112 protein-coding genes, 5 pseudogenes and 1 riboswitch (1 of these 118 cut by a window edge) are annotated in these 115343 nt (G+C 36.2%); of the genes and pseudogenes, 32 read left to right on the forward strand and 85 right to left on the reverse strand.

The annotated features are described in order from the left end of the window. A pseudogene (locus AKG34_RS28975) lies at nt 1–295 on the reverse strand (nitric oxide synthase oxygenase); the annotation flags it as partial. Here AKG34_RS28975 and AKG34_RS28980 point away from each other — a divergent pair. Further along, nucleotides 291–428: pseudogene (locus AKG34_RS28980) on the forward strand (transposase); the annotation flags it as partial. The pseudogenes AKG34_RS28975 and AKG34_RS28980 overlap by 5 nt on opposite strands. Before the next feature lie 148 nt (nt 429–576). On the opposite strand, the gene AKG34_RS13085 reads toward AKG34_RS28980, so the two are convergent. Further along, the gene (locus AKG34_RS13085) at nt 577–828 is read right to left on the reverse strand and encodes a YkuS family protein (RefSeq protein WP_053346467.1); all 252 of its coding nucleotides are present in this window, start codon (nt 826–828) and stop codon (nt 577–579) included. A 98-nt stretch (nt 829–926) separates the two neighbouring features. On the opposite strand from AKG34_RS13085, the gene AKG34_RS27600 reads away from it, so the two are divergent. Beyond that, on the forward strand, nt 927–1061 hold the full coding sequence (locus AKG34_RS27600) for a YuzL family protein (protein ID WP_098176396.1): 135 nt from the start codon (nt 927–929) through the stop codon (nt 1059–1061). A gap of 36 nt (nt 1062–1097) precedes the next feature. On the opposite strand, the gene AKG34_RS27990 is transcribed toward AKG34_RS27600, so the two are convergent. Further along, nucleotides 1098–1259 carry a hypothetical protein gene (locus tag AKG34_RS27990; RefSeq protein ID WP_161804934.1) on the reverse strand — a complete coding sequence of 54 codons (162 nt, stop codon included), beginning with the start codon at nt 1257–1259 and terminating at the stop codon, nt 1098–1100. 100 nt (nt 1260–1359) lie between these two features. Between AKG34_RS27990 and AKG34_RS13090 the strand changes: the two genes are divergently transcribed. Then, the gene (locus AKG34_RS13090; protein ID WP_053346468.1) at nt 1360–1554 is read left to right on the forward strand and encodes a hypothetical protein; all 195 of its coding nucleotides are present in this window, start codon (nt 1360–1362) and stop codon (nt 1552–1554) included. A 31-nt stretch (nt 1555–1585) separates the two neighbouring features. Here AKG34_RS13090 and AKG34_RS13095 read toward each other — a convergent pair whose 3' ends face one another. From AKG34_RS13095 to AKG34_RS13105, 3 genes are all read right to left on the reverse strand, one after another. Then, nucleotides 1586–2524, reverse strand: coding sequence for a magnesium transporter CorA family protein (locus AKG34_RS13095; protein WP_053346469.1), 939 nt, complete (start codon nt 2522–2524; stop codon nt 1586–1588). 346 nt (nt 2525–2870) lie between these two features. After that, entirely contained in the window at nt 2871–3140 is a 270-nt protein-coding gene (locus AKG34_RS13100; protein WP_236694945.1) for a YbyB family protein, read from the reverse strand. Between the two features lie 62 nt (nt 3141–3202). Then, nucleotides 3203–4282, reverse strand: coding sequence for a nitric oxide synthase oxygenase (locus tag AKG34_RS13105; RefSeq protein WP_053346471.1), 1080 nt, complete (start codon nt 4280–4282; stop codon nt 3203–3205). 274 nt (nt 4283–4556) lie between these two features. Between AKG34_RS13105 and AKG34_RS13110 the strand changes: the two genes are divergently transcribed. Together AKG34_RS13110 and AKG34_RS13115 are read left to right on the forward strand one after the other, a co-directional pair. Then, nucleotides 4557–4880: a winged helix-turn-helix transcriptional regulator gene (locus tag AKG34_RS13110; RefSeq protein ID WP_053346472.1), complete on the forward strand. Its 324-nt coding sequence runs from the start codon at nt 4557–4559 to the stop codon at nt 4878–4880. 145 nt (nt 4881–5025) lie between these two features. Continuing rightward, nucleotides 5026–5946, forward strand: coding sequence for an NAD(P)/FAD-dependent oxidoreductase (locus AKG34_RS13115; protein WP_053348104.1), 921 nt, complete (start codon nt 5026–5028; stop codon nt 5944–5946). A gap of 110 nt (nt 5947–6056) precedes the next feature. Here AKG34_RS13115 and AKG34_RS27605 read toward each other — a convergent pair whose 3' ends face one another. Further along, nucleotides 6057–6203: a lmo0937 family membrane protein gene (locus AKG34_RS27605; protein WP_116820598.1), complete on the reverse strand. Its 147-nt coding sequence runs from the start codon at nt 6201–6203 to the stop codon at nt 6057–6059. A 287-nt stretch (nt 6204–6490) separates the two neighbouring features. On the opposite strand from AKG34_RS27605, the gene AKG34_RS13120 reads away from it, so the two are divergent. Together AKG34_RS13120 and AKG34_RS13125 are read left to right on the forward strand one after the other, a co-directional pair. After that, nucleotides 6491–6820 (forward strand): YckD family protein, encoded by a 330-nt coding sequence (locus AKG34_RS13120; RefSeq protein ID WP_053346473.1) that lies wholly within the window; start codon nt 6491–6493, stop codon nt 6818–6820. A 192-nt stretch (nt 6821–7012) separates the two neighbouring features. Next, nucleotides 7013–8989, forward strand: coding sequence for a S9 family peptidase (locus AKG34_RS13125; protein ID WP_053346474.1), 1977 nt, complete (start codon nt 7013–7015; stop codon nt 8987–8989). A gap of 40 nt (nt 8990–9029) precedes the next feature. On the opposite strand, the gene AKG34_RS13130 is transcribed toward AKG34_RS13125, so the two are convergent. The 6 genes from AKG34_RS13130 to AKG34_RS13155 all read right to left on the reverse strand — a co-directional run bounded on the left by AKG34_RS13130 (nt 9030) and on the right by AKG34_RS13155 (nt 16678). Beyond that, a complete protein-coding gene (locus AKG34_RS13130; protein WP_053346475.1) occupies nt 9030–9461 on the reverse strand; it encodes a CBS domain-containing protein in 432 nt (143 codons plus the stop codon). Nucleotides 9462–9788: 327 nt separating this feature from the next. Continuing rightward, on the reverse strand, nt 9789–10769 hold the full coding sequence (locus AKG34_RS13135) for an ABC transporter permease (protein ID WP_053346476.1): 981 nt from the start codon (nt 10767–10769) through the stop codon (nt 9789–9791). Next, entirely contained in the window at nt 10762–11676 is a 915-nt protein-coding gene (locus AKG34_RS13140; protein WP_053346477.1) for an ABC transporter ATP-binding protein, read from the reverse strand. Before AKG34_RS13140 ends, AKG34_RS13135 begins: the two co-directional genes overlap by 8 nt. Then, nucleotides 11676–12464 (reverse strand): GDSL-type esterase/lipase family protein, encoded by a 789-nt coding sequence (locus AKG34_RS13145; RefSeq protein ID WP_053346478.1) that lies wholly within the window; start codon nt 12462–12464, stop codon nt 11676–11678. The genes AKG34_RS13140 and AKG34_RS13145 overlap by 1 nt, the downstream gene beginning before the upstream one ends. Nucleotides 12465–13259: 795 nt before the next feature. Then, entirely contained in the window at nt 13260–14429 is a 1170-nt protein-coding gene (locus AKG34_RS13150; RefSeq protein ID WP_236694946.1) for an MFS transporter, read from the reverse strand. Nucleotides 14430–14491: 62 nt separating this feature from the next. Next, nucleotides 14492–16678: a PAS domain S-box protein gene (locus AKG34_RS13155; RefSeq protein ID WP_053346479.1), complete on the reverse strand. Its 2187-nt coding sequence runs from the start codon at nt 16676–16678 to the stop codon at nt 14492–14494. Between the two features lie 390 nt (nt 16679–17068). Between AKG34_RS13155 and AKG34_RS13160 the strand changes: the two genes are divergently transcribed. Continuing rightward, entirely contained in the window at nt 17069–17977 is a 909-nt protein-coding gene (locus tag AKG34_RS13160; RefSeq protein ID WP_053346480.1) for a YitT family protein, read from the forward strand. A gap of 105 nt (nt 17978–18082) precedes the next feature. Here AKG34_RS13160 and AKG34_RS13165 read toward each other — a convergent pair whose 3' ends face one another. The 4 genes from AKG34_RS13165 to AKG34_RS13180 all read right to left on the reverse strand — a co-directional run bounded on the left by AKG34_RS13165 (nt 18083) and on the right by AKG34_RS13180 (nt 22639). Then, nucleotides 18083–18277, reverse strand: coding sequence for a cold-shock protein (locus AKG34_RS13165; protein ID WP_053346481.1), 195 nt, complete (start codon nt 18275–18277; stop codon nt 18083–18085). Between the two features lie 888 nt (nt 18278–19165). Continuing rightward, a complete protein-coding gene (locus AKG34_RS13170) occupies nt 19166–19372 on the reverse strand; it encodes a cold-inducible protein YdjO-related protein (RefSeq protein ID WP_053346482.1) in 207 nt (68 codons plus the stop codon). Between the two features lie 134 nt (nt 19373–19506). Then, nucleotides 19507–21627 (reverse strand): DNA helicase RecQ, encoded by a 2121-nt coding sequence (recQ, locus tag AKG34_RS13175; protein WP_152952286.1) that lies wholly within the window; start codon nt 21625–21627, stop codon nt 19507–19509. Between the two features lie 145 nt (nt 21628–21772). Further along, entirely contained in the window at nt 21773–22639 is an 867-nt protein-coding gene (locus tag AKG34_RS13180) for a 3D domain-containing protein (RefSeq protein WP_053346483.1), read from the reverse strand. 255 nt (nt 22640–22894) lie between these two features. On the opposite strand from AKG34_RS13180, the gene AKG34_RS13185 reads away from it, so the two are divergent. Genes AKG34_RS13185 through AKG34_RS13195 form a run of 3 tightly spaced genes read left to right on the forward strand, consistent with a single transcriptional unit; the run spans nt 22895 to nt 23977 of the window. Beyond that, nucleotides 22895–23128, forward strand: a complete 234-nt coding sequence (locus tag AKG34_RS13185) for a spore coat associated protein CotJA (protein WP_053346484.1) — start codon at nt 22895–22897, stop codon at nt 23126–23128. Continuing rightward, nucleotides 23129–23395, forward strand: coding sequence for a spore coat protein CotJB (locus tag AKG34_RS13190; protein WP_053346485.1), 267 nt, complete (start codon nt 23129–23131; stop codon nt 23393–23395). Between the two features lie 12 nt (nt 23396–23407). Beyond that, entirely contained in the window at nt 23408–23977 is a 570-nt protein-coding gene (locus AKG34_RS13195) for a manganese catalase family protein (protein WP_053346486.1), read from the forward strand. A gap of 47 nt (nt 23978–24024) precedes the next feature. Here the strand turns inward: AKG34_RS13195 and AKG34_RS13200 are convergent, their stop codons facing one another. Beyond that, a complete protein-coding gene (locus AKG34_RS13200) occupies nt 24025–24897 on the reverse strand; it encodes a CvfB family protein (RefSeq protein ID WP_053346487.1) in 873 nt (290 codons plus the stop codon). 402 nt (nt 24898–25299) lie between these two features. Between AKG34_RS13200 and AKG34_RS13205 the strand changes: the two genes are divergently transcribed. Then, nucleotides 25300–26493, forward strand: a complete 1194-nt coding sequence (locus AKG34_RS13205; RefSeq protein ID WP_053346488.1) for an alanyl-tRNA editing protein — start codon at nt 25300–25302, stop codon at nt 26491–26493. 119 nt (nt 26494–26612) lie between these two features. Here the strand turns inward: AKG34_RS13205 and AKG34_RS13210 are convergent, their stop codons facing one another. Together AKG34_RS13210 and AKG34_RS13215 are read right to left on the reverse strand one after the other, a co-directional pair. Next, a complete protein-coding gene (locus AKG34_RS13210) occupies nt 26613–27026 on the reverse strand; it encodes a hypothetical protein (protein WP_053346489.1) in 414 nt (137 codons plus the stop codon). A 77-nt stretch (nt 27027–27103) separates the two neighbouring features. Then, on the reverse strand, nt 27104–27295 hold the full coding sequence (locus AKG34_RS13215; protein WP_053346490.1) for a hypothetical protein: 192 nt from the start codon (nt 27293–27295) through the stop codon (nt 27104–27106). Between the two features lie 141 nt (nt 27296–27436). On the opposite strand from AKG34_RS13215, the gene AKG34_RS13220 reads away from it, so the two are divergent. Beyond that, entirely contained in the window at nt 27437–27958 is a 522-nt protein-coding gene (locus tag AKG34_RS13220) for a GNAT family N-acetyltransferase (RefSeq protein WP_053346491.1), read from the forward strand. A 48-nt stretch (nt 27959–28006) separates the two neighbouring features. On the opposite strand, the gene AKG34_RS13225 is transcribed toward AKG34_RS13220, so the two are convergent. Further along, on the reverse strand, nt 28007–30265 hold the full coding sequence (locus AKG34_RS13225) for a HelD family protein (protein ID WP_053346492.1): 2259 nt from the start codon (nt 30263–30265) through the stop codon (nt 28007–28009). Between the two features lie 1521 nt (nt 30266–31786). Between AKG34_RS13225 and AKG34_RS13230 the strand changes: the two genes are divergently transcribed. Beyond that, a complete protein-coding gene (locus AKG34_RS13230; RefSeq protein WP_053346493.1) occupies nt 31787–32764 on the forward strand; it encodes a tyrosine-type recombinase/integrase in 978 nt (325 codons plus the stop codon). 293 nt (nt 32765–33057) lie between these two features. Here the strand turns inward: AKG34_RS13230 and AKG34_RS13235 are convergent, their stop codons facing one another. Further along, nucleotides 33058–33372 (reverse strand): hypothetical protein, encoded by a 315-nt coding sequence (locus AKG34_RS13235; RefSeq protein WP_053346494.1) that lies wholly within the window; start codon nt 33370–33372, stop codon nt 33058–33060. 163 nt (nt 33373–33535) lie between these two features. On the opposite strand from AKG34_RS13235, the gene AKG34_RS13240 reads away from it, so the two are divergent. Then, nucleotides 33536–33772: a helix-turn-helix domain-containing protein gene (locus AKG34_RS13240; protein WP_053346495.1), complete on the forward strand. Its 237-nt coding sequence runs from the start codon at nt 33536–33538 to the stop codon at nt 33770–33772. Between the two features lie 117 nt (nt 33773–33889). On the opposite strand, the gene AKG34_RS13245 is transcribed toward AKG34_RS13240, so the two are convergent. Then, on the reverse strand, nt 33890–34093 hold the full coding sequence (locus AKG34_RS13245; protein WP_053346496.1) for a hypothetical protein: 204 nt from the start codon (nt 34091–34093) through the stop codon (nt 33890–33892). Between the two features lie 307 nt (nt 34094–34400). Then, nucleotides 34401–35249 carry a pyridoxamine kinase gene (locus AKG34_RS13250; protein ID WP_053346497.1) on the reverse strand — a complete coding sequence of 283 codons (849 nt, stop codon included), beginning with the start codon at nt 35247–35249 and terminating at the stop codon, nt 34401–34403. Between the two features lie 209 nt (nt 35250–35458). Here AKG34_RS13250 and AKG34_RS13255 point away from each other — a divergent pair, with 209 nt between their 5' ends. Further along, entirely contained in the window at nt 35459–35998 is a 540-nt protein-coding gene (locus tag AKG34_RS13255) for an ECF transporter S component (RefSeq protein WP_053346498.1), read from the forward strand. Nucleotides 35999–36418: 420 nt separating this feature from the next. On the opposite strand, the gene AKG34_RS27995 is transcribed toward AKG34_RS13255, so the two are convergent. The 4 genes from AKG34_RS27995 to AKG34_RS13275 form a co-directional block, all read right to left on the reverse strand. Then, nucleotides 36419–36586 (reverse strand): hypothetical protein, encoded by a 168-nt coding sequence (locus AKG34_RS27995; RefSeq protein WP_153246107.1) that lies wholly within the window; start codon nt 36584–36586, stop codon nt 36419–36421. A 270-nt stretch (nt 36587–36856) separates the two neighbouring features. Then, nucleotides 36857–37201, reverse strand: coding sequence for a YolD-like family protein (locus tag AKG34_RS13265; protein WP_053346500.1), 345 nt, complete (start codon nt 37199–37201; stop codon nt 36857–36859). 87 nt (nt 37202–37288) lie between these two features. Next, the gene (locus tag AKG34_RS13270; RefSeq protein ID WP_053346501.1) at nt 37289–37546 is read right to left on the reverse strand and encodes a hypothetical protein; all 258 of its coding nucleotides are present in this window, start codon (nt 37544–37546) and stop codon (nt 37289–37291) included. Between the two features lies 1 nt (nt 37547). Further along, nucleotides 37548–38003, reverse strand: a complete 456-nt coding sequence (locus AKG34_RS13275) for an endonuclease domain-containing protein (RefSeq protein WP_053346502.1) — start codon at nt 38001–38003, stop codon at nt 37548–37550. Nucleotides 38004–38315: 312 nt separating this feature from the next. On the opposite strand from AKG34_RS13275, the gene AKG34_RS13280 reads away from it, so the two are divergent. From AKG34_RS13280 to AKG34_RS28470, 6 genes are all read left to right on the forward strand, one after another. Then, nucleotides 38316–38627: a hypothetical protein gene (locus AKG34_RS13280; RefSeq protein WP_053346503.1), complete on the forward strand. Its 312-nt coding sequence runs from the start codon at nt 38316–38318 to the stop codon at nt 38625–38627. A 20-nt stretch (nt 38628–38647) separates the two neighbouring features. Then, nucleotides 38648–39784, forward strand: coding sequence for an FtsK/SpoIIIE domain-containing protein (locus AKG34_RS13285; RefSeq protein WP_161804935.1), 1137 nt, complete (start codon nt 38648–38650; stop codon nt 39782–39784). Next, nucleotides 39768–40448, forward strand: coding sequence for a replication-relaxation family protein (locus tag AKG34_RS13290; RefSeq protein WP_053346505.1), 681 nt, complete (start codon nt 39768–39770; stop codon nt 40446–40448). The genes AKG34_RS13285 and AKG34_RS13290 overlap by 17 nt, the downstream gene beginning before the upstream one ends. 177 nt (nt 40449–40625) lie before the next feature. Then, nucleotides 40626–41117 (forward strand): hypothetical protein, encoded by a 492-nt coding sequence (locus AKG34_RS13295; RefSeq protein ID WP_053346506.1) that lies wholly within the window; start codon nt 40626–40628, stop codon nt 41115–41117. A 25-nt stretch (nt 41118–41142) separates the two neighbouring features. Next, entirely contained in the window at nt 41143–41865 is a 723-nt protein-coding gene (locus AKG34_RS13300; RefSeq protein WP_053346507.1) for a GIY-YIG nuclease family protein, read from the forward strand. 107 nt (nt 41866–41972) lie between these two features. After that, nucleotides 41973–42620, forward strand: a complete 648-nt coding sequence (locus AKG34_RS28470) for a hypothetical protein (protein WP_053346508.1) — start codon at nt 41973–41975, stop codon at nt 42618–42620. Between the two features lie 210 nt (nt 42621–42830). On the opposite strand, the gene AKG34_RS13310 is transcribed toward AKG34_RS28470, so the two are convergent. From AKG34_RS13310 to AKG34_RS13420, 23 genes are all read right to left on the reverse strand, one after another. Continuing rightward, nucleotides 42831–43493: an N-acetylmuramoyl-L-alanine amidase gene (locus AKG34_RS13310; protein WP_053346509.1), complete on the reverse strand. Its 663-nt coding sequence runs from the start codon at nt 43491–43493 to the stop codon at nt 42831–42833. Nucleotides 43494–43517: 24 nt separating this feature from the next. Further along, nucleotides 43518–43763, reverse strand: coding sequence for a BhlA/UviB family holin-like peptide (locus tag AKG34_RS13315; protein WP_152952362.1), 246 nt, complete (start codon nt 43761–43763; stop codon nt 43518–43520). A 158-nt stretch (nt 43764–43921) separates the two neighbouring features. Further along, nucleotides 43922–44758 carry an LPO_1073/Vpar_1526 family protein gene (locus AKG34_RS13320; RefSeq protein ID WP_053346511.1) on the reverse strand — a complete coding sequence of 279 codons (837 nt, stop codon included), beginning with the start codon at nt 44756–44758 and terminating at the stop codon, nt 43922–43924. Continuing rightward, on the reverse strand, nt 44748–44948 hold the full coding sequence (locus AKG34_RS13325) for a hypothetical protein (protein ID WP_053346512.1): 201 nt from the start codon (nt 44946–44948) through the stop codon (nt 44748–44750). Before AKG34_RS13325 ends, AKG34_RS13320 begins: the two co-directional genes overlap by 11 nt. 354 nt (nt 44949–45302) lie before the next feature. Then, nucleotides 45303–47699: a BppU family phage baseplate upper protein gene (locus AKG34_RS13330; protein ID WP_053346513.1), complete on the reverse strand. Its 2397-nt coding sequence runs from the start codon at nt 47697–47699 to the stop codon at nt 45303–45305. Between the two features lie 54 nt (nt 47700–47753). Continuing rightward, nucleotides 47754–48743: a hypothetical protein gene (locus tag AKG34_RS13335; protein ID WP_053346514.1), complete on the reverse strand. Its 990-nt coding sequence runs from the start codon at nt 48741–48743 to the stop codon at nt 47754–47756. A 3-nt stretch (nt 48744–48746) separates the two neighbouring features. Next, a complete protein-coding gene (locus tag AKG34_RS13340) occupies nt 48747–50204 on the reverse strand; it encodes a phage tail protein (RefSeq protein WP_053346515.1) in 1458 nt (485 codons plus the stop codon). A gap of 15 nt (nt 50205–50219) precedes the next feature. Then, entirely contained in the window at nt 50220–51029 is an 810-nt protein-coding gene (locus tag AKG34_RS13345; RefSeq protein ID WP_053346516.1) for a phage tail family protein, read from the reverse strand. Nucleotides 51030–51033: 4 nt separating this feature from the next. Beyond that, nucleotides 51034–55266: a phage tail tape measure protein gene (locus tag AKG34_RS13350; protein WP_053346517.1), complete on the reverse strand. Its 4233-nt coding sequence runs from the start codon at nt 55264–55266 to the stop codon at nt 51034–51036. A 9-nt stretch (nt 55267–55275) separates the two neighbouring features. Beyond that, nucleotides 55276–55473 (reverse strand): hypothetical protein, encoded by a 198-nt coding sequence (locus AKG34_RS13355; protein ID WP_053346518.1) that lies wholly within the window; start codon nt 55471–55473, stop codon nt 55276–55278. A gap of 59 nt (nt 55474–55532) precedes the next feature. After that, nucleotides 55533–55916, reverse strand: coding sequence for a phage tail assembly chaperone G (gene gpG, locus AKG34_RS13360; protein WP_053346519.1), 384 nt, complete (start codon nt 55914–55916; stop codon nt 55533–55535). 95 nt (nt 55917–56011) lie between these two features. Next, complete coding sequence (locus AKG34_RS13365; RefSeq protein ID WP_053346520.1) at nt 56012–56578, reverse strand: major tail protein; 567 nt, start codon at nt 56576–56578, stop codon at nt 56012–56014. Between the two features lie 39 nt (nt 56579–56617). Then, a complete protein-coding gene (locus tag AKG34_RS13370; RefSeq protein ID WP_053346521.1) occupies nt 56618–56989 on the reverse strand; it encodes a DUF3168 domain-containing protein in 372 nt (123 codons plus the stop codon). Continuing rightward, nucleotides 56986–57387 (reverse strand): HK97-gp10 family putative phage morphogenesis protein, encoded by a 402-nt coding sequence (locus AKG34_RS13375; protein WP_053346522.1) that lies wholly within the window; start codon nt 57385–57387, stop codon nt 56986–56988. Before AKG34_RS13375 ends, AKG34_RS13370 begins: the two co-directional genes overlap by 4 nt. Next, on the reverse strand, nt 57387–57707 hold the full coding sequence (locus AKG34_RS13380; protein WP_053346523.1) for a phage head closure protein: 321 nt from the start codon (nt 57705–57707) through the stop codon (nt 57387–57389). The genes AKG34_RS13375 and AKG34_RS13380 overlap by 1 nt, the downstream gene beginning before the upstream one ends. Continuing rightward, a complete protein-coding gene (locus AKG34_RS13385; RefSeq protein ID WP_053346524.1) occupies nt 57704–58024 on the reverse strand; it encodes a head-tail connector protein in 321 nt (106 codons plus the stop codon). Before AKG34_RS13385 ends, AKG34_RS13380 begins: the two co-directional genes overlap by 4 nt. 19 nt (nt 58025–58043) lie before the next feature. Continuing rightward, nucleotides 58044–59237, reverse strand: a complete 1194-nt coding sequence (locus AKG34_RS13390) for a phage major capsid protein (protein ID WP_053346525.1) — start codon at nt 59235–59237, stop codon at nt 58044–58046. A gap of 51 nt (nt 59238–59288) precedes the next feature. Continuing rightward, the gene (locus AKG34_RS13395) at nt 59289–60008 is read right to left on the reverse strand and encodes a head maturation protease, ClpP-related (RefSeq protein ID WP_053348107.1); all 720 of its coding nucleotides are present in this window, start codon (nt 60006–60008) and stop codon (nt 59289–59291) included. A gap of 11 nt (nt 60009–60019) precedes the next feature. Continuing rightward, the gene (locus AKG34_RS13400; RefSeq protein WP_053346526.1) at nt 60020–61306 is read right to left on the reverse strand and encodes a phage portal protein; all 1287 of its coding nucleotides are present in this window, start codon (nt 61304–61306) and stop codon (nt 60020–60022) included. 27 nt (nt 61307–61333) lie between these two features. After that, a complete protein-coding gene (locus AKG34_RS13405) occupies nt 61334–62968 on the reverse strand; it encodes a terminase large subunit (protein ID WP_083450918.1) in 1635 nt (544 codons plus the stop codon). 86 nt (nt 62969–63054) lie between these two features. Further along, nucleotides 63055–63546, reverse strand: a complete 492-nt coding sequence (locus AKG34_RS13410) for a phage terminase small subunit P27 family (protein WP_053346528.1) — start codon at nt 63544–63546, stop codon at nt 63055–63057. Nucleotides 63547–63661: 115 nt separating this feature from the next. Then, a complete protein-coding gene (locus AKG34_RS29695; protein WP_053346529.1) occupies nt 63662–64099 on the reverse strand; it encodes an HNH endonuclease in 438 nt (145 codons plus the stop codon). A 95-nt stretch (nt 64100–64194) separates the two neighbouring features. After that, nucleotides 64195–64446: a hypothetical protein gene (locus tag AKG34_RS13420; protein WP_053346530.1), complete on the reverse strand. Its 252-nt coding sequence runs from the start codon at nt 64444–64446 to the stop codon at nt 64195–64197. A gap of 436 nt (nt 64447–64882) precedes the next feature. Between AKG34_RS13420 and AKG34_RS13425 the strand changes: the two genes are divergently transcribed. Next, nucleotides 64883–66139: a hypothetical protein gene (locus AKG34_RS13425; protein WP_053346531.1), complete on the forward strand. Its 1257-nt coding sequence runs from the start codon at nt 64883–64885 to the stop codon at nt 66137–66139. Between the two features lie 77 nt (nt 66140–66216). Here the strand turns inward: AKG34_RS13425 and AKG34_RS13430 are convergent, their stop codons facing one another. The 8 genes from AKG34_RS13430 to AKG34_RS13470 form a co-directional block, all read right to left on the reverse strand. Further along, nucleotides 66217–66549 (reverse strand): YkvA family protein, encoded by a 333-nt coding sequence (locus AKG34_RS13430; protein WP_330219150.1) that lies wholly within the window; start codon nt 66547–66549, stop codon nt 66217–66219. 204 nt (nt 66550–66753) lie between these two features. Continuing rightward, nucleotides 66754–67110 carry a DUF6173 family protein gene (locus AKG34_RS13435; protein WP_053346533.1) on the reverse strand — a complete coding sequence of 119 codons (357 nt, stop codon included), beginning with the start codon at nt 67108–67110 and terminating at the stop codon, nt 66754–66756. A gap of 258 nt (nt 67111–67368) precedes the next feature. Continuing rightward, nucleotides 67369–67569, reverse strand: a complete 201-nt coding sequence (locus AKG34_RS13440) for a hypothetical protein (protein WP_053346534.1) — start codon at nt 67567–67569, stop codon at nt 67369–67371. 138 nt (nt 67570–67707) lie between these two features. Then, on the reverse strand, nt 67708–68331 hold the full coding sequence (locus AKG34_RS13445) for a hypothetical protein (RefSeq protein WP_053346535.1): 624 nt from the start codon (nt 68329–68331) through the stop codon (nt 67708–67710). Nucleotides 68332–68502: 171 nt separating this feature from the next. Then, complete coding sequence (locus AKG34_RS13450) at nt 68503–69060, reverse strand: HNH endonuclease (RefSeq protein ID WP_053346536.1); 558 nt, start codon at nt 69058–69060, stop codon at nt 68503–68505. Nucleotides 69061–69468: 408 nt separating this feature from the next. Next, nucleotides 69469–72369 carry a hypothetical protein gene (locus AKG34_RS13455; RefSeq protein ID WP_053346537.1) on the reverse strand — a complete coding sequence of 967 codons (2901 nt, stop codon included), beginning with the start codon at nt 72367–72369 and terminating at the stop codon, nt 69469–69471. Nucleotides 72370–72721: 352 nt separating this feature from the next. Beyond that, nucleotides 72722–73381: a hypothetical protein gene (locus AKG34_RS13460; protein WP_083450785.1), complete on the reverse strand. Its 660-nt coding sequence runs from the start codon at nt 73379–73381 to the stop codon at nt 72722–72724. Between the two features lie 326 nt (nt 73382–73707). Continuing rightward, nucleotides 73708–74325, reverse strand: coding sequence for a helix-turn-helix domain-containing protein (locus AKG34_RS13470; RefSeq protein ID WP_053346539.1), 618 nt, complete (start codon nt 74323–74325; stop codon nt 73708–73710). Between the two features lie 301 nt (nt 74326–74626). Between AKG34_RS13470 and AKG34_RS13475 the strand changes: the two are divergent. Further along, nucleotides 74627–76226: pseudogene (locus AKG34_RS13475) on the forward strand (ABC-F family ATP-binding cassette domain-containing protein); the annotation flags it as partial. Between the two features lie 206 nt (nt 76227–76432). After that, on the forward strand, nt 76433–76705 hold the full coding sequence (locus AKG34_RS13480; protein WP_053346541.1) for a hypothetical protein: 273 nt from the start codon (nt 76433–76435) through the stop codon (nt 76703–76705). A gap of 247 nt (nt 76706–76952) precedes the next feature. Here the strand turns inward: AKG34_RS13480 and AKG34_RS13485 are convergent, their stop codons facing one another. Together AKG34_RS13485 and AKG34_RS13490 are read right to left on the reverse strand one after the other, a co-directional pair. Then, nucleotides 76953–78260 (reverse strand): MFS transporter, encoded by a 1308-nt coding sequence (locus AKG34_RS13485; protein WP_053346542.1) that lies wholly within the window; start codon nt 78258–78260, stop codon nt 76953–76955. A gap of 109 nt (nt 78261–78369) precedes the next feature. Then, complete coding sequence (locus AKG34_RS13490) at nt 78370–79944, reverse strand: AMP-binding protein (RefSeq protein WP_053346543.1); 1575 nt, start codon at nt 79942–79944, stop codon at nt 78370–78372. Between the two features lie 446 nt (nt 79945–80390). On the opposite strand from AKG34_RS13490, the gene AKG34_RS13495 reads away from it, so the two are divergent. Next, the gene (locus AKG34_RS13495; RefSeq protein WP_053346544.1) at nt 80391–80996 is read left to right on the forward strand and encodes a TetR/AcrR family transcriptional regulator; all 606 of its coding nucleotides are present in this window, start codon (nt 80391–80393) and stop codon (nt 80994–80996) included. 174 nt (nt 80997–81170) lie between these two features. Here AKG34_RS13495 and AKG34_RS13500 read toward each other — a convergent pair whose 3' ends face one another. Together AKG34_RS13500 and AKG34_RS13505 are read right to left on the reverse strand one after the other, a co-directional pair. Continuing rightward, nucleotides 81171–82712, reverse strand: coding sequence for a flotillin lipid rafts scaffold protein FloT (locus tag AKG34_RS13500; RefSeq protein ID WP_053346545.1), 1542 nt, complete (start codon nt 82710–82712; stop codon nt 81171–81173). Nucleotides 82713–82733: 21 nt separating this feature from the next. Next, complete coding sequence (locus AKG34_RS13505) at nt 82734–83252, reverse strand: NfeD family membrane protein (RefSeq protein WP_053346546.1); 519 nt, start codon at nt 83250–83252, stop codon at nt 82734–82736. A gap of 360 nt (nt 83253–83612) precedes the next feature. Here AKG34_RS13505 and AKG34_RS13510 point away from each other — a divergent pair, with 360 nt between their 5' ends. After that, nucleotides 83613–84182, forward strand: coding sequence for a biotin transporter BioY (locus AKG34_RS13510; RefSeq protein WP_053346547.1), 570 nt, complete (start codon nt 83613–83615; stop codon nt 84180–84182). A 425-nt stretch (nt 84183–84607) separates the two neighbouring features. On the opposite strand, the gene AKG34_RS13515 is transcribed toward AKG34_RS13510, so the two are convergent. Both AKG34_RS13515 and trhA read right to left on the reverse strand, forming a co-directional pair. After that, a complete protein-coding gene (locus tag AKG34_RS13515) occupies nt 84608–85093 on the reverse strand; it encodes a YusW family protein (RefSeq protein WP_053346548.1) in 486 nt (161 codons plus the stop codon). Nucleotides 85094–85207: 114 nt separating this feature from the next. Beyond that, a complete protein-coding gene (gene trhA, locus AKG34_RS13520) occupies nt 85208–85852 on the reverse strand; it encodes a PAQR family membrane homeostasis protein TrhA (protein ID WP_053346549.1) in 645 nt (214 codons plus the stop codon). A gap of 161 nt (nt 85853–86013) precedes the next feature. On the opposite strand from trhA, the gene AKG34_RS13525 reads away from it, so the two are divergent. Then, the gene (locus AKG34_RS13525; protein WP_053346550.1) at nt 86014–86601 is read left to right on the forward strand and encodes a DUF2087 domain-containing protein; all 588 of its coding nucleotides are present in this window, start codon (nt 86014–86016) and stop codon (nt 86599–86601) included. A gap of 60 nt (nt 86602–86661) precedes the next feature. Here the strand turns inward: AKG34_RS13525 and AKG34_RS13530 are convergent, their stop codons facing one another. From AKG34_RS13530 to AKG34_RS13540, 3 genes are all read right to left on the reverse strand, one after another. Beyond that, nucleotides 86662–87261, reverse strand: coding sequence for a cell wall hydrolase (locus AKG34_RS13530; protein ID WP_053346551.1), 600 nt, complete (start codon nt 87259–87261; stop codon nt 86662–86664). A 133-nt stretch (nt 87262–87394) separates the two neighbouring features. Further along, the gene (locus tag AKG34_RS13535) at nt 87395–87970 is read right to left on the reverse strand and encodes a GNAT family N-acetyltransferase (protein ID WP_053346552.1); all 576 of its coding nucleotides are present in this window, start codon (nt 87968–87970) and stop codon (nt 87395–87397) included. A 42-nt stretch (nt 87971–88012) separates the two neighbouring features. Further along, nucleotides 88013–88411 carry a secondary thiamine-phosphate synthase enzyme YjbQ gene (locus AKG34_RS13540; protein WP_053346553.1) on the reverse strand — a complete coding sequence of 133 codons (399 nt, stop codon included), beginning with the start codon at nt 88409–88411 and terminating at the stop codon, nt 88013–88015. Nucleotides 88412–88606: 195 nt separating this feature from the next. On the opposite strand from AKG34_RS13540, the gene AKG34_RS13545 reads away from it, so the two are divergent. Then, entirely contained in the window at nt 88607–88975 is a 369-nt protein-coding gene (locus AKG34_RS13545; protein WP_053346554.1) for a VOC family protein, read from the forward strand. Nucleotides 88976–89019: 44 nt separating this feature from the next. Here AKG34_RS13545 and AKG34_RS13550 read toward each other — a convergent pair whose 3' ends face one another. The 12 genes and pseudogenes from AKG34_RS13550 to ku all read right to left on the reverse strand — a co-directional run bounded on the left by AKG34_RS13550 (nt 89020) and on the right by ku (nt 106910). After that, nucleotides 89020–90936, reverse strand: coding sequence for a PTS fructose transporter subunit IIABC (locus tag AKG34_RS13550; RefSeq protein ID WP_053346555.1), 1917 nt, complete (start codon nt 90934–90936; stop codon nt 89020–89022). A 4-nt stretch (nt 90937–90940) separates the two neighbouring features. After that, the gene (gene pfkB / locus AKG34_RS13555; RefSeq protein WP_053346556.1) at nt 90941–91861 is read right to left on the reverse strand and encodes a 1-phosphofructokinase; all 921 of its coding nucleotides are present in this window, start codon (nt 91859–91861) and stop codon (nt 90941–90943) included. After that, nucleotides 91861–92187 (reverse strand): annotated as a pseudogene (locus AKG34_RS28985) (DeoR family transcriptional regulator); the annotation flags it as partial. The gene pfkB and the pseudogene AKG34_RS28985, both read right to left, overlap by 1 nt. 1 nt (nt 92188) lies before the next feature. After that, nucleotides 92189–92557 (reverse strand): annotated as a pseudogene (locus AKG34_RS28990) (DeoR/GlpR family DNA-binding transcription regulator); the annotation flags it as partial. A 309-nt stretch (nt 92558–92866) separates the two neighbouring features. Next, complete coding sequence (gene odhB, locus AKG34_RS13565; protein WP_053346557.1) at nt 92867–94135, reverse strand: 2-oxoglutarate dehydrogenase complex dihydrolipoyllysine-residue succinyltransferase; 1269 nt, start codon at nt 94133–94135, stop codon at nt 92867–92869. 1 nt (nt 94136) lies between these two features. Then, entirely contained in the window at nt 94137–96989 is a 2853-nt protein-coding gene (gene sucA, locus AKG34_RS13570) for a 2-oxoglutarate dehydrogenase E1 component (protein WP_053346558.1), read from the reverse strand. Nucleotides 96990–97351: 362 nt separating this feature from the next. After that, a complete protein-coding gene (locus AKG34_RS13575) occupies nt 97352–98122 on the reverse strand; it encodes a dioxygenase family protein (RefSeq protein WP_053346559.1) in 771 nt (256 codons plus the stop codon). A gap of 74 nt (nt 98123–98196) precedes the next feature. Further along, the gene (locus AKG34_RS13580; RefSeq protein ID WP_083450786.1) at nt 98197–98961 is read right to left on the reverse strand and encodes a polysaccharide deacetylase family protein; all 765 of its coding nucleotides are present in this window, start codon (nt 98959–98961) and stop codon (nt 98197–98199) included. Between the two features lie 99 nt (nt 98962–99060). Next, nucleotides 99061–102510 (reverse strand): methionine synthase, encoded by a 3450-nt coding sequence (metH, locus tag AKG34_RS13585; RefSeq protein WP_053346561.1) that lies wholly within the window; start codon nt 102508–102510, stop codon nt 99061–99063. Continuing rightward, entirely contained in the window at nt 102503–104350 is a 1848-nt protein-coding gene (locus AKG34_RS13590; RefSeq protein ID WP_053346562.1) for a bifunctional homocysteine S-methyltransferase/methylenetetrahydrofolate reductase, read from the reverse strand. Before AKG34_RS13590 ends, metH begins: the two co-directional genes overlap by 8 nt. A 103-nt stretch (nt 104351–104453) precedes the next feature. Beyond that, nucleotides 104454–104552: riboswitch (SAM riboswitch) on the reverse strand. Between the two features lie 126 nt (nt 104553–104678). Then, nucleotides 104679–105314, reverse strand: coding sequence for an MOSC domain-containing protein (locus AKG34_RS13595; protein WP_082527396.1), 636 nt, complete (start codon nt 105312–105314; stop codon nt 104679–104681). Between the two features lie 750 nt (nt 105315–106064). Next, nucleotides 106065–106910 (reverse strand): non-homologous end joining protein Ku, encoded by an 846-nt coding sequence (gene ku, locus AKG34_RS13600; RefSeq protein ID WP_053346563.1) that lies wholly within the window; start codon nt 106908–106910, stop codon nt 106065–106067. A 149-nt stretch (nt 106911–107059) separates the two neighbouring features. Here ku and AKG34_RS13605 point away from each other — a divergent pair, with 149 nt between their 5' ends. Beyond that, entirely contained in the window at nt 107060–108907 is a 1848-nt protein-coding gene (locus tag AKG34_RS13605) for a DNA ligase D (protein ID WP_053346564.1), read from the forward strand. A 13-nt stretch (nt 108908–108920) separates the two neighbouring features. Here AKG34_RS13605 and dapF read toward each other — a convergent pair whose 3' ends face one another. The 5 genes from dapF to AKG34_RS13630 form a co-directional block, all read right to left on the reverse strand. Then, on the reverse strand, nt 108921–109907 hold the full coding sequence (gene dapF, locus AKG34_RS13610; RefSeq protein ID WP_053346565.1) for a diaminopimelate epimerase: 987 nt from the start codon (nt 109905–109907) through the stop codon (nt 108921–108923). Between the two features lie 249 nt (nt 109908–110156). Continuing rightward, nucleotides 110157–111458 carry an NCS2 family permease gene (locus tag AKG34_RS13615; RefSeq protein ID WP_053346566.1) on the reverse strand — a complete coding sequence of 434 codons (1302 nt, stop codon included), beginning with the start codon at nt 111456–111458 and terminating at the stop codon, nt 110157–110159. A gap of 163 nt (nt 111459–111621) precedes the next feature. Then, the gene (locus AKG34_RS13620) at nt 111622–112197 is read right to left on the reverse strand and encodes a beta-class carbonic anhydrase (RefSeq protein ID WP_053346567.1); all 576 of its coding nucleotides are present in this window, start codon (nt 112195–112197) and stop codon (nt 111622–111624) included. Nucleotides 112198–112274: 77 nt separating this feature from the next. Beyond that, nucleotides 112275–113069, reverse strand: coding sequence for a hypothetical protein (locus tag AKG34_RS13625; RefSeq protein ID WP_053346568.1), 795 nt, complete (start codon nt 113067–113069; stop codon nt 112275–112277). Nucleotides 113070–113332: 263 nt separating this feature from the next. Continuing rightward, nucleotides 113333–113653 (reverse strand): DUF4870 domain-containing protein, encoded by a 321-nt coding sequence (locus AKG34_RS13630; RefSeq protein WP_053346569.1) that lies wholly within the window; start codon nt 113651–113653, stop codon nt 113333–113335. A gap of 221 nt (nt 113654–113874) precedes the next feature. Between AKG34_RS13630 and AKG34_RS13635 the strand changes: the two genes are divergently transcribed. Together AKG34_RS13635 and AKG34_RS13640 are read left to right on the forward strand one after the other, a co-directional pair. Further along, entirely contained in the window at nt 113875–114657 is a 783-nt protein-coding gene (locus tag AKG34_RS13635; RefSeq protein ID WP_053346570.1) for an undecaprenyl-diphosphate phosphatase, read from the forward strand. Between the two features lie 352 nt (nt 114658–115009). Beyond that, nucleotides 115010–115343: the 5' portion of a GNAT family N-acetyltransferase gene (locus AKG34_RS13640; protein WP_053346571.1), read on the forward strand. It continues 221 nt past the right edge of the window; 334 of the gene's 555 nt are visible here — the first part of the coding sequence; it begins with the start codon at nt 115010–115012; the stop codon falls past the right edge of the window.

Genomic DNA, 115343 nt, shown 5'->3' on the forward strand with positions numbered 1-115343 from the left:
GCTTCATTATTTCATTGTTATACGGTTTATGAAAAACGTGTGTCGTAGCTGGTGAGACTGGGGGAATTAACCATGTCCAATCCCCCGTTACTTTTCGGTTACAAGAGGATTCTCTTTCCTCAAATTTCTTGAACTGTTTAGCGGCTGTATGGTGATCCACAATGCTAACGCCATATTTTTTAAAGGAATAAAGGACCGCTTCATTTAATTCAATCAAGGCTCGATCTTTCCATAGATTAGATTCCCGTTTAATATTCAAACCCATCTTCTCGCCTATTTTGGGAAGCATAGCAAAAGAAAAGCATGGTATGCGTTGGACTACTTTAAGGGGACTTAAAAAATTGTCGATGCAAGCGATGCTTACTTTCGCTGCCATTAATTTAAAGAAGATGGCCAATTGGACATGGCAAGGTCCAAAAATGGCCTAACAGAGTGGGCTCGTAGAGCCCCAATATCTTAACCTTGGACCAAAATTCAAAGGGAATTTCAAAAGGGGTTCGGAATTTTATAATTTCGAACCCCTTTTGTCTACAAACTGAAGTGCCTAACCCTATAGAGGGTTAGGCACTTTTTGTACTATTGAATAGAGTTAATTTTATTTTCAACCTCGCGGCACACTTCATCAGCCGATAAACCATTTGCCTCTATGATAGAAGCTTTAGATGAAGTATCGATTATTCCCATCACATTAGTTTCCAAACCTGTTACCACAAAACAGTCCAAGTTTTTTGCGTCAGCTTCTTGTTTAATCTCTACAACATCAAAACCTTTTTCACGAAGTGCTTCCTGAATATTCGTTAATGATTCTTCAACACCGATTTTTGACATCAACACACACCTCCTCTACTTGCTAAGCTGTCCTTTTTACCTTTAATATATGTATAGGATGCAAAGGAAATAGGAAAAGTAATGTCGAGGTGATAAATATGAATGGAAAAAATAAAAAAGACGCATCGCAAACTCGTTTAGGTTCTTCACAAATAGAGGGACAAGGTACAACAACGAAAGAAACTGGTTCCTTTACCCAATCCTCATCACAAAAAAAGCAGAAACGTTCATAAAAACAAAATGGGCCTAAAACTAGGCCCCTTTTGTTTTTATATATTCTGTTTCATGATTTCCTGTTGAATTTTCACATCATTCAATTGATCTTCATCAATGGTGACTGTTTTCGATTTTGCTTTTACAGCCCTTTCTGGTTTTAAATCAGTTGCCTTTAAATTATTATCAGGAGCTGCCTGCTTATTCCATGTTGTCATCATAATCTCCTCCTCTTGTTCTTTTATGATTTCCACCAACGAGCATATTCATGAATACATTGCATCATTTTTTGCAAAGATACAAATGGAGGTGATTTTTTTGGAACCAAACAATCCCGGCAATAAGGAGTTACCAGATTTTAAGGATTTAAATGACCGTATCATTGCGCAGCCATCACAAAGCCCCAGACTAGTCATTAAAACAAATTTAGATACAAAGAATGTAACGGATAAGAACCCCTATACCGATAGAATAAGCAGTGAAGGCTTTAATGAGTATTTTGAGGAATCATAACAAAACCGGCTTACTTGTAAGCCGGTTAATCTTAAAAATATTTCTTTTTCCAAAAAATAAATGCTGTTGTACCCGCTAAAGTAATAGCAATTAATAAAGTAAAGATAAATGCAAACGAACTATGTTCAAACGGGAGTTCTACATTCATTCCGTAAAAACTTGCCACCATGGTTGGAAGCGTTAATATAATTGTAACTGATGTTAGAAACTTCATAGCATTATTAACATTATTGGATATAATTGAAGCAAATGCATCCATCATCCCGCTAAGAATCGATAAATACACTTCAGCCATTTCAATAGCTTGTGCATTTTCGATAATTACGTCCTCTAGTAATTCTTTATCTTCCTCATACATTTTCAAATAATTAAATCGGAGAATTTTATCAAGAACAACCCTATTGGATTTCAATGATGTCGTGAAATAAACCAGGCTTTTTTCTAATGCTAAGAATGTATATAGTTCTTTGTTTTTCATTGACTGGTGCAATTCACGTTCCGCTTCATTAGTCATCTTGTTAATTTGTTTTAGATAACGTAAATAATAAGATGAAATTTCAAATAATAATTGCAAGGCAAACCTTGTCTTCTTATTTGTAAAAAACCCTTTGATTTTATTGTTTTTAAAGTTTGTTAATATAGGAGTCTCTTTTAAAGATATCGTAATAAAACAGTCTTTGGTAAAGATCATTCCAATGGGAATCGTTTCAAAAATGGGCAGGTTCGCTTCGTCCTGTGTCAAATAAGGAAAATCGACGATAATTAACACATTATCATCTTCTTTTTCTATTCGTGGCCGTTCCTCATCATCTAGCGGATCTTTCATGAAATTAATCGGTAATTGCAAAGTCGTACATATATATTCAATTTCGGCTTCTGTCGGTGCAACAATGTTCACCCAAGAACCTTTTGTCATTTCCCCGGTTTTATTCAGAATACGGTTTTCATTCGTCTTGTAGATTTCAATCATTTAGTTGACCTCCTCTTCTATAGAGAAAGCACTATTTACCTTCTTCGAGCAGATACTCAGGAAGAATAACAGTCTCGACGTCTAGCATCATATTGGCTTCCTCTTGCTTTCTGGGTTCAGGATCATAAGAACTGCTGCTCACTTGTATCCACTTCCTTTCGATTCTTTTATCTTAATCCTTATTCTAATAAAGCACAATAACGAATTTCCCACCTTGAAATTACCTAATATAAATTCAGAATTTTCTGATTATTTATATTAAGAAGCAAGAAATTTTATAAATATGCCAAAGAATAATATCATAAAAAAATCGCTTGGGGACATCCCCAAGCGATTCTTCACTTAATTATCCATGCTTCGCATTATTATAGTAGTTCACACTGTACATAGCGCCTTCGTCAACCATTTTATTATCTTCATGATCATACGGATCCGGGTGACCTGCCTTTTCAATTAAAGGATCCAAATCTGAATGCTTTTTTTGCCATAAGCTCATAGTCTTATCTTTTGCATTGGTCCATATATCCTTCACTTTTCCTCTGTTCGTTTTTGTTGATAAAAACGAGACTCCGGCAACTCCGACTCCTAGCAATACTACGTTTCTTCCTAATGCCATCATTACCTTCCTCCTTACGTTGGATTAATATAAATATACCCAATGTAAGTTAACGTAAACCTCTAATTATATGGAGGCTTTTGATAAAAGAAATTCGGCTTCATTATTTCATTGTTATACGGTTTATGAAAAACGTGTGTCGTAGCTGGTGAGACTGGGGGAATTAACCATGTCCAATCCCCCGTTACTTTTCGGTTACAAGAGGATTCTCTTTCCTCAAATTTCTTGAACTGTTTAGCGGCTGTATGGTGATCCACAATGCTAACGCCATATTTTTTAAAGGAATAAAGGACCGCTTCATTTAATTCAATCAAGGCTCGATCTTTCCATAGATTAGATTCCCGTTTAATATTCAAACCCATCTTCTCGCCTATTTTGGGAAGCATATTGTAGCGATCCTCATCTGCAAGGTTTCTCGCACCAATCTCCGTCCCCATATACCAGCCATTAAATGGTGCAGCAGAATATGTAATACCGCCGATTTCAAGTCTCATGCCTGAAATGATTGGAACTGCATACCATTTAATCTCAAGATCTGTGAACCAGGAAAATTCAGGATGGCTGATTGGAACTTCTTTAACTAGCTCTTTAGGAATTTCATAAAGTTTCGGTTCTTTTCCGTCCAACTGGACTACAAGTGGTAAAACATCGAAAGATCCAAATTTCCCTTCCCACCCTAACGCTTGGCATTGCTTCGTAAATTCTACTGAACTTGGATCTCCAATAACACCATGTTCTGTTTCATACCCTGCGTAGCGGATAAGCTGGTGATTCCAAATATCCACCTTTTTTTCATCATCTTTTTGTTTGAAAATCGTAATCACAGGTCTGATGTTTCCATTATTCGTAGCGTAACCAATATGTTCAAAAAGAGCGGAAAAAATATCTTCTTCGCTTTGAAGCATCCTTTTATCAATCACTCTCAACGACTCCCAAAAAAAGCGACCAATGCAGCGATTGCTATTACGCCATGCTAATTTAGCACCATGTTCTAATTCTTCTAATGTATGTTCATATCTACCTGTATCTATAATTTCCTTTTTAATATGTTCAATTCTACTATTCGTTTCTTCTTCTGTTTTTACTAATTCTGAATAGCATTTCCTGATAAAGGATACGGCCTCTTGCAGTAAATCACTCATCTATCCCACGAATCCTTCCATTTACACAAACTTTTAGTTCACTAATAAAGTACCATATTTCTCATTTTATCTCTAAAGGAACTTCTTTTTGAATGACCATTTCTTTTAAAATGTGGCATTTTCGAGGCGGAAATATTTTCTAACACCTTATATTATACCTTAAGTAAGCTAATATATTTTTTATACTAAAACGGCTCTAGTAACTAAATAATATTCGGTAAAGTTGTTACAGAAGAGGTAAATGCATTATAATATATAATAATGGGGTGATATGATGAATAATACGACACTTTGTCCGCGATTTGAAAAAGGCATGCAAATCTTGAGTAAACGTTGGACTGGATTGATTGTCAATCAATTGCTTACTGGCCCTCAACGGTTTTGTAATATTGAATCTGCCTTCCCAATCAGTGGCAGGATTCTTTCTGAACGTTTAAAGGACTTGGAATTTGAAGGTATTGTAAAAAGAGACGTTTATCCAGAGACACCTGTCAGGATTGAATATTCTTTAACAGAAAAAGGCAAAGCTCTTGCGCCCGTAATGACTGAAATTCAACACTGGGCACAAGAATGGCTCGAACCAATACAGAATCAATAGCATATGCAAGAAAAAGAGGAAGGTCGCAATTGGCGATCATCCTCTTTTTATGTCTTCCAATAGTTTACCGATCTATGTCTGGTGGTATATTTTTTACAGAAAGAATAAAACTAGGTTTATTCCTAAAATTATGGGCGGTGAATTTATGAAGCAAGCAGACTGTATTATTATTGGCGGGGGAATCGCCGGTATCCAGGCAGCCATTCAGCTCGGTAGATATAAACATGATATTATCGTAATTGATTCTGCACACGGCCGATCTACAATAGCTAAGGCTTACCATAATATACTTGGATGGCCAGACGGAGTGAGCGGCAGCCAATTAAGAAGTCTTGGCAGACAGCACGCAGAAAAATTCGGTGTCGAATTCTTTAATGATTCTGTGACATTGCTGGAAAAAAGACAGGACAAGTTTTTTATTCGTACGGCGAATAGCCTGGAATACCAAGCAAAAACAATATTTCTCGGAACAGGCATTACCGATAACATCCCTCCGATTAAAAACCTCTATCCCACTCTTGGAACATCCACCTATATTTGCCCCGACTGTGATGGTTATGAAATTATGAATAAGCAAACGGTGGTTCTCGGCGGGGGAAATGCGGGTGCAAGTATGGCCCTTACTCTATTATATTGGTCAAAAGATATCGTTTACGTAAATCACTTAAAATCAAAAATTGATGATAAGTATAGAAAAAAGCTGGAGGAAAATAAGATTCCTGTATACGAAGAAGAAGTACAAGAAGTAATTATTGATGCTAAACAACAGTTGACAGCGATTCAATTAGTAAATGGGAAAATAATTGAAGCTGAAAAGGCATTCACCGCTTTTAAAGGTAACAAACTGAATAATAATCTTGCCTTGCAATTAGGTGTGAAGGTAAATGATAGTAATCACGTCGTTATCCATCCACGTACAAAAGAAACTAATATTAACGGAGTCTGGGCTGGTGGCGACCTTGTTGCCCATTCCGAACAAGTCACCATTTCCATGGGAGACGGGACTCAGGCAGCAATATGGATACACAAAAGACTGATGGGTGAGCCACCTCCTTACATGGATTAAAGCAAGTTAACTTATAGAAAACTCAAAAATGCGCCCTATATGCGAGGGCGCTCTTTGTATTTGAACACTCATAAATGCTATTGCGTATGACCATCGAATCGCAAGTAAATCTACACTCGTCTTCTCCCTTGAAAAACTTTCACAAGTATAAGAATGACCGCTATGATAAGCAATATATGAATAAAGCCCGCGGCCACTTTAAACACTAAACCAAGTACCCATATTAATATTAATGCCCCAATTATCGTCCAAAACATTATAATCTTCCTTTCTTTTCAGTCATACTAATCATCTAACTCCATAAATTTCACTTCCGTGATGAAAAAGTTTCAACCTTAAATTTACATTACCCATTTCTGCCTCTTACAAACCATCTAGCGAATGAACAGAAAAATATTACATATATCTGTTAATGCTGTAAAAGATAAAAAGGTATAAAGTAATTCTTCCTGCAGCTGAGAAACCTATTAGAAGGCACAATAGCAAGTTTTTTAAATAGGTTCCACAGCTTTAATAAGACAGATAACAAAGGAGACGTTTATTCATGAAAAAGTTTTTAGTCATTTGTTTTGCCGTTTGTTCCCTATTCTTGTTAAGTTTGAATCACCCGGCTTCAGCAATGGATACTCAAAAATCTGATAAACCAGAAAGCGTACAATTCACCGATGCCCAAAAGGCAGAACTCGCAAAAATCCAACAACAGATTCTAGCGGACAAAAAGAAATTAATTGAAAAATACGTAGAGTACGGGGCACTTTCTAAGGAAGAAGCCGATAAAATGTTTTCACACTTTGAAAAGCATTATAAAATGATGGAAGAACACAATTTCCAAATTCCGCCGCACCGTCCACATACACAACACAAGTCTAATTAATCAAGGAAACACCCTATTAACAATTTATTTATCCATATATCTTGATCAATCCGTCCTTTTTAAAAAGGTCGGATTTTTTTCAAATCCTTCGTTTCTCAATAAATAATACTTAAGAGTAAAATATTTACTAAAGGGTTTATATTTCTCTTTAGCGAAATACATAACTATGAGAAACATGAAAGGGTGAAAAGCATGAACAAAATAGGAATAGCAGCAAAAGACTTATTCCACTTGAAATCAGTGACCGATCCAAAGTTATCACCTGATGGTAGCATGGCGGTTTATGTTCAAACAAGAATTGATGAAAAAACAGAAAAATACGTTTCCAACTTGTATATGTTCAGCTTGATTACGAATGAAACACAGCAATGGACATTTGGAGAAAACCGAGATACATCTCCATGCTGGTCCCCAGACGGAAAGAATATAGCCTTTATATCAGACCGGTCAGGAAAAAAACAAGTCCATTTAATCTCTACCGTTGGCGGGGAATCTCAACAAATAACCCATTTTATCAACGGAGCAACAAATCCGATTTGGTCCCCGTGCTCTACAAAGCTGTTACTTTCAACCGGGTTAAAGGAGGGTGAAGCCCTTTTTACTGTGGAAGAAGAAAAGGACCTGTCCAAAGAAGTTCAGCGCTATGACCAACTTAAGTATAAATGGGATGGCAGAGGCTATTTTGATCAGCTATATCAACAGCTTGTTATAGTAGATATAGAAAAAGACGAAAACATCTTGCTAACAGAAAATAACATCGATTATCGCCCAAATGCCTGGTCTCCTGACGGGAAGCAGATTGCTTACATATGCGGAGAAGCTGAAAAAAGTGATGACGATCTTTTCAGCGATATTTTTATCATGGATCTTGAAACAAAATCTTCAAAGAAAATAACGGGCAGTTCTGGTTTTTTTAAAGACCCGAAGTGGTCTCCAAATGGTCAGTATCTATCCTTCATTGGTCATAACAAAGAGTTTGCCGGGGCTACCTTTTCAAAAATTTGGCTATACTCAATGTTTGATCAAACCATACAGTGCCTGACGGAAGGATGGGACGTTCAAATAGGAGATTCTGCAATCGGCGATTTCCAAATCGGAGCAGTAGACCCAGGAATCTTATGGACAAACGATAGCCAAGGCTTTTATTTTTTAATAAGCGATTACGGAAATACCGGAGTTTATTATGGATCTATTGAAGGAGCCATGTATCCATCAATCCTTGACCCACAGCATATATACGGTCTAACCATAGATCCTGAAAGTCACCGTGCCATTGTCGCCATCAGTACACCTGTTCATCCCGGTGACCTTTTTGTTTATAACCTTACGAATGGAGAAAAAGCACAAATCAGTTTTGTGAATGATGAATTTTTACAGCATAAATATTTATCACAACCTGAACCTATTTCTTTTCCATCTGTTGATGGGCTTACAATCCACGGCTGGATTATGAGACCGACCGAATTTAAAGACAACCAAAAATATCCACTCATTTTAGAAATCCATGGCGGACCACATATGATGTATGCTAATAGTTACGTTCACGAATTCCAGACCTTGGCTAATGAAGGTTATACTGTCTTATTCACCAACCCACGTGGGAGTGTGGGATACGGTCAGGACTTTGTTAATGCATGTCGAGGAGATTATGGAGGAATGGATTATAAGGACTTAATGGCCGCTGTAGACTATACTCTAGCGACCTATGATTTTATAGACCATGAAAAATTAGGAGTATCCGGCGGCAGTTACGGAGGGTTCATGACAAACTGGATTGTTGGTCATACGAACCGTTTCAAGGCAGCTGTGACTCAGCGCTGCATCAGTAATTGGCTAAGCTTTTATGGCGTAAGCGACATTGGCTATTATTTTACGGAGTGGGAAATTGAGGGTGATATTTTTGACTCGGCGGATAAATTGTGGCAGCACTCACCCTTAAAGTATGTCTCTAATGTGAATACCCCTTTACTTTTACTTCATGGCGAAAAGGATTATCGATGCCCAATTGAACAGAGCGAACAATTTTTTGTTGCTTTAAAACGACAAAAGAAAGAAGCTCAACTCGTTTCCTTTCCAGGAGAAACCCATGAAGTATCGCGAAGCGGTTCTCCAAAGATGCGTCTTCAGCATGTTGAAGAAATCAAAGGATGGTTCAATAAATATTTTTAAAAACAAAACTCTGTTAGCAAAAGCTAACAGAGTTTTGTTTTTAGTGTTGAATTTGATCTCTGTCCTCGGAAATTGAACTTAAAGCATTTCCCGCAATTGAATTTGTCTGATGGTGTACAGCAAGATCACCTAATGCCACAACTCCGACCAGCTTGTCATTTTCAATTATAGGGAGCCTTCTGATTTGTTCATTCCCCATTAAATCCTCTGCTTCTTCTACGGACATATCAGGGGTGCCAGTTACAAGATCCGTGGAAATAACATCGGTTATTCTCGTTGAATTCGGCTTTTTCTCGGCAACACAGCGGATAACGATATCCCTGTCTGTAATGACACCCATTAAATGGTTATTCTCCAATACAGGAATGACTCCAACATCATCATCCCTCATTTTGACTGCTGCTTCATATATATTATCTTCCACAGTGCAACAGTCCACGTCTGTTGTCATAATTTCTCTTAGTGTAGTCATAGAAACCCCTCCATTTAGCAATAGTTGCTTGATTATTGTTGACTATTTAAAAGATATTATTCAAAAACCCAATAGCATTCAATTCACATACTTCCCATAATCCGGTCTAGCCATTTTCATCTTTGGGGGAGCCTACAAAAATAATATTAACAATTTGTATCGGGAGACAATAAATATCATCTTTAACAAGTTTAACTTCTCACTAGAAACTGAAGTCATTGGAAGGAATTTTTCATTCAAATGAAAATCATCCATTTTATAAACTTAAAAGGATACGCTGTAAAAAAAAGTAAAAGACAGCCTTGATTTTTACAAAGCTGTCCTTCCTTAATAAACATCCCTTCGAGTAAATACTGTAAAAGAAACAATCAAAGCAAGCGCCCACCAGACTAAAAGAGTAATGACGGAGGATAATAAGGTCATTCCCTCAATAGGTGGTGCTGTTCCGCTAACATAAGTAGTTAATTTTAAATTTACCATAAAGAAGTACTTCGCCGATTCCCATGACGACACCATATTGTTCAAAATAGCTCCTGATATGAGTGCCGCAAGCATTATGCCCATACCCGCAGGTGTACTTCGAACTAAAACCGATAACATGAAAGAGAGAGTCCCTACAACTACTGCTACCAGCCAGACAAGCCCCATATCCATTAATAGAAATCTCCATTGCTCAACTATTCTAACCTGACTGACATCTACATCGCTGCCATTCAATCCAAAACCGGTTATTACAGGGGCTTCCCATCCATGATACCCAAAAACAAGTCCCGATAAAAAATATGACAATAACGCTGTCATAGCCACGATAATAGAAACGGACAATAATAATGTCACATATTTGCTCATTAGTATTTTCCAGCGATTCACTGGTCTTGTAAGCAGAAGTTTAATCGTGCCCTGACTGTTTTCGAAAGAAACCATATCGCTTGCTACAATCATGACCAGCAGTGGGATGAACAAATCAATAGCATTTTCTAAAAACATACGCGTAAATGTCGTGGCCCCTGGTTCTGAAGGGTTAATGTCATGATCTAGGTAATATTGCTGCTGTTTTAAACTTACCTGGAGCTGTTCACGCCACTCATCTAGCATCCTGTTTGATCCTAACCGATTTTGGGTATCAATGATTTGCTGCTGAAGAGCTGCACGCCAATCATCAGTACCTAACTTCTCCTGTTGCTCTTTCACTTGTTTGTATTGCGCATATGTAAACATCAGCACTAAAACACCCACAATGATACCAATGATGACTAACCGTTTCTTTGCCAGAAGCTTCATCATTTCATTTTGGATCAGGTTATTCAATACCAGCACCTCCGCCACCGGTTATTTGTAAAAATAACTCTTCCAATCCCGGAAGCTTACGATTCATTTCATACACCTTTACACCAGCTTCGTTAAGTGCAGCATTCCACTTAGGCGTTTCATGTTCATTAAAAGCTGTAATGATATTGTCCTGATCTACGGTAATTTCCGTAAAACTGCTAAGAATTTCTTTTCCCTTTTCTAAAGGCCACACCCGCCAAATTAACCGCTCTTGAGTGGTTAATAAACTTTCCACCGTATCGGTTTGAATAATCTCTCCACTTTTAATGATGGCCACCCGGTCACATAGGAGCTGGATTTCACTTAATAAGTGGGAAGAAACCAGAACACTCATCCCTTCTTCATCCGCAAGCTTTCTAATGAATTCGCGCATTTCGCGAATTCCAGCAGGATCTAGGCCGTTAGTTGGTTCATCCAATACCAATACCTTTGGACGGTTCAGCATTGCCTGAGCTATCCCTAGACGCTGCCTCATACCTAAGGAATAGGTTTTCACTTTATCGTAAATTCTCGATTGTAGACCTACGAGTTCCACCACCTCATTGATCCTTGACTCATCAACATCAGGTAGCATTCGTGCAAAATGAAGCAAGTTATCCCATCCGTTCAAAAAAGGATATAGCTCTGGATTTTCAACTATACAGCCCAGATGTTGCATCGCTTTCGTGAAGTCCTGGCGCACATCATACCCACATATTTGAATGGATCCTGAAGTTGGCTTTATCAAACCGACCAACATGCGAATCGTCGTCGTTTTTCCAGCTCCATTCGGTCCAAGAAAACCAAAAACCTCTCCTTCATTTAACTCAAAATCTATTCCCTTAATAATTTCCCGTTTACCAATCCTTTTTTTCAGGCCCTTAACAGACAATGTCACATTACGCATTATTTCTCATCCTCCCATTGTATTAAAGGAGCAACCCTATCAGCAATTAAACGATATCCTGCCTTATTTGGATGAAATTTGTCCGAATACAAATAGTCATTGACCGACAATTGAAACAAATCAAATGTAGGAACAAAAATAGCATTTTTATAAAGAGCCACTACTTCAGCGGTTTCATTATTCCAGTCCCGGACAATTCGGTTTGTATCAAAGTCTTCATCCAACTCTATGAATGGATTATATAAGCCAATCAATAAAATGGCTGCCTTATCATTGACATTATTGATTTCTTTAAAAATGGTATTCAAGTTTTCCAGATAATTCTCTTGTAACTCAGAAGTCGCAGTAAGGTCATAATCAAACAGGGTTTGGCCTTGTTGAAATAAATCGTTCCCGCCAATAGTAATTAAAATAACATCAGCTGTATGCAATTGGCGTTTCACTTCCGTTTGTTTCACCTGCTGCACCAATTCTTGAGACACTTGTCCATTAATCCCAAGATTATGAATAAGCGGTTTGCTATTATATTTACTTTCCAAATCTTCCACGACAAGGCCGACATAGCCCTTCCCTGTTTCATCACCAGTTCCGCGCGTCAACGAATCCCCTAATGCAACTACTGTAAAGTCTTCCGGGAGGTTTTTTTCAATGGGGTTTGTTTCATTTAAACCTATATCAGAAGCCTTTTTTCCATAATAATCAATTATCGCCCATCCAAGACAAAATAAAAAAAACAGTCCGATAACTACTGATACAACAGTAACAGCGAGCACTTTGGTTTTGCTCAATAACACTCATCCTTCCATACATTCTCTTCCTTCCATTAAAACACATTATTTCCAAAAATAAAAAAACTGAATAGGTCTCATTACAAAATCAGAGGAAATCACCACACCGTAATTCTGCTCTTTTTGACAAATACATTGTAAGCAAGTGTCCCAAAATATTGTGCCAGGCAATGAAGTTAGCACTATAGGAACTGCAGCAAGGGGTGGAAAATGAGCAGTGGCCAACTCAGCACCTAACTACTTTTGTCCCCAGATTTACTTTTTCTTTAAAAATAAATTTAACAATAAGAACTAATTTCTTTATCAGACTGTAGACAAACTCGACTCCAGGCACTCGCTTTCCGCGGGCGGTCAGGAAGCCTCCTCGGCGCCGCCTGTGGGGNTCTATTCAGCGAGATCAACTTGAAATGATTACTTTGGATCAACTGGTGCCAGCGAACCATTTGGTTCGTAAAATTGAGGGGGCCACAATCTCTTAATCTTGAGCAAAATTCAAAGGGAATTTCAAAAGGGGTCCGGAATTAAAACATTCCGAACCCCTTTTGTCTACAAACTGATTTCTTTATCTTTTTAATACTTTTTTTATTTTTCTTAGCTACAGCAGACGCTGAATCAAATACACAATTATACATTAATAATCTCTATGGGATTTTCAGTAAAATACTAAACTTTTTTGCAATAAAATATTTCCACTGAAAATAGACCTATTCGCTATAACGAATAGGTCTATTTAATAAACAAAACATAATATAAAATACACCTTCATGATGAACAAAATTATTTCCAAAAACTAGTTTACATTCTTCCAGGTACTTTCTCAAGCCTCATGAGCCACACTGTTAGAAGCATCCCCATAAGTGTGAGCAAACTGTAAAATAAGTACACCATATAAATCCCTGATTTATCCAAGATTATTCCGCCGCTAAAGGTACTGAACCAGTTACCTAACCCATTACCTATTGCAGAATAAAGCGTTACTGCAGTAACTGTTATATGAGGTGGGACGACTTCTCTAATATATTGTAAAGCTGCAGGAATGAATAAGCCCAGTGAAAAACCTTGGATCATGGAAGTCACATATACTATTGCCAAACTTGGTTCCGTAAAATAAAACAACCAACGAACCAACGAAGCAATTCCAGCCAATAAGGTGATTGGAAGCAGGCCTAATTTATTTATCCAGCTGCCGGCCATCCTCATAAATGGTATTTCCGACAATACAGCTAGCAAGAACGCAATACCAATTCCTGTATATGTCCCGCCCCTTGCCTCAACAAATAGGCCATAATAGACATTATTGGCAAGGTTAGGGCCGAAGATTAGAAATGTTACAGCAAGAAAGATTAGGAAACGTTTCATTGTTACCAGTTCTTTCATCCCACTGAAAAGTTTTGCCTTTACTTGAGGAGGCTCTTCAGGCAAGCGTAAAGCTAGAAGAGCCGCGATTAATAGACCGATAAAAAAGGCGTAAAATATAACAGAAGGACCAATAAATGATTCCGATAACTTTCCCATTACAAAAACAGCCACACCAAAACCAAGCGAACCGAATAAACGTATTTTTCCATAATTCGATTTGATTCTTGTTGTATATTGAAGGGTAATACTATCTGAAACCGGTATAATGGCACTTTGAAAGATTGCCAATACAACTGCGACAGATACTAAAAGTAAATAGGGTTCGAAGAGCAAGTATCCTAAGCCAAATAAACCAGCGAGCAACGATGTCATTGCAAGAATTTTAGCAGGTTTTCCGCTCCAATCACAGACAATACCCCAAATTGGCTGAAAAACGATCATTACTATCGGCCCGACAGACATAATAGTTCCTATTTCAATTCCATTTAACCCCGCCTCATTGGCTAAATAAACACTTAAGAGCGGTGTTAAACTTCCCACAGCAAAAAACGAAAAAAGATAAAAAATCTTCAAACTTAAAATATTAGCCTGCTTTTGTTTTTCCAAATCCAGTATCCCCCATGCGGTCATCTTCTTCAAAAATATCATATACATGCATTAAATACATATTATACAAGCCCCGCTTTTTCTTCAATTCCATCATTGGAAAAATCCTTTACCATTTCCATAGGAAGCACAATATTAAAAACAGTACCTTTGTTAACTTCGCTTTCTACAAATACTCGCCCTAGGTGGCTTTCAATGATTTTAAAGCTAATCATAAGTCCTAACCCATTACCGGATTTTTTCGTCGTGAAAAATGGTTCTCCAATCCTCCTGAGCTGATCGGGAGGCATACCAACTCCCGTGTCGATTATGGAGATATGTACTTTCTCTTCTTTAATTTCTGTAACGACTTTTATTTCTCCCCCGTCAGGCATTGCTTCTATCCCATTTATAACAAAGTTCAATATGACTTGTTTTAAACGATTCTCATCACATCTAATTAGAATTTCCTCGTGATAACAATCAAAGGAAAGAATAACATTCTTCTTCCATGCATTAAACTCTGTTAGTGATAAAACATTTTGAATAATCGGTACTATATTCTTCGTTTCCAAAATCAGGGACTGTGGTTTGGCCAGTTCTAAGAATTCTTCAACTATCTCATTTACACGGTTGATCTCATCCATAATAATTCCTAAGTACCCAAGTCTATCTTCATCTTTTTCATCTAATTGTAAGTATTCAGTAAACCCTTTCATCGAGGTAAGTGGATTCCGAATTTCATGTGCAACACCAGCAGCAAGCTGGCCGACTGCAGCCAGTTTATCCTGTCGATGAAGCATCTCTTCAGTTCGTTTACGCTCCGTTATATCATACCGAAGAGCCAAAAACTGAAATGGTTTTCCTTCCACAGTATAAAATGGAACGATTGTTGTATCGACCCAATAATAACTGCCATCTTTCGCTCTATTTCTAATTTCGCCATTCCATACTTTCCGATTATAGATGGTCTTCCACATATCATCGAAGAATTCCTTTGAGTGATATCCAGAATTAACCAATTGGTGAGTGTGACCAATTAACTCACTTCTCTTGTATCCGGAAACCTCTGAGAATTTATCGTTTACATCGACAATGACCCCTTTATCATCGGTAATCGCTACTATGGATGATTGGTTAATAGCATAATACATATCCTCTAATTCCTTAATTGAGACCCTTAGGTCGCTTTCCGCTCTTTTTCGACGGGAAATATCCGAACGAATAGAAATATATTGATATGGTTTTCCCTTTTTCATAAATGGTACGATTGTAGTATCCACCCAATAAATCTCGCCATCTTTTGCCCGATTACAAATTTCCCCATTCCACGTTTTTCCTTTTTTGATTGTGCACCAAAGGTCAGCGAAAAACTCTTGAGGATGATAACCAGAATTAATGATAGAATGACTTTTTCCAATCAGTTCATGTTCTTCATATTGTGAGATTTCTATAAATTTTTCGTTAACATATGTAATGATTCCTTCTGCATCAGTTATAGCTACAATAGAAGATTGATCCAAAGCATAACGGATATCACTCACTGTGCTATCACTCTTTGCCAAACGCCTTCCAACAATCGTGCTAGAAGCAATTAAACTGGCAAGGATAAATAATGAAACAAAACAGACTAAATATAAAATAAACGGGCTAAGTTGAACAAATTCATTTTTCTCCTTTTCTCCAGTAACCGGAAACACTCTCAAAAAAAGAAAATACCCTTCGATGATTGCCACACTCATAATTAGAGTACTGACTGGCTTAAGGGAAGATTGACTTACTTTATTTATATAAAATAAGACTAGCAGCGAGATTAAAAATAAGCTAAAAATAATGAGTAGCGTAATAACAAGTAACAAAGGGTTAAATTGCACAGCGTTGTTTAAAGCAAACATGCCCATTATATAATTCGACAAAATCGCCATCGTAAACATAAAACTGCAAAAAATCATTTGTAGTAACTGTTGTTTATAAGAAATAGCTAATAATCCTACCCCTGCGAGAACTACGCCTATTGCTAATGAAAGCATTATCGAAGCAAAATTGTACGCTGCCTTTCCCGTATGCTCAAAAGTAAATATGACCACAAAATTTAACGTCCAGATAGCTACTCCCATAGAGCAAATGCTACCTATATACAAAAGACGTTTGTATTTTACTATTGTAATTAATGTTGTCAGTAAATCTAACGCCGTATAACACGCCATAAATATCAAAAGTACGGCAATCATAAAAAGGATAGGATTAGATGATACAATTGATTGTTCCATGGTTTACATTTTCACCTCTGTCATTCTATTCTCCTATATTGTAATGGAAGTTTGTTGTACCTTAAAGGCTTTTATTTCTTAATACCTATCTATTTACACATATTATCTTCCTCGCTCTTCATTTTTCTAAAGAAAACAAGAAGTTTTTTTAATAAATGCAGTAAAATGAGAAATACTATTCTTCTGTATAGAGTAAAATAAAAAGTGATTGTGAAGTGACAAGCATTCATAAAGGGCTTTTTCATTGCATGAAACAATTAACTACATATTTACACTGGTTATTATTTAAAAAGTATATTAATTAAGAATGTTAATTTCTTTATTTAATTATACCTATAGGTTTATAATTAAATAGTACATATATATATAGAAGGAGTGGGGGGCATGATTATGTCAGACTTGGCAAACACAAATACAACAGAAATTATGCAAAAGAAGACCCAGCATAAAAAATTAACACTAAGGCAAATATTACAAAGAGGTCTTTTAATTACAATCGGTGCTGTTTTAATGGCTGTAGGCCTCGAGATTTTTTTAGTACCAAATAATGTAATAGACGGTGGTATAACAGGTATATCTATTATGCTATCTTATATCACGGGCTGGAAGCTCGGTATCTTTCTTTTTGTTTTGAATCTCCCTTTCTTTTTTATCGGTTATAAACAAATTGGAAAAACCTTCGCATTATCTACTCTATATGGGATTTTAGTCCTTTCCATAACCACTACATTGCTTCACCACGTACCAGCTTTCACTCAAGATATCCTCCTTGCGTCCGCTTTTGGCGGAATGATTCTTGGAATTGGTGTTGGAATGGTTATTCGATATGGCGGTTCTCTAGATGGAACAGAAATTCTAGCTATTCTAGCTAGCAAGAAGCTTCCTTTTTCTGTTGGAGAGATTGTCATGTTCTTTAATTTATTCATCCTTGGCAGTGCTGGCTTTGTTTTTTCATGGGACCGAGCCATGTATTCGATTATAGCGTATTTCGTAGCTTATAAAACGATGGATATTGTTATCGCTGGTTTGGATGAATCTAAATTTGTTTGGATTATCAGCGATGAGTTTGGAGATATCGGTGATGCAATTATGAGTCGGCTTGGTCGAGGTGTGACCTTTTTAGCTGGCGAAGGTGCTTATTCAGGAGACGATAAAAAGGTTATCTTTTGTGTAATAAATCGCCTTGAGGAAGCAAAACTTAAAGATATAGTCAAAAGCTTTGATCCATCTGCCTTCCTTGCAGTCGGAGATATTGCTGAAGTTCGTGGGGGCCGGTTCAAGAAAAAGGATATACACTAATCTTCCTTATCTTTAATTTTTCTGGCTTTTTGCTACATCTACTTAAATAAGCAAAAAGATAAAAAAAGCTGAAGGGGAATCCCCTTCAGCTTTTTTTATAAAGACTTAATAGTTTCTTGGATTGTTGATTGCTTGAAGCATTCTAGTGCCGGGTTTCATTTCGCTGCCACATAGTGGACAAACGTGCTCATCATTACTTGTAAAGTTATCGCGGATCCAGCCTTTACAATCTTCTGATGTACATTCCCACACCTTTGTTTCTTCAGGAATGATTTCTTCCGTATTATTTCTTCTATACATGTATCTCACTCCTTAGAATTGAATTGACTCCGTCCTGCATAACAGATCCCAAGCCATAAAGATAAAAGAAGAATAGATGGCGATTAATCTAAATAATTGTGAGTAAACACTCATTCGCTTATCTAAGATTTGTTGTTATTCTATACACTCAAACTCATTGAGTGGAAAGAACTTGAGATCACAACCATGAATTTTTAGTATCCCAGAAACCATTATATCATATATATGCATATTATAATTGAGTAAAGCTTCTTATGAAGAAATGAAAGCCATTATTCTTTATATCCTCGTATCCATAGACCAGATAATCATGAAACACAGTCTCTGATTTCCCTAAGGCAATCAAGACTGCGTTATTGAAGAATCAATTTCACATGATTCTTCCTGCTCATTCGAATGAATTGAATGCGAATTAAGCATGAGAGTAATTTTAGTGCCAAAACCTAAAACAATGAAAGCCCTGCCTCTCTCCCATCCATACGGTTCCTAGACCGTGCCTGATAGAATCAGATAAAAGCTTGTAAGTACATGTTTATTAATTAAAACCGTCCGTAATTCCAATTGGGAAACTTAAATTCCAAAAGATAAATGGTACATAGAAGTAAGTTAATGAAGAACAAAAATGGATCGAGGAAAATACTTGGTGATTAGACGTATTTCTTTTTCTAGATGTGTTTAACTTGATTCTACTCCATCATAAAGATGATGAAAAATATTTTATTAATAAAAATGTTACTTTAAATTACCCTCCAGTGTTTACTCTTAACAACACTGAATCTTTATCATACCACATATGATTTTATATGTAAAGGATGCGACTAAAACAGAACATCGGGGTGATACTCATTCTATTTAATAAAAAATAAAAGAGGCAATAATTCACCTCTTTTATTTAAACGCATTATATTCATTTTCTATTTTTGGCAGTTCCCTTACTTCTTCAACTAATTGACTGCCGCACATTGGACAATCATAGTTTTCAGAGGCAAAATCTTTCCTCATCCACCCATTACAATCTGCTGACCCGCATGCATATACAATTGTATCTTCCATAATGATTTCTGGTTCCTCTGAATTCTTTTTACCAAAATACATGAGCAACCTCCTCTTTTTTATATAAAGATTCTGATTAAAGGCACTGAGTTTTTCACCTTTTTTCATTCCTAGTATACGCATCAAATCAAATTCTTATTTATCCAATGAAAAAATTATCCAAAAACCTTATTCTATTAGTTTTCTAATCCTGCTTTTACCATGATTGCTTTTATCATAAAGTATGAAAAATGGTCAGGGAGGGCTTCTTTCAATGGTTTTAGTTTCTCAGAATCCAATTGTTTGGCTGTTTCCAGTACAAGGTCATACTCCTCATCTAAGAAAAACTCTTCCCACTTGATCTCCAAACGTTCTTCTGCACACTTTAATAGATGATTTTCAATGGAGATCGAAGACAGTCCTCTTAATGTCGCAATTTCTTTGAGGGATTTGCCTTCCTGATAGAAACGGTAGCTTTCTAGATGAGATGGTACCGTGGTTCGCTTTGTTGTTTCTTTTTTAATCATTGTATTCACTTCTATTTCAGGATGTGCTTGTAAATAATGAGAAATCACTTCTAAGAACACTGCTCCAAAGCGGTCGAATTTCTGAGTGCCTACACCCTTAACATCAAGGAATTCCTGTTCTGTTCTCGTCAGTTTTGCTGCCATATCTTTCAAGGATGCATCGGAAAAAATAATGAAAGGCGGTACATTTTCCTTGCTTGCGATTTCTTTTCTTAAATGTCTCAATTCTTCGAACAATCCATGATCGATACTAATGCTGCTTACTTGTTTTATTTCTTTTCGTAGAACTTTTTTCTGTCCTAAAAGCACTTCTCGTCCAGCATTGGTTACTTTAAGAACTGGATATTGCCCGCCTGTCATTTCGATATACTGTTTAGCAGTCAGGAAATCAATGAAGTCTGCAACATCCTTTGCCGATTGATTTTTGATAATTCCATAAGTTGAAATCTTTTGAAAGCCAAACTCTTCAATTTTCTTATTCCGTGAACCGGTGAGTACCTGACTAATCATCGTTTTGCCAAATCTTTCACCCATTCGTAACATACACGAAAGAACCATCTGTGCCTGAGTTGTTACTTCAACTGAGTCACGTTTATCTGTACAGTTTTCACAGTGGCCGCAATCTTCAGGATTCTCTTCTCCAAAGTATTGAAGAATATAGGCTTGTAAACAGCCTTCAGTAAAGCAATAATCCTTCATTCTATTCAATTTCTTCAGTTCTTGTGCCTGCCACTCTTGCGAAGGGTTCGATTGATCGATTAGGAAGCGTTGTATCTGTATATCTTGAGGGGAGTATAAAAGAATACATTCGCTATCCAAACCATCTCGACCTGCACGACCTGCTTCTTGATAATAGCTCTCCATATTCTTTGGGGTTTGATAATGAATGACGTAACGAACATTCGACTTATCGATACCCATTCCAAAAGCTGATGTCGCTACTATCAAAGGAACATCATCACGAATAAATTGCTCCTGCTGTTCCGAACGGTCTTGTTCATTCATACCAGCGTGATATCTGCCTGTTTTGAAGCCAGCTTTATTAAGCTTGGCGTACAATGAATCGACTTCTTTCCTTGTTGCTGCATATATGATACCCGACTCATTTTTGTTTTTTTCAATATAGCGCATTAAAAACCGTCCGCGGTTCTCTTCCTTGACGACGGAAAAAGACAAATTATCTCTTGCAAATCCTGTTGATATTGTATGTTGTTCAGATATTCCAAGTGACTGACAAATGTCCTTCGTCACATGTGGTGTGGCTGTCGCCGTTAATGCTAGAACGGTCGGAGCTGAGGGCATTTCTTTCAACAAGTTTTTGATTTTTAAATAGCTTGGTCTGAAATCATGACCCCATTGCGAGATACAGTGAGCTTCATCAATGGCCACCAATGCAATATCAACATTAGCCAGTTCCCTTTGAAAAGCAGTGTTTTCCAATCGTTCAGGTGCCACATAAACAAGCTTGTACCTTCCCTGCTTAATATCGTTCATTCTATTGGAAGCTTCTATCCCTGAAATAGAGCTGTTAAGTAATGTGGCATCTATACCATTTTGTTCGAGGGCATCTACTTGGTCCTTCATCAAGGAAATAAGTGGGGATATGACGAGGGTTACACCAGGCAATAGAAGAGCTGGAATCTGATAGCATATTGATTTGCCTCCGCCAGTCGGCATGATTCCTGCTGTATTTATTCCTCCTAAAACTTGTTCAATTATCTGTTCCTGACCGGTTCGGAATGACTCATATCCAAAATACTTTTGTAAATAATCACGTGCTTTTTCTATCAATGTACTACTCCTCCTATTTAACTTGTAAGGATTTATTACTTTCATTGTACCTGCTTTTTCCGTGAACCAAAAGGACAAAAAAAGTAGACACATGAAAACCCTGTGCCTACTTTTTCTATATATAAACATGTTTTACATGACTAAATTAGTTTAAGATTTGTAATTTAACGTTTTTAACGCCCCAATTAATAGCATCCTGCTCATTTGGAATAAAGATGTCTACTTTATTTCCCTTTATGGCACTGCCTGTATCAGCCGCTGTTGCGTAGCCATAACCCTCCACATAAACTTTTGAACCAAGTGGGATAACTGATGGGTCTACTGATATAACTTTTGCATTCGGATTTGCTTTTAAGTCGATTCCAGTAGCTGTAGTACCGCTACAACCTTGACAATCAGCAGTATATGCAGTTGCTCTTACAGTAATCTCTTTTTCTATGCCTGATTGATTCGTAGATTCACTGTTAGATACTGTTTTTTCCTTTTCTGCTTTTTCAGCTGGTGCTGCTGGCTTTGCTTGCTCAGCTGGTGCTGCTGGCTTTGCTTGCTCAGCTGGTGCTGCTGGTTTCGCTTGCTCAGCTGATACTGCTGGTTTCGCTTGCTCAGTTGGCGCTGCTGGCTGTTCAGGCTTAACGCTCGCTGCCTCATCTTTGTACGTCGCAGGTTTAATAACTAGTTCCTGCTTTGGATGGATTGTATCTGAATTTAAACCGTTCCAAGATTTAAGGTCATTTACTGATACATGATATTTGCCTGCAATTTCCCATAACGTGTCCCCGGACTTGACCTTATAATGCTTTTCTTGAGAAATATGTAATGTTTCTCCTGAATAAATCGTATCTGAAGACAAATGGTTCCAATCCTTAATATCTTCTATTGATACTTTATATGTTTGAGATATCCCCCATAATGTGTCTCCATCTTTCACATTGACATCTTCTGCTTGTACCGGAATAGTGAATGCACCGGATATTGCAGCCGCTGCCGCTAACGATAAGATTGATTTTTTCATATGTTGTTACCTCCTTGTGAGCTTTTTCATAAGCTAACGTTTTCAATATTACCATAGTTATTTTCTATACAAAGAACAAACAGATAAAGAATAGATGACAAACATCACAGTAAGATAACGAGCCGATAACAAATAGTCTGAATATTACAATGAATAAAGGCTTGTATTTAACTGATCCCCCCCTTTTTTGGGTCATATTTTTTTTATCCAAGCATAATTATTTAAGGATGTACCTTTGAAAAAGGAGGTTTCAACTTGACACGAGCAAAGACTTTCACCCTAATCAAGTCTTATAAACCGTTCCATAGCAAATTCGATCCCTGCCCACCGATTGGAAGAAAGTATTTCAGTACACCTCCCCAATTGTATATAAATTTCCAGCCACCAAATCTAGAACAGTTCACACCAGAAGAGGCACTCAAATACGGTACCCTTTGGAAATTCTTTTACGATTTTTATGATAATCCTTATCGCGAAAGGGAGACGTAAATGAATAAGAAACTGGATGATGAATATTATCAGTTGCTTGAGCAAATACAGGCTGCAGATTTCGTACTTGTCGAACTAACCCATTATTTAGATACACATCCCACTGACCAGCAGGCACTGCAGCAATTCAATCAATTCCAACTGTACTCCAAACAATTGAAAGCAGTATTCGAACCTAAATATGGGCCATTACTTGGATTCGGAAATAGTCCTGGAGGGGAAAATAAATGGGAATGGGGCCAAGGCCCTTGGCCATGGCAAGTATAAGGAGAGATATCTATGTGGGTTTATGAAAAAAAGCTACAATACCCAGTAAGGGTTAGCAACTGTAACCCCAGACTGGCAAAATATTTAATAGAACAATATGGGGGTGCTGATGGTGAGTTGGCTGCCGCACTCCGATACTTAAATCAACGCTATACAATACCTGATAAAGTCATCGGATTACTTACGGATATTGGAACAGAAGAATTCGCTCACTTAGAAATGATTGCCACAATGGTTTATAAGCTTACAAAGGACGCCACACCACAGCAGATGGTTGCAGCTGGTCTTGGCGAACATTATGCGAATCATGATGGTGCCCTTTTCTATCAAAATGCAGCAGGTGATCCATGGACAGCCACATACATCCAAGCTAAAGGCGATCCTATTGCTGATTTATATGAAGATATTGCCGCTGAAGAGAAAGCCCGTGCAACCTATCAATGGTTGATTGACATCTCAGATGACCCGGATATTAATGATTCACTTAGATTTTTAAGGGAAAGAGAGATTGTACATTCCATGAGGTTCAGAGAAGCTGTAGAAATTCTAAAAGAAGACAAAGGGAAAAAAAAGTTTTTTTAATAAAATCCATATAAAAAAGGCAACGGAAATTTCCCGCTGCCTTTTTGTCATTTACGGTCTGAAGAATAGGTCCATCCATCTTCCTGATAAATCTTTTCTTCTTTCATCAGTTTGCCCAGAGCACGTTTGAATGCTCCCTTACTTAATCCGAAGTGGAACTGGATATCATCAGGTGGAGTCTTATCGCCATAAGGCATCGCACCACCACGGTTCATTAAATAAGTGAAGATGACATCAGCATCTTCTTCCATTAAATCTTGCTTAAACGGAATTAAAGAAACATTGAGGGTACCATCTTCTTTACTATCAATGACACGTCCTTCAACTAATTCTCCTAGGCGGGGCTCCTGTTTGCGTTCACTTTCGTGAATAAAGCAGCGATACCCTTCTTGTGAAACAAAGAAAGAACCAACCATTAGCAAACGATAGACATTCCCTTTCACGGTCGTGTTACGGACTCCTTTTAAAGGAGCTTTAACAGCAATCTCTTGAATTACATCTTCTGTTGCAAGTTTACCGAACAACCGTTCATTACGATCGGTTTTCAAGGAAACATATAGACGATCACCAACTTCAGGCCATAAATGGTCAATGTTTGGCAGATCATCCAGTGATACCAGAATATCTTTGGAAAGGCCGATGTTGACAAAGACCCCTAGTTTCTTTTTCACATTGACTACTTCTGCCCAGCCATACTGATCGATCTGAATTTCAGGAATTTTCATTGTTGCTGTCAACCTGGCTTGTTTATCATGATAGATAAATACCGTTACTTCATCACCAATTTCAAGCTCAGTTTCTTCATTCATTTCATTATGATGAAGTAAGACATCTTCCGAACCATCAGTCAAGAACCAACCGAAATCTGCCTTACGTTCTACTTCTAACTCTACAGCCAAACCGGCCTGAATTTTTTGCATGTATAAAAATCCTCCTGTAACTTACCTTTACCTACAATTGTACCCAATTATTTATTTTTCCAACATATTTGAATTTATCATTTTTTTGTTGTTCTGTATACCTATTACGTTTTTTTATTTTTTTGCTCCTTGTCAACTTCCATGGATGTTTGAGGAACTAAAATTTGAACTCGTTTTCCATTACTACAAAGTTTGCATAATGAATTTTGAAAATTGACTGGGTTTGTATGGTTTAATTAGTATTCCGATATACCTTTTACGTCGTAATAGTCTTGGATTCGTCCAACTCTAACACACCTACTAACCTTAAAAACCTTTGCCAATTTACCAACCTTGCTTTTTCATAAAACTGACTTGCGATGTTATAATTTAATGACCAACTGAAAGGGAAAGGAATTATTCATGACTAGAAAATTGTATTACACGTCATCAAAGGCATCTCAATGGGATACAAAAATCCAGCAGATTTTCGAAGATAATGGCTTTTATTACATCATTCTTGAAGAAACTGCTTTTTATCCAGAAGGAGGTGGTCAACCTTCCGATACAGGCAGTATAGATGGAATCACTGTCCTTGACGTTACAAAAAGCGAGGATGGAAATATCCTTCACAAGCTTGAATGTAGGCCAGGTTCTGAATTTGTTCATTGTGAACTCAATTGGGAACGCCGCTTCGATCATATGCAACAGCATAGCGGTCAGCATCTACTCTCGGCTGTCTGCCGGGAACTGTTTGATGCGAATACTGTCAGTTTTCATCTCGGAACGGAAAATATAACTATTGATATAATCGCGCCCCAATGGACCGAGGAACATACGATAGCTACTGAAAAGCAGGTTAATCAATATATCTACGAGAATCGCAAGCTTCTCACATATTTTGTGACAAAAGAGCAAATACAGGCACTTCCTGTCGTCAAAATGCCAAAAGTGTCAGAGAATATCCGTATTGTTGAAATTAAAGGGATTGAGTATAATCCTTGTGGCGGAACGCATGTAGAACAAACCGGGGAGATTGGCCTAATTAAAATCCTCAAAACGGAGAAACAAAAAGAACATACACGTCTATATTTCAAATGCGGTTTGAGGGCATTGAACGATTTTTCTGATAGTCTTAATGTTCTTTCAGCGTTATCGACTAAATTTAATACCGGACGAAAAGAAATAATCAACAGGGTGGAAAAATTAGAAGATGACTACAAACAACTAGCATCGACACATGAAAAACTCAAACTTGAAAATGCAAAGTTTCTTGCTGATTCCCTGCTTGAAAATAATGGGGATGGGTTCATATCTCATATTTTCGAAGACAGCTCATTGAAAGAACTCCAATTTCTTTCAGCTACAATGGTTCAAAAAGAAAAAGTGCTCGTGTTATTTGCATCATATAAGGAACAAAAGATCCTGCTCGCGCACAGTGGGTCCTCCTCCATTCATTGCGGACAATATTTTAAAGAAACACTCAGCTCGTATAATGGTAAAGGCGGGGGTAATGAAAAGTCTGCGCAAGCGGGGTTTGCTTCACAAAATGATTTAATGGCTTTTTACGAATTCACAGCTGAACAAATTCGCTCAAAATTTGGTCATGATGAATAAAAAGCATATGTGGTAAAAAAATCATTATAGTGGTGGAATTCATATTATTTTCACTTCGAAGTTATAGAACAGAAAATAAAGGAGAGAGGACAAATAATGCCCTCTCTCCCTTTTACCCCTTATTCTTCTATCTTTAGATGCTCTAACCCACGTTCTTCAATATGAAGGTGATATTTTTCTTCGAGTTCCATAATTCGTTTAAATGCTTCCTCTTGAGTATACTCTTGAAGGTTCGATTCCTTTGCAAACTCTTTTCTTGCCATGTGATAGGCAAGCTTATCCTTGAACACCCCTTCTTCATATTCATCTATAACTTCATGAAGTTTATTTTCCAATTCATGACTCAAATCATATATTTCATATTCCTTCACAAAGTGGATTCCTTCCATGCCAAAATCCTTTGCATAGGAATTCAGGTATTGTTCTAAGTCACTAAACTCATTATTATTTTCAATATCGGAAGCAACCCAATATCCATACTGAACCATTTTGAACAATGTTTCATATTGTTTTTTCGTAAAATTAATTTTCATTGTTTACTCCTTTTCAGGTCATCTCTACAACAAAAAGAATAAACCGTATTGGAACAAAAGTCCAATACGGTTTATAATCAATCCAATATTTCAGTTACAGAAAAATAAGCTGCTTTTTCAGTATCTACGACATAATAGCAATCGCCTTTAACTAAATTATAATAGCGGTGTTTTTGAATATTTGAAATCATTTGAGTTGAGTCATCGCCGTCTACCTCATGCTCTATTTCTTTGCCGCCCGGAAAATAAAAACCAACTTTCAATTTCATCTTTCTCATCCTTCCCTTCATCTGGTTGAATCACTCTCTTATTTCTTATCCTTTTTAGCGTAGTAATAAACATAAATTAAATGCGAATTCACTTTTTACATGATATTCTAGAAAAAATAACGAAATCAGAAGGTGATTTTAATGAAAATAAGGAAGGCTACAGAAAAAGATGTAACCGGAATAGCCTATGTACATATAAACAGTTGGCAATCGACGTATAAAGGAATCCTGCCGAATCAATATCTGGCTTCTTTGAATCTAGAAACCAGAAAAAAAAATTGGCTAAGAAATTTAAAGATGCTGCATAATGCCACTTATATAGCTGAAAATGGTGAAGGACAAATTATTGGTTTTGTAGCTGGTGGACCCGAACAAACTAATGATCCCCATATTCAAGGAGAAGTATATGCCATCTATCTATTAAAAGAGTATCAAAGACAAGGAATTGGTCGAAAAATGATTAAAACGGTTGTTGATGAACTCATAGATAACGAACATAAAAATTTAATTATCTGGGCTTTAAAAGATAATCCTTCATGCGGTTTTTACAAAGCTCTCGGTGGTCATGTAATCGCTGAAAAAACTGTTAAAATGGCCGGAATTGAGTTAATCGAAGTCGGTTATGGATGGGATGACATTCACGAAATTCTTTTGTATTTGTAAGAAAATCATGGCAATAGGAGGTAGATTAAATTTAAAATCCCCCTCCTATCATTTCATCAGAAGGAAATCCTCTTTTTCACTTCCCAAAAAATAAAGCCGGTGTAATGGTCTTGTCATTGTGACGTAAAGTAGTTTAATATCGAGTTCATTCTTCCGACTATAAATTTCCTCCAGAGATATCGCAAAGACTACATCGAATTCTAGACCTTTTGCTTGATATGAGGGTACAATTAACGTTTTATCTTTCGGAATAATTCCTGTTTCATCTACTAAATGGAAGCCATTATGACATCTACTCAATTTCTTGTTTGCTAGCTTACAATCTTTCATCGTTTTGGCAATAACGGCAAACGTTTTGAAACCTTCTCCTTTTAATTCTTCGATATGTTTAATCAACTCTTCTCCCCAATCATCCTTATCGATGGAAATGAATTCTGGTTCTGTCCCATGGCGGACGACAGGCTCAACTTCTGGGAAATCATATGGTAACAATTGAAGAATTTGATTAGCCTGATTCATTATTTCAACAGTCGTTCTGTAGCTTTTTTGTAGTTCTGTGTATGTCGCTCTCGGAAAAATACGACGATGGACCTCTTCCCATGTTTGAAGGCCTCGATATGAGTGGATACCTTGAGCAAGATCACCTACAAGAGTGAACATATCAGTATCTACTGCCGTTTTTAGCGCCTGCAATTGCATGAAGCTATAATCCTGCGCTTCATCTATGACGACATTTTTTGCTTTGTTATCTTTATCCACACCAAAAAGTAGCTCCTGTAAATATAATAATGCACCCAAGTCCTCCAATTCATAACTTTTTTCATGAATTAACCTTTGATTATAATTACATAAAGCACATGCATCTTCACGACTAAGTTTACCGCTACTGTACGAGGCCAGTTGCTCGGGATCTTGGTACAATTCCTGATAGTATTGAAGAAGGTTTTTATTTTTGAAATGCTTAAAATAGCCTTTTACAGCGGAACGGATTGCTTTTTTAATCTGTCCGATCCGTTCCTCCTTTTTATCGAGACATTTTGTTACAAATTCCTTGCGTATTACTGGATCAATATTCTTATAGAGGGCCTTTTCTATTTTGACGTCATAAAAATCCGTTACTCGTTCAAGCATTTTTTTCTTTTTCAGCTTCACTTCATTTTGTAAAATGGCCTTTAGCTTATCGAGTCTGCTGTATAATGGTAAATACCAATAATCCTCTTCCAGTAGCCTAATGAACTTTTTTGCAGAATAGAGGCGATATTTGTCACAATAAAAATCTTCTTCCGGATGAAAACTCCTGAAAATATCCTTCACATATTCGTCCAAAATTAATTTAAATAATGGAGAACCCTTAAATCCAGATATCCAGATCGCTGCTTTTGTTTCTTCATCATCCCTTTCCAACAATCGTGTCAATTTATTATCAGCTACTAGCTTCAGTTGCTTTCCGATTGCAACCTGAACATACTCGGCGAATGTGAATTGTTTTACTTTTTCAACACCTAATTCCGGCAATGCTTCAGAAATGTAATCAATGAATACCCGGCTCGGGGCAAGAATCATCAACTGGCGTGGGTCAAACAAGTCTTTATAATGGTATATAAAATAAGAAATCCTATGTAAGGCTATTGTTGTTTTACCACTGCCCGCAGCCCCCTGAACAATGATTGGTTTATTTAAATCAGCACGAATAATTTTATTTTGTTCTTCCTGTATCGTGGTAATGATATCGGTCAAACGATTGCTCGAACTTTTGGAAAGGGATTCCTGTAATAATTCATCCGTTGTTGTTAAATCAATGTCCCTGACCTCTTCTAGCTCACCATCTTCTATCATTAACTGCCTCTTTAAAGTGATGTTCCCGCTAAATGTTTCCCCTTCTGCTTCATATTCAATTTCACCAATCCGACCCTCGTAATAAAGATTAGCTATTGGAGATCTCCAATCGACGATAATCTGTTCCTGGCTTTCCCTCTGATAAAGGGAAGTTTTCCCGAAATAAAGTACTTCGCCTAGATCACCATCATTTCGTTCAAAATCAACTCTTGCAAAATAAGGCTTTTTGCTTGCCTTGCGTAAGCTTTCCAGTTCAGATCTAGACATTTCAAAAAAGTTGGCAGTTGTCAACAACTGAGAATATAAGCCCGACTCAGACCAATCCGCATCACCAAAAGCCTCTTGCATATTCCGTTGAAATTGATCTTTGCTGGTTTCTGATGTTTTGATGACTACATCTATATAGCGCTTAGTGAAATCCAACCTCTGACGTTCTTGTTCAAAATCAGGATGTCTTACCAAAAGAACCATTCTCCTTCCTACTTTTGATTGATTAAACGGGAGAAAAAATACCGATACAACGATGAAATGGACATTTATACTATCAGAAAACCAATGGGTTGACAAATCCCTTATCATAGATTTATTTTACAAAACAAAAATTCCAGAATATTACCCAATATTTGAAGGATAAATGATATATTCCTGATTGAATTTTGTTTTTATATGTTGCCTTATGAAAGAGCATCTAAATGCTCTCAGTAGGCAATTAATTGAATACCTTTCAGAAATTCAAGAGATAAATATATAGAAACTACATCCTAGGAAATTCATTACCATTTTGGGGGTCGGAAGTTTATTGTTGTTTCCGTCCATTGTATATCTCTTTATCAGAAATTAGTGAACATCTTGCTTATCAAAAGATGTTAAGCCAATCAAACTTGCATTGTAACAGATAAACCCTTCCTTTCTTGCTTCCCTTCAAACTGCCTATACGACTGCACAAAATTCCTTATTATTAGCAAGAAGACGAACTTACATTGTATACTATTTAGAAGCAACCATACCTACTGTATTACTTGCAGGAGATGTAGAAACGACAAAATTTCGTCGTCCAGATATAAAGAAATTTTCCGATGCACAGTTAAGTCGTTCTTTAACAAGATTGAAAAGAATATCTGGATTGACAAGTGCTTTTTTTCTCAAAGAATCGATTATGATTTAATCTATTAAAAAAGCACCCGTTTATTCGGATGCCTACATACTAAATTCTCATCTGCAAACTCACCCATACTAGGTAAATAGCTTTTTTGTACATTATAAGATAAGTAGTAACGATTTTTTTACATTTGTGCTAGAATTTCCATTCCCATTTCCACTTCTCATTTTGCAAAATATTATCTTCATATTTCCTTGCATTAATTTGTGTAGCTTAACGTCTAATTGCTCAGCAATTTCTTTATTTGCAGATTAGTTAACGCGCTAAAGTTGCGTGAAAGGAATAAACATATTAGAAATGATTAATTATTAACCTTATTTTATTTAACTTATTGTGCATAATTCGGACAGTATCCAACCTCATACCTAATCAAATATCTCTCCCACTACTACATAACAATATAAAAATGTGGCTACGAATTTCTCATGTCGATTGAATTTTGTGTGAATGACGAAAAATCTACATGTATGTCAAAAATAGTTGATGAAATTTATCAAATTATATCTTAAAACAAAAATGCTCGTTAAATTTTTACCCTTAAGCGTTTGTTTTTACTAATCTAACTTTAATTTTCCTCTGAAATAAGATACAATCTAACGGACGGCAAAGTTTTAAAAATATACAAGTGTAAACTTCTGCTCATGTTATTCAGTGTCTTAAAAAAATAAAAAGTTGCTAAAAACGTTGATGCAAACATAGTTTTGNTGGTTTACGCTATGGCGATCGTAAACTGTTTGAAGATGTTAATATTGGAGTAAAACGCTGATTCTACACTGTGCAGTTTACGCTCTTGTTTACGGTGTGTCGTAAACTATATAGGGAGCGTAAATATTATGAAAAGGACTCGTTTTTTAACTAAGGATGAACAACAAAAGCTTAATACAGTTGATAAAAAGGTAAATTACGTTACTGATTGGACAAGTGCTATGGAAATGTTCTTAAAGGATTGCGAGATAAGAGGTTTACGTGAAGCAACTTCTTTCTATTACGTTAAAGAAACTCGCATGATATTTCGTTACTGGGAAGAACAAGAACTAGATATCTCACCAGATCAATTAACTAGTGAACACATCACCGATTTAATACTCTACATGAAAAACAAAAAAGAGTTGTCTCCTTCTAGTATTAACATTCGTTTAAGAGCATTCAAAACAGTACTCAAATGGCTTTATGACAATAAAAAAGTACCAATCAATGCTGGTGATGGCGTAAAGCGTCTGAAATTCCGACGTGCCGCTATAGAAGCATTTTCAGTTGAACAATTACGGCGCTTTTTTAATGAAATAGAAAATAATACTTGGATAGGCGTTCGAGATACGGCTATTTGCCTTGTGTTACTTGAATGTGGTCTGCGTCAAAATGAAATATTAAATTTAAACGTCTTTGATGTGGTGTTTGAACAAAATTATATTATGGTACGCCATACAAAAACTTATCATATGAGAAAAGTACCAATTACTGATAGGACTAAAAATGCTATCCGAAGATGGCTTACTGTCCGTGGTGAAAGTAAATATTCACAACTGTTTATTAATATCTCTGGTAATCAACTCACAAACCGTGGTTTATATCAATTAATTGAAAAGTATGGGAAGCGAGCTAAGATTGAAGGAATTCGTTGTAGCCCCCATACTTTTAGACATACATGTGCAAAACTCTATTTAAAAAATGGCGGCGATTTATTCAGTTTACAGGCGATTTTAGGTCACATGAACATCGAACAAACAAAACGCTATGTGACCCTCAATCACGATGACGTTGCAGATTTACATGCTGAACATAGTCCATTGAATGCAGTATGGAAAAAATAGAATTACTTATTTAGGTGGTCAAAGTGACTGCCTTTTTTACTTTTCCTCAGAACTGATTAAATCCTACTCAGCCAAGCTAAACCCCAAATCAGTTATCTCTCAAAATAATTCACTTCGAATTTCTTCACAAGAACTCCATAGAAGTATACGAATTTATCCCTTACCTTCTTCTTCCAGCCTCCAAGGTGTAATTAGATGTATATGTGGAAGAATACTGTTCTTTTTTCTCTGTAAATTATAAAAACCCCACTCATTTAGAATGGAGTCATAACTTTTCATCTTTTCTCCTACTTTTAAATGTTACGAGATCGCAAGTTTTTATTAAAAATTGAACTGTAATCCATGTAGTCATCTGCTTCATCGAAAACTGAGATATCTTCGCATTTGTGATTCCAATTGTTTATGTTAGGCTCAATGACTGTTCCATCGTTTAATGTAAGTTTCATTTCAATAGTAGAGATTCCTTCAAGTTTATATAATGCTTCAATCAGTGCTTGTTTTTGGTTGTCCGAATTTTGGTTAAAGTTAAGTTCAATGCCCAAGTTTGTGAATACTCCGAAAGTTTCTCTTACCATTTCTTTACCAACTACTGTTTGAATGTTTGTCATAATAATCTCTCCCTGTTTTTGGTTTATTTGGTTTGTTCTTCTTGTTTAATATACTATATAGTATATATTATAATCAATAGTTATTTCCGATTTTTCAAAATTTTTTTTATAGTATGGACGATATAGTATATAGTATAATTAGAAGCAAGGAGAGTGATTTAAAATGGAAGGTACATTGAAGGTGACTCCAAGACTAGGCAAAATATTAAAGGAAAGAAACATGACACAGGTGAAACTGAGTGAAATGACTGGAATCCCACAAGGAAATCTTTCAAGGTTTGATCAATTAGTTAGTCACAAGGATACTCATACGGTTTTAATATCTAGAGCATTAGGTATTTCCATAGAAGACTTATTTGAAGTTGAATTAGGTCAAACAGAAGAAAACCACCAATCTTAAATGACTGGTGGTTTTTGTATAAATAGGTATTTCATTGTAAATGATAATTATTAACACTAGCTTTTCTTTCTTTATTAATTCCCCTTAACTGAGCTGAGGTATATTCCTTAGCTTTTTTCATTCCTCTTCAAGCCAAGGTTTATCGTTAAGTTTACCCTTTTTTAATAGTTCATAATATAGGTGAGTGAATGCTTTAGCCATTAATTCCATATTAGGCTCATTAGCATAAGTAATTTTACAAGGCGGTCTATCTTCTTTATTTGTTTTTGCACTCCATGGAATTTTTGCGTTTTTTAATTCTAAGCAACCTAATTGACGCATTTTCTTTATAATTTCTGATCTATCCTTATCAGGAAATAGAGCTTCTAATTTCTCGATTGTAGATAATATTGTTTTTTCTTCAAGTAATTTTTCTTAATCTTTGTAAAGATCTATGGAAGTTAAATATTTTCAAACTTTAACGAACATAAATACTGGCTGTTGTGAGGTAAATAGAAAGTTTCCTTATTATTTAAGTGATTTTTTACAATATTCGGCAAAATATAAGTACTATTTGATTTATACAAAAAGCTCGGTTAGTCAAAAAGCCGAGCTTTTGTTACTCTATTTTTTCCATTTTTTAAAGCATTCATAATAACATTCGTAAATATTTTTCGAAGTTAACTCCTTCTACTTTAGGAATTTGCTCCAAGGAGGAATCATTGATAGCTTCTGTCAGGAATGCCACTGCGAGCTGTACGGATTTTTCTAGGTTCTCTCCACGCATCATGCTTCCCATAATCACAGATGCAAATAAATCACCAGTACCTGAATAGCTTTCACCGTTATACTGCGTCGCACTATAAAAGGTTCTACTTCCGTCCAAATACATATTTCCGATAAACTGCTTCTCTGAATCTGCTGACGGTGGATTCATTCCAGTGATGATAACCTGAGCTCCCGTTTCTTGCTGCAACATATTCCCTGCTTCTTCTATCGCTTTAATATAGTCCTCTTCGTTTGAATAGCTATGCAGCTTTTCATAAGACAATCCGGTTAATAAACAGCACTCTGTAACATTTGGTGTAATGACATCTGCACGCTTCACCAGTTCTCTCATAAGTACCAGTAATTCATCGGTAAAAAGTTTATAGACTTCTCCTATATCCCCCATTACTGGATCAACAAGTAAAATGGTTTCTTTTGTATAAAATTTATCTAAAAAATGGAAAATATTATTAATTTGCTCTTCACCAGTAACGAAGCCGGTATAGATTCCATCAAAGGTTACATTAAGCTTGCTCCATTCTTCTATGAAGTATTTCATTTTGGATGTAAAATCTTCACAAAAAAAACTTGGATATCCGGTTTGCGCAGTCAATATGGCCGTTGGTAAAGGGCATGCCTGCACGCCCATGACCGAAAGAACCGGAATTGCAGCTGTTAATGAACATTTTCCAAAAGATGATAAATCCTGTAGTACAGCAACTTTTTTCATAATAACCTCCATATGGCCTATCCACTTTAAACTTTATTTATCTTATCATAAATCAGCTAAAAACAGTCATCTCCTCTCTCATTTCAATACGTATAATATCTGTATTTTTTATCAACTGACCTCATAGTTTTTTAATAAATTGACACTTTTATAGACACCAGTCTTTTGCTAAAATCATAGGAAAATTCTAGTTAGGAAGGTTTACAGATATGCAAAATACACAAAGTTATTCAAGGTCAAGTCAAAAAACTATGGATTTAATTATTACCGCAATGTTGATTGCACTTGTGTTCCTATCTACTTTCTTTTTGAATATTAAACTGCCAATTGCCGCAAATGGAGGGTTAGTTCATCTAGGAACAGCTATGCTTTTTATTGCATCTATTTTATTTGGTCCTAAAAAAGCAGCTCTTGCTGGTGCGATAGGAATGGGGTTATTTGATATAGTTGGAGGGTGGACATTGTGGGCACCTATCACCATTGTGGCGCGTGGTTTGCAAGGATATATAGTTGGTAAAATCGCTTGGTCAAAGGGTCGCAACGGTGCTAGCATCGCTTTCAATGTAATAGCAACAATCGTTTCCATTCCATTTATGATAGCTGTTTATTATATTGGTGAAGGGATTCTATACGGTAATTGGATTGCACCTTTAGCTTCGATACCTGGAGATCTCGTTCAAAATATATTAGGAATTATCGTTGCCGTTCCAGTTTGTGTGGCTTTGAAAAAGGTTCCTTATTTTAAGTAAATTCGCTATAAAGGTAAACGTCAAGTAGCCCCCAAATACTACATGGATGGTGTATTTGGGGGCTATGTTTTGTTTGCTTCCCTTTTTATCGGTACTCTGCATGCAGAGGGTAAACTAGATGACCACGACAAGACTTTATCTATTTCTTTTTTTCATTCTTAAGTCTTTTAACGTGAGCTCTCATTTTATCTAATTCCTTTTGTTTCCCTTCTTCATCATTTGCCAATGCAGAAAATAAAGCTATCGTGCCTAATTTGTAGAATTCTACATCTCCAGATCCACCTTTAGTAAAACTAAAGTATAGTTCCGTAAACGCCTTAGCCATTAATTCGTAGTTAGGTTCATTTACAAAATAGCCATTTCCTCGCAGTTCTTTTCTTGGTTACTCTTTTTCACATTAGAATAGTCCTTTCAATTAAACTATTTATTCTTTTCCTTATACAAAAACAGCCTACTTTCTTCTTTGGCTATACACTCGAAAAGCTTCCTTCTAAAATATTCATTAATATCGATATTATCCGCTGAAATAACTTCTACATCGGTCATATCGACATCATTAAGATTAATTTTCTTTGACTTTTTATCCAATCAATATCACTCTCCTGTCCTACATAATAATCTCCAAACAAAATATCTTATATTCACATTTCACTAAATTATCTATGAAAATAGTAACGAGTAAAATTATAGAAAATAAAAAATCACCAATCGTATAGACTGGTGATTTCTATTCATTTTGTATATTTAGCTAAGATTAACTTCACTTCTTTTTTCAAGTATTCATCTACTGTAAATTCATTTAGGTATGTTCTACTCTTAATCCACAGTTTTCTTTTTGGTTTTGCTTTAGTCATTTTTTCACTCCATTACTTCTACCGCTACAAGATCTTCAAACTTCACCTTAATAATATGTCCCTTCTCATTTTCCAGCTCCAAATATATCGCCTTGGTGAATGGATCTAGCCTGTGTATCATCCCTGTATACTCCCAATCAAATCCATCTTCCCAAACTGTAAACTTTACAAGTGAAGCAAACTCCATTGCGGTATGTATCTTGTTTTCAAACTCCTCTAACTGGTACTCATCTAATATTGGCTTTACTTGACGGTAATAATCCTTATTTGCTTCATTAAGTAATTTAACATGCTCTGGCAGCATCAAAGCTGGTTGCCATTTAAGCTTTCCACGATCTTTTATTGACATAAGAACATCTCCATTTCATTCTATAAATACATTATAGAACATTTGTTCTTAATTTAATCAAAAAAAATGAAGGGGAAAATTTTCCTTCTAAAGATAACGTAGGTATTTTTCCTGTAACAGTGTTTTAATTAACTTCTCCATATCCAAGCTATCTTCTTCCGTTGCTATTCCAATTCCTTCGATATATGTGAATTCTTCAGTATCAATAATCTTTCGAGTAACTATTTTACCCTTTTCATTAAAGTCTTTATAATATGCAATTTCATCATAATCACTTATCTTTGCTTTAACTAACTCACCGTTTTTGTTGACGTATTCAATTGTTTCTACTTTACTTTTTGTCATATTAATCCTCCGAAGGGCATCCACTTGAGCATTTCTTTTTTATTTCAGATTCAATTCGAGTAATCACCCTGCTCATATCTCTATTGATTGTACTTCCGCTGAACCGCAGCGTTTTCCATCCAATTGATCTTAAGTATGCATCTCGCTTCCTGTCGTGTGCTTTAGCTTTCTTACTTGAATGAAAAGCTTTACCATCACATTCAATGGCTAGACGATACTCTGGAAGTGCTACATCAATTCTATATCTTCTTATTGGATACTGTGTTGTTGGTTTATAATCCCTCATCCATAATGCTTTCAATACCCTCTTCTCAATAGGACTTTGACATTTGTCCAATTCCACAAAGTATGGGGGAATGTACTGATCTACCGTCAATCCTTTGCTTCTTCTTATGTCCAAGCCTAGAAAGACAAACCCTGATATGACAAGTCCAAAAAACACGACATATTCTACCATTGTAAATAAATTTCCCCTTTCTCGTAGGTACAAGCACTAGATACGAACTTTCTACATATCATTTACCAAGTAGATAATTTTCCTTTGTTGAAACACCTACTGATTATCTGAAAGAAAACAACTAATCATCAACTGATTAATTACTTAATTTTTTACTTATTATCATTACCAATGTAATACAAGTTTAATCCATTGGTATGACTGAGACGCCGAGATTTGTTAGGAGGGAACAAAGTGAGTGAGAAGGGGGAGCGCGAGGGGGATTTATTTTATTCCGAATTGTCCGAATACTAAAAAGGGGGAATAAATCGTATGAGAAGAAAGCATACTATTGAGTTACATTCATTTATGGACGGAAGTTTTATGGATAAAAAGAAGGTAAAAAGGAAAGCCAGTCCGAATATTAACCTATATTCAGTCAGTCCATTTGTTTTATTAGATCCTACAATTTGCCTTATGGGTATTGGACTCGTATCTGTTGCCCTCTTGGAAAAGTTTTTTGAACAACAGGGAAATTATGATGTAGCTGAAGCTCTTCACACAGGATTTAATATTGCTATACCTTGTGTTGCATTCGGATTTATATGGAAATTAATGATTGCGGTTAGTGGTGCGTTCCTATGATGAAAATGTGGAGAGCAAAAATGAAGCTGCGTGGTTCTTTAATGAGAGCTTTTAAGCTTGGTGGAATCCATAAGCAAACTACAACGCAATCAAAAACGTATACACGCTATCCCAAGATTCATGATGTCCATATTGATGAAGAAAATGAAGCTGTCCGATTTACATTCACTTTACCTGATGGTGCTAATCCTGATTTAGTTTTGAAACAAGAATGGGTATTCAAACAGTGCTTTGGAAATAACATTGAGATAGATGGTAAGGTGAAGAAGTTTATCTTGTGGTGCTATTCGAAGGATATGGAAACTCATATTGATTTTGATTTTAAAAAGATTCAGCCTCATTGTAAGGGTAAAATAATCCCTATTATGTGCGGTGTAGATAGGTCAGGTAAGATGAATGTAAAGGATATGGCAGAAGAACATCATATGTTGCTCACAGGAACTACTGGAAGTGGTAAGAGCTCATTAATTAGGGGAATATTGACCTCATTGATTCTGCATAAGTCACCAGATGAAATACAGTTCTTACTTGGTGATTTAAAGTTTTCAGAATTCGGCATATACAAACGACTTCCTCATGTAATGGGTGTTTATATGGATGCTAAGTCACTCCTCCCTCCTCTTCAAATAATTGAAAAAGAAATGGTTCGAAGAGGTAAATTACTTGATGCGATGGACGTTGAAAGTATTTATGAATTAGAAGTGAAGCTACCTACAATTGTGGTTTGTATTGATGAAGTTATATTACTTAAAGATAAACCAAAAATAATGAAGATAATTGAAAGTATATCCTGTATAGGTCGTTCTAATGGTGTTTATCTGATGTTGTCAATGCAACGTGGTGATGCGAAATCATTAGGTGGACAATTAAAGAATAACCTCACCTTTAGAATATCAGGTAAACAGTCAGATGAAACAAATGCAAAAATAAGTGGATTGAAGCAATCAGTTGACTTAGATACTGCGGGTAGGATGATACTTTCAACTCAAGGTAAAGAAAGAGTAATTCAAGTACCTTATATGGATAAGAAAAAAGCTAAAGGGTTACTTGATCCATTAAAAGTGACACAAGAAAAACCAGAGCTTGAAGATGTCGCAGATCGAAAGGTAAATGAATTTTCATTAGATGAGGTGTTCGATAGTGAACCAAAGGGATAAAGCCATTATTAATGACTTGAGACAATTTAGAATGATGTCAAGAAACCAGATAGTTGAATTACACTTTAAGCATCTTAAGAATCCTATAAACTCTTGTAATAGCGTTTTAAAGCGTTTAACAAGGGATAACTTTATCAAATGCAGCACGCTTCACTCTCCATACGTTTATTTCAACTCTGACTGCAACATTAAACCAGACTCAACTAAAATCCCCCACTTCCTTGAACTTGTAGATACTGTTATTGAAATGAAAGCGCATAGGGAAACCAAAAACCTTATGATTGAGCCTAAATATGGAGACAAAGGAACAATAGAACCGGACATCTTTGCTATTTGGTTTAACCCTATTTTTATCGAGGTTCAACGCAATGTTTATACAAAAGAAGTCATGCAAAAGAAAATTGACCTTTATGAAGCTTATTATGATACAGGTGATTGGAACGATGAACCTTGGCAAAAACCAGATAAAAAGGTATTCCCATCTATCCTAATTATTACTCCTACTCGATATGCAGTTAAAAGTACTAAGCTTGAGATATATCAATCCCCTTCCATTTCTGACTTCATTGAAAGTAGGTCTGGTCAATCAACGCTACAAATCAAACCTAAACCTGTTAAAAATGTAATTCAAACTAATGGTGGATCGTTGAAGCTGAAAAAATAAAATTTTTACACAAAACAATCCGTAACTGTTAAACTTTTTAAAGATAGTAGGTTATTATACCTACACCATGAGGAGGAAATTAGTTTAAATGAAAAGTTAAGGAGTATGTTGGCAATAGCTTTAGGAAAAGTTGCAAGCGAATTTGTACAAATATAATTTTATAAAGGGGAGATTTAATTGATAGAATTAGCAGCTATAACAGGTACACTAAAAACATTGGTAAACGCCAACACGGCAAGTGTTGTCTTTCAGAAAGTTGGAGCAGCAAAAGCAAATAGAGATAAAGATAAAACCATTCAAGAATTAGAACAAATTATCAATGAATTGATTAATGAAAAAAGTGAATTGATTAGAATTTCGAATGCTTTAGAAGATGAATTGATAACAAAGAAAATTTCAAGTGAAGATATTGATTATATTTCTAAAGAATTACTACCTATCTTAGAAACTTTTTTAAATAGTGCCAATACAGACTCTACTCCAAATGAAGGTCAGATGAGTACAATGGAACTTATAAATTTACTGCAACCTTTATTGTCTAAAGAAACATTTAACATACTGCAAGCGTTAGGATTTAATTTTAAGGAAGCGATAGGAGAGCCTTTGACCATATTAGTTAAAGATTTGATTAGTGGTAATTCAGGGAAAAAGAAAAACAATAGAAAGTGATTAATAAATCTCGAAGGGTGATTATGTGTTTACAGAAGATGAACTGAAATGGATAGGGGAAGTGTTAAATGAGGATGACCGAGATCCCCTAGAAATATCGAAAAGATATTATTATAAAAAGAAAGCTGAAGCTGAACGAGAGGCAAATAAAGAAACTGTTAGAAAAGAATTGGATGCATTTAGAATTAAAACAATAGAATTTTCTCCACATGAGCTGCTATTACTGAAAAATAAACGGGAAAAACTCAATGTTGATAACTTTAAAGGTATTTATATAATATTTAATCGTGATAATGGTCTACACTATGTTGGGCAAGCAGAGAACGTATTTGACAGAGCTTATGCGCACTTTGTTAAGAATAAGGGGAATCCTGAAATTTATACGGATTATGATTGTGGTGATGAGTTTAATATTCATTTAATTCCTTTAAGCGACACTTCTTTTTCAGATCTAAACGAGTTAGAGGATAATGCGATAAGAGCTTACGACTCATTCCAAAATGGATACAATAGAATGCCGGGCAATGTAATGGATAAACCTATTTTTGAAAAAGAAGAATATCAAGAGGTTGCGGATTTAATGCTGGATAGGATAAAAGAAACTGAATCGTTTATGAGTCTAAAAAGGACTAAAGATAGAAAATGGTACGTTATAAATTTGTTATCGGAATATGGATTACCAGATAATTGGGGTTTTGCTAATAGCTTTGGTACGATGATTCAAAAGTATCAAAAGGCAAATAAATAACCTTATAGAGAAGGATACTTTTTTAACAATTGATTTTAGTAATATGACAACTTCAGGTTCACTAGTTGCAAAAAATATATAGAATTAGATTACAAGGAGAGTGAGGTATGCAAAAGTTTTATCTTTTCACTTTTGCAATCATATTAATTATTGTTTCTTTTGCTAATGTAAAATCTGCAAGTGCTGATGTATTTGTAAAGGGGTATTTTAGAAATGGAACGTTTGTAGCACCCCATTTCAGAAGTAATCCTGACAGTTCATTCTCCAATAACTTCTCTACTTACGGGAATATTAATCCTTACACTGGTGAAGTCGGCACAAAAATGACTCCTAGCTATAATTATTCATACGATAAGGCAGCTTTAGATAGATATGAATATGATCTTAAAGAAATTTTTGAAGATGAAAAAGCAGTAAGTAGCCCTCAAGAAGAACAAGATGAGAAAGAGGCAACAGAAATGTTTAATGCTTACATCGAGAATATAAACTATGGCCTTCCTGAAATTTCTTATACTATTCTAGAACAAGCGATGAAGGATAAATACACTGTTGAACAGTTTTCTGAACCAAGAATGTTATCAATGTACGAGATACATGATATTTCTTCGCATTCTACTGACACTGGAGTTACAGTTGAGGGTAATTGGACACGGACTGATACGTCTACTGGGACTACGGAAGATCGTAAATTTAGATATGAGATGATAAAAGAGGATGAAGAATGGAAATTAAGCAGCAGATATACAAATGAATAGAACCTTTCCAGATGGTGAAGTAAGGTAATATTGAATATATTCTATAACGTTATTTGAAGTATATATAGCTATGAAATTACAAACTCCATTGCTATAAAGAAACTTGATGGTAGATGGTAGGAGAGTATTGAAGGATGAGTAACGTAATTTTCAATTCTCTCTTTAAGTCTGAATAAAAAGCCCTCCCCAATTATAAGAAGGGCTATAATTCTATCCTTTTACAATATTCACTGAATATCCTTTTTTCTTTAACTCTGCAGCTAAATTAGCAGCATTTTTCTCATCGGAGAAAGCACCTACTTGGACCTTATGTATAACACTTTTCTTTTCAACTGGTTTAACAGCTTCCTTCAACTTTTCACCTGATAACGTTTCAGCTATTGCCTTACAACAATTATTAAAGTTCTTTTTGTATGCATCAGCATTAGTTTTAGTATCGACAAAGCACACCTCTATAAGAATAGCTGGTTTAGCTGTCCCTTTTAGAAATCCTAGATCTGTTCTCTTCTTAGCACCACGATCCTTAATTCCAAGTGCTTCTGAAATAGCCTTCGAAACTTTTTCAGCCAATACTTTATTACCGTCACTATAATAAAGAACCTCAGTACCACCAATTTCCTTTGTACCAGCATTAAAATGTACAGATACATCTAAATCCCGACTTTTACTGTTGTGATATTTTACAATTTTATTGATATTATCCCGTTGAGTTTTTGAAGTATTATCATGAAATGTATCTACTGTACAATCAAGTTCTTTTAGATAATCAGCAACCTTACTTACTACTTTCCTTGCTTCATCAACTTCATCTATGTATCCACTTGCTCCCCGAACAATTTTAGCGTGACCTGACGAAATAACAAATTTATCCATTTTGAATCCCTCCTCGATTTCGTTTTAATTCTTGCTATCTTGTACAATAATTTGCTTAATTTCATTTACATCTTGAGACAATGTAGAGAACGCTTGAGCTTGTGTTTCAATTACGTCTTGGTTCTTTTCGATTACTGCTTGATAATTCGCTTCGCGCTCTTTGTTTGTTTTCATAGTTGAGTACAGCATCCATACAAATAAAGCTGCGAATCCACTTTCTTTTAAAAACATACCTACTATTTCTGTTTCCAACCTAATCACCCCCTTCATTGCATAATAAAAAGCCGCCCTTTTGAGACGACTTGAAGTTGTTGCTCTTATTTTTTTAGCGATAATTAGTTGCATTTACTAAGTTATCACTCCATCTACACCGTAAGTAATCACATCTTTAATAATCCTTTTCTAATTTTCGTTTCTCTTTAAATTGGTTACTCATTAATCCATGTACTTAATTCGCATATATAACCTATCTTTCTCTTTATATTACTAATAGCAATAGCAATTCCAACGCTTGTCAAATTAGAATTACTTAATTTTGTGCTATCCCATATACTCATGAAAGTAGCTAGTTCAGGATTAGTGAGAATGATTTTATTCACTTCGTTCTCGCTTAAATTAGGTAAAAATTTATGAATCATAATATCATCAAAGGTTGCTACACCGCTACTGATGGATAGGCAACCACTATATTGTAGGTGTTGATAAAACATTTCATTATGTGGTATATCTACATTATCAATTAAGGGTTTGAGTATAGAATAATAATCTTTAAAAGGCATTTGGATATTAAAATTCAAATAACGAAACATATAAACTAAAGATAATATATCTATTTGTCTAGTTGTTAATTTAGGAATGATGGTTAATGCTTCATTTAGCACTAATTTTTCAAAGGATTCATCTTGTTTCATTGTCCTTTGAATTAATACATCCACTAACAAATCTGCTATATCTTTTTCTCCCCGCCTAGCATGACTCTTTTGGGTTTCGTAAATAGCAAAACGCAAGTCAGGATCTTCAGTATTAATTAACGTTTTAGGGGCTATTGATTGTAATTCATCCAAATATTTATTAATTATTTCCTCGGCCCGTTCATTAACTAAGCTTTCAACTTTTTCTCCCAAATTATAAAAATTACACTTAAATACATCCATGGCTACTTCCTTAACACCTGAATATGTTAAACCATACTGATTTACAGTTACCTCAGAACCCTGAATGTTGTTAGAATGATCACCAGCTGTTATTTCTTGTTTATTTTTCATCTTTTTTCTCACCATTCGATACACTAACATTATTTACACCTTGAATGTTAGTGGAACCATCGCCTGATTGGATAGTTTGACTTATTTTTTCACTACTTTTGTTCTTGAAAAATAGTCTTGCTACTGCGGAAATAACAACTATCCCTATCCCACTAAACACCCATTCTCTATTCTGAATAAGCCATTCCACCGAAAGTCCCCCTATTAAACAATATTTGTATTCTTATACATAATAAGGGGGGGTGTACTTTTTGTCCATTTATGATATCTAATCAGTTATTATTATATATCTAACTAATGGATATTTTTCTGGAAACATGTTTTTTTCTCCACAATTTCTGCATTTATGTTCAAAAGAATCACTACTTGCAGACCAATCGTTTTTTCCTGTACAAGTCATTAGTATTCACTATGAACACTGGATTTCTTGGGATGTCCTGCATATTAACTGTAATTTCAAATTCTTTAAACATATACTTTACCTACTTCTCAAAATAAAAAAAGCCTTCCTAATTGGATGACTTGGATTTCATGCTTATTTTATTTATCCTACTGTATAAGTCGGTACACCTGCATTGGAAACAGTAACTTTATATCTTTTCCCATCAGGTGAGAATGTGTAATGCCCCATCCAGTTTGTTGTCCCTGCTGGGATATAAGCAGGAATCGTTTTTCCTTCAAAATCATTTGAACCTACTCTTACATTTTCAGCTTGTGCATGAAGTGCTGCACCGTATTTAACTTGATTTCCCACTCCCATTTTTACGACATTTCTATCTAGCTCCCCATTCTTAGCACCAGTCCCAATATAGAATCCTTGACGCATATTATCTTCCAATGTACCTACGTTTTCCAATCTGTTATTTGTGAAGGAAAATACATCCGTATTAGTTATTGATATACCATTGTAAGGTGAATTCTTTATAAATGAGTTTCTAATATTAATTTTAGTACTATGTCCCTGACCCTTGAACGTATCTTCCGAATCTATGATATAGATTCCTTCTAACTGTGCGTTTTCTGCTCTTAATCCATCAATCTCTAAATTGGCTATACGCTCCGCATAGACAGCTCTGCGAACATTATTACAACTATATCCACGTATAGTTACACCATCACACAAGTACAAGTCAATATTGCCATTAGTAGTGTATCCTGCAATTGTTCGTTTTGATATATTGCCTTCAATGAGGATTCCTTCTACTTTAGCTAATGTACTCTCCTTTACCCAACCTTTTATGTAGATATCACTTATCTTCGAATCTTCAAAAATATTCCCTCTGATGATGATATTCTTAGAGCTTTGAGGAAGTCCTGTTTGAATGAACGTATTAGTTGCAACATCATATCTTTCTGAACTAGAGCCTTTTCCATCTGGATTAGAACATGAGATTGAACGAGAGCAAGCCTTGAAAATATTATCTAGTACATACAAGTCCTTAAACTTGAAGCTTCTGACACCTGCATTAGTCATACCGTCAAATGTACATCCAACAACTCTTATATTATTTACATACTGATCATGAACAGCTCCATGATTCCCTACACCTACACACCATGCCTGTGTTCCCGGTGTTCCACTTGCACCAAAATAGCAATTCCTTACCGTAACATTCTTACAAGGCGAACCATCAAATTTCCCTATGCCTGACCATCCTGCTGATGTAATGTTAGAGATTTGAATTGCCTCTGCGTAATCTCGTGGATACCAAGAATCTCCAACAACTGTTCCGTCTTTGTAACCTAAGAATCGGCAATTATCAATCAACACATTTTCCAAAGCGTTCAAGTCCATAGCGTGACAACTTACAACGTCCCTAAACTCTGCATCACGTATAACAATGTTGCGCCCTCTAGCAAATCCGAATAGGTTATAACCTGTATTAGCATAAGGTTGATTTGCTATGTTTCCATCCCAAATTCCACCTTCAATTGTGATATTCCCATGTCCAGAATGAATATCATTTTGGTCAAGTAAATGGTCAACCGATTCTTCACCATTTACTAATAGAGATACATACCCACCACGTATCATACGTGCCTTTTGGTGCAACTTTAGTTTTGTATTTCTGTAGATGTATAGTTTTGAAGTTATTCGATAATTACCTGCTGGAATTTCAATCTCTATTGCATTATAAAGATTAGAAAACTTCGCCAAATTCAAAGCTCCTTGGATGGCAAGTGTGTCATCAACTATACCGTTTCCAACTGCTCCAAACTCTTTGACGTTTACTTTACCCTGTGTTTTTTGATCTAAAAATGCTTGACTAGCTTTGCCGTCTAATTGTGCAGTAACCGTATTGTAATCATTGTCTACCCTAGCTTTTGCTGTGACATGAGTATTACCTAAAGCATCCACCCTCATTTGAGCTGCCTCAACGGACGAATCACCCTCGATAACTAGTTGGTCTATTTGTGCTTGAACCGAATCAATTTTAGTGTCGGCATTTTGTAATGCAACAAAATCAATTAACTCTGCTTGGTCAACAAAAGATTGAGCTTTATCAACGTTCGTAGAAGCTTGGTGAACTAATGCATTAATTGATTGGAATTCATTTGTACTTTCAACTGCAACGTTATCAAGTAATCCTTTGGTTGATGAGTATGTAAATAATCCTGTAACTGATACTACATCAGAAGCAAAATACACCATCAATTCTGCTGTATGATTACCAACAACCGTATAAGCTTGTGTAGTTAAAACAACTTCACATTGTCCTGCTAATGCATCAGTGATTACACAATCTAGAAATAGCAATCCTCCATCTGGTTTCTTTATAGTCAGTCGTGGAATTACACCCTCGGCTAAAGTAACTGGTTCTTTATCTTGTAAAACTGTTATGATTATTTTTGGTGTGTTTAAGTCGTTCGTATTTATAGTGAACAGGTCGTTTTCTACTTTTTTAACCGTATCCACTGTTATTGGAAATAATTTATACATTTCTTCTCTCCTTTCAAAAACATAAAAAATAAGCACCCTATGAAGGAGTGCCTATCAAATAATTCCTCCGTTTGTAATTAAACCGCCAGCATAGGTGTATTCGTTTTTTGTGTCCCCTGTAATGGTGTTATTGTTGTATTTATGGATAATCGAACGTGCAGACGTAATACCGTAAGTATTCCCTCCGCCTGTATTGTTAGCTTCAACGGTTATTTGTGAATTGAAATTAGCAATAATTCCATTTTCACAAAGTTGCACCTTACAACCTGCTACAACGCCTTTACTTGCTGAATAATAAATTCCAGACATTCCACTTATTTTGTTGGCTAGTAATGACTCACAATTAGTAGTATTTGCATAATCACAACGGTCATAATGGAATCCATGTTTTGAACCTGATGTAGCTTCTATCCCACTAATATTAAGATATGCTCCTGTGATATTTACCGCATAGATTGATTTAACCCTTACATTAGTTGGAGAATCTGTATTGCCTACAAGAAAAATGTGTGTACCCCTCTTGTTTCTTAAAACTAAATCTTCTGAATATGTGCCATCGATTATCTTTATTGTAATTGTTCCACTTTCAGCGTCTCTCGGTATCAAGTCTAATGCTTTTTGAATCGTCTTAAATGGCGCTGATGATATTGTTCCTGAATTACTATCACTGCCTGTTAGAACACTCACCCAATAATTCACATCTACTGCTCCATCAACATTAATGACTTTCTTTATTTTAGCTTGATAGGCTAATAGGTCGCTTACGTTATTTGTATTGTTATCAAGGTTTAACTCCATTGCGTCCATATGTTCATGCAAGGTATCATACTCTGTTCCATTTCTTGAGGTTCTAGCCGCAACTACTTCTGGATTTCCACCGCCCGTTGGTTTTAATAACGTAGAAGATAAACGTTTATGCATTACTTCACGTTCCCTCTGTATATCTACAAATTCAGTAGCAATGCCTTTTAAATTTTCATTTTGTGTATCTCTGTATTCTCTGTTGAAATGTAATTGATCCAATTCTTTAGGATTAAATGTCATAGCCTACTTACTTCCTTTCTTAATTTTACTTCTAAATACTAGTTCTTCTGTGCCTTTTCGAAGCACATTTCCAATCGTAATGACTGGAGTTTTCTTACTTGTTGGATAATCAGTTATTTCTACAACCCTTGTGTAGATATCAATTCCTAATTCCTCATGAATAAGCCAACCAGCATCCCCTCGTCCGATATCTTGACCAAGCTCTTTTACCGCAGTGTGATAATCGAATTGTGTGGAAATTGTAGGGGTATCTTGTAATTGGGATTTAATGTGATTCAGTAGAGCTGTCTCACTTGTGAATTGGTCATCGTATATTGGGTCAGCATGTCTAATTCCGTATTGAGGTATAGAACTATTAGGACTTAAATAATCAACACTTACCACATACTTTTCAGCGCCTACCCTGCTACGATAAAGTCCCATAACTTTCCCAATAGGTTGTGCGAAGACAGGTAATGTACTTCCTGTTGTGTTTGGATTCTTTCCATCTCTACTCGCAAGTCTAACGTCTACATTATGGGTTTTATCTTCCAGACCCCTAATGATTTCAAAGTTTTTTACCTTATCTGTTGTTCCCTCATATAAAGAAACCGTTTTAGTGTGGTCATTATCAATTGTGAATACAACTTTTCCACCCTTGGAAGTGCATATCATATCCATGCTTAAACCTGTGCCTGTAAACTTGAATTGAAAACTATCCCCTAATGAAGTCGTTTCCTTTCCATATCCAACCGAATATCCTAATGAGTTCCAATCGCTTCTAGTTGATCCAGTAGGTTCTTCCCATTTCCCATCAAAGTCATCAACGACAAGAGTAGCTTTAACACCTGTTGCAATATCTTTCTCTTCTCTTTCTTTACCAAAACCTTTAACATAAGTCCTCAAAGCATTGGTATCATAGTCTTGATTTGTTCCTGTAATGTTGTGTTTGTACCTAAATTGAAAATCATTGTCTCGTCCAATTCTGTTTTTAATCGTTATGTGATAACCTGAAATCTCAAATTCTACTTTGTATTTTTCTAGAATGATTTTGAATAAGTCATATGAATTACCATCGCCAAATTTTTCAAAAGTTACATTATTAAAATTTCCGTCTAAAGTATAAGTGAATTTTGTTCCACTGGTTATTAGATTCATCGCTTGAGTGATACTAATAGAACCAGTTAATTCGCTATAGACATAATTTGTTTCCAAATCAACTATTAACACACCTACACAGGTTACCTTTTTATATGGAGTATTAGATTCTAATTCTTTATCCAATTGTGTTACACGAAAATAATCATCTTCACACTCAATTAGACAATGACCTTCTATTAAATCAAAAGCAACGCCATTAATTGCTGAACGGTAAATATCAAATTCAAGTGAGTAATCATTATTCAATACCCATCTTCTTGTAGGTAACGCATAATCAACAAGTGGTTCTACCATTCCATATAATGAGTGAACTAATAACACATCTTCACCCCTTTCTTATAAATAATAAAACCGAAAATCGAAAGCTATTTCAAAACTAGAAGAATTACCACTTATGACAAATTCATTCCATCCTTTTTTGAGCTTTATCGAAACTCGGTTTGTGTTCTTATAGACGCTCATAGTATTTCTCTTTACGTATACACGATCTAATATAATTTTGTCATGTGAATTTGTATTTCCTGTATATCGGAACTCTTCCCCTGTTGTAATATTGTGAATCCGTAAGTTTTCAGAAGCACCTGAATAAGTAATAGTCATAGGCTTTTCTCTAGGGTCAACTTCAATATCACCAGCGTTGTAAACTTTAAACTTAGTAGTATTAAACGTATACAGTAAATCATCTGCAATTAAATTTTGACCCATTCCCCATGCTCCAGAAGCAAAGCTAAATGGTACTTGTGTACTTCCTGTGGACTCACTCATCCCATCAATAGCAGTAAATGTTAAATTTAATTTTCCAACTCTGTTTCTTTGATACTCTGGATCATTACTTTCAAGAACAACCTTCCAACGTTTGAAAGGCTGTCTTGAATCAATTATGTAATAAGGTTCTTCACTATCGAACAATGCGTTTGCTTCATCTCTTTTCAATATGAAATCAGAAACATCACGAGCTATGAAGAGGCATTCAACTGAAACAGTACGATTGGTTAAACTGTTTGAAAATAATAAAGAACCCCTCCTACCCTCGATATCTTGGTAGTTAGGATTCCTTTTTGGTGGAGAAGGTTCAAATAGTGATAACTTTAGAAAATCACTTGTATCAATCATTTCACCTTCCTCTTTTTGAATAAAAAGCTCCATCTAATCACATCCTCGTATTTCTTATTGTCTTACCTATTTGTTTTTCAATTGTTGGGTAAATAGCTTCACCAACAATTCTTTCATTCATTATTAGATTAACTACGTTTTCACTTGATGCAATAGCTTCGGCAAATTGTTGAAGACTATTATCTATTTTTCTTAGCAATCCTTCTGTTAGCCCTTCACCTTTTCCTGATGCAGCTGAAACTGCTGCTGATGTTTTAGATGTAGGAACACCCATAGAATTACCAGCGTCTGCCCACATACTAAGATTGTTTTCTTTGTACTTAGGTTCAGAAGTTAGTACCCATTCTTTCCATCCATTTTCACCTAACTCTGCTAGTTGGCGGTTATTGATTTCCCCACCTGTTGCATAACCAGCAGGATTAATGTTTCGTCCATCTTTGTATACTTCATAATGTAAATGGGGGCCTGTGGAAGCACCAGTTGAACCAACTAGACCAAGAGTTTGTCCGGCTCTAACCGTTTGTCCAACGTTAACTGACCTTCTACTCATATGAGCATAGAGTCTATCTATGTTTCCAGAATTAACTTTCACATAATTTCCCCAACCGCCAGCATTGAAACCTGATACAGTTACTATACCGCCTGCTTTTGATGGAATTGGAGTTCCCATAGGAGCACCATAGTCGTCACCTTTATGTAACTTTCTTCTTCCAGTAATAGGGTGAATACGATAACCATAGTTTGAAGTTTTTCTGAATCTGCCACCAAGGTTTGCACTTCCACCAACTACAGGACTATTACTAGATCCACTCTGCAACTGTGCACCAAACGAATCAATTAAGCCCTTAGCCCATTCAGCACCAGTTTTCAAGAAATCACCCACTGGATTACCAAATAATGATTTACTGCTAATTTTAGGTAGTTCAGGGAGGATAGAGTTATTCACACCGAACTTATCAAATGCTTTACCCATTATGAATTTTCCGCCTTTAAGAAGACCTTCTGTAATCCAATCAAAATGATTATCATCAGTTCCTTTTGCATATGCAGGGAATCCATATTTCAATAACTTTTCAGTATGATGGTTAGGTAGAACACTAGTCCCTTTTCTAAGGTTCACAAGTTCTGCACCTTTATTACCAGATAGATAAGTACCTACTCCGGGTTCATGGATTAGTTCTCGACCTTCCTCTGATATAATTGCCGCTCCACCACCATGAGTACCATCTGGAGTACCAGTAGCCATCATAGGTATTGGTTTCTTAGCAACGCTCTTATTAGGTGCTGAAGGTTTTAAGTTAGGAACATCTTTTGTTTTACCTTTACCAAATAAATCTCTAACATAGTCAACTGCCGATTTGATACCTCTCTGCATCTTGTCCCAACCAGAAAGAACCTTACCTGTTTCCCAATTGACTTCATCCTTATGTGCTCCAGCTTGTTCTTTAGCTTCCTTAACAACGCCCTTGTGCATTTCCTTAGCTTTCTTAACTGATCCATCTCTTTGACGTTTAGCTTCAGCAATTAACATGTCTGCTTCTTCTTTACTAATACTTCCTGTCTCATCACGTTCACGAATAATAGCCGCTATTGCTCCGTCATACTTTTTATTCGCTTCTTTAATAGACCCATCTTTTGCCTTCTTACTATCGGCTACAGTTTTTGCCGCTGTTCTTGCTGTGATTTGACTTGAATTAGTTCTTAGTTTTTCCATGATTGCTTGCTGTTCAACTTGACCTTCTGATAAAGTTTTAACTGCCATATCTCTCATTTGAGTATTAATAGCATTAATTTCAGCCTTTTCAACTTGGGAAGTTTCACGTTTTTCTTTTACTGCCTTATCTGTAATTTCTTTAACTCGTGCTTCAAACTTTTCAATTTTAGCTACTTTTTCCGCATTGGCTTTATCAATTTTCCCAAGCAATTCAGCTTGATATCCGTCTGTAAGAACACTTCCGTTAAATAGACTTTCCATGTTTTTCTTGCTGTCGTCAAAATCCTTTTTCAAACTATTTTTAATTGTCTCGCCCATTTTACTGAACGTACCAACTAATCCATCAGCCATTTTTTGAGTAACAACTTGACCGTCAGCCGCCATTAGGTTTAATTCAGATGTTGCTTTTTCGTTTAGATCCTTGTAACCTAATACTGCTTTCGTAGTTGAATCAGAAACCTTATCGCCAAAATCAGTTATTGCAGGAATACTTTCTTCCTTTAGATGCTTATAAAGCTTATAACCGCCTTGTGCAAGTAGCATAACTCCTGTAACTGCTAGTCCAACTGGGCCTCCAAATGCCGCTAAACCGCCTCTAGCAACAGCTAAAACAGTACCTAAGTTCTTAACAGATTTAACTACTGTGAATACTTTGCTACCCATGTTAGCTAAACCGCCACCAGTTTTAATAGCGTTCGCACCAAACTTGATCATCTTTCCACCGATATTAATTAGTTCAGGTAGGAACATTGTAGCTATTCCAGCGAGCGTTCCCCATTTACCGCCCATCATAGATAGACCAGTTCCTGCAGCCATTGCTCCGCCTTTAACAGCACCCATACCTTTTCCAGCTCTACCAACTGCAACGCCAGCTCTGTCAACCTTTGCACCTGCAATTGCCGCTTGTGTTCCCAAAGTTGTAATTGAAGCAGTTGTAAGTTTAGCAGATGTACGATATTTACCGAACCATTGAATCCCTGCTCCAATACCTCCTGCTACAGTTCCAAATGCTTTAAATAGTATCGCTAATCCAACTGTTACTGGTGCTATTCCTGCGGCAACTAAACCTAGAATAACAATTGTCTTTTTAGCATCGTCATCTAAACCAGAAAACTTATCGCCCATCTTACCTAACCATTCAGCTAACTTCCGAATACTAGGAGTCATTACATCAGAAATTTGGATACCAATGGATTCCATTGTTCCCATTAAAGCTTCCATTGCTCCACCGAAATTGTCATTCATGATTTTTGCAGCTTTTGCAGATTCGCCAGCACTATTTTCAAGTGAGTCAGTCATCTTATCAATTTCATCGCCACCTTCAGCCATTAGTGAAAGCATACCTGATACTGCTTCTTTACCAACTAAGCTTGCAAGATTTGCGGCTTTTTGAGTTTCAGTTTGTCCTTCCATTGATTCAGAAAGGTTGTCAACGAGATTTGCAAGTCCTACAAAGTTACCTTCGTTATCTGTTATGGCAATCCCCATTGTATCCATCATTTTGCTATTTTCTTCTGATGGACTTAAAAGGGAAAGTAACGCTGAACGTAAAGTTGTCCCTGCTTGTTCACCTTTCATACCTGCATTAGTCATGAGACCAATTGATCCAGATAATTCTTCGAAACTAATACCTAATGAAGCCGCAGGTGAACCAGCGTATTTCAATGCATATTGCATATCTGTTAAATCAGCCGCAGTTACGTTAGCTACCTTGGCTAAAACATCAGCTACTTTTCCTGCTTCGCTTGCCTCTTTACCGAAGATGTTGAGTGAGGCCGACATTACCTCTGCTGTTTGTGCCATATCTGAACCAGATGCTTCACTTGCAGAGATAACTCCGGGCATTGCTTTTAAAATTTCCTGTGTCGTATAACCTGCTTTAGCCATTTCAAGTTGACCAGTCGCTACCTCACTTGCTGATTTGGTAGTAGATGCTCCTAAAGCAATTGCTTGTTTCCGTAGCTCTTTAAACTCTTCTGCTGTTGCTCCTGATACGGCTTGAATCTTACTCATTTCTTTATCAAACTTCATTCCAGTTTTAACAGCCATAACGCCAATTCCAGCAATAGGGGCTGATACACCAATAGCTAGACTGTTACCGAATCCACGCATCTTATCTCCGGCATTGCTTACTTTATTACCAAATGTAGTTATGCCTCTTCCGGCAACTTTCCATTTATTTTCTAAGTCATCAATCTTTTCAGCAGTAGCTTTTACCTTTTTGCCTAATTCATTATAATAAGTCCCTGCTTTATTAAGCTTTTTACCTGCTTCAATTGCTTGTTTACTTTCTTTTCCATGCGCTTCAACTAATTCTTCGTACCTTTTCTTTAAATCGTTAACATACTTACCTTGAATCTGATATTGTTTTCCTAAAATATCATGTTTGGATTTCAATTTATCTATTCCAGTACCAACTTTTCCAAATTGAGATTCTTGGTATTTTAATTGGGAATTCAATAACTTCATCTTGTCCATGACATTTGCTTGACCTTTTACAAACTTGGTATCATCTAAACCTATACCAACAAATAAACCATTACCGATTTCTTCCATCTAATTCACCTACCTTCCTAAAGAAAGATGTTCATTACTTAATCTTTGTCCTGCAAATCTGCCCTCTGTAATCAGTTTGCCTTTCACCTTTTCTTCAACTTTTTGCTCTTCTTTTATCTTGTTGGCTCTAAAATTAATCAACTCTAAGTAATACTTAACTTCCATATTATCAACGTCATTTAGAGACATACCTTGATCAAATACCAAGTAGTTGTAATTCTCCATGACCTCATCGTACTTTCTTTCAATTAGAGGTTTATATGGGGTTACTCCACTGTCTGTGGAGCTTCCGCTAAAAAATCATTTACTTCCTCATCAATTTCTTTCATAGCATGTTCGGCTATTTTAAGTTGTTCCTCGTATTCAGGGTATTCTAAAATTTCATGATAGAAAATATTGTAAATCTGTTTAGTAGATGTTTTAACATCCAATCCATGTTCAATATCCGTAAGTGTAAATTGCTTTTGAAACATATCAACAATCAATTCAAGTTGCATGTCTAAGGATTTTTCTTCTGTAATTTTCCCTTTAGAAACCTTGTTAAATAGATCAGCTACTTTTCTTTTGTAGATAAATGGTACAAATGTTTGTGTAAATGTTTTTTCCTCTAATTGTCCTGCTTCATTTTTTAACATTAATGTAAATTTCATTTTAATTTTCTCCTCTTTTTTGGGTTTAGTTTTAATCAAAAAAAGACACTGCGTTAACAGTGCCCCAATGTTTTTTATATAATTTTACTCGTTAATTAAGGTGCTACTACTGTAGTTGGTACTGCATCAAAGAAAGTATCTGCGTCAATATAAGTTTCTTCCATTGTGTCTGCTTCTCTCATGAAAGAACCATCACTTTCACGAGTAATAAATGTTGCATCAAGTGAAGTTGTTTTGAATTCTACTCCTTCTGCTTTAGTAGTTCCTTCTGAGTTCGGTATTCTAAATTTACCTTTAAGCAACCAAGTATGAATCTCAGTACCATCTCCTCTTGTAAACTTGTATCCAACTGCCACGTATGGTGCTTTCGCAGTTGTTTTGTAATCTGTAACACCTTTGTCTACTGATAATCCTAAAAGTTCTCTCTTTACTGCTGGATCAAGACCCGGAACTTCTAAGTTAAGAGTAGTTTCACCAGTTGCAGTATCTGTATCATACGGCATGTTGTTTGCATACTGTGTTGCTGAATCTGATGCTGTTTCTACTGCTACTTGAATTGCTGGTGCTAATTCTTTTACTGTTCCATAAGTTGTTCCTGTTTTTGAATCCTCAATTATTAATGCGTATACGATATCTTGTACTCCATTTACTGATTTTGCCATTATTGTTTTCCTCCTGTACCCGTTTTGGGTGTTTTAGTTTTATAGTTTTACTTGCCCTTTGTACCTAAATATTTTTCTAATTGAATCTGTATCAGACTCATAATCAGAAGTTACACTCATTCTAATTAATTGGAGTGCCTTCATTTTTTGATCAATTAAATTTTGTAATTCTGTTGGGTCTCCTTTTACCCATAGGTCAATTTGAATTGGTATTTCTGAAATAGTTGGTTTATTATCTGCATAATTTCTATCATAGTTATCAATCTCAATAACTCGAATAATCGGATACTCTAATTCTTGACCGTCATCTGGCATTGGCACAACCCATCTGTGGATATTTCCTTTAGTCAATGTAGCGATTTGTTCATCATTCAACAATGCTCTCATGACAGGGACTTCTAAATCTTTCATAGTCCTAACCCCTTTTGCATTACTTCCTTCATTCTCTGTTTTACCTTAGTCTTAGATGCTTGAAGTGTCTTCTGTACTGGTGCTCGTGGAGACATAAACATTGTTCCATTCTCAATGATGTGTAATTTCCAACCTACAGTCCCTTCCCCTTTATTTGAGCCTACTTGAACGTGTGGAATACCGCCTGTGCGTTTGATATCAGTTACAATAATTGCATCCTGTAAATGCTCATGGTTAATGTCTGTTCTCGGTATCGCCTGTTCTAATTCCTCTTTAAATACTTCGCCACCAGCCCTAATTGCTTCATTTCTAACCCTTGCACCCTTACGACCAAGTTCTTCTATCTTTTTAATTATTTGTTCATAACCTTTTACATCAAAACTCACTGTATTACTCATTACTTAACATCCTTGCAACGTAATATCATTTCATTTTTCAACCTAGTGCTATCCTCAGTGAAAAGAATCTGATACTCAGCACCCTTGTACTTCACAATCATTCCAGATTTAATGCCTTTTTTAGAACGAATCCTAAAGCTAATTGTGTATTCCGTTTGTGGGACTGGTTGATTACTTATAGTCCTTGTAATTGGATTAAGCTTTTCTGACATTGTGGAATACTTTTTAACCCATGTTTTCTTAGGAAGAAACGTTATTGGGTCTTTAATATTCTCGTATCCACCTATCTCAATTCGTGTATCCATTCTTCCAGCATTCATAGCGGTCCATCCGAGTCAGAACGATAACAATTTCTAAGTTGATTTAATACAGATTGAAGTGAATGAGGTAGTTGATTCACGTTTTGATAGGTTACAGGATTTCTATTTTCATAAAAATGAGTGGTAAATAACATTACTGCTAAAAATTCAATCTTCCTGTCTTCTCGATATGTAATCTTGTATCTTGATGCATTATAAATGTATTCCTCTGATTGAAGAATCAAGAGGGACAACTGTAAGTCGTCCTCTGTATCCTCTTCATCTAGTCTTAAATAACCTTTAACATACTTGAGTGCATCTTCATTTACTTCTAACAAGGTTGCTCACCTTTCTTTCTTAGCTAAGTTTAGCCATAGCGATTGTAACCGCATCTTCTTTAACGATACGACCATCAAAACGGAATACGCCTTTAGCTTCAGTTGTATCTGATCTCCATGTTCCGCCACCAATTTGTGTAGACTCTACGCTCATTTGTTTACGGTCAAACATTGTGTAAAGTGCTTCCAAGTCACCAATGATGAATGGAGTCTTTTGGTCAACGCCTGCTCCTACGTTTGGTAAGAAGTCTTTAGGTACTTTAACAATCTCTCTACCTAGGAAAACATGACCTGAACGTTTAGTTGCATCTGGTTGTAGTAAAGCTTTACCAGTATTATCAGTCAAACCATCAAGGTGATTGTATCCATCAGCATTAGTCATGATTACAACCGCTTCATCAGATAGTTGCTCTAATTCAACATTAAGGATTGTTTTGAATTTCTTAACTACACTTGCATCAGTACCAGAAAAGTCAAAATCATTTTTAACTAGGTCTTCAGAAGTCATGATACCTTGTGCAGCTTTCGTGCCTGAACCATTGAATACTTGGTAGTTGTAAGTGTTAAGCTCATTGTCAGCCATCCAACGAATGATGAAAGCCAAGATTGCTTCATCAGAATCTTCAAGCAATTCATTAGTCAATGGAATAAATCCAGCGTATTTACGTACTTGATATTCGAATGTACCGAATTCTGGTTCATGTAGTGCTTGGATTTGTGCACCTTCATCTAGAGAAGCGAAACCTACTGCTTGTGGTTTGTTTGCTTGGATTGCACGAGAACCTTTAAGTGTAGTTACAGGCTCAACATTGATGTATTTACGAATATCAAAAGTATTACGTTGAAGCTCAATGATTTTTGTAGAAACATCATCAGGTACAGTAACTCCACCTTTTTCTTTCAAGCCTTCTTGCATTTGGTTCTTCATTTCAGTCATTTCATTTGCTGTAAGTTCTTTACCGACAATTGCTTTTGCGAAAATAGTTGAAAGGCTTAATTTTTCCTCGTTGTTAGCATTTGCTTTAATTTCATTTGTCATTTCCATCTTAGTCTCCTCGAATAGTGATTTTGCGATTTCAAAGTCTTCTTCCATATTTTTAACTTCTACTGTAACTGCTTTTGCTTCTACTTTCTTACCGTCTTTCAGTAATGCACGACCTTCTTCTTTTTTAACTTTAATTGCGTCCATCATTTCTAATAATTCTTTATTCATTTTTATTTCCTCCAGTTTTTTGTTTGTTTGATTTTTTACATAAAAAAAGACCTATAATAAGTCTAGTTCCAAGGCTAATAGTTCTAATTCTTCATCAATACTGTTTTCTACATTGTCAATTACAGGTATAGTTTCAACCTTTTGTTCTTCAACTTTCTTTTCCATTAAATTCTTCGGTGTATTTTTATATCCGTCTAAATACTTAGAAGCACTTGCAGCCATTTTATTTTCTTCTGCTACTTCAACATTGAAATACTCTGAAGCTACACTACCATTCATCCAAGTTTCAGCGTGAACCATTTCCTTAATTGTTTCAATATCTACGCCTTCCTTAAGATTATCTTGATAAATTTTCAAAATACCTTCTTCCATTACATCTAAATCGTCAGCCATTTTTCTCAAATCTTTAGCATTTCCTTGTGCTCCAACCCAAGGGGAATGAATCATTAGGAAAGCATTACTTGGGATAATTAACTTATCTGCCGCCATTGCGATAACACTTGCAATAGAAGCCGCTAATCCATCTACATGAACAGTCTTATATGCCTTGTGTCGTTTTAACATGTTGTAAATTGCTATACCTGCAAAAACGCTACCTCCACCAGAATTTATGTAAATGTTTAAATTAGGTTTGTCTTTAACTTCATCTAAGAAGTTCTTAATATTGTCTGGATACTGGTCAGTTTGTTCCCATGCACCCCATTCAGAAGATACAATATCCCCATAAAAATACAGGTCTGCTGATTCCTCTGTTTTATTCTTGATCTCCATCCAACTCTTCGTCAATCTTGCCACCCCCCCTTCGAAGTTTGTGTAGTCACGCTAGGTTTCTCAATATCATTAACCCTTACATTTGCAGAGTTAGTAAGTAATTCATCTGCATTTCCGCCTCTTGAAGCATATCCAAGTGCGTCTCTAGATTCATCAGGTGCTAAAATACCTGAACCTGTAAGTTTAACTAATCCATTCACCTGTTTCTCATAATCAGCTCTTAGAATGACATTAGGGTTAAATTCAAACTTATAACCTGCATCAACCTCTCTTTCCAACAAAAGTTTGTAAGAAATCTCTTCCTCATATGCTTTTAAGATAGGAAGTAGTGTGTTTACATAGAAATCAAGTTGCTGTGTTTCCACATTTGCGTAATTTCCCTTATCGTAATCGTTTATGAAACTAGGCTTAATACCAAAAGCTGATGCAATTTGTAAGGCTGTATACTTTGAAATCTGTAAAAATTGAGCATCTACCATTGTCATGTTCATTGTTTTTAAATCAAACCCCGGTGGAACAACTGGTATTTTCCCTGCGTTGCTTACTCCTCCTGCATATTTTTCCATATCTTGTGCAAAACCTTGTGCATCTTCTTCACTGATTTGCATACTATCGCTATAAGCCAAATACGCTTTGCCTAACAATCCTGTTTTGTAATAGTTGTTTAAATAGTCAATACTCCTATTGCCATTGTCAACGTAGGTACTAAGAATTTGTTGCATAGATAATCCAGAAAAGCCATCAAATGAAACCGATGTTTTGAAATGTAGAACTTCATCACTGTGGAATTTATATAGGTTTCCAGTCTGTTTATCTTGATAGTGATACCAAATAGCATTCGATTGCTCAAATATTCCACTTTGATTAATCTTCATTTCTACATCACTACTAGGCAACACCCATAAATGTTTCAAGCTTCCATTTGGATTACGTTGAATACGTGCATATGCATTTCCATAATGATTCCTATTCATCTCTATTGCTGCCCAAAATGTTGAAGATGAGGTATAAGGATTAGGCTTACGTAAAACTTTAATTGCTGCATGTTCAGTTACTTTCATTAATCCACTATCTGTATTTTGATACATCTTTAGTGGAAGCTTGGCTAAAGTCTCTGATAAAATCCTAAGACAGTTATAATAAGTAATTTCACTCATACTATCTCCAGAAGCACTTCTTCCTTCAAGTAAGAAATTTATAAAATCTGGACTATCTAGTGACAAGTTTGTTTGTGATTTTACGTCACCCACTTTCGTTATGGATTTTACCTTATGCATTAATAAATCTTTAAATTTCACTCTCAATTCACCCCCCTTCGTCACCTTTTATCCCCAACCTAAATTCTTTCTTGCCTCTTTACCTGTGATTCTTGAAAAATCAAATTTAACTTTCATACTCTGTGTCCATGCATCAATGATTGCATCCACTGGATCTATTCGTTTCCGCATTAGGTTTTTATCAATTTTGATTTCACCATATGAATTAGAAACTGTTTCAGCATTTGCAACTGACCAAGAAAGTAAAGCACTCTTCTTGTTATACAGTACATTTCCTGCTTCAACTTCTAATTTAAAGTCACAAGTTGCATCATTTAATTCCTTATGAGACTGTGCAATTTGCATTACAGGTACACTTAACTCTTGTAAATCATGTAAAAACGCTGATGCATTATGAGGGTCATAACAAATCATTCTAACTTTCAAGTTGTATTCCTTAATTGTCTTCTTTAAATATTGAAGAATGTACTTATAATCCGTTTTAATCCCACCTAGAGTAGGTGTGGTAGTCATTAATCCATCCCTTACCCACATATCATAAGGTGCATTATCAGTCTTAATATGTTCTGCTACACGTTTTTCAGGTATAAAAGAATGTGAATGTACAAAATATTTCTTAACACCATCAGCCTTGTGCGGTATAACGTAACTCAAACTTGTTAAATCCCCACCAGAACTTAAATCCATCCCCACGAACGCCTCATATCCTTTAAAATCAGCAAGCGTTTTATCTGATTCACAATCTTTCCAATGTTGAAGATTCATATATTGATTGTCTGTAAATTGCATCCATTCATTTAACCTTTTAGTTACAAAATCCCTGTAATTCTCTCCACCTGTTCTTTTTGCTTCATCTGCTGTATCTTCCATGAGTTTAATTCCTTCTGGAGTTTGACAAGTCAAAGGATTTGCCTTAACCCAATTGGAACTATCCCACTTATCATCATCTTCATCTAATTGAGCTATGTAAACAAACCTTGTTTCATTGGTTGCAACACCCTCAATAATGCTGATACAGTATTTATACATTTCATAACAAGGTGAATTTAAATCAAATCCTGCAGTTGTAATGATACTAATTAGAGTTTCCTTCATGTTACCTGTTCCACCCTCTAAAATCTTGTACATTTCATTCGTTTTATGAAGGTGATATTCATCGACTATTCCTAAAAATGGTCTAAATCCATCTATTTTTGTATCACGACTTAATGCAATAATCTTGGAATCAGTATTTAAACATTCAATTGTTCCAATGTATTCTTTGATTTTAAACAGTTCTTCTAGTTCAGGGTCTGCCTTAATGAATTTAATCATCTCATCTACAACAATCATGGCCTGTTTCTTTTTTGTAGCAGAGCAATAAATTTGCGCATGTTGATAATCAGTAAAGTTTCCAAAGTATGTTCCAAGTACACCATTCATTAAACTTTTTCCATTTTGTCTTCCAACCTGAACATAACTTGATCTGAACCTTCTGAATCCTGTATCCCTATGTTCCCATCCATTCAAATTTGAGAAGATAAAAGCTTGATAGGGTGCTAATTCTAATTGAAATTTATCTGTTCCTTCAGCAATTAATAAGGTTTCAGCATAATCCAGTAATTCATTTGCCCTTTCTTCATTGAAAACATATGGGAAATCCTCACTTAATACTTTTAACTTTGACCTTTCTAAGTCATCCATGAACCTTTGACATGATAATTTTACGAGTCTTCCAGTTACCTCTCGACCTTCTAATACGTCTTGAGCATACTGTATTGCTCTTTGTGTCACTTCTTACCACCGCCAAACTTGCTAAACTTATTTTCCTTTTTAGCTTCTGGAGCTTTAGGAAGAATAATTTTACATCGTGAGGAGATAGTCATTCCTAAATCTTGTGCTGCTGAACGTGCTTGTTTGTACCAACGTTCTATACTTTTAGATAGCCTATCGTAATGTTCATTAGTGACATACTGACCATCTTCAAGTATTATAGGTTTCATTTTCTTTAGTAATTTGTAACATTTTAACCATTCATCTTGTGCAATTAAGTATCTTGCTACTGCATCCACATCTAAATTTGACATGATTTCTACACGTAATAGTTCACCAGTTAACTCAATGAATTCCTTTTTTAACTTAGCGGATAGATGAGTAGGCGGTATAATCTTGTCAGTATTATTCTTGATTTCCTGCTCTAATCTGCGTTCTTGTTCTTCTTTTGACATGTGAGAATTCCCGTTATGGACAATTAATTTAGTCGGTTGTCTTTGACCAGCCATTATCTACTCACCTACCTTTCTGTTAAATTTGGATCAAGTCAAAAATATATGTCGTGAGGGGATTTTGCTACGAATGGGGGATGCGGGGGTGTTTTTCCTTTTTCTAAATAGTTTTTTACCCCCTCCCTACCCCTTTGACAATCATTTCCCTCAACTCTTTTTGTAATTTTACTTTTTCCACATAGTTTCTATCATAGGTTGCATGAATTTGTTGGTGACATGAACGACACACGCTTATCAAATTATCAGGACTGTAAACAAATTCCATATTCGTATCTTCATCAACAGGAATAATATGATGAACAGTATGCATTGACTTAACCTTTGGCATATTGAAACACACTAAGCACATGTACATGTCTCTTGCCTTAACCTTATGTCTCACATCACGCCATCTCATACTCTGATACACATTAGCTGACTCCTTGTTCCTTCTTATCTTGTCATAGATCGTATGCCTTGCCTTACTCCTGTCACTACATCCCTCACACATTGCCCCATTACCCTGCTCTATTACTTCACCACACTTACTACATTGCTTAAGTAGTTGCATACCTTATCATCATCCCTATCATAACTACATAATTATATGCTTATATAAAGAATAGGACACACTGTACTTACCAATGCATCCTCATATAATGTTACTCATCTATTATAGATAGCCTTATCCTTTAGCTCATCAACACTGTGACTGTCTATATACTCCCGGCTATAGTAGTACCAATCCCCCTGCTTCTTAACAGCATAGTCCAGCTTACTAATCATAGCACTGTGTTTCTTAACTCCCTCTTCATCTTCATCCTTAATGAATGGGTCATCATGCATATGGTTAGCCTTATACTCCTCAATACCTATGTATCCCTCATCGATCATGTCCAGCTGTTTATCTGTAATCATTACTTATTATTCTCCCTTTTATAAATACAAACAAACGCACCAACCACTGAATACTTTCTCAATGATTAGTACGTTATGGCTACTGGTTTCTTTCCTGCTACCTATTATTCATTAAGTATTTACTTTAAATACATAAATCCTATTTTATAGAAAAAGAAGGAAGTTGTTAAATAATGTCGAACTAATGTATATAACAGTATATATTACCCAGGCAAGAAGGCTGCCTTTAGTTAACTTCCAAGACAATCTCACCATTCCTTCTAACCATCATATTGTTTACACTGTATTTTTTTTCATTTATTGCTATAACACTCCCCATTGAGATTACTTCATTTTCATTGTAAAAATTGAGAAATGGATATTCGCCCAAATAATTAGCCCTGCAAAAAATTTTAAAAGTCATGTCTTCAATCCCTTCAGAATGGAGTTAGTGTAGATGAATAATTCAAGCCAAGAAATGGTAAAGAAAATTTTGCTCTTCCATCCCTATTTAAAAAAGTTCTCTGTCCAAGGTAAACTTAATGATTATATTAAAAAGTTTCCAAACTTCAATGAAGTATATGCATCTATTCGTAAAGAAAATGAAAAAGATGACACCTCAGAAGTTATTGCTAAAACTCTCCTTTTTGGTATTGAAAATGATTTATTAGATGAATATGATTTAGATGAATTACTTTTTTTAATATTGGAGGATTCTTTATTTAACTCTTATTTATTTAATTTAAATTTCAATACAACAAATTTAATTGACAAGAAATCAATAGAAGAATTACTTAGTTCTTGGAATATTCCAACACAACATAAAATTCTTAATAATATTAACTCTGAAACGACTAAAGATTTTGTCATTTGTGGTTATCGTATTGCAGAAGACGCTAAAGGTTTGGATTCATTAAGGATTTTATTATTAGACAGCGAAACGAGAAATACCTACTTTAAAAACGAAGATTCAAAAGAAATAGCATTTCCAACCATTTTAGAAATAGATTTCAGAAGAAAATTATTACACATTAGGTTAAAAGATGTTGATAATCTTGTTGGAGAATCAGAAAAAGTCAGTACTATGTCAGGAAGAATTGAGAGCACCTTAAACTTTTTGAGCTCCTTTAAACCTGCAGTCCAATATACAGAAATCACTAATTTTAAATCTTCTCTATATTTATTAGAGGAACATCTGCTAAGCGAAAAGAGAAATGTAGCATATAAGAAGTTAGAAGAATTTGATAATGAAATTGAAGATTTTACTGCAAAAGTTTGTAATAAATTTAACCCTCCTACCGATCACGAGATACCCCCAAGAGAATATATTAATACAGGTGTACTCTCTGTTATCGCTACAACCCTGGAGAAGAATGTACTTGGCGATGTAGTTGGCATAAGGTTCAGGAACTCTCAAAGTGAAGAAAGAAAGTATGCCGAAATAACAATCAAAGATACAGGAAATAAATGTATTTCTACTAGTAATCTCTACTGGTTAAACCTTTCAGTGCTTCAAAGTACTAAGTCAGTAGAATTCTTGAAAATAGTTCCTCAATTAGAAAGTGGTGCGGCTATTGTAAACCTAGAGTTCTCTTATGAAACGGCAAATATACGCCTTTTACAAAGAACTACCTACGATGGATCTGAAGGAATTAGACCTACACAAGAAAAATATGATGAGGTCATTGATTTCATAAAACCCTTTTTTAATTAATATACCAACAAAGCGTTTGTATTTTCCTCAACACAAAGTAAAAGCACCTGACCATTTAGGTTAAGTGCTTCTTTGTTTTATTTATCTTCATCTTTACCTTTATTTTCATCTTTATCTTGTTCATCCTGATCAGTTTTCTTATTTAATTTATCATCTACTAAATCTGTATCAGAAATTGCACTTTCCCCAAACCAAATCCTAATTCGTTCTTTTGCATTTAACTTAACTTCCTCATCAATAAACATTGAGACAGTGACCAATGCTCCAAATAACCCTGAGAAATCGTCTGTATATCCGCCAGGGATTAAGTCAGGAATTAAATCAATTGGAAGTATGAAATACCCCAACGCTCCAATAATTACTGTCTTTGCCCAAACAGGAGTGGTTGGCTTTTGAAGTGTGTAAAACAATAGTAAAGCTACATAAACAACTGAAACCCCTGCTTTTTTGCCGAATTTTTTAATCTTCTTCCAAAAAGAATCCTCCGAAAAGTTCTCTGAGTATTTAGTTGTGTCTATTATAATCTCCTCCTATTCATCATCAATATTTTACCATATCAATAGAAAGATTTCCTGCAAATAAAAAGCACCCAAAATAATGGATGCCTGATTGATTTATTCTTCACTAAATCCTATTTTTCTTTTGGGTTCATCTGGGTTCAATCTTTTTACAGCCATTAATAAAAAACTAATTTGAGAAACATGCTGAATTAATTCTATTGCTGAACCATCATCTGTTTTACCGTAGAATCTAATTAAACTAGGATTATAATATCCCAAATCCTCTACATGAAATTGAATAGTTTGACCAAACGAAACTAATCTCATACCAACTTCATGAGCGTTGTCTAGGTCATCATCAAAATTATTAATCATCTCCACTAACCTTTCATAAAACTCACTGGCATGGTTAGGGTTTGTTGGAATAGTTGGCATATTCATGTTTGGAACTGCTATTTTCGGAAAGTCCATAAATTAATTACACATCCTTTTCTACCTACTTAATTTCTATATAAAGGCGGAAATGTCCTGCATAATATTTCCTATATATACTTTTATATTAGAGAAATCGCAACTTACTTTTTACAAAATAATAAGCATCCCCACAGGATGCTCTCTGTTTATTTTGAATTGCGCAGGCAAAAGGATTCCATCTCTTCTAATGCTGAAGCCTCATCTTTCACATTAAGGTTAGTCCATTTCAAAGATTTAGAACTATAGTTATTTAAGTTAGAACAATTCTGCTCTATTACCATGAAACTTTACTTCACCAATCTCATTAACTTCTTTTTCCTTAACTCTTACAGATGTACCTCGGATTGTAACAATATCAGCTTTCATCATTAAATTTACAACATCTTCTCTAACTTCATCTTGATAGCTACCATTATCAATTATCGCAGATACTTTATAAGTACGTTCTTCAGCCATACAAACCACTCCCTATCCAAATAATTCCTCACCTCAACAATATTCGATAGGGAGTGAAAAAAGTCCTGCATGAAGAATAGTAAATTTTGATTAAAGAATGCTCTTCAATGATTGTTTACCAAATATAACTCCTCTAATTTAAAATGCTTTCAATAACTTCTCTACTTTATCTATTGTATGGTTACCTCTATAAAATACATTCCTTGATTCTAATGCAAGAAATTCGATAACCGAAACAACTTCTTCGATAATCCATTCTTCACTTTGAGTAATAACAGAAATATCTTTTGGCTTAAAGTGGATAAAATCATTCCTATATAGGATTAATTTATTTATTGCTCTCCTTTGTTTTTCTGTTAATTTAAGTAATTTACTAAATGTGAATTGCATCATATAATCCTCATTTTCACAGCAATCTAAGACTTCCCAAATACCCATTAGCTGCCCAACTTGATATTTAGTAATACTCTCCATTAGTAGATCATCTTCTAAATCAATTCCGTATTCATCCTTATAAAGCTCAACAACCTCTTGTTTTCTTTTTTCAAACTTAGAGGGTTTAAGCTTTATTTCTATTACCCTATCTGAGTTCGTCCCTTTTATGGCACAAATACCAAAGCCATATAATGCACCATGTAATGATATCATCAACCATTTAAACCAATGAGAATCTCCTTTAGAATTGTAATAGTAACCAGATTTCTTTAAATAATCTATAGCATTATCTAGCTCATTCGTCCTTAAAATTACATCATTATCCAAATAAGTCACCTCGTAAGTAGTTTAAAGCTTACGAGGGATTATGTAAATATTATCTAGTCTAAAACACCTTAACTAATATTATTGTTATGTATTACTTATGTATTCTATCGTGGTTTTCTATGTAATATTTAATCTACTAATTGGATTAAGGTAAGTATGTAGTATCCTTCATTAAATTTTCTCTTTATAAGTTCGATTCAAGCAAATATTCTGAATAGATCTTGCTGTAACACCTAATTCCTTGCCTTTTTGTTTATACCACTCAATTTTATTCAAAGTCATTTGTTTAAAATCATTTCTAATTTTATTTGCGGTATCCATTGAAAGCCTTGTCTTATTCCAACACCTATCTCTAGAGTTCTTTTTATTCCCAACATCAGTAATCAATCGTAAATTTTCAATTTTATTGTTTCGTGGATTTTTATCGATATGATCAATCTGCAAGCCTTGTGATAACCAAAAATCTTTAGTAGTTCCATATGCTGAACTAAGCACAATTTCATGTTTATACATAGGAATAGAATCTCCTGTTAAATCACATTTAAGCTTGGTCATCAAATATTGGCCGTTATCACCTGTTCCTTTGCAAAATTCATCCTCAATTAACCATCTGTTGCTAACTTTACTCCATACTCTGCCCGTTGGTGTGTGACATAGGTATCTGGAAAATCCGGGTACAGGGGTCATTTCAAATTTCAAGGTTTCAAATTCTTTTACTGCTTCTTTCATTTTACATTCCTCCACATATTTTTTTAGCGTATAAACGTTTGTCTATACACTTATTGCAGCACCACATAATTTAACGCATAATAAAACCCACCTAATTAATAGATGGATTCTATATACGCTAAGGGATGTGGAGTCCCAATAAATGTTCAGTTCACTTTTATCCTGTTCATCAATAATAATCTAAATAAAAACTTGCAATAGGTGACACCTTGATGTATTATGAAAATAAGATTTGATAATTACGGAATCGTATGACGTTTTTTATTTTAAAAAAATAATAAAGAGAGAGAGAAATCATTGACTATCTACTTCGACTTTAAGTTACTTTGTCGTTCGACCACATAATGAGTACTCTTGTGTTTCGCCATCCTCTCCCATTAGGGAATCAAATTAAAAAAAGAAAAAGCCTTACCCAGCAAGGGTTCGAAGGCCTTTCAATGTGTTATTTTTGGGATAATCATCACTTTTTAATAGATTAAGAAGCGTCGTTCTGTGATTGCGATATAAGGTATTCAATAAGTGGACGATAATACCTGACAAGTCATTTGTTTTCTTTAATTTTGTACCATCGTACTGATCAGCAACCATCTTTAAAATTTTATACATAGTTGCTTTCCTGATTGATTTTTTAGCTATCTTGGCATCAAGTTCATTATAAGAATCTTCCATCAACGTCTGTCTTTCCCTACATTTCTTCCCTTCCTTGTCATCGCCCGATGATTTTATTTTGTTAATACCCTTGCTGAACTCCTTTAATAATTCAATAATATCTCCTATTTGCTTATCATCAGCCTTCCCTCCTAACTCCTCGCTACTTAGATCGAGTATTAAATCATTAAAAGGTAAATTCCTACGATAGCCACCTTTTTCAATGTCATTATTAATATGGTTAATAAGTAAATCCATTGGACAATTAAATTCAGTCATTTCCACGTCCGCAGTAGAAACATACTTCCAAAACATCGGCTTATTACGTGTAACTAATTTGCGCTTACCTTTTTTATTCACTCCTTTCACCTTAACCTCTTTACAAGACCTAATATTTCGTAAAGCTTTATCCACATCAACCTCTACAATCTTTTTACTGTAATCGATCGCCACATTGGACAATACTACGCAGATGGCTATATTTTTCAATATCTTTTCAATCTTCTTCTGTCTCTCCGGTGTATCTGGTTCAGTGTTTTGTATGTCCCACAGTACACTAACTTGAAATTGTGCAGCATTAGTCACCTCACCTATCCACCCCTGGCTTTTACTAGTTCTCCGGTCGATTTCTGCTACATTTGCATTGGTCAGCTCAACAGGATTAGGATCCGATACAATGGTATTAAGGATAATGGGATAACTTCTATTGGCCAAAGTTCGGTCTACCAATCTATTGAAAACATCTGATTTAAATATCAACACCGTATCACTATCCATATCCATTCCGTTCAGTTGTTCTAAAATAGGACTCTTTATGCTGTTAATCACCACGATATTTTTTGTTAAGTTTAGATATGTATTATAAAACTCATTATCTACGTTAATTGACTTAAAGAAGTTGTTTTGACTGTTATGCGGGTTGCGGACGAGAGCGTATTTTTTCTCATAATCATAAAGCTTAGTATGTATTTGATTGTCTTTTAACTCACTTTTTAGCGTATCCCCATTACCCTTTATCATAGAGTGTAGCATTAATTCAGGGCAAGATAAGACGGTGCAATAATCTGCCTCTAAGCGCAATTTACCACCTTTTATCTTTGTACGATAGTTACTGATCTGTTTGGCCCGATAATCCCTAAACATTCGTGTACGGACAACTTCAGGATTAATATTGTAGATATCAGAAAACATTTGATAAGCATTTGTTATTTCTTTATTTTTGATCAGGTACTTGATAAATGGACTCTCATCAAAATTGCCATTAGCATCTTTTTCACCTTGTAACTCTTTAATAAAGTCAACCTCAAACGCTGCTAAGTCCTCGATTTCTTGTTTTTTAACGTCCAGTGTATTAATCATTTGATATGAGGTAAATGACCTGTCACCATATTTACTTGCCTTCTCCGATTTACAAATACCCATAATATTTCTATCTGCACGAACACGATTACACCAATTTGCATATGCTTCCTTTTCATTCCCTTTACATGCAAACTTAAGAAATTTTAATGAGCTAGGTGTCGTCAAAAGTAATATATCCTTGGCGAATACCACATTACCGAATGAGTCCGTTAGTTTCCATTTGATATAATCAGGGGTGACCGTAGAATCATAGCTCGATTTTTCAGGGGTGGTCATCTCTTTATGTATATCCTCTAAATACTTTTGAAGATTACAATTAAATGCACATGACTTAAAAAAGTGTGATCGAAGTAAAGCCATTCCCTTATTACCACGCTTAACCTTTTGCATCAGAGAAATATCAATGAGAGCTTGACCGTCCCAAATATTATTTTTAATTTTAGCTTTCTTATTAAATTTAGCTTCTAAATCATTGCCTACTTCAATAGCTGGATATTCAAATTCACTAAACTTATCATCTATAACAAATATATTTTTAGGGTTAATCTCTAAGGTAGATTCTAGGCTAGATGAGACTAGACTCTCATAGGCACAAAGGGACGCTACATCGATTTTACCTTCCAAACTCAGTCCCATATGTGACCATTCTTTCATTGGCTCATACAATTCATCCAAAATCCAAAGACCTTGCGACTGTCTAGATTTTGATGCTGTGCGTTTATAGAACTTATAATGTTTACCTTTAAAGTTGATTCCGTTTATGTATAAGTGATTTCGCAAATCATCTGCTTTTATTTCATGATAAATTACATTATCCCTATCCGCTTTGATACGTTTATAATGTCCCTTGACTAGATCAGATTTATTTTCCAAATAACTAATCGACTTTTCCAATTTATCAATTATCCGTTTGTTATTAGATAATTTTATTTCCCTTTCGTTATCCCTTATAGCCTTCATCAGATGTTTAATCTGATACAGTAGGCGAGACATTAGGTTTTCATAGCCTCTTACAGATGATGTGAATTGTTTACCGTTTTTCATTTTATTTTTAAATTTGATATTGATTACCGCATCAGTTTGATATTTAACTTTTCCATTCTTCGCTATTTCATTTTCAGTAAACCATTTTTTATGTGACCGTAACTTGAGTAACTCAAGTGACCAAGGAATCATGCCGACATATTCATACTTAGTGATATTTTCCAATCCACGTTCACTCATATCGAAGATTGATTCTGCTTCAATACTCGGAATGTACACAGACTTGTTTACCTTAACATTTTTATTGTTTACCATTAGACCATTCTCTCCTTTTGAGTAACTGTTTAATTTGACCTTATTTGACCAATAGATATTATTTAACGAACCTCTTCCCAACTTGACCGAGAAAAGTTTACCGATTATGTAAAACTGACAATCAAAACTTATGATATGTAAAATTTAATCCCACATTTCGAATCGCACTTTTTTCGAAATTGAAATACTGTATATTGTTTTATCTTGTATGTATATTAATATTAAATTGTATACTACTTACAGTACCGCCAATGCTGCACTAGGAGTACCACACCTCTGCATTTTAAATTTCTACTTCTGCATTCTAAATCGCTACCTCTGCATGTAGAGTACTTAGAGAAAACAGTTGTTATTAGTGGAGAATATCAGCCACAAAATAATGATTATTATAGCGGTCATATTGTAGCTCATCGACTACGTATTCATGAGTTGGTTCCAATTTATGTTTGACTATTTTAAGCAACTTCGCTTTCTTTAATTGCTTATTCGCCTCTTCCACTTTTGATCTCGATATACGAAACCTCTTAGTCATTGACTCAAAACCTGAAAAACAATAATCATGTCCGTTTCCGTCTAAGTTTTTATTGATACGACTCTTATAGTAGAAAATTTGTCTAAAGGCATAGGCATCGATCTGATCGTTATTAAAGTATGTAAAAATTGAAGCTGATAATTTTGTAAATGTTTTACTTTCGGCGATTGACTCATTAAATACGATATTTATTTTCCCTTTAGTGGGGACTTTTTCGACTTTGTTTTTAATTAAATCCAAACTATGTAAGTGATTAATCCTCTTCTTAAAAGTTCTAGTGTCAGTTATCTTCAGAAAGTTCATTAAAGTACGATGATCTAATTTCAGGATATTTCCCTTATCCTCTGGGTTTCTAAAGTGTAAAAAACACAACCTCGTATACATTGCGAACTCTTCATTGTTCAAAAAGATTTCCTCATTCCTCACAATGTTAGTAGGCACATGCACATATAACTTTTTCCTTTGGGTAGTTTCTTCCATATGCATCCTCCTGTTTAATTGGATAACTGAATAATTAGTTAATTTGACGTCTGGGTGTGTTCTTTCATAATATTTTCAATTTCGATACACCTTGGATAAAGCCAAAACTTTCTATCGGATAAGCTAATTGCAGATGTAAGGTACGAATAACCTTCCCGTTTAATCTTCCGATGTAGCACCAGATCATAACAAAATATTAGATCTTCTTTTTTTACCACGTTCACACCTCCTTCAACTTCAAATAAAACAGTTCTTTTATTCTGAGAACCACCTCCTTTCGGTATTTACGATTTCCCTAATTACATCGAAAAAATAATATATCCAATTTATTTTTTCTGATAATACTCATAAATTTCATCAAATTTTCCCTCAACGTTTTTATCTTTAATATCAAAACCTCCAAAGCCATGATCCCGATACAAAAGAAAATCGATTACATCAGATAACATTCTTACTTTCCCTCTTTCTTCAGAATCCACTATAGATAGTACCCCTCTCATGATATCTTGATAATAATTATTGTAGTCACCCAATTCACGCTCTAATAACTGCTGGACATCTTCTATTACAGATTTTACTTTTTCTTCTTCATGAAGCTGTCTCGAAACATCTTGTTCAGGACTATAGTACTTTGTAATGACCTGTTCTACTCCATCATCATCTACAAAAAAATCCTCATACTCTTCAAAGGTAGCATTTCTGTCTATGTATATCCTTTGAAGTTCCAACACTTCCGAACCTTTTAATAAAGATTTTTCAAACCATCTTTCATCTAGGTTAAAAATTGCTGCGATTTTAGGGATATGCTTCTTTGGAATAGGTCTTCTTCTTTTGCCAACCCATTCATTTACCGTTTGTCTTTTGACATCCAATTCATTTGCAATATCAGCCAATGAAATTTGAAATATCTGAGAAATTTGCTTTAAAGGATGAATAGTTTCCATTTAATCAACTCCATAAACTTACTTGTACGTCTTTCTATATTCAATATACTATTTACGTACATGTACGTCAAGAGCATTTGGAAATTTTTATTAAAAAACTTAAAGCATCTTAGGTATTAATCTTATAAGTGATTTAAATGTTGGTTTTTGTTAATGAACCTTTAACTTTTTGCAAAAATAAGATACAATTTAAATGATGCACAGTTTAAAACATACAAGGTCGTAAACTGCTGCTTGTGGAATCAGCTTAAGAATAAAAAATAAAAAGTTGCTAAAAACGTTGATGCAAACATAGTTTTGNTGGTTTACGCTATGGCGATCGTAAACTGTTTGAAGATGTTAATATAAAATTCACGCCTGGTAACTGCTACGGACTAATTGGGGCAAATGGGGCCGGTAAATCCACGTTCTTAAAAATTCTTTCCGGTGAAATTGAAGCACAATCCGGTGATGTTCATATGGGGCCTGGCGAGCGCCTAGCCGTTTTAAAACAAGATCACTTCGCTTTTGAAGAAGAGGAAGTTCTTAAAGTAGTTATAATGGGGCATGAAAGATTATATGAAGTCATGCAAGAAAAAGATGCAATCTATATGAAAGAAAACTTCACTGATGAAGACGGAATGAAAGCAGCCGAACTTGAAGGTGAATTTGCAGAGTTAAACGGTTGGGAAGCTGAACCTGAAGCTTCGATCCTTTTGAAAGGCCTTGGTATTACTGAGGACCTTCACACAAAGAAAATGGCTGAATTAAACGGTGGCGACAAAGTTAAAGTATTACTTGCTCAAGCACTATTCGGAAAACCAGACGTTCTTTTACTAGATGAGCCTACCAACCATTTGGATTTAAAAGCGATTAAATGGTTGGAAGAGTTCTTAATCAACTTTGAAAACACAGTTATCGTAGTTTCCCATGATCGTTACTTCCTTAACAAAGTTTGTACGCATATCGCGGATCTTGATTTCGGTAAAATCAAAGTTTATATTGGTAACTATGACTTCTGGTATGAATCAAGCCAGCTTGCTCTTAAATTAACACAAGATGCCAATAAGAAAAAAGAAGAAAAAATCAAAGAACTACAAAATTTCATCGCTCGATTCAGTGCCAATGCATCTAAATCGAGTCAGGCAACTTCCCGTAAGAAATTATTGGATAAAATCAGCTTAGATGATATTCAACCTTCTTCCCGCCGCTATCCATATGTTGGCTTTACACCGGAGCGTGAAATCGGAAACGACTTGCTTCGTGTAGATGGAATTACAAAAACAATTGATGGTATAAAAATATTGGAAAACGTCAGCTTCACGATGAATAAAGGTGACAAGATTGCTTTTGTCGGTAAAGATGAAATTGCAAAAACCACCATGTTCAAGATCTTAGCAGGTGAAATAGAGCCGGATAGCGGATCTTTCAAATGGGGTGTTACGACTTCTCAGGCATACTTCCCTAAAGATAACGCTGAATTCTTCGATGGTGTTGATTTAACTCTTGTCGATTGGCTGCGTCAATATTCTCCTAATGATCAGAGCGAAAGCTTCCTTCGCGGCTTCCTAGGCAGAATGTTATTCTCTGGTGATGAAGTTACGAAAAAGGCTAGTGTTCTTTCAGGTGGCGAAAAAGTCCGCTGCATGCTTTCTAAAATGATGCTAAGCGGTTCAAACGTTCTAATGCTTGACGAACCGACTAACCATCTTGACTTAGAGTCAATTACGGCATTGAATAATGGATTAATCAGCTTTAAAGGGTCTATGATTTTCTCTTCTCATGATCATCAATTTATTCAAACGGTAGCAAACCGAATTATTGAACTTACACCAAAAGGTACTATCGATAAGCAAATTAGTTACGATGAGTACCTTGAAGATACTCAATTGCAAAAACAAGTTGCTGAAATGTACAAATAATAGATTAATGAAAGCAGCACATCCTTTTATAATGGATGTGCTGTTTTCATTTCCTCAGTTCCCCAACCATACAGTTCTTTTTTATCCTCCGTATAGAAGATAAAAAACAATCTTCGATAATTATCTATAAATAGTAATCTTTTCCTTTTAGCACTGAATAATATTGAGAAGTAAAAGGTATATTGTTAAGAAAGGAGTGAGTTAAATTGGATGAGATTTCAGTAAAAAATGCTTTTGAGGAGACAGGCTATCTTTTTTTATATGATAAATTCAGTTATCAATTTTATGTAACCGGAATATTTGACCTAGTGGATCAACAAGCTATTATTGTTGATTTTTTAAATTCCTATAGCTTTGATGATAAATGTTCACTCTTTTTTGACGATTTTTCGTTTTTCTTTAATTGTTTTCATTATTCCTATCAAAAACAGAAGTGGTCAACTTTCCTAAAACCCGAATATGATGAACATATTTGCTGAAATCAAAAAACCGGGTTATAGACCCGGCCATATAATTAACATTTTAAAAAAAGATAGGAGATGGGGGAGTAATGATAGGCTTATCCGTAGCCGCCAAAAGCAGGACCAATTAATAGGCCCGCAGGCAAACCTCCTAACAGTCCGCAAACATAAAGTCGCCCAAAACCAATGCTGAAGCCCCCTGGTTCGAAAATAGTGATTGTTAAAGAAATTGACACTATAGCTCTTACCAGTATTCAGCTAATAATTAAATTTGAAGTGAATTATCTTTTTTAAACTTTTCTTTACTTTCTTCATATTGTGATACATTTTTAGTGTTGGGAACAAACAGACTTAATACCAAAGAAAGTGTAAGCCCTCCCATCATGAATCCTCCAAATACCCAATGCGATGGGCCAAATGAATCTACCATTGTTGTCCATAACATAGGACCAAAACCTACTATAGCTGCGGCCATTTGATAGCCGAAAGATAGCCCAGTATAACGAACTTTAGCTGGAAAGAGTTCAGAGAACAATGTTCCTTGTGTAGCGAAAATTGCCGCCCAAATTATACCGAGCATGGCAGCTTGCATATAGTACAACCAAGTCGCTCCTTGTTCAATCATGAAAAAGTAAGGAATTGCAAGAAGAAACATAAGTACCAATCCACTAATATAGATAACTTTCCTACCGATAAAGTCAGAAATATATCCAACCACTGGAATCGTAATAATCATCGTAGCACAGCCAATTGTTAGAGCCGTTAAGGCTATTTCGTTTGAATAACCTAAATAGGTAGTAGTATAGACAAGTACAAAAGACATAAGAAATACATTGAAGAACCCATCTCCAATTTTGAGTCCAATCACATGAAAGAGGCTTTTACGATGATTGCGGAATGTTTCTACAATAGGAACTTTCGCAATTTCTCCGCTTTCCTTCTGTTGTTGGAAAGCCGAAGTTTCCTCTATCCCCCCTCTGATCCAAAGAGCCAAAACGATTAGAACAGCACTAAATAGGAAAGGAATCCGCCAACCCCAGGCTAAAAACTGGGCATCGGTAGTCAAGTAGGCTATAAGCGTAAGACTGAAAGAACCCGCTACCAAACCTAATGGAACCCCTAATTGTGGCACAGAACCGTAAAGTCCGCGACGACCCTTCGGTGCGGATTCGGTCGCCAGGAGGACTGCTCCTCCCCATTCTCCTCCTAAGGAGATTCCCTGAATAAGCCTTAGGACAACCAATAATATAGGCGCTAGCAGACCAACTTGATTATACGTAGGGAGTAAACCAATAAGAAATGAACTACCTCCCATACCGATAAGAGTCCACATTAGTGTTGCTTTTCGTCCTATTCTATCTCCAAAGTGTCCAAAAATAATACTTCCTATTGGTCTCGCAGCATAACCTATCCCAAAGGTGGCGAATGCAAGAAGAAGGGCAATTGATGGATCTTGACCTGAAAAAAAGAGAGTTGAAAATACTAAGCCCGTAGCGGTACCGTACAAGTAAAAGTCATACCATTCAATAACTGAACCGGAAAGACTTGCCAATAGAACTCGATTCTTTTTCATATAGAACATCCCCTTTTGACGACCTCTGTCTTTTTCAAATAACATTGACCCAATTCTATTAATTTATAAAAACTGTTGGTATTTAAGTTTCGTTATCATTAACAAATCTTTAGGAATGAGTTTTGAATCTTTTATTATGCATTTGTCTTAAGATGTGTTTCTGCACTTTTCCCACTGCAGTTCTAGGAAATTCATCAACAAATTCGATTGTATCAGGGACTTTAAATTTGGCTAAGCGTTTACGACAGTAAAGTATAAGTTCATCTTCTGTGATATTGGAATTTTTATGTAAAATAACATATGCCTTAATAGCTTCGTCGCGCATCTCATCAGGAATGCTGATTACAGCAGCCTCATAAACCCCTTCATAATCTGCCAGGGCACTTTCAACCTCGTTTGCCGCAACATTTTCGCCTGCCCGTTTAATCATATCTTTAATTCGATCAACAAAATAAAAGTAACCATCATCCCCGATTCTGCCATTATCACCTGTGTACAACCAACCATCTCTTAATGTTTCTTTTGTTGCCTCTAAATTTTTATAATACCCCTTCATTAATGAACGACCCGGAATCCCTTTAACTACGATTTGACCTGATTGTCCATTTTGTACTTCATTTCCTATTTCATCGACTATTTTTACTTCATAACCAATGGTAGGCTTTCCAATACTTTTATTATTGCGAATCCCATCTAATGGATTCATTAATGGTACTCCCACAGTTTCAGTCATCCCATACATCTGTAGTAAAGAGACATTATACTTCCCTTCAAAATCCTTTAATTGTTCTTCCGCAACCGACTGAGCAAACCAGATAACTCTTAAAGAATGATTAATATCAGTTTGGTCGAATTTCTGTGCAAGAATCATTCTTATTGGTGCAGCGAATAAGGAACCTACCGTTGCACCTAAACTTTTGGCTTGTTTGAAATAACGCGAAGCACTAAATCGTTCGGTTATTGCAATACTGCCCCCTACTACTAGAGCAGACATTGTAGAATAATACTGTGCATTTCCATGAAACAATGGAAGAACGATTAATTGCCTATCATTCGGAGCTAGGCGAATTGATTTTGACATAACTTCCCCTGTGAATAGATAGTTCGCGTGTGTAATCTGAACCCCCTTTGGTTTTGATGTCGTACCTGATGTATAAAGTAATGAAGCCACATCCTCGGAATCTACATAAATATCCGGTAAGTCAGATTTAGCTTTTGCTATTAAGTGCTTTAAGTCTTTATCCACATATTTCTCACTTTCACATCGAACTAGCAATATTTCCTGTAAATACGGTAGACTTTCACGTGTGTTTGTAAATTTGTCTAAATATTTCTCTTCCGTAATGAGAAGTATTGACTCCGAATGATTCAGTAGATATTCCATTTCATCTTTAGTAGATAAAATGTTGGTTGGGACCATAATAGCCCCGATATTAGCCAATGCAAACCACGAAGTCATAAACTCTAGACAATTTGGGAGATGCAATGTTACATGTTTACCTTTCGTTACACCTAAATCAATAAATACGTTACTTAAACGATTTACTGTATCAGCAAATTCACCATAAGTTAATTCAAATCTCTGCTGTTCTATATCTTCAAAAAGTAGAAACGTTTTATCTTTGTGCCTAGCTGCTTGCTCGTTTAATAACTCTTTCAATGTTCTATTTCCGACAATATCCATACCATTTTCCCCCTTTAAATCCCAGCATGTTTGACATACCTAAATAAAACGCTTACATTTCTTACCGAAGAATACAAAATAGAGACTATATTCACAAACTACAGTCTTCGATTTCATTATAATTATACATCGCATCACAGTCAATTAATTTTCAGAATATTTACATTTCTATTATAATTATGGTAATTCGGTATTCCCAAGCTCTATTGTATCAAGGTATTTAAGAAATAAATAAAGAACATCTCCTCAAATCCTGTATAATTAACTTTATTAAAAAACTACCAACTGACTCGAGTGAGGCCCTATTCCTAATGAATAGCGGCTGATGGATATAAATTAACAAAGTTGTTATTCATTATAATCGCCAAAATAAAATGAGGTTTATAGTTATGAGAAGTTCTTCGAATGGCAATTTTTAAACCACCTTTTAAAAAGGAGAGATATAAATGGCACGTTCTACTCCAAGACAAATTAAATCCCAGCAAACTAAAAAGAAAATTTTAGAAGTTGCTCTGGATCTTTTTAGCAAAAAAGGATTCAATCAGGTTTCAGTTGATGAAATTGTAAGTGTTAGCAATACATCAAAAGGTGCGTTCTACGTGCATTTTAAATCTAAGTATGAAATCTTCATTGAAAAGTTTAAAGAGATTGATGATTTTTATGCCTCTTTCACTAAATCAATACCTAAAGACCTTAGCTGTAGTGAGAAAATTCTTCTCTTAACCAAATCTCAAATGGTTTTTTTGAGAGATGACTTAGGAAAGGATTTGATGAGAACAGTTTACGTTAGTGCATTGATTCCAAATCAACCTAAATCTCTTTCAGACACAGATAGAACCCTATACAGAATCGTTCATTCATTTGTTCAAGAAGGACAAGATGCAGGAGAATTTAGAAAAGAGATTCCATCTGAAGAAATTACTATGCTGATCACACGTTGCATGCGCGGAACACTTTATGATTGGCTTATATTTGGAGGGGATTTTGATCTTGTAGAGGAAATTCAAAAATTTATTCGTACCATTTTAGTTGAAAACATATCGACAAAGTAATAGAAATTTCACGCTTATTGTTAACATGTCATATTTTTACTAGCCTATTAAAAGCTAAATAAAACCACAGAAACCTATAAAACCTTTTAGAAATATAGAAAGTGCGCTTAGACATCCTAACACCACTCCACAAAAAAAGGTAAGAGCATAATTATGCTCTTACCTTTTTCAACTTCACTTTGCTACTTCTTCTTTCGCTGCCGCCATATTCATATTAGTTTCAGCATGCTCTTGATTAATTGTAGTCGGGAACAAATTACGCTTACCTGAGAAATTCTCAAGTAAGTCTTTGACATCAATGCCTGAAGAAGCCTTTAATGACTCCTGCAATGTTGCCATTAAATTTGTTGCATACCCAGTCACTTTATTCGCACCGCCATTCGCACCACTTCCACCCGTATCCACTACGGTAATTTTGTCGATATTACTAAGTGGACCTGCTACTTGTTTAGCATATTCCGGTAGCATTTTCAAAATCATATCCATCACTGCCGCTTGCCCAAACTGTTCAAAGGCTTCAGCTATCTTCTGCTTAGCTTCCGCTTCTGCCACCCCTTTTAACCGGATAATTTCTGCTTCCGACGTACCTTGGGCCCTTTGTGCATCCGCTTTTGCAAGTCCATCCATTCTGACACGTTCTGCTTCTGCTTTCGCCATAGCTTCAATTTTATATTTATCGGCATCCGCTTCTGTAATCTGTTTCATCTTATTAGCAGAGGCTGCCTGCTCTACCGCATAGCGGTCAGCATCCGCCTTTTTCTTCACCTCAGAATCATATTGCTTTTCACGGCGGAGAATTTCTTTTTCTTCAAGCTCGATTTGCTTTTGCCGCTCGATGATTCTGATTTGCATTTCCTGTTCCGTAACTTCCTGTTTTGACCTTGCTGTTTCTAGGTCATAAGCTTGGTCAGCTCGGGCTTTGGCAATATCTTGCTCGCGTCGGAACTCGGCGACCTTTAGCTTGTTGATTTTTTCGGCTTCCGCTATTTCTGTAGCACGTTCGACTTCAGCACGCTGGGCTTCCTTTGAAGCTTCTGCACGCTTGATTCGCGTTTCTTTCTCTGCCTCCGCTGTTGCAATATCTGCATCTCTCTTTACTTGTGCAATTCTTGGTTTACCAAGGGATTCAAGATATCCATTTTTATCTCGGACATCTTTAATTGTGAACGATACGATGATGAGTCCCATTTTTGCCAAATCTTGTGAAGCCACCCTCTGTACTTCCTGGGAAAACTTTTCGCGATTTTTATAAATCTCCTCAACTGTCATCGAGCCAAGAATGGAACGAAGATGTCCCTCAAGTACCTCACGTGCTTCCTGTTCACGATCATCCTTGGATTTTCCAAGAAATTGCTCTGCCGCAGTGGCAATATCAGTGATTGAACCACCAATTTTTATAATTGATACACCATCAGCCATGACCGGAACACCCTGCTCTGTGTACACTTCGGGAGTAGAGACTTCAAGTTTACTTGACAGCAAGCTCAATGGCTCTGCTTGCTGGAACACTGGTAAAACGAATGCCCCTCCACCACGGACAATCTTAATTTTATTCCCTGATTCATCGATATGAACATTTTTGCTACCTAAGTAGCTTCCAGTTACGATCAATGCTTCATCAGGACCAGCCGTACGGTATTTCGTAACAAAGACAGCAATAAGTGCAATAAGTAAAAAAGCAACAATAGCAACAACAACCCAAATTAAACTAAACATAAACTACCTCCGAACCTTTTATTAATTTTGATGAGGCATCACATAGACAACCCCATTTTTGACTTCAATGATTAAAACTTTAGTATCTGATGCAATTCCTTCATTTTTAAAACTGGCAGCGGTCTTCGCAATGCTGCCACTAATACTCTCAATTAAGACTTCGCCAAACCCGTCAACTGGGATGGATGTCAGCACCCTTCCAACCCTTCCTCTCAGGTCATTATCATGAAATGCTAAACTTTCCTCTGCTGATGAGATGGGAATCAAAACAAATACATTCAATAAGGTGACAGTGGACAATGATATAAGCAAGGAAATCGCCGCAATCACTCCACTATTAAGACCTGTAACCGATTCAAACAAAAAACCACTTGCAAAAAATACAGTTAAAAAACTAAAAATGAGAGTAGGATTAAATTGGTCCGGTAATTCTAATCCGGAAAATATATCATTAAACAAAATAAATAAAAAAGTTAGTACACCGGAAATAATTAATCCATATAAATAAATTGTTTCTAATGGAACCCCAAATAACTCCATCTCTTTCATCCTTTAAATTGGATTTTTTATGCTCCAATACCTAAACAGCTTGAAGTAAACTTCTAACTTATTAGTTTATGTATTGTTCTAAACTATATATGCAAAAAAAGTATTGTTATATTCCCCCTTTAAATACTTTCCCTACCAAATTATACGAATTAAAGCTTTAAAGGTTTCATTTTTTTATCGTTCTCTTTTAAATCCGGACACACCTACTCCGTACATTTTAATACTTGATCTTTTAAAAACAGCTTTATAAAAAGAAAAATTCAAAATATTATTGACAGCGTTTACTTATCATATTAAAATTCTTATATGTTAACTTAACTAACAGATGGGTTTACAATAGGAGGCAACATTATGAAGGAAAGTCATGAAAAATTAAGAATGATGATGGTTACAGCCTTATTTGCAGCACTAATAGGAATATTCGCCCAAATTACTATCCCACTGCCTTTGGTTCCGATTACAGGTCAGACTCTGGCCATTGGACTGGCGGCTACTATACTTGGTTCACGTTATGGAACCTCTTCAGTTTTATTGTACTTGTTTATTGGGGCTGCAGGTGTACCGGTATTTGCTGAAATGTCTGGAGGACTTGCAAAAATATTCGGTCCGACTGGCGGTTATTTATTATCCTATATACCAACAGTCTATATTACCGGTCTGATTTTAGAAAAGACCCGCTTTACAATTGCAATAGCTTTCCTTGCAAATATCATCGGGATGATTATTACCTTAATCATAGGGACGGTATGGCTAAAATATATGGCTTCCTTAACATGGACAGCAGCCATAGCTAGTGGATTTGCTCCATTTGTAATTGTCGGTACCCTAAAAGCCTTCCTTGCCTCATGGCTTGGCATTACGATTCGTTCAAGGTTAGCATCTGCTAAACTGCTACCTAAAAAAAATGCAACAATCTCATAATATTTCTATCCAGGTAATCATAAGAGAGGATACCACAATTGTGGTATCCTCTCTTATATTTTATAAAAAGAATAATATCATTTCCACAATCTTTTAAACTCCTGAATTCTTGAAGTTCCTGTTATATCTCTATAAATACTATTTCAAGTAAGTCGCAAATAATCCATCTTGGTCAAGTTTTTTTGAAGTTAACGGAAGAAAAAAAAAGACTCTTTCTGAAAAAGAATCTTTTTTTACAAGTAATTATTGCGGTCCTATCCCCATAAGTCCGAATATGAATAGCAAATGTATGTTAACCCCTTTGCTAACCGTAATCATTTTACTATAGTAATAGCGTTTTGACAACTATTGAAGAAACATGAATTCGCTACGATATTGGGCAAAAAAATTACTATTTCATATAGGATTATGTAGCTGATATTGAGTTATTTATTATACACTTTATATTCTTTTTTCGTACCATCATCGTAAGTCACTTCTAAGTCGAATTCTTCAAAATCATCTTTCAAATTAAAAGCCTTTGTTACATCTTGAATGACCTCATCATCAGAAGAATCTTTGGTGAAAGTCAACTTTTCTAATATCGGCGTTAACTCTTCCATCGCTTCATCACTGTGGACTTCGTGTTTATTTAGTTGGTCATCAATAGAGGCTTCTGTTTGGGCTCCCATCGCATCGTATTCTGCTTCATATTCGTTGTCATTACCTGCATAGTCAACTTCTAATTGAAAATCATTAAAAGTAAAAGGCAGCTTTTTATTATTATCCGTTCCTGTTTCAGAATTGGTTTCTGCTTGGTTTTCATTTTCCTCAACCGGTGGATTCTTAACTTCATCGTTATCTTCCCCGCACCCAGCCATAACAAGCATGGCTGCAAATGGGAGTGATAGTACTTTTATTGTTTTTCTCATAAGTCATTTCCTTCCTTAGTCTGTATAGCTTATTTTTCCCCTAAAAGAATGCAATTAAAACCTCTTCCAAGTGTCATAAGGTAGAGCAGATTAAAGAATAAAGTCCTTCTAGGATTAAAGGGGAATGATATAAAACAAGACAGCAAAGAAGTGCGCGACAGAGCCTGCAAGCACAAATAGATGCCAAACAGCATGATGATAAGGGAAACCGCGCCAAACATAAAAGACAGCCCCAAACGTATAAAGCAATCCCCCTGCAACCAGTAGCTGGATACCTGCTGAAGGCATTGCTGCTGAAAGTGGCCCCCATGCAATAACAATCAACCACCCCATCGCTATATAAAGAATAGTAGAAAGGAAAAGAAACTTCTTCACAAAGAAAGCTTTGAATACAACGCCTATAACTGCCACTCCCCATACAATTCCAAGCAGTGTCCATCCTAGTGTCCCTTGGATTACAAGCAGCATGATAGGCGTGTACGTTCCTGCAATGAAGAGATAAATTGCTGAATGATCAAAGATTTCAAATAGGTCCTTCGTTTTCCCTTCTGGAAAGCTATGAACTAAAGTTGAAGAAACATATAAGAGTAGCATGGAAACTCCATAAATGACTGAAATCACTACATGCCAGGCCGACCCTTTCTGAACTGAGAAAATTATTAAAAACACAAGAGCGGCAATACTTAACAAGACACCTACTCCATGAGTAATTGCATTTACCACTTCTTCTTTTTTTGTATAAACATGTGTATTAGCCATGTTACAGCTCCTTAATCTTAGAAAAAATTATTGTTTTGAAATTCTTCTCAATTATACATCAGTTCTTCAAAGCAATATAGAAAACTAAATATTAACTTGAATATCACTGCCTAGTTAGATTATTATCTAATTAGATGATAATCTAACTAGGAGGAAAAAAAGTGCAATTAGAAAAATTAGTCGCTTTCCATAAAACGTTAGGTGATGTGACTAGGATTAGGATTATTTCCATTCTTGCAAACGGTCCAAAAAACGGCCAAGCACTTGCAGGAATATTAAAATTGACAGCCCCAACCATTTCTCACCATTTAACGAAATTGAAGGACGTTAATTTAGTGACAGATCGGAGGGAAAAAAATACGGTATATTATTTTTTGAATGAAGATGTCTTAGAGCATTATTCTTCAGGATTACCTAAAATGGTGTCAAAAAAAGGGGACTCCAATAAAATGGATAATCAAAAGCTGATTTTAGAGCATAAAAAGATCCTTGATAATTTCTTTACTGCAGATGGTCGATTAAAAACCATCCCAGCACAGAGAAAAAAGAAAATGATCGTTCTATATCATATAGCCAGCCTTTTGGAAAAGGGGCGTAAATATCCAGAAAAAGAACTGAATGAATTCATTCAGTCATTCCATGATGATTTTGCAACGCTAAGACGTGAACTCATTATCGGTAGCATCATGTACAGAGAAAACAGTATTTATGAACTGAATCCCCGCGAGATGTGGGCTGATATCGTTTAATGGACAGTATTTTAAATAAAAAACCGGCCCTCCCATAAATGGTGAGCCGGTTCTTAAAGATCATATGGCAAAATGGTGGCCGCCAATAATTTTGATTACCTCCAATTGTTTCATCCATTCGCTGTCCGATATACTTGGGTTCCAGAAATACAATGCATCATTTGTGTAGCCATGGATCGCTATAGCTTCATTTACAGCTCTCTTAGCATCAGCTCCTGCTGCTTTATTAATACTACCATCACCAACAGGGGAGAATTGATTTTTTTGATAAATCACTTCACGGATCGTATCGGGAAATTCATTGCTATCTAGGCGATTCAAAACAACTCCCGCAACCTCGACCTTTCCTCGGTATGGCTCTCCTTTTGCTTCAGCATGCACCAGCCTAGCTAATAGATCTTTATCATTTTCACTCATTACATGAGGAATAATCAATGTTTTACCTGGATCGGCAACATTATTTTCATTATGATTGACTTCTTTTAACGTACCAATTGGCACTCCGTATTGCTTCGCAATATCCCATATCGATTCACCTTGCTTAATGACATGTTTTTTTGCGCCATTAGAAGCTTTACTTATGGTTCCAAAAGGGAATGCTATTCCAAGTACGATGACGCTTAGAGTTATTATCACTGTTAATAATGATGATAATTTCATCCTGTAACCTCCTTGTTAAGCATCTACCTAGGATAACAGACCCAATTGGAGAAAACAGTGCTAAATTATTTCCAAGGGAATCCAGGTAAAATATTACACACTTTGAATTTTTATTTAACTCTTTCAAATCCGCTTAATTATTTATTTGAAGGGATTCCCATTCTTCACGTAAAATTCCCATCCTTATGGAGTCGTAATAATAACCATCAAAATAACGGCATTTCCTCATTCTTCCTTCAAGCTGCATACCTACTTTTAATGCAACAGCCATCATCCGCTCATTTCCTGACCAGGTCGTCAGTCCAACCCGTTCGATTTCAATGTTTTCAAATAAATAGGTGATAAACAACTTTATGGCTTCCGTTCCATATCCGCCATTCCAATAATTGGCCTCAAAAATAGTAATACCGATTTCAAGCCATCGCGATGGTTCGTGTTCCCAATAATATACAATTGATCCGATTATTTGATGATCCTTTTCCATTATTAACTCGGAGTATACTCCTATTTTCTCATCATAGTTCCGATGTTTCTCTTCTTTATCAATATACGTATTAAAATCAATGAGTTCGTGAGGATAATATGGTGCATCCCATTTTTTCCACTCTGGATTCTCTTCCCCATACTTTAAGCTCCACAAAAGTTTTAAATCATCTTTTTTTACGTTTCTCAATACTACATTTCTTCCTTTAATCCAAACATCATCCAATCTGATTCCTCCTATTTTACCCTTACCTGACTATTCCTAGCCTTAACTAGTCAATTTGATAAAGTACTGCCTCTCTCTAGGACCATCGAATTCACAAAAATAAAGACCCTGCCATGTACCCAGAATCAAACTTCCTTTATGAATAATCACTTGTTGTGACGAACCGACCGTACTTGATTTCAAATGGGCTGCAGTATTCCCTTCCATATGTAGATCTAGAGTATGATTCCATGGATATTGCTCGTCCAGCCTCCTTAGCATATCCTTTTTGACGTCTGGATCCGCATTTTCATTAATCGTGATTCCAGCAGTAGTATGTGAACAATATACAAGAGCTATGCCCTCTTGAATACCAGTTTCCGTGATAAATGCCTGCACTTCTGTTGTAACATCAATCATATCATCCCTTTTAGTAGTTTTTAATGAATTTTTCTTCAGCATACACGTTCCACTCCTTTAATAACTTTTTATACACATACCCAAAAACATTTGAAATCATACCTTATTCGTTTAATTATGCAGAATTAAATAGTAAAAATAAGAATAACTTATCAACATTAATAAATAGATTAATCTGTTCTTATTAGCAGTATTGCATTAAAATTGGATATATAAGGAATGAGGAGGCGTATTAAGATGAGCTTTAATTTTAAATCCATCGATCATTTCCAATTAGCATCTCCTAAAAATACAGAAGAGATAGCAAGGAAGTTTTTCACTAATGTTTTAAAGTTTCAGGAAATTGATAAACCTGATACATTAAAGTCCAATGGAGGAGTATGGTTTAAATCTGGATCGATCCAAATACATATTGGAACCGAAGATCATTTTATTCCAGCAAGGAAAGCCCATCCAGCTCTAGAAGTTGAAAATCTAGTAGACCTTAAACAACATCTAATAAGTAATGATATACCTTTTATTGAAGATAAAAAGCTACCAGGAGCAAATCGAATTTATGTATTCGACCCCTTTGGTAATCGAATTGAAATTTTAGAGTGGATATGAAAAAAGCGGGTTCAATGATTATTGAACCCGCCTTTTTTCGTGATTTATTTCTGTTTCTTTTTCCAGATTCCCAATATAAACGCAGTAATAAGAGAACCTATTAATATTGCCAGCATATAGCGAAATGGATGATTGACTAGCGGGATAACAAATATACCGCCATGTGGTGCCGGAAGAGTGACGTTAAAAGCCATCGACAGTGCACCAGCTGTTGCAGCCCCGATTACACTGCTTACGATAACTCGAAAAGGGTCAGCTGCCGCAAAAGGAATAGCTCCTTCTGTAATGAATGATGCACCCATAAAGTAATTAGTGAATCCAGATTTTCTTTCCATTTCACTGAATTTACTTTTAAAGAATGTAGTCGCAAAGGCAATTCCGAGAGGAGGTACCATTCCACCTGCCATTACGGCAGCATGAGGCCCGAAACTTTGTGCTTCAATAGCTGCAAGTCCGAAAGTGAAAGCGGCTTTATTCAGGGGTCCACCCATATCTACAGCCATCATACCTCCTAGAATCAATCCAAGCAAAATAGCATTCGTACCTGATAAACCTTGTAGCCAGTTGGTTAAGCCTATGTTTACTGCAGTTACTGGCTCATTTATTACAAATATCATGATTAAGCCTGTAATTAACATGCCGAATACAGGATAGAGTAAAACTGGCTTAATCCCTTCGAAGTTCTGTGGCAACTTGGAAAACAATTTTTTCAATAATAAAACGACATATCCGGCAAGAAAACCAGCAATTAGACCACCTAGAAAACCAGCATTAGCTTGTGCTGCTAATAACCCTCCAACCATACCTGGAGCAAAACCTGGACGGTCAGCGATACTTGAGGCAATAAAACCGGCAAGTACCGGGACAAGCAAGAAGAAGGCACCGCTAGCCCCTCCGCCAATATCACTTAATGCTTTGGCAATGGGATTAAATTCAGGCTTTGTTGGATCCGCTGCTTCAATTCCGAAAAAGAAAGAAAGCGCAACCAAGATTCCGCCTCCTACAACAAATGGAAGCATATTACTTACACCGTTCATTAAATGCTTGTAAATCCCAAGCCCTCCTTTTGATGAATCACCATCCTCACTTCTTTCATTCCCGGTTCCTTTATAAACTGGTGTATCCTGATTTATGGCCCGATTTAGCAGTTCTTCAGGCTTCCTAATACCATGGGCAACTGGGACGATAATGACATGTTTTCCATTAAAACGATCCATCTCGACCTGCTTATCCGCAGCAACAATAATCGCATCTGCATCTGCAATATCTCTAGCTGTTAACCCATTTTTTATTCCCGTTGAACCATTTGTCTCTACCTTGAAATCGATTCCCATTTCTTTTGCCTTTGCCTTCAAGGCATCGGCCGCCATATAAGTATGGGCAATCCCAGTTGGACAAGCTGTAACGGCAAGAATTTTTCCTTTGGTACTTATAGCAGTGGCACTTGTTCGTTGTTCTTCTTGTTCTTCTTGTTCTTCTCTTTCTTCTCTTTCCTCTTCATCCGCTTCCTGTTCTTTTTGATTGATTATGTCTAGCACTTCCTCTTTGGAAGTAGCAGAAATCAGACGGGACCTGAAGTTTGTATCCATTAGTAATGAAGAAAGCCGGGAGAGTGTCTCTAAGTGGTCTGTATTGGCCCCTTCGCTAGCTGCAATCATAAAAAATAGATGTGCTGGCTGACCGTCAAGCGACTCATATTCAATACCTGATACCGATTTACCGAAACAGATAGCCGGTGTTTTCACAGCACTTGTTTTTGCGTGTGGAATAGCTATTCCCTCACCAATCCCTGTGGTGCTTTGTTCTTCACGTTTTAAAATGGCTGCTTTGAAAGTATTTTCATCATTTAATTTGTCGGCTTTGGCTAACTTCCCGGACAATTCATCAATAACAGCTTGCTTTGTATCACTTTGTAAATCGATAATAATTGTATCTAATTTCAACAAGTCTGTAATTTTCATAGAGTTAGCCCCCAGTTATCTTATTTATTTCAATTTGCGGTAATAATTCCTCGATTTTATCCAATGTACAGAGATCGGATGAAAAGGCTGTAGCACTTCCTGATGCAAGACTGAAACAAAAAGAAGCGAAAATATCCTCTGTTTTTTCATATGTTCCAATAAACCCAGCCACCATGGAATCACCGGCACCCACCGAGTTTATAACTTTTCCTTTTGGAACATTAGCGGTATATGAATCGCCATCCGTGCAAAGTACAGCACCACTTCCTGCCATTGAAACTATTACGTGCTGAGCACCGGATTCAACCAGTTTAGATCCGTATTTGCTTGCATCCTCAACATTTTTAATTTTAGTAGAGAAAAGCTCACCAAGTTCATGATGATTAGGCTTAATAAGAAAGGGGCGATGTTGAAGTACGCTCAACAACTCTTTTCCGCTCGTATCCACTACTAATTTAATGCCATTATCTGAACACGTTTTAGCCATAGATTCGTATACATCAGAAGGAACGCTTGATGGAATGCTTCCTGATAAAACAAGAATATCGTTGTTTTTCAGCTGCTCGATTTGACTGAATAACTGTTGATAGTTCGCCTTTGAAATAACTGGTCCTTGGCTATTAATTTCCGTCTCCATTCCAGTTTTCAACTTAATGTTGATTCTCGTATCTCCTGCTATCTCTGTAAAGTCCGTAAAAATCTCTTCTTGTCTTAAATACCTTTTTACAAACTCTCCAGTTTGTCCGCCAATGAAACCAAAAGCTGTTGTATCATTTCCAAGCCTTTTAAGCACTCGAGAAACATTAATTCCTTTCCCACCAGGAAATTTAACTTCATAGCTTGTTCGATTCACCTTGCCCATTTGAAAATTTTCCACCTCAACCAGATAATCAATGGATGGGTTGAGTGTTACTGTATAAATCATTAAATAGTCACGACCTTTATCTTGGGATTTTTTTTGAATTGAGCAATAGCATCTTCATTATTCCTATCAGTTAGGATTATGGCATCGCTTACATCCGCAACCTTAGCGAAAGTAGCTTCATTCAATTTAGAACTGTCAGCAAGCACGTAACTTTCGTTAGAGAGTCGCAATGCTATTTTCTTCATCAAAGCTTCCTCAGGGTCTGGAGTGGTGAAACCCATTTCTTGATGGATACCATTCATACCTAAGAAACATTTATCGAAGCGATATTCGTTTAGAAACTGTACAGCGGTGCTACCTACAACTGCATTAGTGGTTAATCGTTCNAAGGCCATTTGTTAAGACCGTTACATTTTTATCTTTTAAATAGGGAATCATTTCTGAGATGGTCGTACCTGCATCAAGGTAAATACAATCATTCTTCTCAACAAATGATGAGCCTAACTTGGCTATACTTTGTTTTTCAACTATTGCTTTATTTTGCTTTTCCATTGTTGAAGGCTCAAGGCCTTTTCTTTGAAGCAATGCAGCTCCGCCATGCACACGCTTCAATGCCTTCATTTCTTCGAGCTGCACTAAATCTCTTCGAATGGTTGATTCTGATGCATGTAACAGATCTACAAGCTCCTGCAACTTAATCGTTCCTTGTTTCTTAAGAAGCGATATGATGAACTGGTGTCTTTCTGTTGTCAACAATTCGCCCACCTCCAGTTTAATATCATCATCATATCTGAAATAGATAGAATAATCAATCATAAACGTTTAAATTTATTCAAATTCATTCACTTTTCACCATCTAATTCATTCAAAAACATTCATTTTTTAAAGATTAAAATCAAAATCACTATCTATTTAAGCATTTATAAATTTTTCATTTACCCTTTCAAGAATTTCATTTCCTATTACCTTGATTAGACGGTTCTTCCCTATGAAAATATGTATTTATTTTCCTGTATCAAAAAAACCCTCTGTCATGATGACAGAGGGTTTTAATAATTTTACTTATTAACCTTGAAGTAAAAGTTGTTCTGGATCTTCAAGCATATCCTTGATTGCTACTAAGAAACCAACTGCTTCTTTTCCATCAACGATACGGTGATCATATGATAATGCAAGATACATCATTGGTCTGTTTTCGATTTGATCTCCAACAGCGATTGGACGTGTCTTAATTGTATGCATCCCTAGGATACCAACTTGTGGCGCATTCAAAATTGGTGTAGATAAAAGGGAACCGAAAGTTCCACCGTTTGTGATAGTAAAAGTACCACCAGATAAATCTGAAAGCCCTAATTTGTTGTTACGCGCTTTAACAGCTAAATCCGAAATGTTTTGTTCGATTTCAGCAAAGCTTTTACGGTCAGCGTCTCTTACTACAGGAACAACTAGTCCTTCATCAGTGGATACGGCTACACCGATATCATAGAAGTTCTTTTTCAGAATATGGTCGCCTTTGATTTCAGCATTCAATAATGGATACTTTTTCAAAGCTCCAATAACAGCTTTAGTAAAGAATGACATAAAACCAAGTTTAACATCATTAGCTTTAACGAAAGAATCTTTATGACGGCTACGTAATTCCATAACTGCAGAAAGGTCGACTTCGTTGAAAGTTGTAAGCATGGCAGCTTCAGATTGAACTTGAACTAAACGTTTAGCGATAGTTTGACGACGGCGAGTCATTTTCACTACTTCAATACGGTCATCGTTCACTTCAACAGGAGCAGCTGCTTGTTTAGCTGCAGGAGCTGCTTGCTTAGGTGCTGCTACAGGTACAGGGGCATTACTTGCTGCTTCTACGTCTTGTACACGTACACGACCTAGTGGATCAACAACAGGCACTTGAGTTAAGTCAATTCCTTTTTCCCGAGCCAATTTTCTTGCCGCTGGTGAAGCAATAACTTGCTGAGTTGAAGATGCTTCTTTCGTTTCTGCTTTTGGAGCTTCTTGTGCAGGAGCCGCTTGTTCCGCTTTAACTGGTTCTGCTTTCACTTCTTCAGTCTTAGGAGCTTCCGCCTTTGGCGCTGCTGCTGCTGTTCCATTTTCATCAACGATAGCGATAGATTGTCCAACTTGGACTGTATCGCCTTCTTCTGCTAAAAGTTCTGTAAGCGTACCAGTATAATCTGAAATGATTTCTACGTTTACTTTATCAGTTTCCAGTTCAAGGACATATTCACCTTTTTCAACACGGTCACCGGGTTGTTTTAACCATTGCGCAATAGATCCTTCAGAAATTGATTCTGCTAATTCAGGTACTTTTACTTCAGCCATTTTATTTCTCCCCCTCATTATTGCGTGTTATTGCTTGAGTCATAATCCGTTGTTGTTCGTTTTTATGGACTAGTGGATCTCCCTCAGCCGGACTGGATCTGCGTTTTCTGCCGATATATGTTACAGAAAGGTTACCTGGTGCCGCTGCATTTAAGCGAGGTTCAACAAATGTCCAAGCTCCCATGTTTTTCGGTTCTTCTTGTGCCCAGAAGATTTCTTTTAGGTTCGTATATTTTTTCAATGCTTCTTGAACGCCAGTGAACGGGAATGGATAAATCTCTTCGATACTGATGATTTGCAACCAATCCGTATTTTTTTCAGCTGCTGCTTTTTCACGAAGTTCAACAACCAATTTACCTGTTGCAAAAACAATGCGCTCTACTGCTTTTGGTTTTTTGCCCAATGCTTTTGTTTCTACGAATGATTCAAAACTACCTACACTGAATTCTTCAGCTGTAGAAGCCATCACCTGATTACGAAGCATACTCTTCGGTGTCATGATGACAAGTGGACGTACTTGCTCTTGTTCCAGTATTTTAGCTTGTCTTCTAAGGATATGGAAGTATTGAGCTGCCGAACTTAAGTTAGCAACTGTCCAGTTGTTTTCAGCTGCTAATTGAAGGAAACGTTCTAAGCGGGCACTTGAATGCTCTGGTCCTTGTCCTTCATATCCGTGTGGAAGCAGCATAACAAGACCTGATCTTTGACCCCATTTTGCACGGCCTGCCGCGATAAATTGGTCAAAGATTACTTGTGCTGTATTTGCAAAGTCACCGAATTGACCTTCCCAAAGAACAAGTGTTTCAGGTGCGAATACATTATAACCATATTCATACGCTAGAACTGCTGTTTCAGTAAGCGGGCTGTTATGAACAGCGAATGAAGCTTTAGCAGTTTCAAGTGTGTGAAGTGGTGAATATGTTTTTCCATTAACACTGTCATGCAACATAATGTTACGCTGTGCGAATGTTCCACGCTCTGAATCTTGTCCAGTTAGACGAATTGGAGTACCGTCATTCAAAATGGATGCAAATGCAAGTGTTTCAGCATGCGCCCAGTCAATTTTACCGTCATCTCCAAATGAATCTAAGCGACGTGATAAGATTTTCCCTAATTTTTTATTAGGTGTAAATCCTTCTGGCCATTTAACAAGTTCTTCATTAATTGAAACAAGTTCTCCTTTTGATACAGCTGTTTCAATAGTAGGAAGTCCTTTTTCAATAATGCCCGGCGGGTTACATTCTTTAGTAGCTTCTGGTTTATTTCCAGAAATTCTCGCATAAGCATCTGCCAGTTTTGTATCTACTTGCTCTGCCACTGTTTTAACTTCATCCTCTGTGAACTCGCCAGATTGAATAAGTTTATTAGCATAAAGTTCTTTAACTGTTGGATGCTTATGAATCAATGCATACATTTCAGGTTGAGTAACCAATGGCTCATCCATTTCATTATGACCGAAACGTCTGTAACCGATTAAATCGATCAAGAAATCTTTATTATATTTTTCGCGATATTGGTTAGCAAGGTTTACTGCAGCCATACATGCTTCTGGATCGTCAGCATTCACATGCACGATAGGCACTTCAAAGCCTTTAGCCAAATCACTAGCATATTTAGTTGAGCGTGAATCTTCACTTTCCGTTGTAAAACCAATCATGTTATTAGCGATGATATGAATAGCTCCGCCAACTTGGTAACCGCGCAGACGGCTTAAGTTAAACGTTTCCGGTACAATTCCTTCACCAGGGAATGCTGCATCACCATGAATCAGGATTGCAAGTGATTTTGAAATATCTTGAACCGGGAAGCCTTTTTCTGTACGGTCTTCTTGGGCCGCACGAGAATACCCTTCCACGATTGGACCAACTACTTCCAAGTGACTTGGGTTATTCGCAAGAGTAATTCTTGCTTTTTGTATATTTGCTTTAGTAATTTGTTTATCCAGACCTAAATGGTATTTAACATCTCCTGTCCATCCGTAATTAATGCCAGTTGAACCTTCGGAAGGAACTAAATCTTTATTAGGTGAATGTTGGAATTCTGAAAAAATAACCTCATATGGTTTTCCTAGAACATGTGCAAGTACATTTAAACGTCCTCGGTGAGCCATCGCAATATTTACATTTCCAGTTCCATTTTGAACAGTCTGTGAAATCATTTCATCTAAAATCGGTACTAAAGTATCTAGTCCTTCAATAGAGAAACGTTTTTGCCCTACATATGTGCGATGAAGGAATTTTTCGAACCCTTCAACTTCATTCAAGCGTTTAAGTAATAATGCCTTTTTCTCTTTAGCCACTTCCGGGAACATGTTTCCGGATTCGACCATATCAGTAAGCCATTGCTTTTCGTCCAGGTCATTAACATGGTGAAATTCAAAGGCTATCGTTTTTGTATAAAGTTGTTTTAGGTATTGTACGGCTTCGTATCCGTCTTTCACATCATTAGGTGATTCGGGACAAATAAAGTCAGCCGGGATTTTTCTTAAATCATCTGCAGTCAACCCATATTTTTCGAAGTGAATTTGTTCCGTGTCTAATGCTTCTTCTTTTAAAGGATAAATATTTGCAGCTAGATGTCCATATGCACGGATATTTTCCGCTAATTTTACTGCAGACATTATTTTCTTCATAGGAAGAACTTCTCCAGTTTGTACAGTTGGTGCATTTCCGATAGTTACTTCAGCCGATACATCAAATGAAGGAGGACCTGATACTTCAAAAAAGTTTCTCAGTTCCGGATCTACTTCTTCCGGATTGGCTTGAAATAGATCGTATTGCTCCATGACATACCCAAGGTTTGGACCTGAAAAAGTTTTCCATGGGTCGTATGCCTTAGCGTCCTTGATGGTCATTTTGTAAACCCCCAAATTTTTCTCATAATTTTTTTCATTGCGTTTTATCCATCCCCAAATTCTTACTTCTAAATTTTCCCCAAATATATGATATATAATAAACAAATTTGGTTATTGAATAATAAAATTTTTAAGGATAAAACGTTTTCAGATGTTATATTAACATGTTTTTGTCGAAATATCCAAAGGTTAAAACACTTTATTCACCCTTTTTGAAACTATTTTTCTGCTTAATTCGTCATATTACGCCTTTAACAGACTTTATTGCTCATTTAAGTCCTTTTTCGCTAAAAAAAGATTTTTGTATTTTTGCATTTTGATTATCACCAGGTATATCTTACCATACCAAAAACCCTTTAAAATCAGTCAAACTGCCAAGCTGTTAAACTCAGATTCCCATATTGAAAAGTCCGGTGTAACAGCTTTGGCTTTTTGTTGTCATCTCCTGATCCCATGGCGATGACTAATGGAATAAAATGCTCTTTTGTAGGTACAGCATCTTTACTATAAGGAGCCATTTGCTCATAGTTAACCAAAGTCTCCATATCCCAATTCATGATCTTTTCTTCTACCCACTCCTCAAAACTGATTGCCCATCCCTCTGCCACATGCATATCTTCCTGAATATGGTTAAAGTTATGGACAATTCCACCGCTCCCGATAATAAGGACATTACTTTTCTTAAGATCCCCCAATACTTTGCCGATCTCATATTGCTTCGCAAATGGAAGATCAGGACTAATAGACAATGATACGATAGGGATATCGGCTTCAGGGTACATAATATGCAAAAGTCCCCATGCCCCGTGATCGAGCGGACGCCTATCATCTAGTTCCCCTAATACACCTATTTTTGACAATAAGGTTAATATTTTATCGGATAGCTCTAGACATCCCGAAGCGGGATATGTCACCTGATATATTTCTTCAGGAAAACCGGCAAAATCATAAATAACTTCATGTTTACTGACTGCTGAAATCAACTGCTCCTTACTTTCCCAATGTGCTGACAGGATAACGATTGCAGTTGGTTTATTCATAACTTTCATATATTCCTTTAAAAAAGAAGTGTAGCTGTTTTTTTCCAATGCTAATAGAGGTGTTCCATGTGATAAAAACAATGATGGCATCATAGAAACGATATATCCTTTCCCATGTATTCTCTTATCCCTATACCTTAATTTACTATATATAAACACTGAGTTCATCATTTAAATTGTATTTTAGGAGTTGTCTCATCTATCGTATCAAAGGTATACCCTTCTCTTTTTAGGTTTTCTATAATATCCGGCAATGCTTTTACCGTATTTTTCATACTATTGATATCATGTAATAAGATATTAACATGCTTTTGATCTTTCAATCCTCTTTTCACAGAGGTAATGATTTGTTGCTCACTTATCGAAGGACTGATGCCATCTGTTGAATCGATGTTCCAATCAAAGTAAATATAACCTTTTTCTGATAATTGTTGAAGGATTCCATTAATGATTGGTTTAGTTGAAACCTGATGTCTAAGATGATTATTTGAACCACCCGGTATACGTACAATACGGCTCTTTACCCCATACTCTTTTTCAAGCATGGTTTCAAGCCTATTCAGATCTTGAAAGAAACTTTCTGTTGACCGATAAACAATAGAATATTCATGTGTATAGGAATGGAGGGCGATTTCATGACCCCGGGAAATCATTTCTTTATAGCATTGTTTTGCGTAAGGTTCTTCATTACCTTTTACAAAAAAGGTAGCTTTAACATGATATCGATCTAATATATCTAAAATATCCATCGTATTCGTAGACGGTCCATCATCGAATGTCAAATATGCAATTTTCTGATCTTCTTTACTTTTTACAAGCGGTGTTATTTCTTCCGGAATTGTTGCGTGTACTTGAACTGGCGGTTCACCTGTTATAACCAAGATAATAAAAGCACCCATTATGTAAAGATATAGTCGGAATAGACTCCTCATATAGTTGTATCCCCTTCCTTTTGACAATTAAGGTGTACTAATTCAGGGGTTTCATGCGCAATAAGACAGCGGTAAAAAATACCGCTGTCTCCTCACTGCTTATCGATCGACATTAAAGTAACGCGCTTCAGGATGAGCAAATACAATAGCTGAAACAGAAGCCTCTGGTTCCATCATGAATCCTTCAGTCAATTCTACTCCAATATCCTGCGGTTGTAACAAACGGAATAGCTTTTCTTGGTCTTCCAGATTTGGACAAGCTGGATAACCAAATGAAAACCTTTGACCGGTATACTTGGCTGCGAACCGCTCTTTCATTGACATTTCTATAGGATCGCTTATACCCAGGTCATCTCGCATCAATTGGTGGATTCTTTCTGCAAATCCTTCTGCAGTTTCAAGAGCCAGTGATTGAAGAGCATGGTTTTTCAAGAAATCACCTTCAAGTTTTAGTTGTTCTGCCCATTTTCTGATACCTCTACCAGCTGTAACGAGGAAGAAACCAACATAATCCATTTCCCCGGAAGAAACCGGCTTCGCAAAATCCGCCAAACAAAGGTGTGGACTTGTATCTTGTCTAGGAAAATCAAATGTTTCCAATACTTCCTGATGATTATCCGGATTATAAATGAATAACTGGTCTCCATCACTTTGAGCAGGGAAAAATTGATAAATAGCATTTAACCCGTAGTCTGGTTCTGCCTTTAAGAATTCAATCAGCTCATCAACCAAATCATTCAGTTGAATTGCTTTTTCATTCCCTTGCTTCACCAGCTCAGCAACTTTACCTTTTAATCCCAAATGATGACCAATTAACATTTGCCTATTAATATATGGTTGGATGACATCTAATGGATAATTTTTCAAAACATGTCTTTTGATGTCACGCGGTTTTTGAACCGGGACATTGCTTAACGGAGCTGCTGGTGTTTGCTTGCGAACTGGTTTTTCCATGGTTGCTGCAATTGCCGCATTGGCTTTCGATTTTTCCCGTTTTGCAACTAACTCCTCTAAGTAGACAACCTTTTTATTGGAATCATGTAAAATATTCGTGACAGCTAATCCATCCATAGCATCTTTGGAATATAAAACAGGACCGCCATATTCTGGTGAAATTTTGAAATCAGTAAATTTACGGGATAATGCTGCTCCCCCCACTAATATTGGAGTATCAATCCCTGCCTGTTTTAAATCCTGGGCAGTTAAAACCATTTGCTGTGCTGATTTTACAAGTAATCCAGACAGGCCTATGATAGTAGGCTCATGTTTTCGGACCTCTTCAATAATTTGTTGTGGTGCGACTTTAATTCCAAGGTCAATGACTTCATAGCCATTATTGGAAAGAATGATATCCACCAGGTTTTTACCAATATCATGTACGTCACCCTTGACAGTCGCTAAAAGGATCTTACCTTTCTTAGCACTGTCTTCAGCATTTTCCATGAGTGGTTCAAGATGTGAGACAGCTGCCTTCATCGCCTCAGCACTTTGAAGTACTTCCGCGACAATGAGCTGATTATCATTAAATAACCTACCCACTTCACTCATCCCATCCATCAATGGTCCATTGATGATTTCTAATGGAGCGTCACCACGCTCGATTGCTTTATTTAAATCTTCAATTAAGCCTTCTTTCGTTCCCTCAATAATATAGTTCCCTAAACGTTCGTTTAACGGAAGGATAACACCATTATCTTTCTTCTCCGCTTTTTTTCCACGATAAAATTCAGTGAAGATGGCTAATGTTTCAGTAGAGGTATTAAACAGGAGTGCTTCGGCCAGTTTCACTTCCTCTTCCGGTATCAAAGCAAATCGTTCAAGTTTTTCCGTATTCACAATTGCGTAGTCAAGACCAGCCTTTGTACAGTGATATAAGAAAACGGCATTTAGAATTTCCCTTCCGCGTGCTGGGAGGCCGAACGACACATTTGAAATTCCAAGAATCGTTAAGCATTCCGGGAATTTCTCTTTGATTGCCTTAATTCCTTTAACCGTTTCTAAAGCAGAGCCTATATATTGCTCATCTCCCGTACCTACAGGGAAAACAAGCGGATCAAAAATGAGGTCGCTTTCGTTTAGGCCATATTTATTTACTAGCAAGTCCACAGAGCGGGTAGCCACTTCAATTTTCCGTTCAGCATCAACGGCCATTCCAATCTCGTCAATTGTTCCTACCACAACGGCAGCACCGTATTGATGAACGAGTGGAACAATTTTTTCAAAGCGCTCTTCACCATCTTCAAGGTTGATAGAATTAATAATTGACTTTCCTTGAGAATGCTTTAAAGCCTGTTCAAGAACGGCTTCATCTGTAGTATCAATGACTAATGGTACTTTCACTTTTTTGACAACTTCTTCAACGAATTCCTTCATATCACCTAGCTCATCACCATCAGGATCAGCAAGACAAATATCAATGACATGGGCGCCTTTCTTCACCTGAGCACGAGCAATTTCGGCAGCTGGCTCATAATGCTTCCCACGAATTAACTCCTTGAATTTACGAGATCCGATGACGTTCGTTCTCTCACCGACGAACAAGGGACGCATTGAATCATCATAAATAAGTGGCTCAATTCCTGATACGGCATGGCCATGTGCTGATTCCTTCATTTCACGGGGCTGTACGCCTTCTAGAACCTTAGAAAGCTCTTTAATATGTTCTGGTGTTGTTCCACAGCAGCCCCCAATGATATTGACCCAGCCTTTTGCTGCAAATTGCTTCATTTTCTCTGCAAGGGAAGTCGGGGATTCATGATAATGACCTTCTTCATCAGGTAGGCCTGCATTCGGATAACAGCTAATGGCACTGTTTGATATATCTGCAAGTGTCCGAATATGGTCTATCATGAACTCTGGTCCTGTCGCACAGTTCAAACCAACAGCCACAGGCTTCATATGTTCCACTGATAAATAGAACGCTTCAATGGACTGACCGGCTAGGGTCGTACCCATCGGTTCGATTGTACCTGAAATGATGACAGGCACTTCTTTCCCTGTTTTAGCAAAGGCCGCTTTTATTCCAGAAAAGGCAGCCTTAACATTAAGCATATCCTGACAGGTTTCTACTAACAACAGGTCCACACCACCGTCTAATAGACCGAGTGCCTGTTCTTCATAAGAATCGGTTAAAATATCAAATGTGGTTCCTCCTGTAACAGAAAGTGTTTTTGTTGTTGGTCCCATTGAACCAGCAACATATCTTGGCCATTTATCATTTGAATATTTTTCACAAGCTTTCACGGCAAGTTCAGCTGAAATTTTATTAAGCTTATAAGCAATCGTACTTATTTGGTATTCCTCAAGAACGATGCTCGTGGCTCCGAAGGTATTTGTTTCAATAATATCTGCACCTGCTGCTAAATATTTTTCATGGATGGTTTGGATGATTTCAGGTTGCGTCAGTGATAAATATTCATTACACCCCTCGAATTGTTCTCCCCCAAAATCCTTTACTGTTAAATTCTCAGCTTGTAGCATGGTTCCCATTGCACCATCAAGAAGGAGAATCTTAGACTTTAACTGTTCTTGAATCGCTTTTTTATTCATGTACTGCCACCTCTGATGTTTGTTTACTATCGACTTCTCTAATATATTTTGTAAGTTCCGCAGTCATTTCATAGCGAAGGAATGGTGTAATTAAATAAATTCCCTTGAATTTTTCTCTTGCGGCGTCCACCAGTTCTCTGGCGATATTCACACCTTCCATTCTTGACTTTATCGGGTCATCCCCAGCTAAAGCCATAGCCCGCCTTACATTATCAGGTAATTTAATACCCGGTATTTCGTTATGGATAAATTCCGCATTTCGTGTGCTCGTTAACGGCATGATTCCGACGAAAATCGGAGTATCTATATGTTTTGTCGCCTCATAAACCTCTTCAATCTGATCAACTGAATAAATCGGTTGGGTCAAAAAGGACTGAGCACCACAAGCAATCTTCTTTTCCATCCGCTGAACGGCCTTATTCAAATATTTCACATTTGGGTTAAAGGCAGCCGCAATTTTAAAATTTGCCCGTTGACCAAGACTTTGACCGGAATAGGAAAGACCTTCATTAAATTGTTTTACCATACTAATTAAGTCAAATGACGATAAATCATAGACTGAAGTTGCACCTGGGAAGTCCCCTATTTTTGAAGGATCACCAGTGATAATCAGAATCTCGTTCAACCCCACCGTTTGAAGCCCCATTAAATGTGATTGAAGGCCAATTAAGTTCCTATCACGGCACGTAATATGCACCATTGGATTTACATCTAATTGGTTTTTCAACAAATTGGCCAGCGCCTCATTAGATATCCTCGGTGAAGCAAGTGAATTATCAGCTAATGTAATCGAATCAACACCCGCATTTTTTAATGCCTCCGCACCAGCCATAAAACCTTCAATTCCTAATTTTTTCGGCGGATCAAGTTCAACAAGAATCGTTCTTTCAGTTTTGGCCTGCTCATGCAGGGGTAGTTCCAGTTCTCTATGATTCACTTCAATTATTTCGATTTCACGGGCTTTCGTCATTTTTTCTTCTACTGGAACTAAACTCCCAATCGCATTTTTCACAGATTGAATATGAAGTGGTGTTGTTCCACAACACCCACCGATTATCGTGGCACCCTGCTCACGAAGCTCAAGGGCACTTGAGCCAAAATATTCAGGCACTGCTTTATAAACTAGTCTTCCATCCACGTAATCCGGTAGGCTGGCATTTGGATAGATAGCGATAGCCGCATGCTTTGGCAAAGTCACTTCTTCCAAGGCGCGAATCATATGATGTGGACCTAGACGGCAATTCACACCAACAACATCAGCACCCAATTGCTCGAGTTTTTGAAATGCTTCATTTAAATGGATCCCATTTTGAAGATTACCTAATTCATGCATCGATACATTCGCAATAATTGGCAATTCTGTTTCTTTTTTAGCAATTTGCAACACGGTTTCAAGTTCTTCCAGATCATAAAATGTTTCAAGGAGAATCCCATCAGGATTTTCTATAAGCAGACTATATAGCTGCTCACGAAAACCTCGCTTAATTTCTTCCATGCTTAAATCCGATTTACGGATACTTCGCTGCGCCCCTATAGTACCAAATACAAATGCATTGCCTTTTGCAGCTTTTTTAGCAAGGATAACTCCCTGACGGTTAATTCGGCTTACTTCATCTTCAAGACCATGCCGTTTCAATTTATTAAAGTTGGCTCCGTAAGTATTCGATTGTAGAATATCAGCACCTGCTTCTAAATAGGCACGATGAATGGATTCAATTTGATCAGGATTAGTGCAGTTTAATTCCTCATAACATTGATCGATTCCATATGAGTATAATAATGTTCCCATTGCTCCTTCTCCAACCAGCATTCTTTCTTTCAATTCTTTACGAAAATCCATATGTACACCCTCTCTCAAAAACAATTCTGTTTTTGTCGTTTTCTATGAGTATGAGAGAAAAGAAAAAAAACCTTCTCAAAGAAGAAGGTTTTTTGAAACATTCTCCTCATCTATCAAGCTCTGCTTGCTGGATTTAGCACCTTTGCCTAAGCTGGTTGCTGAGGTTTCCTCGGGCCAGTCCCTCCACCTCTCTCGATAAGATCCATTTATAAAGTTTTCTTAACATTTCAAAATTTGTTTATATTTAATTTACATTAATAATCTGTCAATTTCAATAGTTTGATAGTCATTTTTTTCTTTTCTACTAAGATCATACATCCTTCAAAGTTTAAACTCTCTTTAATATCCTTTGTTTCCAGTCCTCCGCTAACGAATCTACAGAAAGTAGAGCATGAGCTCCATCCTGTCCGTCTCGATTATGCAGGATCACTTCAGTTGCATAATATACTGAGATATTTTCTTGAAGTCGATCTAATAAAACAATTTCATCTTGTTTTTTAATAACTCCTTCTTGAATGACCTTTGCAAAATAACCAGTAAAACTTGTTTTCATCACTGATGTCAAAAACTTAGGTTCTTGGTTAAAGTGAGAAATAGTCGAGCAAGGAATTCGTCCTTGGGTGATCTGAACAATTGTCCCACCTATTTGATAGATATCACCGATATACGTTTGAGTTTCCATCATCCCAGCTACTGTTAAATTCTCACCAAAAGCAGGGATATCAAGCTGTTTAGAGAATTTTTCATTCCAAAATGAGTAATGCTCAAAAGGATAAATACACAATGCACGGTCAGGGCCTCCATGGAACTTTAGATTACCTACTCCATCTCCAACTATTCCTGATTTTGTTACGGTCACATTATCCAAAGTTTTTTTATCCATAGCTGATAAAATCTTAACATTCGAAAACATTTCCTGTTTAGGCTTTCCGGCTTGAAGGGACACGATTTTTCCATTTTCCAATTAACATCTTCCAATCCTATTTACTTTATATCATCCTTATATGAATACATTATACTAAAAATTCATTTTATTCTGCATCTATTTTAATTACTTTACTATTTCAGAGAAGATAAAAACGTCTACTTCCGGGAGAAATGGTGGAAAATTACTGATTTTCAGAAAAATCTTACTATAGTTTCGGTAATTTGGTTGCTATTTCAGAATTAAATATGGTAGAATATGAACACAATATATAGTCGAAAAACAAATTTGGTCGCCTATATGTTGATTTCACGATTAATTTCCTCATTGTCGCTCTTCAGGGAGCGAATTTTTTTGCCTTCTTCAAATCCACTCCTCAATCCCTACAATAAAGATCAGCTATATATCGCCTTACTGAATGACTTTATCATCTTCAGAATAATATTTTACTCTGCTCAGAATCACTCCATTAAAACACATCAGCCTAAAACACTACCTTTTCTTTTTAAATTCTCAGCTTCTTCTCTGTCAAAAAGAACCATTCCGTTTTTCTTACTAAAAAAACCACGGTTTTTAATTCACATTCTTCCTCTACCGCATAGATTAGTCCTACAAATATCTCCACGGGCAACCCAATTATCTTTACAAAACACAAACTTCATTAATATGTATTCCGTTTAAATTGTTCAGCTATGTGTACCTTTAACCACTGCATTCACATTGTTTCCCTTCTGATAAAACAAAAAGAAGCTGAGAGACATTGGTTCGTCTTCCACTCAGCTTCTTTTTTTACGCTTGTTTCTTTTTTTTCGGTGCCGCTTTTTTCCGGGTTGTCGTTTTTTTCCCTTCCAGTTTATCAGGTTTCGTTCGATCAATGGATGCTTGTAAAGCTTCCATTAAATCGGTAACATTGTTGGGCACTGTTTCTTTTGTTTTGGCTGTAATCGTCTTCTGTCCTGTTTTCTTTGATTCAATCAGCTCAAGTAACGCCGTTCGATAATCATCATTGTATTTTGTCGGATCAAAAATCGTTGTCAATTGATCTATTAACAAAATTGCCGTATCAATTTCTTTTTTTACAATTGTATCATTTGCAGGGATATTCGGAACATCTGCTGCAGAGCGTACTTCATCTGGGTAATGAATCGTTTCCATCAACAAGGTGTTATCTACAACCCTTATTACCGCCATTTGTTCCTTTGAACGGATGATGATTTTTGCTAACCCAACCTTATTCGATTCCTTGAGTGCTTGCCGCAATAGGGAATAGGCTTTTATGCCACCATCATTTGGAGACATAAAATAACTTCGGTTAAAATATATCGGATCTATTTCTTCAATCTTAACAAAATCCATGATTTCCACTGATTTTTCTTCATTTTGTTTTTTAAGTTCTTCTAGCTCACTGTCTTCTAATACAACAAACTTTCCTTTTGTATATTCAAAAGCACGAACAATGTCTTCCTTGCCTACTTCCTTCTGGCAGACCGGACAAACTTTTTCGTATTTAATTGGTGAGTGGCATTCCTTATGCAACGTTCGTAAGGATATATCCTTATCTTCCGTTGCGGCATGAAGTTTTATCGGAATGTTCACCAAACCGAAAGAAATGCTTCCCTTCCATATGGTATGCATATTCGTCACCTCATAACTTTTTATAAATAGAAGTACAGACTTATTATTCCCTCTTGTCTAAAATAATTCGAAAAAATATTTGCCAACTCTAACACCTCATTATTTTGGCAAAAATAATGTCAATCACTAATTGCGGAGGTACAAATAAAATGAAGCCGATGCTACCAACATATTACCCCGAAGCCCCGAAATCCACGGATTGGCGTTATGAAGTCAAATATGACGGTTTTCGTGCCATTTTAACAATAGATGCCCATACGGTAAAAATTACGAGTCGAAACGGGAAGGAATTATCTTCTCTTTTCCCAGAAATCAGTACATTTATTAATGACCTAGATCTTAAAAGTTTTCTACCACTGCAGTTAGATGGAGAATTAGTCTGGCTCACAAATGAAGCAAAAGCAGACTTTTTTGAGGTACAATGGCGTGGCCGCCTACGGAAACAATCCCTGATTTCTGAAAAAGCTAATTTTACCCCGTGCCGGTTTATCGTGTTTGACCTGCTTAGGATCAACGGAAATGACCTTACCACTAACTCAATGTCAGAACGAAGGAAAATGATTAAAAACCTTGGAGAAATACTTAAATTGCCTATGCCTCCTAATCCAAATGATAAGGCTTTAATTCAATTGATTGAGAGTTATGTCGATTTAGATAAGGCAATAAATAAAGTCATCCTCTTAGATGGAGAAGGGATAGTCGCCAAGGAAATTCAAAGTACTTGGCAAGAAGGAAAACGTTCCACTTCCTGGATCAAAGTGAAAAATTGGAGGGCTGTTTCCTGCTTCATCACAGCTTTGAATAAAGAAAACGGATATGTTTCCCTCGCAGTATATAAAGGGAATGAAATCACGAAAATTGGTAGTGTCAAAAATGGGCTTAGCGCTCACGATAAAAGTATCTTACATGAACTGATTAAACAAAATGCTTCAGAAGAAGACGAACAATTCTTTTATATACATCCGTCCATTTGTATTGAAGTTCAATTTTTACATGTATACGAGGAAAATGAATTACGTGAACCTCAGTTTTCACAATGGCTTTTACAGACATCCCCCAATGAATGTACTTGGGAAAAATTCGTAATTAGCCAATTTACATTTCCAGATTCAATACAAATATCTTCCCGGGATAAACCACTTTGGATAATCGATGACAAACAGGTGATAAAAGTTGAATACCTTCAATATTTACGAGAGGTTTCTGCATTTTTCTTACCCTTTTTAAAGGATAAACTGCTAACAACGATTCGTTATCCCCATGGATCTATGGACAATGAAAAATTTTTCCAAAAAAACAAACCAGATTATGCGCCTGCATCTATTAAAACGTTCAGGGATGAGGATATTGAGTATATGTTGTGTAATGATATTGAAACATTGCTGTGGTTTGGCAACCAACTTGCCCTAGAGTTTCATACTCCATTTCAGAAAGCGGGAAAAGTAAAACCTGATGAAATCGTCCTGGATTTAGACCCACCCTCGATTGAATTTTTTTCTTTAGCAATTAAAGCTGCACTTGAAATAAAGAAGGTAATGGATTCTTTAAATATCAAAGCATTTGTAAAAACTTCCGGAAACAAAGGGCTGCAAATTCATATCCCACTACCGGAAGACATCTTTTCCTATCAAGAAACACGTATGTTCACCGATTTTCTCGGTCATTATTTAATAAGCTCTTACCCAGATGATTTTACAATGGAACGATTGAAGAAAAATCGGCAAAATCGACTCTACCTTGACTTTGTACAGCATAGTGAAGGGAAAACCATTATTGTCCCTTATTCCCCGCGCGGTAATCCGTTTGCTGGTGTTGCTACACCATTATATTGGGAAGAAGTGGGCGAAAGACTTCAGCTCAAAGACTTTACGATTGTAACCGTACCAAATAGAATTAAAAGATTGGGGTGTGCCTTTAAGGATTACAGACATGTCAATAACGGCCCTGCTTTTCTTGAGGTTTTGTCCTTTCTCAAACAAAAAAAGACCAACTCATAGTTGGTCTCGCACTTTAAAGCGTAGTTTTTAAATAGCTTTGTACTTCTGCCTGCAACTTAGCATACAGACTTGTTTCCGCGTCATAGTCATGTTTTTCAAGTAGTTCAAATTTTTCCGGCTGATTTAAGTCAATTTCAATCAACGCCTTATATTCATAGGTTGCGTTCCCGATTAAATCAATCGAATATTTTTTGCTCTCTTTATCATAATGCACAACACATTTAACTTTCCCGCCATTATTATAAACGGAAATTTCACTTTCTAATGAGTTTAGTCCAACAGAACATGTAATCAGACTAGAAGCCGACATCGCTGTTCCGCAGGCATTTGTGAATCCTACGCCTCGTTCAAATGTCCGTACATAAATACTACCTGGCTCCAGCTCTTTCACAAAACTGACATTGACACCATCAGGGAACAGCTCGTTCGGCTGATTGACCTTCATTGAAAGTTCTGCCTGCAATTCACTTTGCAGCACATCACTATCGACCAAAGTGATTAAATGCGGATTAGGAACTGCCAATGCCGAAAATAAAAGGGAATCATGTAGCTCCGGCAATGGTTCATTTTGCAATTGTTCCTTTTCAACGACAAGCGGAAGGTCCTTTACCTTAAAACTAACTGGGGAAATTTCCACCTTGAAAGTTGGAATCCCTTTATAGATATCTTCCGTTTTTTCAACGAGTAAATTTGCTTTCATCGTCTCCACAATCATTTTATCAAGCCCTAGAACGTCATATGCATAACGAGCCACACAACGAAGTCCATTACCACACATTGATGCTTCCGAACCATCCGCATTAAAGACACGCATTCTTGCATCTGCATGTTCACTTTTCATTACAAATAAAATACCATCCGCTCCGAGCTTTTCCCTATTACAAAGAGTCTGGGCTAAATTTTTGCGTTCTTCTTCAGTAAACGTCAAGGTTGTTGTTAATTCATCAATGATTAAAAAATCATTGCCTGATCCATGGCTTTTTAAACCTTCAATAATCATCCTGTCACTTCCTCAATTTGCTGCTTTTATATATCATTATTTTAATATCTTTTATCATAGCATTTTCAGAACAGATGTGTCATTGCGAAGTTTACAATAAATCGAAATTTCCTTCAGGAGTTTTTTTCATCTCACCTATTAAAGGCACAAAGTGTAAGCAACATTATAATCCACTCCATTTTAGTTACTATATGCAATAAAGAGCGGCTAGAATAAGAAGTTTCTTATTCCAACCGCTCTTCCAAAGTGTCAACCAATCATTCCGATAATAAAATAGACGATAAACAATCCCGCACTCACATATATTGGAGTTGAGACCTCTTTTGCTTTTCCAGTTACCAGTTTCAAGAACGGGTAAAGGATGAAACCAAAAGCCATTCCATCTGCAATACTGTAAGTAAATGGAATGATTGTGATAATTAAAATTGCCGGTATACTTTCGGTAAAATCGCTAAAATCTAGCTTTTTAATATTTTCTAGCATCAGAATGCCAATAATAATTAATATTGGAGCAATGGCACTGTCTGGGATCACTTTAATTACCGGTATAAATAATAGGGAAAGAATGAATAACAGACCTGTCACTACTGATGTCAAACCAGTTCTGCCTCCTGATGCGATTCCAGCTGCTGTTTCGACAGTTGCAACCGTAGGACTAGAACCGAAGATACCTGAAAGAAGAACGGAAACACTTGTAGCTTGCAGTGACTTTTTATAAGCTTCAGGACGGTTGATACTTTGTACATGTCCGTGTACAAGACCAATATTTTCAAAGACAAGAACCATTGTCATAGCAAAGACGCTTATCCAGAATTCAATTCTGCCTGCCTCAATGAACGATAATGAAAAGAAGAGATCACTGTAAGAGGCTGTGTCTAAACCTGAAAAATGGATATCCGAGATTTGAACTGTACCAAACCAATAAGCAATAAGACTACCTGCTATGATGGTAATCATAAAATTACCTGGAACATTCTTGATAAATAACGTGATGGCCAGTAAAAATGTCAGCACCGTTGAAAGCACAGCTGGATCACCTAAATCTCCAAGGGCAATAATTGACGACGAACCGCCTGTTATAATCCCGCCCTTTTCGAGACCGATTAGCATCAAAAATAAACCTAGACCCACAGAGATGGCATCTTTTATCGAACTTGGGATTGAATCACTAATTAATTTCGAGTATTTTGTAAAAGCGATGACTACAAAAATAAACCCCGAGATAAAAACAGCACCAAGTGCCGATTGCCAAGACAGACCCATTCCTTGAACCATTGTATATGCAAAAAGGGCATTGACACCCATGCCTGGAACGATAAGGATTGGAACATTTGCCCAAAGCCCTATCATGATACAGCTTAAAGCTGATAGAAGAATTGTCGCAATTACTGCACCATTAATCGGTATGCCCGCCTCTGATAAAATCAGAGAATTCACGACGAGAATATACACTATCGTAAAATAGCCGACAACTCCGGCAAGGATTTCACGTTTTCCATTCGTTTCATATTTGGAAAAATGAAAAAACGCTTCCAAGTTTTTTTTATTCATGTTGTATCCTTATTAAATTTATCCCTCACCCACCCGTTTGTATCTGTGACAAACTACACTTGGCGATTTTAACAAAAAAACTGATAAAAAGAAATAGAATTTCTCAAACTTAAAAAAACTGTCGGAAATAATTCCGACAGTTTTTTTAATGAACCAATTGTTTTTATTGGTTTTCTTCTACCGCATAACCGTCAACAACCAATTCTAATTTGCCTGTATCCGGCGAAATAATCAGTCCATGTACAGGAATATTCTTTGGAATTAAAGGATGGCCTTTGATTACTTCCACGCTTTTTTTAACACTTTCATATACATCATCAAATCCGCGAAGCCAACTACGGATATCTATTCCTGCAGCTCCAAGTGTATCAATGGTACTTTTCGGAATATCACGATCAATCATCTTTTCAACTACAGAATCAGCATCAACTGATGCCATTCCACAGTCATGATGAGGTATAACAAAAACTTCATCTGCTTTTAGCTCATAAATAGCTACAAGAATACTCCGCATGACGCTTCCAAATGGATGGGAGACGATTGCGCCAGCAGTTTTCAATATTTTCACATCGCCATTTTTAACATTCATAGATTTTGGCAATAACTCGACAAGCCGAGTATCCATACAACTAATAATGACCATACGTTTCTCTGGGTACTTATCAGTTGTGTACTTAACATATTCACCTTCTTCTACAAACTGTTCATTAAATTCAAGAATTTCATTAAGTAAACTCATAATTACCACCCTTTTTTCTATGTATTTCACTTTTATTATATCAAATATTTCGAAGATTGGTTAAAAAGATATTTTAGTCAATTAGAGCGATGATTTAGAGTAGCTGCACAAAACCCAAATATGATGATCTTTGGACTTTCTTCAACGTTAGATGAAAAAGTAAGAATAGGTGTATTTGTCTTAAATCTTTTCCCCCACTCTAAGGGCATCCACCCTTCTTGGTACGAAACAACCTTTTCTCCTTCTTTTGTCTTAATCTCAAAAGAAGTTAAACTTCCCGATGTTTGAACAGGCATCCATTCTGTCCCGTCAAACTTATAAATCATTCCATTAATTTTCACGAGTGACTTATTTTCTTGATAAAACCCAATAACCTCACCTTGATGATCCAAAATCGTAACCTTATTAAAAAGACCTCTTTTAATATAGTACTTAGCAAGTAAATGCCCCTCATGATCGACCAATTCATATCGCTTAGGCAATAGCATCGATAAGAAATTCGGAACCATCCACATGAACCACTTCATATTTAAATCTCGAATTTCGCCCAAAAGAGACCCATTAGGCGCAAATAGGAGTAGCCGTAAAGTTGGAGCAGGCATAAAAGTCAGTAATACATGTTCAGTTTGTAATAAACCTGTATTCGTTTCAATTAGTTCGTTAGGCAATTCCTTTATTCTATTTTCATAAATCCGATGACTTACAAATTGGGCAATACTTAAAAAAATAAATGGAGCCGTTATCAATAAAATGTTACCAGGAATTATTGTAAAAGCATGACAAATAAAAAAAACAATGGCCAATAAAAGAGAGATCCAAGATGCATGAAAATTTGAATTGCTCGTTTTTTGATAATATTCGCGAATATTCATATTCTGCTCCTTACTCCTTATAAAGAATCACCGTCTGAATTGACAATTATCGGTAAGGTGTCAAGCAGCCTGTCATTCATTTCTCTTAAAGGTTATTGAAGGAAATATTATAATACTTTATTCGCTTTAATGTGACCTATTCCCTTTTTTAATAATAAGGCAATTATCGAACTAAACACAGCGTCGTAATTATTTTTCCTAACAAAGTAAATATTCCCAGATGATAAAAAGGGACTCGTGTATAACGAATCCCTTTTTACATTCTATAAAATTCTAAAAATTAGTGGAAAGCGATAGTCTGTTCCTTCATAAGCCCTGACTGCAGCAATGATAGTAAATACGATTAAAGCTATTCCGATAACCGGCAATAGTAAGAATCCAATCAGTACCAGTGACAGAACCCCTGCAACAATCGAATATACGGTGTAGGAAATAAAAAAGTTTAGATATTCCCTTCCGTGATAATCTACAAATTGTGACGAGTCCTTCTTAAGTAGCCAAATGACCAAAGGACCGACAAAAGCTGTAAAAAAGCTGATGACATATATAAGGGCAGCAAACACTCTTTCATCTTTAGTAGGCATAGTGTTTTCTCCTCCTCTCTCATATGAATAATTACGAATCAAATAACAAATAGTTTCATTTTCCTTTCATTATATTCGAAAAAAGTGGATGAGGACTATCTTTTCCATCACAAATCTTGTTGGAATTTAATTTCCAAAAAATCTGAACATTTTCATCCTTCTTGTGCATACAGATAAAATAAAGGATTGTCCTAAAACACCTAGACTGGGGTGATGTTTTTTTGCTAAATCAATTTCAAGCCTTTATCCTTGGAATCATTCAAGGCTTGACTGAGTTTTTACCTATTTCAAGTACAGGACATTTATATTTAGGGCGGCATATATTCGGTCTTGACGAGGCAGGCATTTTTCTGGATACCATGCTTCATATCGGAACCTTGCTTGCCTTATTAGTTGTCTACAAGGATGACATTATTTTCTTACTGAAAAACCCTTTCTCCAAAATGACGCTTCTCTTGATTGCAGGAACGTTCCCTGCTGTGGTTGCCGGTCTTTTACTAGGCGATTGGTTTGACGGCCTATCAAAAACAGGAGTGACAATCGGCTGGGAATTTTTAGTCACCGGACTGATTTTATGGTTAGCAGACGGGGTAAGAAAAGGGAGCAAATCGCTGAATGAAATTTCCATAAAAGATGCCCTTATTATCGGGACATTTCAAGCAGCTGCCATCATGCCTGCCCTATCACGTTCTGGATTGACTATCGCCGCTGGACTTTTCTGCAAGCTTGACAGAGCCACTGCCGCCTATTTTTCCTTTTTGTTATCGATTCCTGCAATTACAGGGGGCATCGTATTTCAAATGAAACCCATTTTTACAGGAGATGTTGAACGGCTTCCCATCACAGCCCTTTTTGTCGGTACCCTGGCCGCAGCAATCTTTGGCTATATCGCCGTTGTGTGGATGATTGATTTTTTAAAGAAGCGTTCACTGAAAATATTTTCTATTTATGTTTGGGCACTCGGTACGATCATTTTATTCATGCAAGTTACAGGAAAATTTTAATAAAAACAAAAGCATTTCTCAAAAATATAGGGAATAAAATCAATTTTTCTAAAGAAAAAAGCACGCGTTTGCCTTCCAATTTTAACCTTCATAAAAAAGTTGAAATTTGACGAAAAAAAAAGGCAAAAAACCTATTCCCAAACCGTTTTTTTTTTAGTATTATACCTTCGTAAGGTTCTTTAGATTTATATATTTTCAGACAATAAAAATAGGGAAGGCAAATGGTGCGCCACCGGTTTCCGGTTCTAGTGGGTTCGATTCCCACCCCGAAATTTTTTGACGAACGACTTAAAAAATTTCGAGGGTGGGCAGCGACTACGCATAAGAACTGCCCTCAAACGGAGGGACGGAAATGTTAAAAAAGAGAGATTTTACAGATTGTTTTTCTCTTTATGAACAAATGACGCATCCAGATGTCTTCCCTTTCGTGCGCCATAAAGTAGATTCATATGAAGAATATGTATTCGTTACTAAGCAAACGATCGAGGCCGAAGAAGCTGGTGAACTCATTTCACGAACAATTTTAGATGAATGGGAAAACCCCATCGGTTGTATTTCTTTATACGATATTGAAAATGGTGCAGGTTTCCTTGGCACGTGGCTTGGCAAGCCCTATCATGGTAAAGGATATAATGCCATCGCAAAAGATGCTTTCTTTAAAGAGCTTTTTTTCGAGCTCGGTATGG

The sequence above is a fragment of the Peribacillus butanolivorans genome (assembly GCF_001273755.1).
GTDB lineage: Bacteria > Bacillota > Bacilli > Bacillales > DSM-1321 > Peribacillus > Peribacillus butanolivorans.

Coding starts and splice junctions, on each gene's coding strand:
- pfkB (WP_053346556.1), bottom strand. CDS start 91,861: ATGATTTATACAGTAACACTCAACCCATCCATTGATTATCTGGTTGAG.
- AKG34_RS13180 (WP_053346483.1), bottom strand. CDS start 22,639: ATGAAAAAATCAATCTTATCGTTAGCGGCAGCGGCTGCAATATCCGGT.
- AKG34_RS13275 (WP_053346502.1), bottom strand. CDS start 38,003: ATGGTAGAATATGTCGTGTTTTTTGGACTTGTCATATCAGGGTTTGTC.
- AKG34_RS13605 (WP_053346564.1), top strand. CDS start 107,060: ATGAAGCCGATGCTACCAACATATTACCCCGAAGCCCCGAAATCCACG.
- sucA (WP_053346558.1), bottom strand. CDS start 96,989: ATGACCATCAAGGACGCTAAGGCATACGACCCATGGAAAACTTTTTCA.
- AKG34_RS13425 (WP_053346531.1), top strand. CDS start 64,883: ATGAATAATTCAAGCCAAGAAATGGTAAAGAAAATTTTGCTCTTCCAT.
- AKG34_RS13085 (WP_053346467.1), bottom strand. CDS start 828: ATGTCAAAAATCGGTGTTGAAGAATCATTAACGAATATTCAGGAAGCA.
- AKG34_RS13485 (WP_053346542.1), bottom strand. CDS start 78,260: ATGAAAAAGAATCGAGTTCTATTGGCAAGTCTTTCCGGTTCAGTTATT.
- AKG34_RS13330 (WP_053346513.1), bottom strand. CDS start 47,699: ATGTATAAATTATTTCCAATAACAGTGGATACGGTTAAAAAAGTAGAA.
- AKG34_RS13140 (WP_053346477.1), bottom strand. CDS start 11,676: ATGCGTAATGTGACATTGTCTGTTAAGGGCCTGAAAAAAAGGATTGGT.
- AKG34_RS13375 (WP_053346522.1), bottom strand. CDS start 57,387: ATGAGTAATACAGTGAGTTTTGATGTAAAAGGTTATGAACAAATAATT.
- AKG34_RS13440 (WP_053346534.1), bottom strand. CDS start 67,569: ATGGCTGAAGAACGTACTTATAAAGTATCTGCGATAATTGATAATGGT.
- AKG34_RS13365 (WP_053346520.1), bottom strand. CDS start 56,578: ATGGCAAAATCAGTAAATGGAGTACAAGATATCGTATACGCATTAATA.
- metH (WP_053346561.1), bottom strand. CDS start 102,510: ATGAATAAAAAAGCGATTCAAGAACAGTTAAAGTCTAAGATTCTCCTT.
- AKG34_RS13280 (WP_053346503.1), top strand. CDS start 38,316: ATGAGAAGAAAGCATACTATTGAGTTACATTCATTTATGGACGGAAGT.
- AKG34_RS13370 (WP_053346521.1), bottom strand. CDS start 56,989: ATGAAAGATTTAGAAGTCCCTGTCATGAGAGCATTGTTGAATGATGAA.
- AKG34_RS13105 (WP_053346471.1), bottom strand. CDS start 4,282: ATGAGTGATTTACTGCAAGAGGCCGTATCCTTTATCAGGAAATGCTAT.
- AKG34_RS13285 (WP_161804935.1), top strand. CDS start 38,648: ATGAAGCTGCGTGGTTCTTTAATGAGAGCTTTTAAGCTTGGTGGAATC.
- AKG34_RS13220 (WP_053346491.1), top strand. CDS start 27,437: ATGAAAATAAGGAAGGCTACAGAAAAAGATGTAACCGGAATAGCCTAT.
- AKG34_RS13395 (WP_053348107.1), bottom strand. CDS start 60,008: ATGGAGATCAAGAATAAAACAGAGGAATCAGCAGACCTGTATTTTTAT.
- AKG34_RS13620 (WP_053346567.1), bottom strand. CDS start 112,197: ATGAGTTTACTTAATGAAATTCTTGAATTTAATGAACAGTTTGTAGAA.
- AKG34_RS13420 (WP_053346530.1), bottom strand. CDS start 64,446: ATGATTACAGATAAACAGCTGGACATGATCGATGAGGGATACATAGGT.
- AKG34_RS13130 (WP_053346475.1), bottom strand. CDS start 9,461: ATGACTACACTAAGAGAAATTATGACAACAGACGTGGACTGTTGCACT.
- AKG34_RS13335 (WP_053346514.1), bottom strand. CDS start 48,743: ATGACATTTAATCCTAAAGAATTGGATCAATTACATTTCAACAGAGAA.
- AKG34_RS13500 (WP_053346545.1), bottom strand. CDS start 82,712: ATGTTTAGTTTAATTTGGGTTGTTGTTGCTATTGTTGCTTTTTTACTT.
- AKG34_RS13550 (WP_053346555.1), bottom strand. CDS start 90,936: ATGAAAATTACAGACTTGTTGAAATTAGATACAATTATTATCGATTTA.
- odhB (WP_053346557.1), bottom strand. CDS start 94,135: ATGGCTGAAGTAAAAGTACCTGAATTAGCAGAATCAATTTCTGAAGGA.
- AKG34_RS13390 (WP_053346525.1), bottom strand. CDS start 59,237: ATGAATAAAGAATTATTAGAAATGATGGACGCAATTAAAGTTAAAAAA.
- AKG34_RS13155 (WP_053346479.1), bottom strand. CDS start 16,678: ATGGAACAATCAATTGTATCATCTAATCCTATCCTTTTTATGATTGCC.
- AKG34_RS13580 (WP_083450786.1), bottom strand. CDS start 98,961: ATGAGGAGTCTATTCCGACTATATCTTTACATAATGGGTGCTTTTATT.
- AKG34_RS13195 (WP_053346486.1), top strand. CDS start 23,408: ATGTGGGTTTATGAAAAAAAGCTACAATACCCAGTAAGGGTTAGCAAC.
- AKG34_RS13575 (WP_053346559.1), bottom strand. CDS start 98,122: ATGATGCCATCATTGTTTTTATCACATGGAACACCTCTATTAGCATTG.
- AKG34_RS13345 (WP_053346516.1), bottom strand. CDS start 51,029: ATGGAGCTTTTTATTCAAAAAGAGGAAGGTGAAATGATTGATACAAGT.
- AKG34_RS13455 (WP_053346537.1), bottom strand. CDS start 72,369: ATGGTAAACAATAAAAATGTTAAGGTAAACAAGTCTGTGTACATTCCG.
- AKG34_RS13320 (WP_053346511.1), bottom strand. CDS start 44,758: ATGAAAAATAAACAAGAAATAACAGCTGGTGATCATTCTAACAACATT.
- AKG34_RS13505 (WP_053346546.1), bottom strand. CDS start 83,252: ATGGAGTTATTTGGGGTTCCATTAGAAACAATTTATTTATATGGATTA.
- AKG34_RS29695 (WP_053346529.1), bottom strand. CDS start 64,099: ATGCAACTACTTAAGCAATGTAGTAAGTGTGGTGAAGTAATAGAGCAG.
- AKG34_RS27600 (WP_098176396.1), top strand. CDS start 927: ATGAATGGAAAAAATAAAAAAGACGCATCGCAAACTCGTTTAGGTTCT.
- AKG34_RS13350 (WP_053346517.1), bottom strand. CDS start 55,266: ATGGAAGAAATCGGTAATGGTTTATTTGTTGGTATAGGTTTAGATGAT.
- AKG34_RS13200 (WP_053346487.1), bottom strand. CDS start 24,897: ATGCAAAAAATTCAGGCCGGTTTGGCTGTAGAGTTAGAAGTAGAACGT.
- AKG34_RS13460 (WP_083450785.1), bottom strand. CDS start 73,381: ATGGAAGAAACTACCCAAAGGAAAAAGTTATATGTGCATGTGCCTACT.
- AKG34_RS13495 (WP_053346544.1), top strand. CDS start 80,391: ATGGCACGTTCTACTCCAAGACAAATTAAATCCCAGCAAACTAAAAAG.
- AKG34_RS13515 (WP_053346548.1), bottom strand. CDS start 85,093: ATGAGAAAAACAATAAAAGTACTATCACTCCCATTTGCAGCCATGCTT.
- AKG34_RS13510 (WP_053346547.1), top strand. CDS start 83,613: ATGAAGGAAAGTCATGAAAAATTAAGAATGATGATGGTTACAGCCTTA.
- AKG34_RS13190 (WP_053346485.1), top strand. CDS start 23,129: ATGAATAAGAAACTGGATGATGAATATTATCAGTTGCTTGAGCAAATA.
- AKG34_RS27605 (WP_116820598.1), bottom strand. CDS start 6,203: ATGTTTTGGACGATAATTGGGGCATTAATATTAATATGGGTACTTGGT.
- AKG34_RS13240 (WP_053346495.1), top strand. CDS start 33,536: ATGGAAGGTACATTGAAGGTGACTCCAAGACTAGGCAAAATATTAAAG.
- AKG34_RS13490 (WP_053346543.1), bottom strand. CDS start 79,944: ATGGATATTGTCGGAAATAGAACATTGAAAGAGTTATTAAACGAGCAA.
- AKG34_RS13225 (WP_053346492.1), bottom strand. CDS start 30,265: ATGGTTCTTTTGGTAAGACATCCTGATTTTGAACAAGAACGTCAGAGG.
- AKG34_RS13450 (WP_053346536.1), bottom strand. CDS start 69,060: ATGAAAGAAGCAGTAAAAGAATTTGAAACCTTGAAATTTGAAATGACC.
- AKG34_RS13100 (WP_236694945.1), bottom strand. CDS start 3,140: ATGGCATTAGGAAGAAACGTAGTATTGCTAGGAGTCGGAGTTGCCGGA.
- AKG34_RS13540 (WP_053346553.1), bottom strand. CDS start 88,411: ATGCTGAAGAAAAATTCATTAAAAACTACTAAAAGGGATGATATGATT.
- AKG34_RS28470 (WP_053346508.1), top strand. CDS start 41,973: ATGCAAAAGTTTTATCTTTTCACTTTTGCAATCATATTAATTATTGTT.
- AKG34_RS13380 (WP_053346523.1), bottom strand. CDS start 57,707: ATGAATGCTGGAAGAATGGATACACGAATTGAGATAGGTGGATACGAG.
- AKG34_RS13405 (WP_083450918.1), bottom strand. CDS start 62,968: ATGGATGACTTAGAAAGGTCAAAGTTAAAAGTATTAAGTGAGGATTTC.
- AKG34_RS13230 (WP_053346493.1), top strand. CDS start 31,787: ATGAAAAGGACTCGTTTTTTAACTAAGGATGAACAACAAAAGCTTAAT.
- AKG34_RS13615 (WP_053346566.1), bottom strand. CDS start 111,458: ATGAATAAAAAAAACTTGGAAGCGTTTTTTCATTTTTCCAAATATGAA.
- AKG34_RS13255 (WP_053346498.1), top strand. CDS start 35,459: ATGCAAAATACACAAAGTTATTCAAGGTCAAGTCAAAAAACTATGGAT.
- AKG34_RS13435 (WP_053346533.1), bottom strand. CDS start 67,110: ATGGACTTTCCGAAAATAGCAGTTCCAAACATGAATATGCCAACTATT.
- trhA (WP_053346549.1), bottom strand. CDS start 85,852: ATGGCTAATACACATGTTTATACAAAAAAAGAAGAAGTGGTAAATGCA.
- AKG34_RS13210 (WP_053346489.1), bottom strand. CDS start 27,026: ATGAAAATTAATTTTACGAAAAAACAATATGAAACATTGTTCAAAATG.
- AKG34_RS13115 (WP_053348104.1), top strand. CDS start 5,026: ATGAAGCAAGCAGACTGTATTATTATTGGCGGGGGAATCGCCGGTATC.
- AKG34_RS27990 (WP_161804934.1), bottom strand. CDS start 1,259: ATGACAACATGGAATAAGCAGGCAGCTCCTGATAATAATTTAAAGGCA.
- AKG34_RS13315 (WP_152952362.1), bottom strand. CDS start 43,763: ATGAAGGGGGTGATTAGGTTGGAAACAGAAATAGTAGGTATGTTTTTA.
- AKG34_RS13270 (WP_053346501.1), bottom strand. CDS start 37,546: ATGACAAAAAGTAAAGTAGAAACAATTGAATACGTCAACAAAAACGGT.
- AKG34_RS13160 (WP_053346480.1), top strand. CDS start 17,069: ATGTCAGACTTGGCAAACACAAATACAACAGAAATTATGCAAAAGAAG.
- ku (WP_053346563.1), bottom strand. CDS start 106,910: ATGCATACCATATGGAAGGGAAGCATTTCTTTCGGTTTGGTGAACATT.
- AKG34_RS13165 (WP_053346481.1), bottom strand. CDS start 18,277: ATGTATAGAAGAAATAATACGGAAGAAATCATTCCTGAAGAAACAAAG.
- AKG34_RS13590 (WP_053346562.1), bottom strand. CDS start 104,350: ATGGATTTTCGTAAAGAATTGAAAGAAAGAATGCTGGTTGGAGAAGGA.
- AKG34_RS13250 (WP_053346497.1), bottom strand. CDS start 35,249: ATGAAAAAAGTTGCTGTACTACAGGATTTATCATCTTTTGGAAAATGT.
- gpG (WP_053346519.1), bottom strand. CDS start 55,916: ATGAAATTTACATTAATGTTAAAAAATGAAGCAGGACAATTAGAGGAA.
- AKG34_RS13235 (WP_053346494.1), bottom strand. CDS start 33,372: ATGACAAACATTCAAACAGTAGTTGGTAAAGAAATGGTAAGAGAAACT.
- AKG34_RS13245 (WP_053346496.1), bottom strand. CDS start 34,093: ATGCGTCAATTAGGTTGCTTAGAATTAAAAAACGCAAAAATTCCATGG.
- AKG34_RS13630 (WP_053346569.1), bottom strand. CDS start 113,653: ATGCCTACTAAAGATGAAAGAGTGTTTGCTGCCCTTATATATGTCATC.
- AKG34_RS13265 (WP_053346500.1), bottom strand. CDS start 37,201: ATGTCAATAAAAGATCGTGGAAAGCTTAAATGGCAACCAGCTTTGATG.
- AKG34_RS13545 (WP_053346554.1), top strand. CDS start 88,607: ATGAGCTTTAATTTTAAATCCATCGATCATTTCCAATTAGCATCTCCT.
- AKG34_RS13215 (WP_053346490.1), bottom strand. CDS start 27,295: ATGAAATTGAAAGTTGGTTTTTATTTTCCGGGCGGCAAAGAAATAGAG.
- AKG34_RS13470 (WP_053346539.1), bottom strand. CDS start 74,325: ATGGAAACTATTCATCCTTTAAAGCAAATTTCTCAGATATTTCAAATT.
- AKG34_RS13205 (WP_053346488.1), top strand. CDS start 25,300: ATGACTAGAAAATTGTATTACACGTCATCAAAGGCATCTCAATGGGAT.
- AKG34_RS13125 (WP_053346474.1), top strand. CDS start 7,013: ATGAACAAAATAGGAATAGCAGCAAAAGACTTATTCCACTTGAAATCA.
- AKG34_RS13310 (WP_053346509.1), bottom strand. CDS start 43,493: ATGGATAAATTTGTTATTTCGTCAGGTCACGCTAAAATTGTTCGGGGA.
- AKG34_RS13530 (WP_053346551.1), bottom strand. CDS start 87,261: ATGAAATTATCATCATTATTAACAGTGATAATAACTCTAAGCGTCATC.
- AKG34_RS13120 (WP_053346473.1), top strand. CDS start 6,491: ATGAAAAAGTTTTTAGTCATTTGTTTTGCCGTTTGTTCCCTATTCTTG.
- AKG34_RS13095 (WP_053346469.1), bottom strand. CDS start 2,524: ATGATTGAAATCTACAAGACGAATGAAAACCGTATTCTGAATAAAACC.
- AKG34_RS13110 (WP_053346472.1), top strand. CDS start 4,557: ATGAATAATACGACACTTTGTCCGCGATTTGAAAAAGGCATGCAAATC.
- AKG34_RS13625 (WP_053346568.1), bottom strand. CDS start 113,069: ATGAATATTCGCGAATATTATCAAAAAACGAGCAATTCAAATTTTCAT.
- dapF (WP_053346565.1), bottom strand. CDS start 109,907: ATGATTATTGAAGGTTTAAAAAGCCATGGATCAGGCAATGATTTTTTA.
- AKG34_RS13170 (WP_053346482.1), bottom strand. CDS start 19,372: ATGTATTTTGGTAAAAAGAATTCAGAGGAACCAGAAATCATTATGGAA.
- AKG34_RS13410 (WP_053346528.1), bottom strand. CDS start 63,546: ATGGCTGGTCAAAGACAACCGACTAAATTAATTGTCCATAACGGGAAT.